Annotated in this window: 109 protein-coding genes, 1 tRNA gene and 2 pseudogenes (2 of these 112 running past the window's edge); 51 read left to right on the plus strand and 61 right to left on the minus strand. The window is 55.0% G+C overall.

Going from position 1 to position 114,534, the window contains the following annotated elements; translation table 11 throughout:
- Positions 1-130: the beginning of a Csu type fimbrial protein gene (locus BLU05_RS01510; RefSeq protein WP_091877295.1), read on the minus strand. Its footprint begins 377 nt before the window's first position; 130 of the gene's 507 nt are visible here — the first part of the coding sequence; the start codon lies at positions 128-130; the stop codon falls past the left edge of the window.
- Positions 131-783: 653 nt separating this feature from the next.
- Between BLU05_RS01510 and BLU05_RS01515 the strand changes: the two genes are divergently transcribed.
- Together BLU05_RS01515 and BLU05_RS01520 are read left to right on the plus strand one after the other, a co-directional pair.
- Positions 784-2,046 (plus strand): SAM-dependent methyltransferase, encoded by a 1,263-nt coding sequence (locus BLU05_RS01515; protein ID WP_091877297.1) that lies wholly within the window; start codon positions 784-786, stop codon positions 2,044-2,046.
- Entirely contained in the window at positions 2,043-2,405 is a 363-nt protein-coding gene (locus BLU05_RS01520) for an MmcQ/YjbR family DNA-binding protein (protein ID WP_244518103.1), read from the plus strand. Before BLU05_RS01515 ends, BLU05_RS01520 begins: the two co-directional genes overlap by 4 nt.
- On the opposite strand, the gene BLU05_RS01525 is transcribed toward BLU05_RS01520, so the two are convergent.
- Both BLU05_RS01525 and BLU05_RS01530 read right to left on the minus strand, forming a co-directional pair.
- Positions 2,395-4,371 carry a bifunctional 2',3'-cyclic-nucleotide 2'-phosphodiesterase/3'-nucleotidase gene (locus tag BLU05_RS01525; RefSeq protein WP_091877299.1) on the minus strand — a complete coding sequence of 659 codons (1,977 nt, stop codon included), beginning with the start codon at positions 4,369-4,371 and terminating at the stop codon, positions 2,395-2,397. The two genes, BLU05_RS01520 and BLU05_RS01525, sit on opposite strands and share 11 nt — an antisense overlap.
- A gap of 97 nt (positions 4,372-4,468) precedes the next feature.
- Positions 4,469-4,957, minus strand: coding sequence for an Lrp/AsnC family transcriptional regulator (locus BLU05_RS01530; protein WP_091877301.1), 489 nt, complete (start codon positions 4,955-4,957; stop codon positions 4,469-4,471).
- A 155-nt stretch (positions 4,958-5,112) separates the two neighbouring features.
- On the opposite strand from BLU05_RS01530, the gene ald reads away from it, so the two are divergent.
- A complete protein-coding gene (ald, locus tag BLU05_RS01535) occupies positions 5,113-6,228 on the plus strand; it encodes an alanine dehydrogenase (RefSeq protein WP_091877302.1) in 1,116 nt (371 codons plus the stop codon).
- 53 nt (positions 6,229-6,281) lie between these two features.
- Here ald and BLU05_RS01540 read toward each other — a convergent pair whose 3' ends face one another.
- Entirely contained in the window at positions 6,282-6,773 is a 492-nt protein-coding gene (locus BLU05_RS01540) for a DUF1203 domain-containing protein (RefSeq protein ID WP_091878391.1), read from the minus strand.
- Between the two features lie 76 nt (positions 6,774-6,849).
- Positions 6,850-7,698 carry an SDR family NAD(P)-dependent oxidoreductase gene (locus BLU05_RS01545; RefSeq protein WP_091877304.1) on the minus strand — a complete coding sequence of 283 codons (849 nt, stop codon included), beginning with the start codon at positions 7,696-7,698 and terminating at the stop codon, positions 6,850-6,852.
- A gap of 151 nt (positions 7,699-7,849) precedes the next feature.
- On the opposite strand from BLU05_RS01545, the gene BLU05_RS01550 reads away from it, so the two are divergent.
- Positions 7,850-8,749: an AraC family transcriptional regulator gene (locus tag BLU05_RS01550; protein ID WP_091877306.1), complete on the plus strand. Its 900-nt coding sequence runs from the start codon at positions 7,850-7,852 to the stop codon at positions 8,747-8,749.
- 100 nt (positions 8,750-8,849) lie between these two features.
- On the opposite strand, the gene BLU05_RS25835 is transcribed toward BLU05_RS01550, so the two are convergent.
- The 12 genes from BLU05_RS25835 to BLU05_RS01610 form a co-directional block, all read right to left on the minus strand.
- Complete coding sequence (locus BLU05_RS25835) at positions 8,850-9,293, minus strand: hypothetical protein (protein ID WP_139210371.1); 444 nt, start codon at positions 9,291-9,293, stop codon at positions 8,850-8,852.
- Positions 9,294-9,355: 62 nt separating this feature from the next.
- On the minus strand, positions 9,356-9,793 hold the full coding sequence (locus BLU05_RS01555; RefSeq protein ID WP_091877307.1) for a hypothetical protein: 438 nt from the start codon (positions 9,791-9,793) through the stop codon (positions 9,356-9,358).
- Positions 9,794-9,859: 66 nt separating this feature from the next.
- Positions 9,860-10,297 (minus strand): hypothetical protein, encoded by a 438-nt coding sequence (locus BLU05_RS01560; protein WP_139210372.1) that lies wholly within the window; start codon positions 10,295-10,297, stop codon positions 9,860-9,862.
- A 19-nt stretch (positions 10,298-10,316) separates the two neighbouring features.
- Entirely contained in the window at positions 10,317-10,757 is a 441-nt protein-coding gene (locus tag BLU05_RS01565) for a hypothetical protein (protein WP_091877311.1), read from the minus strand.
- Between the two features lie 153 nt (positions 10,758-10,910).
- Positions 10,911-11,393: an OmpA family protein gene (locus tag BLU05_RS01570; RefSeq protein WP_227988133.1), complete on the minus strand. Its 483-nt coding sequence runs from the start codon at positions 11,391-11,393 to the stop codon at positions 10,911-10,913.
- Between the two features lie 192 nt (positions 11,394-11,585).
- Complete coding sequence (locus BLU05_RS01575; RefSeq protein ID WP_091877314.1) at positions 11,586-12,122, minus strand: GNAT family N-acetyltransferase; 537 nt, start codon at positions 12,120-12,122, stop codon at positions 11,586-11,588.
- On the minus strand, positions 12,122-12,976 hold the full coding sequence (sseA, locus tag BLU05_RS01580) for a 3-mercaptopyruvate sulfurtransferase (protein WP_091878393.1): 855 nt from the start codon (positions 12,974-12,976) through the stop codon (positions 12,122-12,124). Before sseA ends, BLU05_RS01575 begins: the two co-directional genes overlap by 1 nt.
- Positions 12,977-12,978: 2 nt before the next feature.
- Positions 12,979-13,725: an alanyl-tRNA editing protein gene (locus BLU05_RS01585; RefSeq protein WP_091877316.1), complete on the minus strand. Its 747-nt coding sequence runs from the start codon at positions 13,723-13,725 to the stop codon at positions 12,979-12,981.
- Positions 13,726-13,730: 5 nt separating this feature from the next.
- Complete coding sequence (locus BLU05_RS01590) at positions 13,731-14,759, minus strand: cysteine synthase A (protein ID WP_091877318.1); 1,029 nt, start codon at positions 14,757-14,759, stop codon at positions 13,731-13,733.
- Positions 14,760-14,949: 190 nt separating this feature from the next.
- Complete coding sequence (locus BLU05_RS01600; RefSeq protein ID WP_091878395.1) at positions 14,950-16,293, minus strand: DEAD/DEAH box helicase; 1,344 nt, start codon at positions 16,291-16,293, stop codon at positions 14,950-14,952.
- Between the two features lie 322 nt (positions 16,294-16,615).
- Positions 16,616-17,812 carry an HPP family protein gene (locus tag BLU05_RS01605; RefSeq protein WP_091877322.1) on the minus strand — a complete coding sequence of 399 codons (1,197 nt, stop codon included), beginning with the start codon at positions 17,810-17,812 and terminating at the stop codon, positions 16,616-16,618.
- A 123-nt stretch (positions 17,813-17,935) separates the two neighbouring features.
- Positions 17,936-18,799 (minus strand): DMT family transporter, encoded by an 864-nt coding sequence (locus BLU05_RS01610; protein ID WP_091877324.1) that lies wholly within the window; start codon positions 18,797-18,799, stop codon positions 17,936-17,938.
- Between the two features lie 154 nt (positions 18,800-18,953).
- On the opposite strand from BLU05_RS01610, the gene BLU05_RS01615 reads away from it, so the two are divergent.
- Positions 18,954-20,366 carry an aminotransferase-like domain-containing protein gene (locus BLU05_RS01615; protein ID WP_091877326.1) on the plus strand — a complete coding sequence of 471 codons (1,413 nt, stop codon included), beginning with the start codon at positions 18,954-18,956 and terminating at the stop codon, positions 20,364-20,366.
- On the opposite strand, the gene BLU05_RS01620 is transcribed toward BLU05_RS01615, so the two are convergent.
- The 4 genes from BLU05_RS01620 to ade all read right to left on the minus strand — a co-directional run bounded on the left by BLU05_RS01620 (position 20,334) and on the right by ade (position 24,587).
- Positions 20,334-20,870: a DUF1697 domain-containing protein gene (locus BLU05_RS01620; RefSeq protein ID WP_091877328.1), complete on the minus strand. Its 537-nt coding sequence runs from the start codon at positions 20,868-20,870 to the stop codon at positions 20,334-20,336. The two genes, BLU05_RS01615 and BLU05_RS01620, sit on opposite strands and share 33 nt — an antisense overlap.
- On the minus strand, positions 20,867-21,415 hold the full coding sequence (locus BLU05_RS01625) for a DUF1697 domain-containing protein (RefSeq protein ID WP_091877330.1): 549 nt from the start codon (positions 21,413-21,415) through the stop codon (positions 20,867-20,869). The genes BLU05_RS01620 and BLU05_RS01625 overlap by 4 nt, the downstream gene beginning before the upstream one ends.
- A 101-nt stretch (positions 21,416-21,516) precedes the next feature.
- Positions 21,517-22,776: a threonine ammonia-lyase IlvA gene (gene ilvA, locus BLU05_RS01630; RefSeq protein ID WP_091877332.1), complete on the minus strand. Its 1,260-nt coding sequence runs from the start codon at positions 22,774-22,776 to the stop codon at positions 21,517-21,519.
- Positions 22,773-24,587 (minus strand): adenine deaminase, encoded by a 1,815-nt coding sequence (gene ade / locus BLU05_RS01635; RefSeq protein ID WP_091877334.1) that lies wholly within the window; start codon positions 24,585-24,587, stop codon positions 22,773-22,775. Before ade ends, ilvA begins: the two co-directional genes overlap by 4 nt.
- Before the next feature lie 245 nt (positions 24,588-24,832).
- Between ade and BLU05_RS01640 the strand changes: the two genes are divergently transcribed.
- The 3 genes from BLU05_RS01640 to BLU05_RS01650 all read left to right on the plus strand — a co-directional run bounded on the left by BLU05_RS01640 (position 24,833) and on the right by BLU05_RS01650 (position 27,891).
- A complete protein-coding gene (locus BLU05_RS01640) occupies positions 24,833-25,810 on the plus strand; it encodes a tripartite tricarboxylate transporter substrate binding protein BugD (protein ID WP_091877336.1) in 978 nt (325 codons plus the stop codon).
- Positions 25,811-25,913: 103 nt separating this feature from the next.
- Positions 25,914-26,375, plus strand: a complete 462-nt coding sequence (locus BLU05_RS01645) for a tripartite tricarboxylate transporter TctB family protein (RefSeq protein WP_091877338.1) — start codon at positions 25,914-25,916, stop codon at positions 26,373-26,375.
- 10 nt (positions 26,376-26,385) lie between these two features.
- Entirely contained in the window at positions 26,386-27,891 is a 1,506-nt protein-coding gene (locus BLU05_RS01650) for a tripartite tricarboxylate transporter permease (protein WP_091877340.1), read from the plus strand.
- A gap of 18 nt (positions 27,892-27,909) precedes the next feature.
- Here the strand turns inward: BLU05_RS01650 and BLU05_RS01655 are convergent, their stop codons facing one another.
- Positions 27,910-29,376: an ArnT family glycosyltransferase gene (locus BLU05_RS01655; RefSeq protein ID WP_175540499.1), complete on the minus strand. Its 1,467-nt coding sequence runs from the start codon at positions 29,374-29,376 to the stop codon at positions 27,910-27,912.
- A gap of 775 nt (positions 29,377-30,151) precedes the next feature.
- Between BLU05_RS01655 and BLU05_RS01665 the strand changes: the two genes are divergently transcribed.
- Positions 30,152-30,236: transfer RNA gene (locus BLU05_RS01665), tRNA-Leu, on the plus strand.
- 56 nt (positions 30,237-30,292) lie between these two features.
- On the opposite strand, the gene wrbA is transcribed toward BLU05_RS01665, so the two are convergent.
- A complete protein-coding gene (gene wrbA, locus BLU05_RS01670) occupies positions 30,293-30,892 on the minus strand; it encodes an NAD(P)H:quinone oxidoreductase type IV (RefSeq protein ID WP_091877346.1) in 600 nt (199 codons plus the stop codon).
- A gap of 175 nt (positions 30,893-31,067) precedes the next feature.
- Between wrbA and BLU05_RS01675 the strand changes: the two genes are divergently transcribed.
- The 3 genes from BLU05_RS01675 (at position 31,068) to gpt (ending at position 33,466) form a co-directional block, all read left to right on the plus strand.
- A complete protein-coding gene (locus BLU05_RS01675) occupies positions 31,068-31,817 on the plus strand; it encodes a competence/damage-inducible protein A (protein ID WP_091877348.1) in 750 nt (249 codons plus the stop codon).
- A 126-nt stretch (positions 31,818-31,943) separates the two neighbouring features.
- Positions 31,944-32,786, plus strand: coding sequence for a universal stress protein (locus BLU05_RS01680; protein WP_175540500.1), 843 nt, complete (start codon positions 31,944-31,946; stop codon positions 32,784-32,786).
- A 182-nt stretch (positions 32,787-32,968) separates the two neighbouring features.
- Positions 32,969-33,466 (plus strand): xanthine phosphoribosyltransferase, encoded by a 498-nt coding sequence (gpt, locus tag BLU05_RS01685; protein ID WP_091877352.1) that lies wholly within the window; start codon positions 32,969-32,971, stop codon positions 33,464-33,466.
- Here the strand turns inward: gpt and BLU05_RS01690 are convergent.
- Positions 33,463-34,506, minus strand: coding sequence for a magnesium and cobalt transport protein CorA (locus BLU05_RS01690; RefSeq protein WP_091877354.1), 1,044 nt, complete (start codon positions 34,504-34,506; stop codon positions 33,463-33,465). The two genes, gpt and BLU05_RS01690, sit on opposite strands and share 4 nt — an antisense overlap.
- A 288-nt stretch (positions 34,507-34,794) precedes the next feature.
- Between BLU05_RS01690 and BLU05_RS01695 the strand changes: the two genes are divergently transcribed.
- From BLU05_RS01695 to BLU05_RS01705, 3 genes are all read left to right on the plus strand, one after another.
- Positions 34,795-35,247 carry an NUDIX hydrolase gene (locus tag BLU05_RS01695; RefSeq protein WP_175540501.1) on the plus strand — a complete coding sequence of 151 codons (453 nt, stop codon included), beginning with the start codon at positions 34,795-34,797 and terminating at the stop codon, positions 35,245-35,247.
- Positions 35,248-35,266: 19 nt separating this feature from the next.
- Positions 35,267-35,866 (plus strand): tetratricopeptide repeat protein, encoded by a 600-nt coding sequence (locus tag BLU05_RS01700; RefSeq protein WP_091877358.1) that lies wholly within the window; start codon positions 35,267-35,269, stop codon positions 35,864-35,866.
- A 595-nt stretch (positions 35,867-36,461) separates the two neighbouring features.
- Positions 36,462-40,244, plus strand: a complete 3,783-nt coding sequence (locus BLU05_RS01705; RefSeq protein WP_091877360.1) for a vitamin B12-dependent ribonucleotide reductase — start codon at positions 36,462-36,464, stop codon at positions 40,242-40,244.
- Positions 40,245-40,518: 274 nt separating this feature from the next.
- On the opposite strand, the gene BLU05_RS01710 is transcribed toward BLU05_RS01705, so the two are convergent.
- From BLU05_RS01710 to BLU05_RS01725, 4 genes are all read right to left on the minus strand, one after another.
- A complete protein-coding gene (locus tag BLU05_RS01710) occupies positions 40,519-41,022 on the minus strand; it encodes a YcxB family protein (RefSeq protein ID WP_175540502.1) in 504 nt (167 codons plus the stop codon).
- A 123-nt stretch (positions 41,023-41,145) separates the two neighbouring features.
- A complete protein-coding gene (gene recQ / locus BLU05_RS01715) occupies positions 41,146-43,017 on the minus strand; it encodes a DNA helicase RecQ (protein ID WP_091877364.1) in 1,872 nt (623 codons plus the stop codon).
- Between the two features lie 171 nt (positions 43,018-43,188).
- A complete protein-coding gene (locus tag BLU05_RS01720; protein WP_210184584.1) occupies positions 43,189-43,845 on the minus strand; it encodes a DUF4166 domain-containing protein in 657 nt (218 codons plus the stop codon).
- 133 nt (positions 43,846-43,978) lie between these two features.
- Positions 43,979-44,470: an acyl-CoA thioesterase gene (locus tag BLU05_RS01725; protein WP_091877367.1), complete on the minus strand. Its 492-nt coding sequence runs from the start codon at positions 44,468-44,470 to the stop codon at positions 43,979-43,981.
- A 397-nt stretch (positions 44,471-44,867) separates the two neighbouring features.
- Here BLU05_RS01725 and BLU05_RS01730 point away from each other — a divergent pair, with 397 nt between their 5' ends.
- Positions 44,868-45,908: an NAD(P)-dependent alcohol dehydrogenase gene (locus tag BLU05_RS01730; RefSeq protein WP_091877369.1), complete on the plus strand. Its 1,041-nt coding sequence runs from the start codon at positions 44,868-44,870 to the stop codon at positions 45,906-45,908.
- Positions 45,909-45,964: 56 nt separating this feature from the next.
- Here BLU05_RS01730 and BLU05_RS01735 read toward each other — a convergent pair whose 3' ends face one another.
- Positions 45,965-47,935 carry an elongation factor G gene (locus tag BLU05_RS01735; protein WP_091877371.1) on the minus strand — a complete coding sequence of 657 codons (1,971 nt, stop codon included), beginning with the start codon at positions 47,933-47,935 and terminating at the stop codon, positions 45,965-45,967.
- Between the two features lie 375 nt (positions 47,936-48,310).
- Here BLU05_RS01735 and BLU05_RS01740 point away from each other — a divergent pair, with 375 nt between their 5' ends.
- The 3 genes from BLU05_RS01740 to BLU05_RS01750 all read left to right on the plus strand — a co-directional run bounded on the left by BLU05_RS01740 (position 48,311) and on the right by BLU05_RS01750 (position 50,813).
- A complete protein-coding gene (locus BLU05_RS01740) occupies positions 48,311-49,690 on the plus strand; it encodes an OmpA family protein (RefSeq protein WP_091877373.1) in 1,380 nt (459 codons plus the stop codon).
- Between the two features lie 12 nt (positions 49,691-49,702).
- Positions 49,703-50,404: a hypothetical protein gene (locus tag BLU05_RS01745; protein WP_091877375.1), complete on the plus strand. Its 702-nt coding sequence runs from the start codon at positions 49,703-49,705 to the stop codon at positions 50,402-50,404.
- Between the two features lie 151 nt (positions 50,405-50,555).
- Positions 50,556-50,813, plus strand: coding sequence for a DUF982 domain-containing protein (locus BLU05_RS01750; RefSeq protein ID WP_091877377.1), 258 nt, complete (start codon positions 50,556-50,558; stop codon positions 50,811-50,813).
- A 45-nt stretch (positions 50,814-50,858) separates the two neighbouring features.
- Here BLU05_RS01750 and BLU05_RS01755 read toward each other — a convergent pair whose 3' ends face one another.
- From BLU05_RS01755 to BLU05_RS01780, 6 genes are all read right to left on the minus strand, one after another.
- On the minus strand, positions 50,859-51,773 hold the full coding sequence (locus BLU05_RS01755; protein ID WP_091877379.1) for a LysR family transcriptional regulator: 915 nt from the start codon (positions 51,771-51,773) through the stop codon (positions 50,859-50,861).
- 140 nt (positions 51,774-51,913) lie between these two features.
- Entirely contained in the window at positions 51,914-53,038 is a 1,125-nt protein-coding gene (locus tag BLU05_RS01760; RefSeq protein ID WP_091877381.1) for a GGDEF domain-containing protein, read from the minus strand.
- Positions 53,039-53,200: 162 nt separating this feature from the next.
- The gene (locus tag BLU05_RS01765) at positions 53,201-53,848 is read right to left on the minus strand and encodes an alpha/beta hydrolase family protein (protein ID WP_091877383.1); all 648 of its coding nucleotides are present in this window, start codon (positions 53,846-53,848) and stop codon (positions 53,201-53,203) included.
- A 19-nt stretch (positions 53,849-53,867) separates the two neighbouring features.
- Entirely contained in the window at positions 53,868-54,365 is a 498-nt protein-coding gene (locus BLU05_RS01770; RefSeq protein ID WP_091877385.1) for a GAF domain-containing protein, read from the minus strand.
- 216 nt (positions 54,366-54,581) lie between these two features.
- Positions 54,582-54,896 carry a PepSY domain-containing protein gene (locus BLU05_RS01775; protein WP_091877387.1) on the minus strand — a complete coding sequence of 105 codons (315 nt, stop codon included), beginning with the start codon at positions 54,894-54,896 and terminating at the stop codon, positions 54,582-54,584.
- Between the two features lie 88 nt (positions 54,897-54,984).
- Complete coding sequence (locus BLU05_RS01780; protein ID WP_091877389.1) at positions 54,985-55,794, minus strand: mechanosensitive ion channel family protein; 810 nt, start codon at positions 55,792-55,794, stop codon at positions 54,985-54,987.
- A gap of 306 nt (positions 55,795-56,100) precedes the next feature.
- Between BLU05_RS01780 and ftsZ the strand changes: the two are divergent.
- Positions 56,101-57,060 (plus strand): annotated as a pseudogene (gene ftsZ / locus BLU05_RS01785) (cell division protein FtsZ); the annotation flags it as partial.
- 212 nt (positions 57,061-57,272) lie between these two features.
- Here ftsZ and BLU05_RS01790 read toward each other — a convergent pair.
- The 4 genes from BLU05_RS01790 to BLU05_RS01805 form a co-directional block, all read right to left on the minus strand.
- Entirely contained in the window at positions 57,273-57,899 is a 627-nt protein-coding gene (locus BLU05_RS01790) for a PadR family transcriptional regulator (protein WP_175540503.1), read from the minus strand.
- Between the two features lie 190 nt (positions 57,900-58,089).
- Entirely contained in the window at positions 58,090-58,329 is a 240-nt protein-coding gene (locus BLU05_RS01795; protein ID WP_091877393.1) for a YjiS-like domain-containing protein, read from the minus strand.
- Positions 58,330-58,339: 10 nt separating this feature from the next.
- On the minus strand, positions 58,340-58,930 hold the full coding sequence (locus BLU05_RS01800; RefSeq protein ID WP_091877395.1) for a TetR/AcrR family transcriptional regulator: 591 nt from the start codon (positions 58,928-58,930) through the stop codon (positions 58,340-58,342).
- A gap of 129 nt (positions 58,931-59,059) precedes the next feature.
- A complete protein-coding gene (locus BLU05_RS01805) occupies positions 59,060-60,004 on the minus strand; it encodes a GlxA family transcriptional regulator (protein WP_091877397.1) in 945 nt (314 codons plus the stop codon).
- A gap of 103 nt (positions 60,005-60,107) precedes the next feature.
- On the opposite strand from BLU05_RS01805, the gene BLU05_RS01810 reads away from it, so the two are divergent.
- Entirely contained in the window at positions 60,108-60,923 is an 816-nt protein-coding gene (locus tag BLU05_RS01810; protein ID WP_091877399.1) for an SDR family NAD(P)-dependent oxidoreductase, read from the plus strand.
- Positions 60,924-60,990: 67 nt separating this feature from the next.
- Here the strand turns inward: BLU05_RS01810 and BLU05_RS01815 are convergent, their stop codons facing one another.
- Together BLU05_RS01815 and BLU05_RS01820 are read right to left on the minus strand one after the other, a co-directional pair.
- A complete protein-coding gene (locus tag BLU05_RS01815) occupies positions 60,991-61,485 on the minus strand; it encodes a hypothetical protein (protein ID WP_139210374.1) in 495 nt (164 codons plus the stop codon).
- Between the two features lie 105 nt (positions 61,486-61,590).
- On the minus strand, positions 61,591-61,965 hold the full coding sequence (locus BLU05_RS01820) for a hypothetical protein (RefSeq protein WP_139210376.1): 375 nt from the start codon (positions 61,963-61,965) through the stop codon (positions 61,591-61,593).
- 186 nt (positions 61,966-62,151) lie between these two features.
- On the opposite strand from BLU05_RS01820, the gene BLU05_RS01825 reads away from it, so the two are divergent.
- From BLU05_RS01825 to BLU05_RS01840, 4 genes are all read left to right on the plus strand, one after another.
- Positions 62,152-62,799, plus strand: coding sequence for a response regulator transcription factor (locus BLU05_RS01825; protein WP_091877405.1), 648 nt, complete (start codon positions 62,152-62,154; stop codon positions 62,797-62,799).
- Positions 62,800-62,951: 152 nt separating this feature from the next.
- On the plus strand, positions 62,952-63,455 hold the full coding sequence (locus BLU05_RS01830; protein ID WP_139210378.1) for a hypothetical protein: 504 nt from the start codon (positions 62,952-62,954) through the stop codon (positions 63,453-63,455).
- A gap of 12 nt (positions 63,456-63,467) precedes the next feature.
- Entirely contained in the window at positions 63,468-64,700 is a 1,233-nt protein-coding gene (locus tag BLU05_RS01835) for a sensor histidine kinase (protein ID WP_091877409.1), read from the plus strand.
- A gap of 111 nt (positions 64,701-64,811) precedes the next feature.
- On the plus strand, positions 64,812-65,555 hold the full coding sequence (locus BLU05_RS01840) for a GGDEF domain-containing protein (protein WP_091878399.1): 744 nt from the start codon (positions 64,812-64,814) through the stop codon (positions 65,553-65,555).
- A gap of 9 nt (positions 65,556-65,564) precedes the next feature.
- On the opposite strand, the gene BLU05_RS01845 is transcribed toward BLU05_RS01840, so the two are convergent.
- A complete protein-coding gene (locus tag BLU05_RS01845; RefSeq protein ID WP_091877411.1) occupies positions 65,565-65,960 on the minus strand; it encodes a VOC family protein in 396 nt (131 codons plus the stop codon).
- A 13-nt stretch (positions 65,961-65,973) separates the two neighbouring features.
- The gene (locus tag BLU05_RS01850; RefSeq protein WP_091877413.1) at positions 65,974-66,264 is read right to left on the minus strand and encodes an ArsR/SmtB family transcription factor; all 291 of its coding nucleotides are present in this window, start codon (positions 66,262-66,264) and stop codon (positions 65,974-65,976) included.
- A 245-nt stretch (positions 66,265-66,509) separates the two neighbouring features.
- Here BLU05_RS01850 and BLU05_RS01855 point away from each other — a divergent pair, with 245 nt between their 5' ends.
- The gene (locus tag BLU05_RS01855) at positions 66,510-67,184 is read left to right on the plus strand and encodes a class I SAM-dependent methyltransferase (RefSeq protein WP_091877415.1); all 675 of its coding nucleotides are present in this window, start codon (positions 66,510-66,512) and stop codon (positions 67,182-67,184) included.
- A 288-nt stretch (positions 67,185-67,472) separates the two neighbouring features.
- Here the strand turns inward: BLU05_RS01855 and BLU05_RS01860 are convergent, their stop codons facing one another.
- Both BLU05_RS01860 and BLU05_RS01865 read right to left on the minus strand, forming a co-directional pair.
- The gene (locus BLU05_RS01860; RefSeq protein WP_091877417.1) at positions 67,473-67,796 is read right to left on the minus strand and encodes a hypothetical protein; all 324 of its coding nucleotides are present in this window, start codon (positions 67,794-67,796) and stop codon (positions 67,473-67,475) included.
- A 788-nt stretch (positions 67,797-68,584) separates the two neighbouring features.
- Positions 68,585-69,424: a hypothetical protein gene (locus BLU05_RS01865; protein WP_244518172.1), complete on the minus strand. Its 840-nt coding sequence runs from the start codon at positions 69,422-69,424 to the stop codon at positions 68,585-68,587.
- Between the two features lie 362 nt (positions 69,425-69,786).
- Here BLU05_RS01865 and BLU05_RS01870 point away from each other — a divergent pair, with 362 nt between their 5' ends.
- The 7 genes from BLU05_RS01870 (at position 69,787) to BLU05_RS01900 (ending at position 76,569) form a co-directional block, all read left to right on the plus strand.
- Positions 69,787-70,518 carry a PAQR family membrane homeostasis protein TrhA gene (locus BLU05_RS01870; RefSeq protein WP_091877421.1) on the plus strand — a complete coding sequence of 244 codons (732 nt, stop codon included), beginning with the start codon at positions 69,787-69,789 and terminating at the stop codon, positions 70,516-70,518.
- 9 nt (positions 70,519-70,527) lie between these two features.
- A complete protein-coding gene (locus BLU05_RS01875) occupies positions 70,528-71,151 on the plus strand; it encodes a glutathione S-transferase family protein (protein ID WP_091877423.1) in 624 nt (207 codons plus the stop codon).
- Between the two features lie 210 nt (positions 71,152-71,361).
- Positions 71,362-72,273: a glycine betaine ABC transporter substrate-binding protein OsmF gene (locus tag BLU05_RS01880; RefSeq protein WP_091877425.1), complete on the plus strand. Its 912-nt coding sequence runs from the start codon at positions 71,362-71,364 to the stop codon at positions 72,271-72,273.
- A 60-nt stretch (positions 72,274-72,333) separates the two neighbouring features.
- Positions 72,334-73,497 (plus strand): ABC transporter permease, encoded by a 1,164-nt coding sequence (locus BLU05_RS01885; protein WP_091878401.1) that lies wholly within the window; start codon positions 72,334-72,336, stop codon positions 73,495-73,497.
- Positions 73,494-74,435, plus strand: coding sequence for an ABC transporter ATP-binding protein (locus tag BLU05_RS01890; protein ID WP_091877427.1), 942 nt, complete (start codon positions 73,494-73,496; stop codon positions 74,433-74,435). Before BLU05_RS01885 ends, BLU05_RS01890 begins: the two co-directional genes overlap by 4 nt.
- The gene (locus tag BLU05_RS01895; RefSeq protein WP_091877429.1) at positions 74,432-75,184 is read left to right on the plus strand and encodes an ABC transporter permease; all 753 of its coding nucleotides are present in this window, start codon (positions 74,432-74,434) and stop codon (positions 75,182-75,184) included. The genes BLU05_RS01890 and BLU05_RS01895 overlap by 4 nt, the downstream gene beginning before the upstream one ends.
- Before the next feature lie 62 nt (positions 75,185-75,246).
- Positions 75,247-76,569, plus strand: a complete 1,323-nt coding sequence (locus BLU05_RS01900; RefSeq protein WP_091877431.1) for an LLM class flavin-dependent oxidoreductase — start codon at positions 75,247-75,249, stop codon at positions 76,567-76,569.
- On the opposite strand, the gene BLU05_RS01905 is transcribed toward BLU05_RS01900, so the two are convergent.
- From BLU05_RS01905 to BLU05_RS01915, 3 genes are all read right to left on the minus strand, one after another.
- A complete protein-coding gene (locus tag BLU05_RS01905) occupies positions 76,566-77,222 on the minus strand; it encodes a methionine ABC transporter permease (RefSeq protein ID WP_091877433.1) in 657 nt (218 codons plus the stop codon). The two genes, BLU05_RS01900 and BLU05_RS01905, sit on opposite strands and share 4 nt — an antisense overlap.
- Entirely contained in the window at positions 77,203-78,276 is a 1,074-nt protein-coding gene (locus tag BLU05_RS01910; RefSeq protein ID WP_091877435.1) for a methionine ABC transporter ATP-binding protein, read from the minus strand. Before BLU05_RS01910 ends, BLU05_RS01905 begins: the two co-directional genes overlap by 20 nt.
- A gap of 116 nt (positions 78,277-78,392) precedes the next feature.
- Positions 78,393-79,238, minus strand: a complete 846-nt coding sequence (locus BLU05_RS01915; protein ID WP_091877437.1) for a MetQ/NlpA family lipoprotein — start codon at positions 79,236-79,238, stop codon at positions 78,393-78,395.
- Between the two features lie 288 nt (positions 79,239-79,526).
- On the opposite strand from BLU05_RS01915, the pseudogene BLU05_RS01920 reads away from it, so the two are divergent.
- Positions 79,527-80,045 (plus strand): annotated as a pseudogene (locus tag BLU05_RS01920) (hypothetical protein); the annotation flags it as partial.
- Positions 80,046-80,063: 18 nt separating this feature from the next.
- Positions 80,064-80,450: a VOC family protein gene (locus BLU05_RS26385; RefSeq protein WP_244518176.1), complete on the plus strand. Its 387-nt coding sequence runs from the start codon at positions 80,064-80,066 to the stop codon at positions 80,448-80,450.
- Here BLU05_RS26385 and cml read toward each other — a convergent pair.
- Positions 80,447-81,652 carry a CmlA/FloR family chloramphenicol efflux MFS transporter gene (cml, locus tag BLU05_RS01925; RefSeq protein WP_091877439.1) on the minus strand — a complete coding sequence of 402 codons (1,206 nt, stop codon included), beginning with the start codon at positions 81,650-81,652 and terminating at the stop codon, positions 80,447-80,449. The two genes, BLU05_RS26385 and cml, sit on opposite strands and share 4 nt — an antisense overlap.
- 436 nt (positions 81,653-82,088) lie before the next feature.
- Between cml and BLU05_RS01930 the strand changes: the two genes are divergently transcribed.
- Positions 82,089-82,400: a PsiF family protein gene (locus tag BLU05_RS01930; protein WP_091877440.1), complete on the plus strand. Its 312-nt coding sequence runs from the start codon at positions 82,089-82,091 to the stop codon at positions 82,398-82,400.
- Between the two features lie 61 nt (positions 82,401-82,461).
- Here BLU05_RS01930 and BLU05_RS01935 read toward each other — a convergent pair whose 3' ends face one another.
- Entirely contained in the window at positions 82,462-82,758 is a 297-nt protein-coding gene (locus BLU05_RS01935) for a putative quinol monooxygenase (protein ID WP_091877442.1), read from the minus strand.
- A gap of 95 nt (positions 82,759-82,853) precedes the next feature.
- Between BLU05_RS01935 and BLU05_RS01940 the strand changes: the two genes are divergently transcribed.
- Positions 82,854-83,837: an NAD-dependent epimerase/dehydratase family protein gene (locus tag BLU05_RS01940; RefSeq protein ID WP_091877443.1), complete on the plus strand. Its 984-nt coding sequence runs from the start codon at positions 82,854-82,856 to the stop codon at positions 83,835-83,837.
- Here BLU05_RS01940 and BLU05_RS01945 read toward each other — a convergent pair.
- On the minus strand, positions 83,822-84,496 hold the full coding sequence (locus BLU05_RS01945; protein ID WP_091877445.1) for a GntR family transcriptional regulator: 675 nt from the start codon (positions 84,494-84,496) through the stop codon (positions 83,822-83,824). The genes BLU05_RS01940 and BLU05_RS01945 overlap by 16 nt on opposite strands.
- 259 nt (positions 84,497-84,755) lie before the next feature.
- On the opposite strand from BLU05_RS01945, the gene BLU05_RS01950 reads away from it, so the two are divergent.
- The 3 genes from BLU05_RS01950 to BLU05_RS01960 all read left to right on the plus strand — a co-directional run bounded on the left by BLU05_RS01950 (position 84,756) and on the right by BLU05_RS01960 (position 89,157).
- A complete protein-coding gene (locus tag BLU05_RS01950) occupies positions 84,756-86,165 on the plus strand; it encodes a malonyl-CoA decarboxylase (RefSeq protein ID WP_091877447.1) in 1,410 nt (469 codons plus the stop codon).
- Positions 86,162-87,685, plus strand: a complete 1,524-nt coding sequence (locus tag BLU05_RS01955) for a malonate--CoA ligase (RefSeq protein ID WP_091877449.1) — start codon at positions 86,162-86,164, stop codon at positions 87,683-87,685. The genes BLU05_RS01950 and BLU05_RS01955 overlap by 4 nt, the downstream gene beginning before the upstream one ends.
- A gap of 119 nt (positions 87,686-87,804) precedes the next feature.
- Positions 87,805-89,157 (plus strand): SLC13 family permease, encoded by a 1,353-nt coding sequence (locus tag BLU05_RS01960; RefSeq protein WP_091877451.1) that lies wholly within the window; start codon positions 87,805-87,807, stop codon positions 89,155-89,157.
- Between the two features lie 52 nt (positions 89,158-89,209).
- On the opposite strand, the gene BLU05_RS01965 is transcribed toward BLU05_RS01960, so the two are convergent.
- Positions 89,210-89,881: an HAD family hydrolase gene (locus tag BLU05_RS01965; protein ID WP_091878403.1), complete on the minus strand. Its 672-nt coding sequence runs from the start codon at positions 89,879-89,881 to the stop codon at positions 89,210-89,212.
- A 196-nt stretch (positions 89,882-90,077) separates the two neighbouring features.
- Between BLU05_RS01965 and BLU05_RS01970 the strand changes: the two genes are divergently transcribed.
- Positions 90,078-90,395, plus strand: a complete 318-nt coding sequence (locus BLU05_RS01970) for a VOC family protein (protein ID WP_244518106.1) — start codon at positions 90,078-90,080, stop codon at positions 90,393-90,395.
- Positions 90,396-90,398: 3 nt separating this feature from the next.
- On the opposite strand, the gene BLU05_RS01975 is transcribed toward BLU05_RS01970, so the two are convergent.
- Entirely contained in the window at positions 90,399-91,100 is a 702-nt protein-coding gene (locus BLU05_RS01975) for a creatininase family protein (RefSeq protein WP_091877452.1), read from the minus strand.
- Positions 91,101-91,305: 205 nt separating this feature from the next.
- Here BLU05_RS01975 and BLU05_RS01980 point away from each other — a divergent pair, with 205 nt between their 5' ends.
- The gene (locus BLU05_RS01980; RefSeq protein WP_175540504.1) at positions 91,306-92,538 is read left to right on the plus strand and encodes a mechanosensitive ion channel domain-containing protein; all 1,233 of its coding nucleotides are present in this window, start codon (positions 91,306-91,308) and stop codon (positions 92,536-92,538) included.
- Positions 92,539-92,580: 42 nt separating this feature from the next.
- On the plus strand, positions 92,581-93,861 hold the full coding sequence (locus tag BLU05_RS01985; protein WP_091877456.1) for an MFS transporter: 1,281 nt from the start codon (positions 92,581-92,583) through the stop codon (positions 93,859-93,861).
- A 3-nt stretch (positions 93,862-93,864) separates the two neighbouring features.
- On the opposite strand, the gene BLU05_RS01990 is transcribed toward BLU05_RS01985, so the two are convergent.
- Positions 93,865-94,542, minus strand: coding sequence for an FCD domain-containing protein (locus tag BLU05_RS01990; protein ID WP_091877458.1), 678 nt, complete (start codon positions 94,540-94,542; stop codon positions 93,865-93,867).
- 312 nt (positions 94,543-94,854) lie between these two features.
- Here BLU05_RS01990 and BLU05_RS01995 point away from each other — a divergent pair, with 312 nt between their 5' ends.
- The 3 genes from BLU05_RS01995 (at position 94,855) to BLU05_RS02005 (ending at position 98,882) form a co-directional block, all read left to right on the plus strand.
- On the plus strand, positions 94,855-95,868 hold the full coding sequence (locus tag BLU05_RS01995) for a TRAP transporter substrate-binding protein (protein WP_091877460.1): 1,014 nt from the start codon (positions 94,855-94,857) through the stop codon (positions 95,866-95,868).
- Positions 95,869-95,876: 8 nt separating this feature from the next.
- On the plus strand, positions 95,877-97,754 hold the full coding sequence (locus BLU05_RS02000) for a TRAP transporter large permease (RefSeq protein ID WP_091877462.1): 1,878 nt from the start codon (positions 95,877-95,879) through the stop codon (positions 97,752-97,754).
- A gap of 183 nt (positions 97,755-97,937) precedes the next feature.
- Positions 97,938-98,882 (plus strand): hypothetical protein, encoded by a 945-nt coding sequence (locus tag BLU05_RS02005; RefSeq protein ID WP_091877464.1) that lies wholly within the window; start codon positions 97,938-97,940, stop codon positions 98,880-98,882.
- A 220-nt stretch (positions 98,883-99,102) separates the two neighbouring features.
- Here BLU05_RS02005 and BLU05_RS02010 read toward each other — a convergent pair whose 3' ends face one another.
- The gene (locus BLU05_RS02010) at positions 99,103-100,008 is read right to left on the minus strand and encodes a GntR family transcriptional regulator (RefSeq protein ID WP_210184586.1); all 906 of its coding nucleotides are present in this window, start codon (positions 100,006-100,008) and stop codon (positions 99,103-99,105) included.
- Positions 100,009-100,305: 297 nt separating this feature from the next.
- Here BLU05_RS02010 and BLU05_RS02015 point away from each other — a divergent pair, with 297 nt between their 5' ends.
- From BLU05_RS02015 to BLU05_RS02030, 4 genes are all read left to right on the plus strand, one after another.
- Entirely contained in the window at positions 100,306-100,938 is a 633-nt protein-coding gene (locus BLU05_RS02015) for a hypothetical protein (RefSeq protein ID WP_244518110.1), read from the plus strand.
- 221 nt (positions 100,939-101,159) lie between these two features.
- Positions 101,160-101,459: a hypothetical protein gene (locus BLU05_RS02020; RefSeq protein WP_139210380.1), complete on the plus strand. Its 300-nt coding sequence runs from the start codon at positions 101,160-101,162 to the stop codon at positions 101,457-101,459.
- A gap of 97 nt (positions 101,460-101,556) precedes the next feature.
- On the plus strand, positions 101,557-103,350 hold the full coding sequence (locus BLU05_RS02025; protein WP_091877468.1) for a chloride channel protein: 1,794 nt from the start codon (positions 101,557-101,559) through the stop codon (positions 103,348-103,350).
- Positions 103,351-103,497: 147 nt separating this feature from the next.
- Complete coding sequence (locus BLU05_RS02030; protein ID WP_091877470.1) at positions 103,498-105,300, plus strand: bifunctional diguanylate cyclase/phosphodiesterase; 1,803 nt, start codon at positions 103,498-103,500, stop codon at positions 105,298-105,300.
- On the opposite strand, the gene BLU05_RS02035 is transcribed toward BLU05_RS02030, so the two are convergent.
- The 6 genes from BLU05_RS02035 to BLU05_RS02060 all read right to left on the minus strand — a co-directional run bounded on the left by BLU05_RS02035 (position 105,297) and on the right by BLU05_RS02060 (position 113,178).
- On the minus strand, positions 105,297-106,442 hold the full coding sequence (locus tag BLU05_RS02035) for a TDT family transporter (protein ID WP_091877472.1): 1,146 nt from the start codon (positions 106,440-106,442) through the stop codon (positions 105,297-105,299). The two genes, BLU05_RS02030 and BLU05_RS02035, sit on opposite strands and share 4 nt — an antisense overlap.
- A gap of 99 nt (positions 106,443-106,541) precedes the next feature.
- Positions 106,542-107,426 carry a LysR family transcriptional regulator gene (locus tag BLU05_RS02040; RefSeq protein WP_091877474.1) on the minus strand — a complete coding sequence of 295 codons (885 nt, stop codon included), beginning with the start codon at positions 107,424-107,426 and terminating at the stop codon, positions 106,542-106,544.
- On the minus strand, positions 107,426-108,880 hold the full coding sequence (locus BLU05_RS02045; RefSeq protein ID WP_091877477.1) for a virulence factor family protein: 1,455 nt from the start codon (positions 108,878-108,880) through the stop codon (positions 107,426-107,428). Before BLU05_RS02045 ends, BLU05_RS02040 begins: the two co-directional genes overlap by 1 nt.
- Positions 108,877-111,516, minus strand: a complete 2,640-nt coding sequence (gene mprF, locus BLU05_RS02050; protein ID WP_244518112.1) for a bifunctional lysylphosphatidylglycerol flippase/synthetase MprF — start codon at positions 111,514-111,516, stop codon at positions 108,877-108,879. Before mprF ends, BLU05_RS02045 begins: the two co-directional genes overlap by 4 nt.
- A gap of 165 nt (positions 111,517-111,681) precedes the next feature.
- A complete protein-coding gene (locus BLU05_RS02055; RefSeq protein WP_139210382.1) occupies positions 111,682-112,164 on the minus strand; it encodes a hypothetical protein in 483 nt (160 codons plus the stop codon).
- Positions 112,165-112,482: 318 nt separating this feature from the next.
- Positions 112,483-113,178, minus strand: a complete 696-nt coding sequence (locus BLU05_RS02060) for a fumarylacetoacetate hydrolase family protein (RefSeq protein WP_091878410.1) — start codon at positions 113,176-113,178, stop codon at positions 112,483-112,485.
- 154 nt (positions 113,179-113,332) lie between these two features.
- Between BLU05_RS02060 and BLU05_RS02065 the strand changes: the two genes are divergently transcribed.
- Positions 113,333-114,534 carry the 5' portion of a glucoamylase family protein gene (locus tag BLU05_RS02065; protein WP_091877481.1) on the plus strand. It continues 103 nt past the right edge of the window, so the window shows 1,202 of its 1,305 coding nt (coding positions 1-1,202); it begins with the start codon at positions 113,333-113,335; its stop codon lies off the right edge, out of view.

Below are 114,534 nucleotides of genomic sequence, written 5' to 3' on the forward strand. Positions count from 1 at the left end.
AGGACGACTGGATGGTGATGTGAACACCAAAGCTACCGGTCGCCGTGGCGGCAAGCGCCGGACTGGAAAAGCCAAAGATAGCTGCCAATCCCACTGCGGCGAATCTACGTGTTGAATATCCGAAACTCATTCATCCTCCTCAAGGTATACGTGCCAGCGGCAACTACCTCTGATTCATTACAAATGACCCAGTAGTTATTCTGTATACAATACTTATGCCTTATATCTTTAAAATAACTTATCGAACAGTCAAAAATCTTATGTAATTGAAACGATGTCGTGTCGCTATGTGTTTGTTTGTACAAATAACGTCACCTACACACTCGTTATCATCATAAATATTGATATTCTAAAATTTTACGCACTCTTTGAATTATTTGGATATTTTCGTATATCTTGATTTATTCTACTATCAAAAAAATTCTATTGTTCTTTAAGTTGATCAAATGTTCGCATAATCATTCGTCAAAGCAACGGCAATATCATCAACGTTTTATAATTCACTATTGTATATCGGCAACTAATCCACGTGTTTATTCGCACATGGCGTAAAATCGAATCAAAAGTATTATTGAATTTACTTTTGTTGCTCTTGGAAGAACCATAAAGATTACAGCCTCCCCCCTCGCGAGCCGTGGCCATCCGCCTGTCCTCTTATTGTCATCGGAACAGAGCGTTGTTTCGCCAGCTAATCCAAGCGTCACGCAGCAACCCGATGAATTGCTCTTGAACATTTGCTTTTTGACGGCGAAGATTGCTTCATAAGCATGGAAGAAAACGCACATGGCACAGCAACGAAAAACCAACACATCCGACGCTCTGGGGCAGCTTAAATGGCTTACGCCCGAGAATGTTGGCGCTGCGTTGAAAGGCCTGCCACTAAAGGTTCAGGCGGCACTGCGCGCTGCAGCACATTTGCCACGCGGAACGCTGACGATCACCACGCCGGACCAGCGGATATTCAAGGTTGGGGGTAAGGCTTCGGGCCCGGATGCAGCATTGGTGCTGCACAACTGGAACCTGCCGCGCCGTGCATTTTCATCCGGCACCATTGGCGTTGCGGAATCCTATATGGATGGTGACTGGGAAAGCCCCGATGTGACAACCTTTCTGGAACTCTTTGTGGTGAACAACCAGATCGGTGAAAGCATTGCGGGCGGAACAAACTGGTTCGTCAACACCGTGCAGAGATTGCGTCACTGGCTGAACGAAAACACCCGCAGCCGTTCGCGCAAGAATATCTCGGCGCACTATGATCTGGGCAATGCGTTCTACCGCGAGTGGCTCGATCCAACCATGACCTATTCCTCGGCGCTTTTTGCCGAGGGCGCCAATGACCTTGAAACCGCGCAGACAACAAAATACCGCGCCCTCGCCCGCAATATCGGTATCACCAGAGATAGTAAGGTGCTCGAAATTGGCTGCGGCTGGGGTGGTTTTGCCGAATTTGTGGCGCGTGAAATCGGTGCCCGCGTCACCGGGCTGACCATCAGCCGCGAACAGTTCGATTTTGCCACGGAAAGAATGCGCAAGGCTGGCCTGTCGGACAAGGTCGAAATCAAGTTTCAGGACTATCGCGACGAAACAGGCAAGTATGACCATATTGCCTCCATCGAAATGTTCGAGGCCGTTGGCGAAAAATACTGGCCGGTGTTTTTTGGCAAGGTAAAGGAATGCCTTGCTCCCGGCGGAAGCGCCGGCATGCAGATCATCACCATCAACGAGAACTCGTTTGAGCGTTACCGTAAGCGCCCGGATTTCATCCAGCGTTATGTATTTCCGGGCGGCATGCTGCCAACTCCGGAAAAGTTGAAAAGTCTTGGCAGAGATTTTGGCCTTGATCTCTATCGTGAAAGCATTTTTCCGCAGGACTACGCCCGTACCCTTGCCGAATGGCGCGAACGTTTCTGGGGCTCGTGGGACAAGCTGAAACATTTGGGCTTTGACAGCAGATTCAAAAAGCTCTGGGAATTTTACCTGTATTATTGCGAAGCCGGGTTCAGGTCGGAATATATCGACGTGCGCCAGGTATTTTACAGATCATGACCGAAGTGTCGCTCAATACGGTTTTCGTGCGGATATGGGACTTGGCGGAAGCCCTGTATCTGCCGGAACTGAACCAAAGCACGACGCACGGTACGCCATCGCTGAAACTCAAGAGCGCATTCCTCGGACGTCTCAAGGATGCCGATACGTTTGCAATCCATTGTCCGCTGGAGGAAAAGCCGCTTCTGATGGAAAGTGCCCCCGATATCTATTTCGAGACGGATCACTTCAAAGGCTGGCCCTATATATTGATCCATCTCGATACCATCACGGATGCAGAGCTTTCACACCGCATCAAGCTTGCATGGCTGGCAAAAGCGCCAGCCAAATTGAAGAAACTCATTGAGCCTAAAGCGTAATGCGATAACGGGCAAAACCGTTTTCGCCGTCTCCCGCTTCCTCGATCTTCAATGTTTTCACATCAGCGATGAAATTCTTGCCCTTTGGGCCGGTATCAAACAGCACGGACGCACCTTTCACCGGCGCGAACTTCCAGTTGTCATCCGCCGACGGGTTGATTGTCTTCTGGTCGATAATGTAGCGCACAATGACGTCGCGGTTGGTATCAGGCGCAACGAATATAACCTTGCTCTCGTTAATCCCCGGGAAATTGCCACCGCCTCCTGCCCGGTAATTGTTTGTCACAACAACAAATTTCTGTGCAGGATCAATCGGTTTGCCATTAAAGGTCAAGTTGACAATACGATTGCTGTCGGCGTGAGTGAGTTCCCCCTTCGAACCATATTTCGCTGGCTGCGACAGATCGATTTCATAGGAAACGCCGTCGATCACATCAAAATTATAGGACGGGAAACTGGTATCAATCAGCGGTTGGTCGGCTTTGCCTGCTTCCACAGTCTTAAAAATACCCGCTGACATTTCCAGCCACTCTTTCACATCCGTCCCGGTGATGGCCACAGCCCGCACCGTATTGGGATAGAGGTAGAGATCAGAAACATTCTTGATGGCGATGTCACCTGCCGGAACGTCCGTATAGTAATCAGCACCGCCGCGACCACCCGCCTTGAAAGGCGCGGCAGCGGAAAGGACAGGCAAATCTTTCCATTGCGTGTCCTTGAGCATGTCCTTGATGTACCAGGTCTGTGCATTGGACACGATCTGCACCGATGGATCATCGGCAACCAGTGAGAAATAGGAGTAGAGCGGCGCCGACGTCTTGCCTACCGGGCGGCGGACATAGGCAAGCGTCGCCTCGTGATCGGCCTTGGCTGCTTCCAGCACATCGGCACGGCTTTCGACCAGCGGCTTTACTGTCTTTTCGACACGCTCATAGATCGGCCGTGCCTCGGTCGTGAAATCAACGACCTTCCACTTGCCACCATCACGCTCAAGCAGAAGGTCTATCAGCCCCATATGCGAGCCCCAGAAACCAGCCATGACGGCTGGCTTGCCCTGCAATGTGCCCTTCTTGACATCGACACCTTCAATACCGGCAAAATCCTTTGGATCAGGGAAAACCAGATGCTGATGCCCCGTGACAACGGCATCAATGCCCTCAACGCCTGCCACATAGAGCGAGGCGTTTTCCATGCCGTCACTCTGTCCCGCGGCAATGCCGGAGTGCGACAGCGCGACAATAATGTCAGCGCCCTCTTGTTTCATTTTCGGCACCCACGCCTTGGCCGCCTCAACGATATCACGGGTAACAACCTTGCCTTTGAGATTTTGCGCATCCCAAAGCGTGATCTGCGGCGGGACGAAACCGATAAAGCCAACTTTAACAGGTAGTTTCTGTCCGGCACCGTCAGCAATCTCATATTGCTTGATCAGATAGGGCTTCATGTAAAGCGGATCATCGGTTGGTTTTGCCGCCAGTTCGCCCTTGACCAGATTGGCGCAGACATAAGGGTAGCCAGCACCGGCCAGAACCTTGTCCATATAGTCGAGGCCATAATTAAATTCATGATTGCCAAGCGTCCCAACCTCATAGCCGATGGTATTCATGGCCTTGATGATCGGATGAACATTGCCATCCTTCGTGCCCTTCTCATAGGCGATGTAATCGCCCATGGGATTGCCCTGCAGAAAGTCTCCATTGTCGACGACAACCGAATTGGTTGATTCAGCACGAATCTTGGCAATGATTGATGCCGTGCGCGCAAGACCCATCGTGTCATTCGCCTTGTCGGCGTAATAATCATAAGGGTAGACATTCACATGCAGGTCAGTCGTTGCCACGATGCGCAGATGCGCCTGCGAAGCAGCAGCCAGCGCTGAAAATGGATGCAGGATTGCCGCCGCACCGGCTGCGGCCGTGCTTGCAAGAAATGAACGGCGGGTGAGAGCAGATAAGAGTTCTTGCATGACGGGGCTCCTGCTTGAATGGAATATAAGCGGCTTTGTTAGCCGCCATAGATCACCGAATTATGATGAGTTTGTCACGGCCTATCGCAGTCAGCAATCAGCTACCGGCAATTTCGATGAGCGCGGTTTCAACACCAAGGCCGGTACGATCCGCCACCTCACGCAAAGCGAAGGAGGAGTTGATCTTCGTCACATGCGGCATGGCGGAAAGCCAGAACTTGTGAATGCGCTCGTAATCTTCCAGATCCTTGGCAGCGATGCGCAGGAGATAATCATATTCCCCGGACATCAGATAGCAGACGAGCACGTTGGGACAACGACGCACCGCAGTCTCGAACTCACGTAATTGTTTGTCCGCCTGCCCCGACAGGGATATATTGACGATTACCGTAACGGGATGGCCAAGCATCTTATTGGAGAGGCGCGCATGATATCCCCTGATAACGCCCGTCTTCTCCAGAATATCCAGTCGGCGTGAACAGGCGGATTGTGAAAGCCCGACCTTTTCCGCCAACGTCGCATTCGACATACGGCCATCTTTTTGCAGGCTATCGAGGATAGCGATATCAATCCTGTCTAGTGTCATTGTTCGATCTTTCTTCGACAAATAGCTATTTTGACGCAAGAATATTCGAAAAAATCCTTTCCGTCGATATTGCTTAGCAAGGACATGCGAAGCGATTCATGGTGTCATACGCACCTCAAACGGGAACTTTGAAGAACACTCAAGAGGAGGCGTAAATGCGTGTAGGCTGCCCGAAAGAAATCAAAAACCATGAATATCGCGTCGGTCTCACTCCGGGGGCCGTACGCGAATATGTTGCACATGGCCACACGGTCATTATCCAGTCCGGAGCTGGAGCTGGAATAGGCGCCGATGACGGAGCCTATCAGGCGGCTGGCGCAAAGATCGTCAAGACTGCCGAAGAAGTCTTTCTGCAATCGGATATGATTGTGAAAGTGAAGGAGCCGCAGCCGTCCGAATGGGCGCAACTGCGCGAAGGTCAGCTCCTCTATACCTATCTCCACCTCGCCCCCGACCCGGAACAGACCAAAGGCTTGCTCGCATCAGGCGTGACGGCCATCGCCTATGAGACGGTCACCGATGATCGTGGTGGACTGCCACTGCTTGCACCAATGTCAGAAGTTGCTGGACGCCTTGCCATTCAGGCCGGTGCAACGGCACTTCAGAAGGCCAATGGCGGACGCGGCGTATTGCTCGGTGGCGTCCCCGGCGTTCTGCCCGGCAAAGTCACGATCATTGGCGGCGGCGTTGTCGGCATCAATGCGGCGCAGATGGCCGCTGGCCTTGGCGCAGATGTGACCATTCTCGATCGTTCGATCCCTCGCCTGCGTCAGCTCGATGATCTGTTCCATGGCCGAATCCACACACGGTACTCGACTATTGAAGCCCTTGATGAGGAAGTATTCTCCGCCGATATCGTCGTGGGTGCCGTACTGATCCCCGGGGCAGCAGCGCCGAAGCTCGTGACCCGCGAAATGCTTTCGGGCATGAAAAAGGGTGCTGTGATTGTTGACGTGGCCATCGATCAGGGGGGTTGCTTTGAAACATCCCACGCCACAACCCATTCCGAGCCGACTTACGAAGTCGACGGTGTGATCCATTATTGCGTTGCCAATATGCCCGGTGCCGTGCCTGTCACCTCTGCCCATGCACTGAACAATGCCACCTTGCAGTATGGCCTGCAGCTGGCAGATCGCGGCGTCAAGGCTCTGGTCGACAACCCGCATTTGCGCAACGGCCTCAATGTTCACAAAGGCCGCATCACCAATCAGGCCGTCGCTGAAGCACTCGGTCTGGAAATGGTGGAAGCCAAGGCAGTTCTCGCCGCCTGACATGCCATTTAGTAAAAGAAAAGCCCGGGCCATACCCGGGCTTTTGTTCTGTTTCAGATAGCAAAACTAAATTCATGCAGATCGATCCTGCACTGGAAACAATTATTCCTGGCCGAACGCATATGCACATAAGCCACCTCGTCACGTCTCAGAAGTTCCGCTGCCCGCACTGCAATATTGTCGGTCGCAATCACGCCGCCTGTGCCATAGACAATCCGGTCCTGACGGGAATAACCGCGCAGGATGTAGTCACTGTTCTCGCGAAACATCTCGGGCATGTCTGATATTTCATCATAGCGCCCGCATTCTTCCGCATGCAGGAAAATCGGACCAGTTTCCGCGTAGGGTTGCGGTGCCGGGAACGGCCGGTGCGAAAGAACAAGATATTTATCACCAGCTTTCACATTCTGCAGGCAGTGACGGCAAGGTACGCCGTCACCATCTGAGGTATGTGTTTCCGGCGTCTGGCCGTTGGCGTCGACACCACCGGCCTGATAGTGGCGGGCGAGTGTTGTTGTCATTGCAGTAAACTGGATCGTGCTCATGGGAATCTCCTTCGTTACATCGAAGAAAACACCCAAACACAGGAGCAAACCACCCGATTCCTGCTGATCTCGATAATCACCAGCTACCGTCAGGACCATCGGTGTTCAGCGACAACTGGCGCCAGAGCTCAAGCTCGGCCTGCATCGTGGCAAGCTTGGTTGCAGCGTTGTTGACAGCCATGGCACCCGCAGCAAATCGCATTGGCGGCTTAGCTTCTTTGGACAGGAGCACCATCGCATCGGCAAGTTTCTCAGGATCGCCAGGCTGCGAACCATTGCGGGCTTCAAAACTGGCGCGCATGCTTTCCCGCCTGACGTCATAATCAGCGATCGCATTCTCATCCCCGATGCGTAGCGAATCTCCAGTGAGGAAATCCGTGCGAAAAGGTCCTGGCTCGACAATTGTCACGAAAATCCCGAAGGGTGCGATCTCCAGAGCAAGCGATTCCGAAAAGCCCTCAAGCGCAAATTTGCTTGCACTGTAGAGCGAACCAAATTCGCCGCCGCGAAGCCCGGCAATCGAGGAGATGTTGAAGATGCGGCCTTTGCGGGCAACGCGCATGACCGGCAGTACTGCCCAGGTGACATTGAATACCCCATGCACATTTGTCGCGAACTGTGTGTTGACCGTTTCCGCCGTGTTTTCTTCGAAGAAGCCGAGCTGACCATAACCGGCATTGTTCACCAGCACGTCGATTGTACCAAAACGCGATACTGCCGCCTGCACGGCACTTTGTGCCTGATCTGCATTGGTGACATCCAGTTCAATCGCCAATAATTGCTCACTATCCGGTCCGAGCGCTTCCGTTACAGCGCTTTTCTTGCGACCTGTGGCAACCACGCGATCTCCGGCCCGGATCGCCGCCTTTGCGATCTCAACGCCCAGTCCACGCGAAGCACCTGTAATAAACCATGTTTTCTGCATTTTGGGTCTCCATGAATTGAACCTTATGGAACCATGCCAAACCGGAAAACGGATAGATCAAAGCGCGCGCATTCTTGCACAATCCTATCAACCCTGCGCGTATTGTGCGCTTCGTTCTTGCGCTCTTGCATTCATCTTGATTGAGTAGGCTATGGAACAGCTTGCCGAAATTCGATCCCTCATTGCGCGCCATATCGGAACTGACGGTCAGGCCACACTGCTTCCGGGAGTCAGACTACTGTGTTCAACCGTTCCGACAGAGCCGATCAACGGCTTTTACGAGCCTGCCTTCGGGCTCGTCGCTCAAGGCGCGAAACGGACATTGGTCGGCAACAGGCTGTTTGAATATGGTGCCGGTCAATATCTTATCGTCTCCCTCGACCTCCCGATTGCTGGCCACGTCATTGAGGCAAGCGCCGAGCAGCCCTATCTTGCATTCCGGTTAAGTCTCAACCCGTCGGTGATCGCATCACTTTTATTGGAGGCAACAACTGGCCATCAGAAAAACGGCGAGGCTATCGGGTTAGCAGTCAGTGTCGCTCCAACCGAGTTGCTTGACGCAGTCACGCGGCTTTTACGATTGCTTGATAAGCCAGATGACCTCGCAGTCCTGTGGCCCATGCTGGAGAGGGAAATACATTGGCGTCTTCTCAATGGTGAACAGGCAAGTTCGGTGCGCCAGATCGGCCTCGCGGACAGCCGTCTTTCGCAGATCAACCGCGCCATCCGCTGGATTCGTGCCCATTATGCGGAGATTTTCCGGATTGAAGATTTAGCGGATGTAGCAGGAATGAGCGTCTCCGCCTTTCACCGCCATTTCAAAGCAATCACAGCGATGAGCCCATTGCAGTATCAAAAGCAAATTCGATTGCAGCAGGCGCGCGCATGGCTGATAGCGGAATCCCGTGACGTTGCCTCTGTCGGCTTTGCGGTGGGCTACGACAGTCCATCGCAATTCAGTCGCGAATATCGGCGGCTCTTCGGCGTTCCACCCGGCAAAGATGTTACGCGGATAAGATCAATTCCTATCCCAGAACCGGCACTCGCCTAAGGGTACGATTCTGACATGCATGCCCCTTTTTTAGGGGAAACTCAGACACATGCCAGAACCAGAGACGGCGGCGGCGCAGCCACCTCTCATGTCCCCAAAGCTATTTCGTTACAGTAATGTTAAACGAATAATACTCGTAATATTGGTCATAACCCGCAAAATTGCTGGAAAGCGTTACCGTGTCGGTGCCGACGAAGCCCGGTGCAGGCGTATATGTTGCAGCCACAGCGATAATACGCCGGGAATGACATTTATTGGGCGTTGGTCCCGGTCCCTTCGGCATGAGCCCTGAAACATTGCTGAAACGAACAGTTCCATGAGACGGTGCCGATGAAACCTTTACCTTGGGCGCGCGGCTTATCGAGCAGTCAGGGTTCTGTCCAACAACATTCGTTAAACCCACTGATTTTCCAGCTGATGTTTTAACTGATCGAATACTTGAACCCTCCGTGACCTTTCCCGGGACAGTTGGCGTCGAACATCCGGAAACCACTAGACCTGATGATATCAACACCAAACCCGCAAACGCTTTACCAACTTTCATGTTGTCATTCCTCAATGATTGAAGCCCAGTCCGTATTGGCGACGGAGAACGTCGCGATCAATCTAATTCGTAACGTTGATAGTGAAGTTCACATATGAATAGAAATCACTGCCCGCGGTCTTGGACGAGATCGTCACGGAGTCCTTGCCAACAAAACCTGATGTTGACGTGTAGCTCACATAAATCTTGGAAACGTTCTGCGAATTGCATTTGTGCCGGCGTTCACCTTCCCTGAATGAAGGGCGGGAACTGCCACGGGAGAAATCAATCGTTCCGTGCGAGGGTCCAGAAACGGCCTTCAATTCAGGAGGAACACGACTGGAACAATCGTCATTCACTTTGTAAAAGCCTGAAAGTTGGGTTTTCACGCCCGATTTTACCGAAGCGGTCTCAGAGCCAGAGCCAGTTTTTGTCGCAGTTGGATCAGCAGTTTGACATGCGGACATCAATAGGCCCGATGACACCAATACAAGGCCAGTCAATACTGTCGTAAATTTCATATCGTATCCCCCGATAAGTGATATGTCTCGCTAGTACAGCGACCAAAATTCGCTGCAGCTTTATTGTCATTTTGTAACGTTGATTTCGAATTTGACGTATGAATAGAAATCACTGCCGGTGGTCTTGGACGAAACAGTAACGACATCCTTACCCACAAAACCCGCTGCCGACGTATATTCCACGAAGATCTTCGAAATGTTGTGTGAATTGCATTTGTATCTACGTTCGCCCTGCGCAAATTTGGGGCGGCCACTTCCACGGGAAAAGTCAATTGTTCCGTGTGAAGGCCCAGATACCACTTTCAGTTGGGGAGGTATCTGGCTCGAACAGTCGTCATTCACTCCAGCAAAGCTTAAAAGCGTGGCTTTCTCCCCAGATTTGGCCGTCGCCTTTTCAGTACTTGATCCAACTTTTGCTACAGTCGGATCAGCAGTTTGACATGCGGACATCAATAGGCCCGATGACACCAATACAAGGCCAGTCAATACTGTCGTAAATTTCATTTTTATCCCCAAGATCATTCTAATTCGTTACGGTGATGCGGAAGCTGTAATAGTCAAAAGACCGGTTATCTCCCATGATCGTGCTCGAAATATCGATCGTGTCCGTACCGACGAAACCCGGCGCAGGCGTGTACACAGGTGCGACCGCGGAAGCACGGCGCGAATTGCATTTATGCAATGCGTGACCAGCGCCAAATGCCGGGAAAATGGACGAGCGCGTGATCTTCACTGTGCCATGCTGAGGACCGGAAACCACCTTAAGCGTCGGATGCCACGTCGTTGAGCAGTCGGGGTTAATTTTATAAACATTGGTCAACAGGACTTGCTGCCCCGCTTTGGTCGAAACCGCATAAACGGTAGACCCTGTTCTCGTAATGGATTGATCTGATGTTTGACACGCGGAAACCAACAGGCCCGATGATACCAACACCAAGCCAATCAATGCTGTGTTCAACTTCATATGTTACCCCCCGATAAGTAATACACCCTATGTAAATGGATATTTATCGGACCGCCAGAAGACAAACAGCAAATAAAAAGGTTTTTCTACGGAAAGAATACAATATGGAAGCGGCGGGCGGCATGGGCTGCGCCGCTTCCCTCACCAAACAGATCAGCGGATGAAATCGGTGACCCGGCGGATCGTAACGCGCCGGTTGCGCCAGTCTTCATACTCAGTCTGAACAAGCAAATATTCCTCGCCATAACCAACTGTCTCGAGCGCACGCGGTGGAACACCGAAATAACGCACGAGATCGCGCTTGAGCGATTCAGCTCGCTGCTCGGAAAGAATCTGATTTGACTCGTACGATCCTACCGCATCCGTATGCCCCTCGATCAGGAAAACCTCGTTGCGGCGCCGCCGTCTCAGAACGCGGTTCAGCCCATCCGCAATACGCTCTACCTTGTCCTGCTCCGAACGAGGAATAGCCGCTGAACCAAAGGCAAAGTTGATCGACTGTATATCAATCGACGGTGCATAACGGCGCAGTTCGGGACGGCGCTTGAATTCACGCACAGTCACACGGCGTTCGTCAGGCAAACGCATGCGCGGAGCGGCTTCAAGGCGCCGCTCTATCTCATCAGCACTGGGCATCTGACGCGATTGCGCAAAAGCAGGTGCAGCAACGGTTGCTGCAGCGAGACCAAACAACAGGCCGCGACGATTGATCATAGACGTTCTCTCCTTCCAGACAGGCAGTTTCCACTGCATTGATTGTTGAAGAAGAAATAGCGCAGCAAAAATGAAGCGGGCATGAACGCCCCACTCCACAACCGAAGATTGTAGTTACAACCAAGCCTCTATTTCCGCATCAGCAAATCCAACAGGATTGAACCCCATCCGCTGATACATTTGCAGGGCGCGCGGACTGTCGAGCGTATTGGTTTCGATAATCACCTTTTCCGGGCTGCTCATCCACGCGGCAGAAATGGCTTCGTTCAGGAAAAATTTGGCAAGTCCCCGCCCCTGAAACTCCGGCACAAGCCCAAAATAAAGGATTTCCGCGACACCCGGTTCCTCATTGAGCACCAGTTCGAAGAACCCGGCTGGCGAGCCATCCACATACAATACATGAATGGCAACGCAATCCCGGTGAATGATCGCGGCCAAGGCTTCGTCGCTAAGGTTCCTGTGCACGAACCAATGATGCGGTTTGCCGACCTGCTCATAGAGAAACCGGTAAAATGGCAGGGAAATATTCGTTGCCGACATGATCGCCAGTTTGAAGCTGGCTGGAGTTGCAACGGAATAAACAGGCCGGTTGGTCATCTCAAGCAGCGTTACACGCGTCTTTAAAATCTTTGGCTTGTTTGCCTCGGCCATTATTCTGCTTCGCCTGTCGCAACAGGCGTTTCCTTGTACGCGCCCCACTCGCTCCACGATCCGTCATAGAGGATATTATCCTTGTGGCCGAGAGATTCGAGCGCAAGGGTAATTACGGCAGCAGTGATGCCCGAACCACAACTCGTGACGATGGGTTGGGACAGGTCAATACCGGCATCGTCAAACATCTGACGCAAACCCGGCAAATCCTTCAGATAGCCTTTGTCGGCCAATGTCGAAGACGGCACATTGCGCGCGCCGGGCATATGACCGGAACGAAGGCCCTCGCGTGGTTCCGGGTCCTTGCCGACAAAGCGTCCTGCCGCCCGCGCATCGGCGACCTGACGCGATCCACTGTCGACGATCTCTCGCATATCGGCGAAGCTTGCCACCTTGTCCGCCTGAAACTTTGGTACAAAGGCCGACGGCGCAATCTTGGTTACCTCATCGGTCACCGGCCTGCCGTCATTCTTCCAATTGTCGAAACCGCCATCCAGCACAAACACATTCTTTGCGCCCATGGTGCGCAACATCCACCAGACACGCGGCGATGTGTTCATGCCGGGGCCGTCATAGACAACAATCGTATCATCATTCGTGATGCCCATGCTGCTGACTGCCGCGGCGAAAGTTTCAGGCTTGGGCAATGTATGCGGCAAAGACGAATTCGGATCGGATAGTTTTTCGTGATCGAAAAACACGGCCCCCGGAATATGAGCGGCCTTGTATTCACCTTCGGCATCACGATTGAGAAAGGGAAAATACCAGGAGGCATCGAGAATGCTTAAGCCCGGTTGACCCAGCCGTTCCTGCAACCAGTCGGGGGAAACCACAAACGCGCTCTTGTCTGCCACGGTCATTCTCCTTCCGGCAAGGCGCCGAAGCGGATACGCAACCGCCGGTTTTCCTTGCCCTTCTTTTCTATTTTTCCAATGTGGATCGCACCAACTTCGCCTGTTGTAGCCGTATGGGTTCCGCCGCACGGCTGCGAATCGATGGAAGCATCCTTACCGATACAGACAAGACGGATACGGCCTGTCCCACTGGGCGGACGCACATTCTTTGACTTGATAAGACCGGGATTGGCCGCAAGTTCTTCGTCCGTAATCCAGCGCGTGAAAATCGGATGGTTGGCTTTGACCAGTTCCATCAGCTTTTCGGTCACGCTTTCCTTGGTCACACCAGCATCCGGCCAATCAAAGTCAACGCGGCTGTCATCTTCGGCAACCGAAGCGCCAGTGATTGGAAACGGGCAGACAACACTCAGCAAATGACAGGCCGCATGCATACGCATCAGCTTGTAGCGCCGGTCCCAGTCAATGCGCAGGGTCAGCTTTTCGCCGATAGCAGGCACCTGTTGATCGGGTGCGGGCACATGGATAATTTCTTCCTTGGTCTCACCCGTAACGGTCGCAGCGATGACAATTATGCTGCCATCATCGCGGACAAAAACACCGGTATCGCCGGGCTGACCGCCTGATGTCGCATAAAAAATCGTCCGGTCGGTGAGAATACCACCACGCTCGTTGATCGCAAGAACCGTGGCTTCCGTCTCTTTCAGATAGGAATCGTCGCGGAAAAGAATTGTCGTGTCATATGCCATTAAAGTCAGCCTTCGAACGGAACGGATATGTTTACTTTCGCTTCCATCCAGCGGGGAACTGGCAGGTCTTTGGAGCGCAGGAATTCCGGATTGAACATTTTTGACTGGTAGCGGTTGCCATAGTCGCAGAGGATGGTGACGATGGTGTGGCCGGGACCAAGATCGCGTGCCAGACGGATCGCCCCGGCAATGTTGATGCCGGAAGAACCGCCAAGGCAAAGCCCCTCTTCTGTCACCAGATCAAACACCACATCCAATGCTTCCGCATCTGGTATCTGATAGGAAAAGTCAGGGATAAAGCCTTCCAGATTGGCCGTCACCCGGCCCTGCCCGATACCTTCAGTGATCGAACTGCCCTCAGCCTTGAACTCACCTGTTGTATAGTAGGAGTAAAGCGCCGCACCCAGCGGATCGGCAAGACCGATCTTGACGTCCTTGTTGCGAGCCTTGAGCCCGGCAGCGGTGCCAGCCAGCGTTCCACCAGAACCCACCGCGCAGATAAAACCATCAACCTTGCCATTGGTATCGCGCCAGATCTCCGGCGCTGTGGTTTCCACATGGGCCAACCGGTTGGCAACATTGTCGAACTGATTGGCCCAGACAGCGCCATTCGGCTCAGTTTTTGCCATCTGCTCGGCAAGACGGCCAGAAACTTTCACATAATTGTCGGGGTTCTTGTATGGAACCGCCGGAACCTCGACCAGTTCTGCACCGAGCAGGCGCAGCGCGTCTTTCTTTTCCTGACTTTGCGTCTCGGGAATAACGATGACCGTTCGGTAGCCCAGCGTCTTGGCAACCATCGTCAGGCCAATACCGGTATTTCCAGCCGTACCCTCAACGATGACGCCGCCCGGGCGTAGCAGGCCGCGATTCTCAGCATCGCGGATAATATAGAGTGCTGCCCGGTCCTTGACTGATTGTCCGGGGTTCAGAAATTCAGCCTTGCCGTAAATATCGCACTCGGTCAAAGCCGATGCCTTGCTCAGGCGGATTAGCGGCGTGTTTCCGATGGCGTCGATCACTGAATTCAACATGGGCCAAGTCCTCATTCTGCTTGGCTTGAACCTATTTGCCCCTCGCGCGCCGTTCAAGCGCCGAATGGCAGAAAGTCATGAAAATGCAGGTCTTTATTTCTTGGCAGGAAAGCAGGACGCCAAGCACGCCCCAACAAAAAGGCCGCCGATACGATGCATCAACGGCCTGATTGGTTATCTCTAAAGCAGCTTATGCAGCCTTGGCGCCAAAGCTCTTGCGCTTGGCACGGCGGAACGGACGCTTCTGCGCCGGAGCGCCGCCATCATTGCTCCAGACCTTTTCGCCGCGTGGCTCGCGTGGCTCGCGTGGCTTGCCCGGTGCCTGACCGCGATGCGGCTTCTTGCCCGGTGCGCCATTGCCGCCTTCGCGGCGTGCTGGACGCTGGTCATTGCTGGCAACGCGTGCTGGAAGCGTCGACAGATCAATAGGCGAATCGGCAAGTGGCAGACGCATGCGCGTGACGCGTTCGACGGCCTTGAACTTGGATGCTTCTTCGGCTGGATCATAGAGCGTGATCGCATTGCCCGATGCACCGTTACGGCCTGTACGGCCAATACGGTGCACGTAGCTTTCCGGCTCATCCGGCAGGTCGAAATTGATGACGTGGCTGATACCGACGACATCAATGCCGCGAGCGGCAATGTCAGTGGCAACGAGAACGCGGACAGAACCGTCCTTGAAACCGTTCAGCGCGCGCTGGCGGGCATTCTGCGACTTGTTGCCATGAATGGCAGCCACATCATAGCCGTCCTTTTCCAGAACACGGGTCACTGCATCAGCACCATGCTTGGTACGGGTAAAGACGATAACCGAAGACAGCGTTGCATCTTTCAGCATGGCCGAAAGAACCTGCTTCTTCTGCTTGGTCGGGATCATGTGCACGACCTGCTTGATTTCGGCAGCCGTAGTGCCCTGTGGTGCTACTTCCACGCGAATAGGATTACGCAGCAGGCTTTCAGCCAGTGTTGCCACTTCCTTGGGCATGGTTGCGGAGAACAGCGCGGTCTGGCGATCGCGGTGTGTGCCCTTGGCAATGCGCTTCACATCATTGATGAAGCCCATGTCGAGCATACGGTCGGCTTCGTCGAGAACGAGCCAGCGTGTTTCCGACAGATCAATGCGGTTGTCACGCACGAGATCGGTCAAACGGCCGGGCGTTGCAATGAGAACGTCAACACCGCCCTGCATCTTGTTGATCTGCGCCACGCGGGATACGCCGCCAAGCACAAGAGCCGTCGAGATATGCGCGCCCTTGGAGAGCTTGCGAACAGTTTCTTCGATCTGCACGGCAAGTTCGCGGGTTGGTGCGAGGATAAGAGCGCGGGCAGTCTTGCCCTTGCGCTTGTCGCCGATGGTCAGGATTTTCTGCAGGATCGGCAGGCTGAAAGCCGCCGTCTTGCCGGAGCCTGTCTGAGCAATGCCGAGAATGTCCTGACCAGCGAGCTGTGCCGGGATGGCCTGTTCCTGGATTGGCTTGGGAGTAGCCATTCCAGCTGCCTCAACTGCTTTGAGCAGGATGGCATTCAGACCCATGGCGGCAAAGCCGGTGTTTTCTATATTTTCCAATTCAATCTTCTTTCATTGGCCAAGCGTGATGGGAGATCACGGACCATAAACACATCACAGGGCGCAACCTGCATGTAACTTATTCGGGATGAACGACGAGACGCGGGGAACCAAAGATTCCATGCGACTTGCGCAGCCGTGCCTGAGACAGTGTGCCAACAGGACTTAGACGCCACGAAGTCCGCAATCGGAAGACCGGAGTGTCCGGTCCAAGCGCCTGAGCCGCATATGGGCTTTCTTTGGCAAAAAAGCAAACGATTTTATTGTGCGCCGCGAAATGGCACTCTGATCATCCGGCTAAAGTCAGCGGCTCATCCGGACGTCCGGCACTCAGATTGCTGTTATAAAGCGCAGCAATCACATCGGATTGTGTGACTATGCCGACAAGCTTCTCATTCTCATCGGCCACCGGCAAATGATGCAGTCCCCAATCCGCCATCGCTGGCACCAGCTCCGTCACCAATGTCTCTGGCCGGACGAAGTGAACCTCTGAGGTCATGATGTCGGCCACCGTGCGCTGCGCCCGGCGATCCAGCTTGACGGCCCGGCGCAGACGGCGCGCAAGACCAATGTTCAGATCACCGTCGCGATCCCAATTGGCATTCTCCATAAAATCCGTCTGCGTCACGATACCGATGATGTTGCGATGGGCGTTGACCACAGGCAGTGCCTTGATGCGATGCTTGACCAGCAAGGCCCAGGCGAGATGCAAAGGCGTATCAGCTTTTACCGTTGCAAGGTCAGTAGACATGATCTGTTCACAACGTACTTCGCCAAAGCGGCTGCGATACGCCTGCATCTCGGTCTTATGCAGGATAGCATCTAGATCATCAGGGCTGATATTGAGCACTTCATCATATTGCCGAAGCACCGTATCCAAATCAGCAGGTGTAAAGCCCAGTCGACGTGTTGGCAAAGGATCAGCGGTTTTGTGTACGTTGACAGCCGGTGCTGGAACAATATGCGGATAGCGACGGCCTGTCAGATTATTATAGGCCAAGGCTGCAATCAGCAGCAGCAGGGAATTGAGCCCCACCGGCCACAACACAAACCCATAGCCAAGATTATGAACGACGGGACCACCGAGAACCGCGGTCAAGGCCACTGCGCCGCTTGGCGGATGCAAGGAGCGGGTAGCGATCATTGCGAGAATAGCCAGCGAAACACCAACAGCCGAAGCGATAACCAGATCAGGAATCCAGATGGCGCAGGTAACGCCGATCAAAGCAGCAATTGTGTTGCCGACAATAATCGACCACGGCTGTGCCAGAGGACTGGACGGCACAGCAAACAAAAGCACAGCCGACGCCCCCATTGGTGCAATCAGTAGTGGCACTGCGGTGGTGGGACCTAGAGCAGTCTCGCTGACAACGCCGGTGATGAACACACCAAGCAGAGCACCGAAACAGGCGCGCAGCCGTTCCATCCCGCTGACCGGAGCCAATGCAGGCAAGAACCGCTCCAACGCGATTATCCATGATTTCATGATGCATTCCTGAAGCTGCGCATTACATGCGCATACCTTTTGCTGCATCAACTGGCAAAGAATGAATTACTCAAGATTCAGAATAATTCAGAATAACAATCCAAGATTGCATCCAGAACCCGCCTATCTGGCAAATCGCTTTGCGCCTGCCACGCACAGGATGACAGCCATCGTCACAAGGATCATCGACCAGCCAACGGTCTCATGCAGCAGTGTTGCCGCCAGAACCAGTCCGAAGAACGGCTGCAGCAACTGCAACTGCCCCACCGCTGCGATGCCGCCCTGTGCAAGACCGCGATACCAGAAGATGAAACCAATCAGCATGGAAAACAGCGAGACATAGGCCAGTCCCAGCCATGCACCCTGCCTGATCGAGCCCCAGTCATGCGGCATGGTATAAAGCGTCAACAGCAGCATTAGCGGCAAAGACAAGACCAGCGCCCATGAGATAACCTGCCAGCCGCCGAGCCTGCGGGAAAGTTGGGCACCCTCCGCATAGCCAAGACCGCAGACAATGACCGCCGCAAACATCAGAAGATCACCAGTCAACGAGGCAGTCACGCCCTGGAACAGCGCAAAGCTTACGACGAACAGACTGCCAAGACAGGAGAATATCCAGAAAACCGGACGCGGACGCTCGCCGCCGCGCAGCACACCAAAAATAGCCGTCGCCAATGGTAACAGACCGATGAACACAATGGAATGGGCAGATGTGACGTGCCGAAGCGCCAGCGCCGTCAGCAGCGGGAAGCCGACGACAACACCGAGCGCCACCACGAACAACGACATGAGGTCCGCCTTTGCCGGACGCTTCTCACGAAAGGCCAGCAACATGGCCAGCCCGAGCAGCCCGGCAATGGTGGCGCGGGCGACGGTCAGGAAAACCGGATCAAAATCGGCCACGGCCACGCGTGTAGCCGGAAGAGAACCACTGAAAATCAGCATTCCTACAAATCCGTTGATCCAGCCACTCGTCATCTTGTCCATTATCGCACCTCATCTTCCCTGCCGCATTTTCGCTCAGACAGAATCGTTCTGTCAGGCAGGAACTGCTCCAGAGATATCGACGGATAGGCATGGATTTTCCAGAGACGGTACAGTACAATATATTCAAACTGTAATGGGATAATGAGCAGTACAGATGGATATTTCTCCGCAGGACGGCACCCTTGTCGAACAGGTGATGCAAGCTATTCGCCAGCGGATTGCCGGACGAACGCTTGGCCCCGGCGCGCGTCTGCCGTCAATCCGCAGCTTTGCCGTCATCATGCAGGTATCTAAATCGACCGTTGTCGAAGCCTATGACAGGCTTGCGGCTGATGGCACAATCCAGTCGCGCCGCGGTTCCGGCTTTTATGTTGCCGGCCATATGCCGCCATTATCATTATCGGAAATCGGACCACGGCTTGATCATGCCATCGATCCGCTCTGGGTTTCGCACCTGTCGCTTGACGCGGATGAGGATATGCCCAAACCCGGATGTGGCTGGCTGCCCGCGTCCTGGATGCCAGAGGCTGGTGTACGGCGTGCGCTGCGGACACTCGCCCGTGCCGAAGATGCACTCCTCACCGATTATTCAACGCCGTTGGGATTGAAGCCACTGCGTCAACTGCTGTCGCGGCGCATGGCCGAACATGGCATCGACGCGGCACCTGATCAGATCATCATCACCGAATCCGGCACGCAGGCCATTGATCTGCTTTGTCGCTTTCTGGTCGAACCCGATGACACAGTCATCGTCGACGATCCCTGCTATTTCAATTTCCACGCGCTGTTGCGCGCACACCGGGTCAAGGTCATCGGTGTACCCTATACGGCCAATGGACCAGATCTGGACCGCTTTGCCGAAGCCTTGGCGGAACATCGCCCTCGCCTCTACATCACCAACTCGGCCCTCCACAATCCGACAGGCGCTGTACTTTCGCCGGTTATCGCCCATCGCCTGCTCAAACTGGCAGAACAACATGACCTCACCATCATCGAGGATGATATTTTCGCCGATTTCGAGCATGAACCTGCTCCACGCCTTGCAGCTTTTGATGGGCTGGAGCGCGTTGTTCACATGGGCAGCTTCTCAAAATCGCTATCCGCTTCGGTGCGGTGCGGTTTCATCGCTGCGCGGCGGGATTGGATCAGTGGTCTCGTTGATCTGCGCATAGCCACCTCGTTTGGTGGCGGACGGCTATCATCAGAACTGGTTTTGCTCATGTTGAAAGACGGCACCTATCGCAAGCATATGGACCAGTTGCGCGCACGTCTTGCCCAGAACATGGCTGAAACAGGCACGAAACTAAAGGCGCTCGGACTGGCGCCATGGATCGAGCCACGCGGCGGTATGTTTCTGTGGTGCAAATTGCCCGATGGGGTCGACGCAGCGAGTGTAGCCCAAGCGGGACTTAAGGAGAGAATAGTTTTCGCTCCCGGCAATGTCTTCAGCCTCACCCAATCGGCGCACAATTATATGCGCTTCAATGTGGCTCAATGTGCTGATCCGCGTATTTTCACGGTGTTGGAAACCGCCTTAAACAGCCGCGAGCATGTTCTGGAGCGTTAGCACCGTGCGCCAATTGCGCGCCGTCAACGGCACTTTCAACACTTTGTCGAGTGCTTCTGCCATTTTCGACGTGCCGAATCCGTCAGGCGTGTAGAGATACAGCACGCGATTGCGAACGGTGAACTCTTCCGTATCACCGGCCTTGCTGGCAAGTTCCACCAAAGCAGCATCGGTCGGGTCATCTTCCATGATCACCACATGCAGGTTTTTCGGATTATCCAGCGCCTGCGGATAGGCGTTCTTGTTCACCATGCAGTTCCACTCATCCTCGCTGCGGATGGTCACGCGCGACGAAAACCCAAAGGTTCGTGGAAAAATCTCAGTGATGGTTTCAGCAACCCGTCGCGCAGTCTGGTCAGATGTCAAAATCACATTGCCACTTTGAACATAAGTCCTGACATCGCCAAATCCAGCGACAGCCAGAATTGTACGCAATGTCTCCATTTTGACGATCTTGTTGCCGCCCACATTGATGCCTCTGAACAGAACAATATATTTGGTCATGGTGCCCCCTTGTCGATTTGCTCCGCCAATTGCGCCAGCTTCAACACGGTGTTCCAATTGCGTGCCGTTGCCGCGACCTTGAGCGTTGTCTCGATCTTGCTGAAGAGTTTGGATTCCGATGCGCCCTGCGGCGGATAGTAATAAAGCACCTTGCCGTCGACCGCGAATTGCTCCGGTCCTGCGTTCTTCCTCTCAAGTGCTTCTACAGCCGCGATGTCAGGTTCTTTTTCCAGAACATAGGCGTGAAGTTTATTGCCTTCGGCGCCAGAAAATGGATTGCCGGCAATCAGCTTTCTCCAATTGGCACGGCTGACAATCATGATGGATTTGGAAAAAGCAAACTTTTCCAAGGTGATATCAGCAATTGTTTGGACGATTTGTCTTCGTGTTCGGTCAGATACGAGCACGACATTGCCGGTATTGATATAAGTGGCAACCTTTTCGAAGCCATCCTCCAACAAGGCAGTCTTCAACGGCTGCACCGGCAGCAATGTTGCACCGCCGACGCCGCGAAACAGAATGATATAGGTCGTTCTACGCCCCATGCCACCTCAGACCTGACGCCGGGATTTTCCCCTCGTATCCGTCAATTCATTACCCCTGTAGCAATCTTACAGGCGATTCAACCAACTGCAACCACAACAAATCAGATAATCAGCCCAGCGATTGTCTCGTTGTCGGTGATATCCTGATAGGCCCAGCCTGCTTCATCAAAGCGCTGGAACAGGGCATCAAAGTTCGCCTTTTGCTTGGTTTCGATGCCGATCAGAACCGAGCCGAAGTTGCGCGCAGATTTCTTGAGGTATTCAAAGCGCGCCACATCGTCCTCGGGTCCAAGCAGATCGAGGAATGAGCGCAAGGCACCCGGACGTTGTGGGAAGCGGAAGATGAAATACTTCTTCAGCCCCTCATAGCGCAGCGAGCGTTCTTTCAGTTCCGGCAGGCGTTCGAAATCGAAATTGCTGCCTGAAATGACGAGGATGATGTGCTTGCCTTTCAGCTCGCTCTTCTTGAAATCTTTAAGCGCATCAATGGCAAGAGCGCCAGCGGGCTCCACGACGATACCTTCAATGTTCAACATCTCGATAATAGTTGAACTCAGCCGGTTTTCCGGAATCAACATCACAGAGTCTGCTGTGAACTCTTTGAGAAGCTTGAAATTTTCCCGGCCGATCTCGGCAACAGCAGCACCATCGACAAAATTATCGACCGTATCGAGCTTGACCCTCTTACCCGCCTCCAGACTGCGTTTGAGGCTCGGTGCTCCCGCAGGTTCGACAAAGCGGAAACGCGTTTCCCAGCCAAGATCGCCCAGATAACGGGTGACACCAGCCGATAGACCACCGCCGCCCACGGGCAGAATGATCAGGTCCGGTTTGCGCTTGTCGGGAAGCTGCGCCGCAATTTCATGCGCAACAGTTGCCTGCCCGGTGATGATGTCAGCATGATCAAAGGGGGGCACCATGACCGCACCCTTTTCCGCAGCAAAATCTTGCGCAGCGGCATAACATTGGTCGAAAATATCGCCGACAAGACGGATTTCGATGAACTCACCGCCAAAAGTCCGCGTCTTGTCGATCTTTTGCTGCGGGGTTGTGACAGGCATGAAAACCACGCCATGTTTGCCAAAATGGCGGCAGATGAACGCAAAACCCTGTGCATGATTGCCAGCGGAAGCACAGACAAACGTCGAATCCTCCGATTTGTGCTCGTTCAGATAATGGGCAATGAAATTGAACGCGCCACGGATTTTGTAGGAACGAACCGGCGATAGGTCCTCGCGTTTCAGCCAAATCTGCGCGCCGTACTTCTGCGAGAGATAATGATTGAGTTGCAGCGGTGTTTCCGGGAACAGCGCGCGCATCTTTTCCGTCGCGCGGTCCACAGCTTTGATGAATGCAGTCATAGGAACAGGTCAACCTTCTCGAATGTTCTGACATCGATAATGCCGACATCGGAAATACGCAATTCAGGAATGACCACAAGTGCCAACAGCGAATGCTGCATATAAGCGTTGTTGAGACTGCATCCCATGGCCCGCATGGCATTGACAAGCTTGTCGGCTTTTGCGGCAACAACTTCCGCCCGTTGGTCCGACATGAGACCAGCAATCGGCATTTCCACCAGCGCCAGTTCCCGCCCTTTTGAGAACAGCACCACACCGCCGCCGACTTCACCCAGACGATTGGCGGCCTTGGCCATATCATCCTTGTTGGTGCCGACAACAATCATGTGATGGCTGTCATGGGCGACAGTCGACGCCATGGCACAGTCAAGTGTGTAACCAAAGCCGGAGACAAAACCGTTGACCACCGCCCCAGTACCGCGATGCCGCTCGACAAGCGCGATCTGGCACACATCATTGCGGCGGTCCATCTGCACGATGCCATCGGAAACCGACAGTTCTGCCTCAAGCGCCTTGGTCGGTGCCTGATTTTCGATAACGCCGATCACCCGTGCCGTAACGTGTTTGGAGGGTCTCGGCGCCTTGATATCGAAATCCTTGGCATTGAGCTTCTTGCCAAGCTTGATCGTGTTCTTGGCAAAGGCCGGATAGTTATAAACAGGGATCTCCGCTGCAAGCTTGCCTTTTTCCGCCAGAAGCACACCGCGACCATAGACGCGGTCGATAGTGAGATTAGCAAGGTCAGACACAATCAGAAAATCAGCGAGACGACCGGGCGCGATCGACCCGATCTCGCGCTCCATGCGAAAATGCTGAGCGGTATTGAGCGTTGCCATCTGGATTGCAGTTATGGGCTTCAACCCCTGCGCAATGGCATGGCGCACCACCCGGTCCATATGACCATCATTAACAAGCGTACCGGAATGGCTGTCATCGGTGCATAGGATGAAATTGCGTGGATCAATCCCCTGCTCCGTCACCGCCTTGATCTGGCTGGCCACATCATACCACGCCGAGCCCAGACGCAGCATGGCGCGCATGCCCTGACGCACGCGGGCAATCGCATCCTCCATGCGTGTGCCTTCATGGTCGTCCTCGGGTCCGCCTGCCACATAGCCGTGGAAAGCGCGTCCGAGTTCCGGTGAAGCAAAATGCCCGCCAACGGTCTTGCCCGCCTTGACGGTCGCATCGATACCACCACGCATGGTTGCGTCATTATTGGCGACACCGGGGAAATTCATCACCTCACCCAGCCCGACAATATTAGGCCAGGTCATGGCCTCAGCCACATCATCAGGGCTGATGGATGCGCCAGCATTTTCGAGACCAGGAGCTGAAGGGACACAACTTGGCATCTGCACATGCACATTGATCGGCATGGCCAACGCTTCATCATGCATGAGCCGGACACCTTCTAAACCGAGCACATTGGCGATTTCATGCGGGTCAATGAACATGGAGGTCGTGCCGTGCGGAATGACGGCGCGCGTGAATTCGGTGACGGTCACCATGCCGCTTTCGACATGCATATGGGCATCGCAAAGACCCGGCACGAGGTAACGTCCGCCCGCATCGATAACCTTGGTCTTCGGCCCGATGCAATGTTCCGCACCATGGCCAACAAAGGCAAACCGTCCGGCAACGACAGCAATATCAATGCCTGCGATGATTTCACCCGAATAAACACTGACAAGACGGCCATTGCGCACGACAAGATCGGCGTGACTGCGGCCCATGGCGACATCCACCAGCAAGGGGGCTGATTCTGTCCATGCCTGCGGTTTGTTACCGGTTGGCGCTTGTCTGCTCATCTCATCACCTCATTCACTGCTTTCACAATGCATATACCAATAAAGACGCTTTCGCGGCGCATTCATCAAAAAAAATCGCAATACCAATGAATTACTTGACATGGGCGCTCTGGTTAAGTCCGATAGGATCAAGTGCAAGGCGCCGCAACGAGACTGCCAATATCCTCGGAGGAACAATGGATATGGCAGCCATCACGGCAAAAACCATTGCACTGATATAAACGCATTGCTCGGGGAGGAATTTAATGCGCGGACTCTCAATCTCATTTGCGGCCACGGCTGCCATCACCCTGCTTTCAACCGGCGCTTACGCGGCTGGTTATCCGGAACGCAATATCACGATGGTTGTACCGTTCTCGGCTGGCGGACCAACTGATACGGTGACACGTCTTGTGGCTGAAACCATGTCAAAAGATCTCGGCCAGCAGATCATCGTTGAAAACGTCGGCGGTGCCGGTGGCACGCTTGGTGCATCGCAGGTGGCCAAGGCGGAAGCCGATGGCTACACGCTGCTGTTGCATCACATCGGCATGGCAACCAGCGCAACACTCTATCGCAAACTGCCCTACGACACCCTCAATGCCTTTGAATATGTCGGGCTTGTTACGGATGTTCCGATGACCGTTGTCGCCAAGAAGGATTTTGAGGCAAAGGATCTCAAAGGTCTGGTTGATTACGTGAAAGCCAATGCTGACAAGGTCAGTCTCGCCAATGCCGGTATCGGCGCAGCATCGCACCTCTGCGGCATGCTGTTCATGAGCGAAATCAAGACGCCGCTGGTAACAGTTCCCTATAAGGGCACCGGGCCAGCCATGACCGACCTTCTGGGCGGACAGGTCGACCTGATGTGCGATCAGACGACGAACACGACAAAGCAGATCAAGGGCGGCACCATCAAAGCCTATGCCGTGACATCGGCCAAGCGCCTTGCCGCTCTACCAGATGTTCCAACCGTAGCCGAGGCAGGTCTGCCCGGTCTTGAAGTCGGTATCTGGCATGGCATTTACGCGCCGAAGGGCACACCGAAAGATGTCACGGAGAAGCTGTCGGCATCGCTTCAAAAGGCTCTGAAGGACCCGAACATTATCGCCCGCTTTGCCGAGCTTGGTACTGTGCCCGTCAGCGATGCGGAAGCAACACCTGCCGGTCTCAAGAGCAAGCTAGAAAGCGAAGTCACACGCTGGAAGCCTGTGATCGAAGCAGCCGGACAGTACGCCGATTGAATAAGCGGCCTTGCCGTTTTTTACCAAAACATCTCCCCTTAAACCGGGGGAGATGAACTGGGGTATCGGTCACAAAAAGCCAAAAAGGCACTGTGGGGGTTCTATGAAATCGTTGAGTTTCAGTTCACGCGATCTGATTTGCGGGCTTCTGTTCATTGCAGCGGGCCTTGTTTTCGCCATTCAGGCTTACGGCCTCGAACTCGGCACGGCATTCCGCATGGGTCCGGGTTATTTTCCGCTCGTCCTTGCCTGTATTTTGATCGTGCTGGGTGTCATCATTATCATTCAGGGAACACAGCTCGAACATGAGCCGATGGGCCCAATCGCCTGGCGCGGTATTCTTTTCATCCTGCCTGCACCGGTTATCTTTGGTTTGACGGTACGTGGGCTCGGCTTTGTGCCTGCACTGTTCATAACTGCCCTTTGGGCCGCTTTTGCCAGCGTCAAAATGAAACCGGGTCTGGCGCTCATTCTGGTGGGTGGCCTGACGCTGTTTTCCGTGATCGTTTTCAGCTACGCGCTCGGACTGCCCTTCAGGCGGTTCGGGCCATGGCTCGGACTGTGAGGGGCTGAACATGGATCTTTTGAACAATCTCGTCCTCGGCTTCGTGACCGCCGCCTCGCCGTGGAATCTGTTCTTCTGCTTTATCGGCGTCATCCTTGGCACACTGATCGGCGTGCTGCCCGGTATCGGCGCAACGGCTACAATCGCGATGCTGTTGCCGATCACCTTTCAGCTTGAGCCGGTTTCGTCGCTGATCATGCTCGCTGGCATCTATTACGGCGCGCAATATGGCGGATCGACCACCGCAATTCTCATCAATATGCCGGGGGAGTCTTCTTCCGCTGTCACCGCTATCGACGGCTATCAGATGGCGCGAAAAGGCCGGGCCGGTGCGGCTCTCGCCATTGCGGCCATTGGCTCCTTCTTTGCCGGAACGGTCTCGACCTTTCTCGTTGCGGTCTTTGCGCCGCCACTAACCATTATTGCCCTGAAGTTTGGATCAGCCGAATATTTTTCACTGATGATCGTCGGCCTTGTCTCCTCCATCGCCCTCGCCCATGGCTCCGTGGTCAAGGCGCTCGGGATGGTGGTTCTTGGCCTGTTGCTGGGGCTCGTCGGCACCGATATCTATACGGGAACGCCACGTTTCAATCTCGGCATTCTTGAACTGTCCGATGGGCTCAACTTTGTCGCCGTTGCCGTTGGTGTATTCGGCATTGCTGAAATCCTGCGCAATCTCGAAAACGAGCATGACCGCGAGGTTATGATCAAAAAAGTCACCAATCTCTGGCCAACGCGGCAAGACTGGAAGGAAATGACAGCGCCAATCCTGCGCGGTACGGCCATAGGCTCAGCGCTTGGCATCCTGCCCGGCGGCGGCGCGATCCTCGCTTCCTTCGCCTCCTACACCGTCGAAAAGCGCATGTCGAAAACCCCGGAGGAATTCGGCAAGGGCGCCATTGCAGGCGTTGCCGGTCCGGAATCCGCCAACAATGCCGGTGCACAGACATCATTTATCCCGATGCTGACGCTTGGCATCCCCGCCAACCCTGTCATGGCACTGATGATCGGTGCAATGATCATTCAGGGCATTGTCCCCGGCCCCAATGTGGCAATAGAGCAGCCTGCCCTGTTCTGGGGCATCATCGCTTCCATGTGGATTGGCAATCTGATGCTCATCCTGCTCAATCTGCCACTGATCGGCCTATGGGTGAAGCTGCTGACAATCCCCTATTACATGCTGTTCCCGGCGATCATCGCCTTCTGTGCGATTGGCGTTTACAGCGTCAACTCAAACGTGTTCGACCTCTTTGCGGTCGCCTTCTTCGGCCTGATTGGCTACGTTCTCGCCAAGCTGCGCTGTGAACCGGCACCTTTGCTGCTTGGCTTTGTGCTCGGGCCGCTTCTGGAAGAGCATTTGCGCCGGGCCATGATCATGTCACGCGGCGATCCATCGACCTTCGTCACCCGTCCTATCAGCCTGTCGCTATTGCTGCTTGCAGCCGCAGTGCTGGTGGTTGTGCTGCTACCGAGCATTCGCAAGAAACGCGACGAGGTGTTTGTCGAGGAAGTATGAGAGCATCGTTCCGGCGCCTTAGCGCGCCGGAACAATCACGTAGCTCACAATTTTGGTCTGATCAGGATAATATTTATAGCTCAACTTCACCTGTTTGACCTCAGTGGGCGGGTTGGTGACGCCAGCGCTTTGCATGAGCCCCTGCACCACCGGGTTCATGCCTTCGCCAAACCAGACAAACAGCGCCGGAAACTGGATACGCGCCGCAGCATTGGGCATTTCCCAATGCACGGGACTGACAGTTCCATCAAACAGGCGCAAATTGCCCGGTAATTGCGGTCCATCCGAAACAACGGTGAGGTAATTTCCGTCGGCGCGCGTTGCAGCGAAGAGTTTTGCATAGTCCAATTGCCCGATGGAAGGCACGCCGCCATCACGCGCGTGGAGGATGTTAAAGGCCAGAACCGGAATAACAGCCAGACCACAGAGCGCGCCGACGATCGCGAAGCGTTTGAGCGGCAGGTCTGACGCAATATAGCGCCCAAGCAAAAGCGCCAGATAAAGCGGCGACAGGAACAGCACCGGCTGCAGCCAGCGGTCCTTGACCTCGGCGGCACCGCTGATCAGAACACCAATGAAAACACAGACCAGCGCAAACATGATGATACGGCCGACAAAGGTTTCACCGTCGGTCCAGCCAGCCTTCGGCGTGACCTGTTGCGCGCGGCTGCGCCACCAGGCAACCGCAAAAAACACCAGAGCAACACCGGAGAAGAGAATACCGTTGAGGAAGAGTTTCCACTCACCATGCAGGCGGCTGATCAAAAACTGGCTTTGGTTGAACTCGAATTTGCGTGTTCGCGCCAGCAGACTATCCATATGGGACAACGCCCAAAGTCCTGTCGGCGTTATGGCCCCTAAAAAGACCACGAGGGTCAGGATGGACTTGGGGGACAGAAGAACAGCGCGGTAGGCAGGGACGGAAAATCCGGCCAGAATCAGGCCAATGAGGAAGAAGCCTGCGTTGAATTTTCCAAGAATACCGGCGGCAATGCCAAGCCCCAGCAGCGCCGCGGAAAGCCACGAGCGGGATTTCATATGCCATGCGAAAGCCAGAAATGCCCATGCGCAACCAGTGGTGGCGCCGACGGAATGCGTAAGCGTCCGCTGTGATTCCCAGGCGATCTGCGGCAGCAGGAACACACCAACCATGCCAGCAGCAGCAACCACCTTTGACAGGCCAAGCAGCCTCGCACCCGCATAGACACTGACAAACAGGCTCGCCAGCATACCGAACTTCACCAGAAATACGGTGAACATGCTGATGCCGAGAACATCCCCGGCCACACTGTTGATCCAGGTATAGAGCGGCGGTTGCGATCCGCCATATCCCCATTGCAAGGCACCGACATAGGCCAGCTGCTCGGCATCATCGACACCGGCACCATTTGAAATGCTTGTCAGGAAAAATACCTGAAAGGCAAAATACAGGAGAACGAACAGAAGACCGGGATTTTCCGATGCAAATCGTTTGAGGGCGTTCATAGGCATTTGAACCGGAATAGCTGGCATTGTTTCTATCTTTGATTGCGCCGCTTCTATTCCAAGTAGCAGCGGAAATCTACCTGCCCGTGCATCAACGTGTATTGCTCAGGCGTGCACTCCGCGAACCCGCTTTTGAGTGAAACCTGATCAGCCCCAAACAAGGATATTTCAAAAGGGGACAGCGGCGTCCCTTTTCAAGCCAACGCAAGTGACTAATGTCCATAACTGTAGTTGCAATGTTCAGGGAGAAAGATTGAGCATAACGTCTACGATCATTGCGGTCGAAAGCCTGTGGGTGGCGAAACGACAGAGCGCTGAGTTTAAAGTGCGCTTAATAAGCATGATTGCGGATGGCATCTGAACAGCAAATCTCACAAGAATATTCAAGCCTCACCAAAACAAGAATAATTCCTGGGGTGGGGTGAAGGGGCGGGATCGGTCAGTATCCCGCCCTTTCCTTTTGCGCTTTACTCTAAAGAACATAGCGCTGAAAATTAATCCAAGATTTCAACTAAATTTTTGAGCACATCATCCGTCTCTATAGTGCCGGTTGCTTCCGGCTTCGGAGCTTGGTCATAGAACCATGGGCGTGGGAACGTGGCCAAGCTCCGATTTTCAACCTTCGCATGTATCATGTGATCAGGATGCCCGACTGAATATAGCTCCAAAGACCTGCCCCGCAGCGCAAAACGCTCAAACACACCACGCAAAAAGCCGCTTTCACAGCAAATAGCCAGTTGACGGAATCGTCCGAACCGTTGAAAAGCATAAGCGCGCGGACGTGGCGAAACTGGTAGACGCAAGGGACTTAAAATCCCTCGGCCTAGGTCATGCGGGTTCGACCCCCGCCGTCCGCACCAGATATGCAAAAACCCGGCAAGTGATTGCCGGGTTTTGCTTTTCTCAACGAAATGACTCAGCCATGCAGCTTGATGGTGATCTCTGCAACGCGCTTGCCCTGAAATTTTGCGCCTTCCAGTTCCTGCGCCGAAGGCTGGCGCGAACCATCACCGTCTGCCGTCGTGGTCATCCCGTATGGTGCGCCACCGCGTACGACATCATTGCCCATCTGCGCCTGATAGGCATAGGAGAGCGGCACGATGATCATGCCATGATGCTGCATCTGCCACTGGGTGGAAACCAGCGCCAGTTCCTGTCCGCCATGCTGGGTGGCTGAAGAAGCCATCACCGAGCCAACCTTGTTGATCAATGCGCCCTTGGCCCACAGACCGCCGGTCTGGTCAAAAAAGTTCTTCATCTGCGCTGACATCGAGCCGAAACGCGAGGATACGCCGACGATAATGGCATCATAGGTTTCAAGCTCGTCCACCGTGGCAATTTCAGCCTTCTGATCGAGTTTGTAGTGATAAGATTGAGCCACTTCCAGCGGAACGAGTTCCGGAACGCGCCTGACTGTGACTTCAGCGCCGGCTTCGCGCGCGCCTTCTGCAGCGGCATAAGCCATCTGCTCCATATGTCCCCAACTCGAATAATAAAGCACCAATAGCTTGGCCATGATTGTCTCCATCGTTGAAACCGGTTCGACGGACAAATGCCGCCATGGCTTTTTAACGTAAGCATTTCGCTGTTCATTAAAACAAACATTGTCACGACAAACTGTTCACCATTTGAAATGGCTTGCGGCGGCTGTTTGTGCCCATTACGTTCGCGGCGGCGATAGGAGAATCCAGATGACGAATGATGTTGTAAGCGCTGCCATGCTCGCCATTGGCGACGAATTGCTCTCAGGTCGAACCAAGGACAAGAATATTGGCCATCTCGCCGATATTCTGACGGCAGTTGGCATTGATCTGAAAGAAGTGCGGATTGTTCCCGATGAGGAAGACCGCATCGTCGACGCGCTGAATGCGCTGCGCCCCAACTATGATTACGTCTTCACATCAGGCGGTATCGGCCCGACCCATGATGACATCACGGCTGACGCCATCTCAAAGGCTTTTGGTGTGCCGTGCGAGCACGATGCCAAGGCCATGAAGCTGATGGGCGACGCTTATACGGCACGCGGCATGGAATTCACCGAAAGCCGCCAGCGCATGGCGCGCATGCCGCGCGGTTCTATTCATATCGACAATCCTGTCTCGACGGCTCCGGGTTTCAACATTGGGAATGTCTATGTAATGGCCGGTGTTCCCTCGATTTTTCAGGCGATGCTCGACAACGTGATTCCAACACTGAAGGTCGGCAAACAACTGCTTTCCCGCTCGGTCAATTGCCCCTTTGGCGAGGGCACGATTGCCATACCCTTGCGCGATATTCAGGCCGCCTTCCCGGAAACGATCATCGGCTCCTATCCAAAATACGAGAATAACAAATTCTCCACGGAACTCGTCATTCGGGCGCGCGATGAGGAAAAACTTGCCGCCGCAGAACAGGCCGTGAAAGCCATGGTCGAAAACCTTTCAGCAACAAAGCAAATTTGAGGAACCCGCAGCCATTTGCAAACGTTTTACTTCGCACCTGCGATAAAATCACATGCGCGGGACTTGTGTTCCGGGCGTATAATGATCTGAATAGGAAGATCGACGTATCAACCGATGGAGGCCAACATGGCATTTCGCACGATCATCGCTTTTATCCGCAGCGAACGCGAGGCAGGAAGAGTTATGGGCGCGGCGAAGCTGATAGCGTCATCAAGCGAGCGAACACACATTATCGGCCTCTATACGATCCCCTCTCCCATCGTTTACGCAGATCCAACCGGTTTTGCCGATACGACACTGTTTGAGGCACATGAACAACGTCACAAGGAAAACTCCGAGGCCATTGCAGCGCTGTTCAACAAGGAAATGGGCAAAGGCAAGATTTCCCACGAGTTTCGTATTGTCCGTTCCGAAAGCAGCAGCCCATCCGCAGGTGTGACACAGAGTGCGCTTCGCGCTGACATTATTATCGCGGGCCAACCGGACCCGGATGATCCCGATAGCGTCAATGATGTGACCGATCCGCTGGTGATGGAGAGTGGACGTCCCGTTCTGTTCGTTCCTTATAAGACGGAGCTACCGGCGAAGATCAATCGTGTCCTTGTGGCTTTCAATGGTAAACGCGAGGCATCACGCGCTGCATTCGATTCCCTGCCCTTCCTGATCAAAGCTGAACGAACAGATGTTGTCTGGATCGATCCCAAAAAGACCACCGATCCCAATATGGATATTCCGGGAACACCGCTTTCCGATGCGCTGCGCCGTCACGGTGTGAACGTCAATCCCTTCACGATTGAATCCAATGGTGAGGCGGCCGACAAGATTCTCCGCCGCAAGATTGCTGATGATAAAGTCGATCTGGTCGTTATGGGTGCCTACAGCCAATCGCGTCTCAAGGAATGGGTTTTTGGAGGGGTGACAAGCTCTTTCATATCCGACATGCCCTGTCTGACACTGATGTCGCGCTGATCAATTCGGGCCACAGAGCCGCAAATCACACCTTTCTGTGCTTCAGGGGATAGCAGGCTGCGCAAGCGGCTTGCCATGAACAGGCTTTTCCAGCTATTGCGAAACGCATTCTCTCGCGGATTGGAGTTTCTCTATGAAACTTTGGCCTTCGCTTGTTTCGTGATTACTTGATGGAGTGCGCCATGTCTCTTCCCGATAAAGCTTTTCCGGTTTCCTGGGACCAGTTCCATCGGGACGCCCGTGCCCTCGCCTGGCGTGTTGCAGGCATGCAGCGCGAATGGCGCGCCATGGTTGCCATCACGCGTGGCGGCCTTGTTCCCGCAGCCATCATCTGCCGCGAACTGGGCATCCGCATGATCGAGACCGTTTGTATCGCCTCCTACCATGACTATGAGGAACAGGGCGAACTCAAGGTTCTCAAGGATGTTGATCCGCGCCTTCTGGAAAACGGCGGCGAAGGCATTCTTGTTATCGATGATCTGACCGATACGGGCAAGACAGCCGCCGTGGTACGCGCCATGATGCCAAAGGCACATTTTGCCACTGTCTATGCCAAGCCAAAGGGTCGCCCGTTGATTGATACCTTCGTGACCGAAGTTTCACAGGATACGTGGATTTATTTCCCCTGGGATATGGGCCTGACCTATCAGGAACCCATCACCAAGGGTCACCGGGGCTAAAGCCAGCCGTTCTTGCGAAACCGCCAGTAAAGTATGACGCATAGCACCAGAATAAACCCCATGACTTCATAATAGCCCATGGGGTCGTCAAGCTCGGGCATGTAATGGAAGTTCATGCCATAAATGCCAGCAATTGCCGTGGGCACCGCCAATATGGCCGCCCACGATGCCAGCCGCTTGGCAATGGCGGTTTCCTGGCTCTGCCCAACCAGCAGACTTGCTTCGAAAGCAAAGGCGAGCACTTCACGCAAGCCATCGATCTTTTCCTGAACCGTGCGTACATGATCGGTGACATCACGAAAAAGCGGCTGCATTCCGGTCTGGATTTGCGGCAGATCGGTGTTACTGAGGCGCCCGCACACATCCACCAGCGGTCCGATGGCATTGCGCAACCGCAGAAGATCGCGGCGCAGCATATAAAGCCGCTCGATATCGGCATTGGTCATCGGCTTGGTAAGAACCCTGTCCTCGATCGATTCCACCTCGTCGTGAATGGCTTCGAGCACCGGCATATAATTATCAACGATGAAATCGAGAATGGCATAGAGAATAAAGTCCTCACCCTTTGACAGCGCATAGGGCGAAGTCTCCCAGTGTTTGCGCACCGCCGTATAGGAGGTTGAAGCACCATGGCGGACACTGACAATATAACCTTTGCCAAGAAAGACGTGAGTTTCGCCGAATGCCACGCGGCCCTCAATCAGTTGGGCTGTCCGGGCCACAACAAAGATCGCATCGCCATATTGCTCCAGTTTTGGACGTTGATGCGCGTGTTCTGCATCCTCGATGGCAAGACTGTGCAGGTTGAACTGTTTCTGGACCCTGTGCAGGAGTTCACCATCAGGCTCCAGAAGCCCGATCCAGACGACGTGTCCCTCCTTGCGCGCCCAATCCCCAGCATCATCGATAGCGATATCGGCAATCCGCTGACCATTGGCATAGACGCACGAGGCGACAACGCTTGCGCCTTCATCATGAAGCTTGGCAGCATCAGAAAACGACGAAGCCCCATCATCCTCAGCAGTCCGTGAAAATACCATTGCACCTCCCCAGCATGTCGTTGAGAGACAGATTACGCCCACTGGCCGTCCCTTGCCAATCTTATCCTTTGGCCCGGCGAGTTCCCCGCTATTTCGTGCCCTTTTCAACACTGGCCATTCGCTGTGATTTTTTTGCACTGCTGTTCAAAAAATCGACACAAGTCGCATATAAGCTAGGAACAGTACTCATTGAGTGATTGCTGTTTCGAAGAATCGGTTCACAATCACTGAAACAAAACGCAAAATATGGACGGAGCATTGAACTTTAATTACGCCAACGAGATTGTGATGGAAAAACGGATTGAAATGCCCGACGGCAGAATCCGCCAGGTCGCTGCGCTCGTTTACCGGGTCAAAAAACACCAGACAGAGATTCTTCTGATCACCAGTCGTGGCACTGGACGATGGGTGCTGCCTAAGGGTTGGCCGCAGGTTGGTAAAACCTTTGCTCATTCCGCACGCACCGAAGCCTATGAAGAAGCCGGTGCGCGCGGTGACATTGCGCCCTTCTCCATTGGCGCCTACCGCTACGAAAAACACGATATGTCCGAGGGCGAGTGCGGCGACTTTATCGTCGACGTTTTCCCCATGCATTATTCCCACCAGGAGAAGAACTGGCCGGAACGCGGTGAACGCCGCCTCGAATGGGTAAGTGTTGAAGAATGTGTCAGCCGGGTTGAAGAACCGGAACTAAAGACCCTTATTGCGAGTTTTGATCCGGCGCTCATCACCCAGCGCTGATTTATTCAGGACACGCGATATGCTCCGCTTCGGTCTTTCACTCGTTCTCATCACGATGATCTCCAGCCCCGTACTGGCCCTCGACAACGCCAAGCTGGAGAAAACTGAAAAATCCTGCATTGAAGAATCGGCATCTTCATCCCCGGAAGAGCGAATCAGCAACTGTACGAACTGGGTCGACAACGCACCGGATCATCTGCGCGCCAAGGCCTATTATGACAGAGGCAATGCCTATCTCGATGCCCAGAAACTCGATCTGGCAGTTGCCGATTATTCCCAAGCCATCAGCCTGAAGCCAGACTTCAAGGACGCCTATTACAGCCGCGGCTATGCCAGACATGATCTGGGCGACTATGACCACGCTATTGAGGACTATGATGCTGCGCTCAAGCTGGTGCCTGATGATGTCGACAGCCTGTATGGCAAAGCCTATGCCTATCAAAAGAAAGGCGATCTTGATGCGGCGATTGCCGGTTACACGGCAGTCATTCGACTGAAGCCGGATTACCCGACTGCTTATTACAACAGAGCTATCGCCTATAACGCCAAGGGCGATACGGAAAATGCAACGCGCGATGCGCTTGAATATGAGCGCCAGAAGGCCAAGAACCCACAATAGGTAGTGCGGGCGCTTTTTTTAATCAGCTGTTGTCCATTCTCAGTCGGCTTTGAAAAAACAGCGAAAGTTCTCCCCGTTATCCACATATGTGACACACAAGATGTTGCGGTCACAATTATGTAAAAAACTAATTCTTGACGATGACCCCCGAGTCACTTTTTATAGGACAGTCGTTGCGTTTGTGGCGTGACCGGGGAGTAATGTGACCGGTCTTTTTCCCAGTTTATGCAGTGTTTTTCGCAGCTTGCGTCCTATGGCGCATGCCAATGATGACCTGTGTTTGCAATATGGGAAATATCATCGTGCACAGGGAAATATTTGTTGGGTAAATGGTATTTTAACACTATATTTAGTGTTTACAGATACTCTTAACACCAGATAATGTGACACTCTCAGTTGGGGCGAGTCACAAAACAGGCGTCAAATAATGGGCCGCCGGGCCTGAAACGGAAGCGGGAAACCGCTACGATGACGGGCCACGGCGACAGAACCGGATTCAGCAGCTGAATCCGGATAGCGGGATTGTGTTTCTGGTGCGCTGAACTCTTCACATAGCGCCTGATGAACACTATATATAGAGACAAGGACGAAACAGATGCGGATCGAACGGCGTTTTACCAAAGAGAATCAATCAGCCTATGCGGAGATCGATTTCCGCGTAGCGACGAGCGAGATCAAAAATCCTGACGGCTCTGTTGTATTCCGTCTGGAGAACATTGATGTGCCGGCCCAGTTCAGTCAGGTCGCGGCCGACATTCTCGCGCAGAAATATTTCCGTAAGGCGGGCGTACCGGCCAAGCTGAAGAAGGTTGAGGAAAACTCCATCCCTTCATGGCTGTGGCGTTCGGTTGCCGACGAAGAGGCCTTGGCAGCGCTGCCAGTTGACGAGCGTTATGGCTCGGAAATGGATGCGCGCCAGGTTTTTGATCGTCTTGCCGGCACCTGGACCTATTGGGGCTGGAAGGGCAAATATTTCGATTCGGAAAAAGACGCCCTCGCCTTCCGCGACGAGCTTGCCTATATGCTCGCCACCCAGCGTGTTGCGCCCAATTCGCCGCAATGGTTCAACACCGGCCTGCATTGGGCTTACGGTATCGATGGTCCCGGTCAGGGCCACTACTATGTTGACCCTGATACCGGCAAGCTGACGAAATCCAAATCATCCTACGAACACCCGCAGCCGCATGCCTGCTTCATCCAGTCCGTCGCTGACGATCTGGTCAATGAAGGCGGCATCATGGACCTTTGGGTGCGTGAAGCCCGTCTGTTCAAATACGGCTCCGGCACTGGCTCCAACTTCTCGTTCCTGCGCGGCGAAGGCGAAAAGCTTTCCGGCGGCGGACGCTCCTCCGGTCTGATGTCCTTCCTGAAAATCGGTGATCGCGCTGCCGGTGCCATCAAATCAGGCGGCACCACGCGCCGCGCGGCCAAGATGGTGGTTGTTGATGTCGACCATCCGGATATCGAAGAATATATCGACTGGAAGGTGAAGGAAGAGCAGAAGGTTGCCGCTCTCGTTACCGGTTCCAAGATCGTCAAGCAGCATCTGGCTGCCATCATGAAGGCATGCGTCAACTGCGAAGCCGACAATGGCGATTGCTATGAGCCCGCCAGGAACCCGGCGCTGAAGCGCGAGATCAAGGCTGCCAAGAAGAACCAGGTTCCGGAAAACTACATTTACCGCGTTATCCAGTTCGCCAAGCAGGGCTACACGGATATCGATTTCAAGACCTACGACACGGACTGGGATTCAGAAGCCTATCTCACAGTAGCCGGTCAGAACTCCAACAACTCAGTCTCGCTTAAGGATGAATTCCTGCGCGCTGTGGAAAATGATGGCGACTGGAGCCTGACCGCCCGCAAGGACGGCAAGGTCATGAAGACTCTGAAAGCCCGCGACCTCTGGGAAAAGATCGGCTATGCCGCGTGGGCGTCGGCTGATCCGGGCCTCCACTTCAACACCACGATGAACGACTGGCACACCTGCCCCGCCGCAGGCCCGATCCGCGCGTCCAATCCGTGCTCGGAATATATGTTCCTTGACGATACGGCCTGTAACCTCGCATCGATTAACCTGCTGACCTACCGTGGCAAGGACGGCAAGTTCGACATCACCGGTTATGAACACACGGCCCGCCTGTGGACCATTGTTCTCGAAATCTCCGTGATGATGGCGCAGTTCCCTTCCAAGGAAATTGCCAAACTCTCCTACGAATACCGCACGCTCGGTCTCGGCTATGCCAATATTGGCGGTTTGCTGATGACATCGGGCATTCCCTATGACAGCGCGGAAGGCCGCGCCATTGGCGGCGCCCTCACCGCTGTTATGACCGGCATCTCCTATGCAACCTCGGCTGAAATGGCCAAGGAGCTGGGTGCCTTCTCCGGTTATGCCCCGAATGCTGCCAATATGCTGCGCGTCATCCGCAACCATCGCCGTGCTGCCCATGGCGAAACACAGGGTTATGAAGGCCTCGCCGTTAACCCGGTTGCACTGATTGCTTCCGACTGCCCGGATCAGGACCTGATCACCCATGCCCGCACAGCTTGGGACAAGGCTCTGGAACTCGGCGAAAAGCACGGCTACCGCAATGCGCAGGCCACCGTTATCGCGCCAACGGGCACGATCGGCCTCGTTATGGACTGCGATACCACGGGCATCGAGCCTGATTTTGCGCTGGTCAAGTTCAAGAAGCTTGCCGGTGGCGGTTACTTCAAGATCATCAATCGCGCTGTACCGGAAGCCCTGCGCACACTCGGCTATTCGGAAAGCCAGATCGCCGAAATCGAGGCTTATGCCGTCGGTCACGGCAATCTCAATCAGGCTCCCGCAATCAACCCCGGCTCGTTGAAAGCAAAGGGCTTTACCGATGAGATTATCGCAACGCTCAACACGGCGCTGAAGTCGGCCTTCGACATCAAGTTTGCGGTTAACAAGTGGACCGTTGGCGAAGACTTCGCCAAGAACGTCCTTGGCTTCACCAATGAACAGCTCAATGATTTCTCCTTCGAAATGCTGCCGGCTCTCGGCTTCTCCAAGAAGGAAATCGAAGCTGCCAACATCCACATTTGCGGTGCGATGACGCTGGAAGGTGCGCCTTTCCTGAAAGAAGAGCATTATCCGGTGTTCGATTGCGCCAACCCTTGTGGCAAGATCGGCAAGCGTTATCTCTCGGTTGACAGCCACATCCGCATGATGGCCGCTGCGCAGCCCTTCATTTCAGGCGCGATCTCCAAGACAATCAACATGGCCAATGAAGCAACGGTTGATGACTGCAAGTCGGCCTACATGCTGTCATGGAAGCTGGCACTGAAGGCCAACGCACTTTACCGCGATGGTTCAAAACTGTCGCAGCCGCTGAACTCCTCGCTGCTATCAGATGCGGACGATGATGAGGATGATGCAATCGAGGCGCTGATCGAAGCCCCGGCTGCCGCCCGTGCCGTTCAGGTCACTGAAAAGATCGTCGAGCGCATCGTGGAAAAATACATTCACGACCGCGAGAAATTGCCGAACCGCCGCAAGGGTTACACCCAGAAGGCAGTTGTCGGTGGCCACAAGGTCTATCTGCGCACCGGCGAATTTGATGATGGCCGTCTCGGCGAAATCTTCATTGATATGCACAAGGAAGGCGCTGCTTTCCGTGCAATGATGAACAACTTTGCCATCGCCATCTCGCTTGGCCTGCAATATGGCGTGCCGCTGGAAGAATATGTGGAGGCGTTCACCTTCACCAAGTTCGAACCGGCAGGCATGGTTCAGGGCAATGACGCGATCAAGAACGCCACGTCAATCCTCGACTATGTGTTCCGCGAACTCGCGGTCTCCTATCTCGACCGCCATGATCTCGCCCATGTGGATCAGTCCGACTTCTCCAATACCTCGCTAGGCCGTGGTATTTCCGAGGGCAAGACCGAGCCGGTTTCCAAGGGTCTCACCCGCGGCGCTATCCTCAAAATGGTCAGCCCCGGCGCTCCGGATCCCAAGGGATTTGGAGCATCAGCCGCCCCTAAAGCCATGGCCTCCAATGTAACCGCTCTTGCAACCCGCTCTTCCGTGGCAGTTGCAACCAAGCCTGTTATTGCCCAGGCACAGGAAGAAGCCTCCGGCTTCAAGCGCGAATATGAGGAACGCGCCAAGGATCATGCCGAGGAAGACGCCCACGCGGCCTCTGCCCTCTTCGATGATCTGAACGCTGAATCCGCTGCGGAAGAAGCCAAAGCTGAAGCCAAGAAGGTCATGTCCGACCGCCGCATCAAATCAATGATGCAGGGCTACACCGGCGACAGCTGCTCCGAATGCTCAAACTTCACCATGGTGCGCAACGGCACCTGCCTGAAATGCGACACATGCGGAAGCACGAGCGGTTGCAGCTAAGACGGTCTCCCTTGTTGGTGCGGCGGACAAACGCATAAGTTTGGCCACATATAGCCAAAGATTACCTCATAAACTGGGTCTCCCCACTTCGGGGAGACCCAAGATCAACAAAGAATTTTGCATTTTGGTCCGACGTGGCATGCAGAGAATGCAAAAATCGCCTGATGCTTCAGCCAGTCCCCGATATGATCTGTCGGGACATTAACGCAAAAGTGCCATCCAACTGAAAAAGCTATTGGAAGCCATCGCCGGAGGCAACAGCATCTGCATGCGCTCACCGCCGCGGCACTGAATGAAGTTTGCTCGTTATAATCGTCAGCATTTCGGGTGTTAAAGCGCGCAGGGGCATGTATCGCATCAACCGATCATTCTGGTAGATGATTAAGGTTTGACTGTTCTGGCTCCAGCCGACGAAATCGGTCCACGACACAAAAAGGTCCTGTGTCTGGGTTACAGCCCGCAAACCATTTTCGGTAATATTCACCCGCCATTCCTGTTTCAGATTTTTCTGCTTGGCAATACTGCGTCTGGCCAGCAATGGCATGGCGAAATAGAGCCCAACATAATAAATCAGCACCCACACAAAAATTGCGGCTCCAGGCACGAGTGTCAAATGGCCGTATGTGCCAGTCCAGATAATATCACCAAGGGTGATTAGAGCAATGACGGCGGCAATCAAGAACCAGGTTGATAGCTTGGTGGCAGACCAAAAAACATAGGATCGATAGGTCGCCGTGACATCGGCGGACGTGACATGAAATGTGGTGGTGGCAAGCACCTTGCCAAATTGGGGTTCTGAGGTCATGCGAGGCAGAATAGCCTGCGTTATGACATCTGGCTACGCAGCAATCCCCCACGTCCCGATGAATGCCCAGGAAGCGAGCAAACATGCATTAGCAATCTATTGGTGAGAAAGCGAAGTCTTGATCACGCCTAAGAAACGTTCGCCATATTTTTCGAGCTTGCTCTTCCCGATTCCGGAAATTTTGGCCATGTCATCAAGCGATATTGGTTGATCCGAAGCCATTTTCAGCAGCGTGCTATCGTGAAATACCACGTAAGGAGGTACTTTTGATTGCTTGGCGATATCGTACCGCTCTCTTTTTAATGCCTCGAATATCAACCGGCTGATATCATCAAGACCCGCAGTCGCTGCCGAACCTGTCACGCGTCGGGCGCTCTTGTCCTTCGAAAGGTCTTTGCGGAAGTAAACGGTCCGCTCCTTCCGGAAAACCGTCCTTGCCTCATCCTCAAGCTTCAGCGCGCCAAAAGCCTCGTTATCCACTTTGATGAAACCGGAAACCAGCAATTGTCGAAGAACGGAATGCCAGGCACGCGATGAGAGGGTTTTCCCTTGACCAAAAACAGGAATGTCATCGTGCCCCTGTTTGCGTGTCTTTTCTGTGCTTTTTCCCATCAGAACATCGACAACATGACCAGCGCCAAATTGCTGTCCTGTCCTGTAGATAGCAGCAAGAGCTTTGATTGCATCTTCAGTGCCGTCCCACGTGGTGACAGGTTTCCAGCACGTATCGCAATTCCCGCATTTTTCAGCGTGGGTTTCGCCAAAATGATCCAGAATGAGTTGCCTGCGGCACTCAACAGTTTCACATATGGCGAGCAAACCGTTGAGCTTTATGCGCTCCATACGCTTGATATCATCACCCGCATCGCTTTCATCGATCATTCTCCGGCGCTGTGTTACGTCGGACATGCCATAGATCATCCATGCGGATGCGGGATTACCGTCTCGGCCGGCTCTTCCTGTTTCCTGATAGTAAGCCTCTATCGAGGAGGGTAGATCCATGTGCGCAACGTAGCGAACGTCAGGTTTATCGATCCCCATACCGAAGGCAACAGTGGCCACCAAGCAGACAGATTCCTCTTTGAGAAACAGATCCTGATGATTATCACGCATCTCGCGGCTCATTCCCGCGTGATATCCATAGGCATTGATGCCCTTGCTGTTCAGATAGATGGTTGTCTCATCGACTTTACGCCGCGACAGGCAATAGACAATTCCGCTCTCCCCCTTAAACTTTGATACGAAATCCAACAGCTGTTGATTGGCGCTGTCACGCTCCTCAATCGCATAACTTATATTGGGACGGTCAAAGCTGGTGATGAATATCTTTGCCTTTTCCATCGCCAATCGTTTGATGATGTCCTGCCGGGTATGTTCGTCTGCGGTCGCTGTCAGGGCGATACGCGGAACACCCGGAAAAAGCGAGGCGAGCTTTCCCAGCGCGAGATATTCCGGCCGGAAATCATGCCCCCACTGTGAAACACAGTGGCACTCATCAATGGCAAAAAGCGCGACCTCGACATCCTGCATCAATCGCTGAAAGCCCTCAGTCGCAACGCGCTCCGGCGTCACATAAAGGACTTTCAATTCGCCTCGACGCAGCATTTGCCCGATCGACTGGATTTCCTGGGGTGACATGGATGAATTGATGGAAGCAGCCTTAACACCCGCCAGTTTCAACGCTTCAACCTGATCGCGCATCAGGGCAATCAACGGGCAAATGACAACGCCAACACCCTGCCTGCATAGCGCCGGTATCTGGTAGCAGAAGGACTTTCCTTCGCCGGTTGGAAAGAGCACCAGTGCATCGCCGCCCGAAACCACGTGGGAGATAACCAGTTCCTGTTTCCCGCGGAATGAATCATACCCAAACACCGACTTCAACATAACAAGCGGATTGGGTTGGTCTCTGGCGGAATTTTCAAACAAGCCGTTGACGGAAGATAGTGCTACCGTGGAATTTACCATTGTCTATCCGGTTGGATTGGATGATTTGCACGATGGCTCAGTCGAGAGATTCCGGCAAGGATATTGGACAGGGAAAGCCACCCGACAAATACGAATATTACTCCCGGAATTGTCAATACGACTAAAGTTCACCATCCCTGCCCAATTTCATCAGCAATCAGACGAAAACGATCAGGAATTTCGGGAGATATCCGGTTTGATCACGAATCGGCCGCTATAGCGGAAGAGTTCACCGAACAGAGGATGGCGGAGGGTCATTTTCATGCTGAAGTTCTGTGCATCCACGGGTCGTTCCTCCACATAAGCGCGGCCAAATAACAGTCCGACGGGAACGGGGATATCAACACCGAAAAGCCGCCAGATATAGCCCTCGTCACGAAACACCAAGGCACCCTCCTCCGCCGTCACCCGCAGACGCAGGCCTACGCCGAAGCGCACGAATTCAATCACACGATTGCCGCCAATCTGCTCCATGTGTGACCTGAAATGGAAAGGGCGATGCCCGGGAAACTGAAACACTCTGTCCCAATAGATCGAATTATTGTCCAAGTGAGAATTATAATGGACATCGATAGGAACATCGATACCCCGATAAGGCACCAGCGCACCGAATATCCAACCAAACGGGATCAACAGCTTTCCGATGGCGCTATGCTGCACCTCCTGCATTGTTCCGCTAACGCAAATGTAGTCATTGCTGTACGGCTGCAACGAATAATGCCGTTTGACGATATCGCCCAGATCATGCCAGGCATCGCCCAGCACTGTCTGAAATACCGGCAGGTGATTTTCTGCGTCGCCGCTGCGTTGAACCTTGCCGTTCTTCAATTCCACTCCCGATACATGCGTGATCCCTTGATAAGTTAGAGCAGCAACTTGCCCAATCTGCGATGGATCAGTCCCGCCTGCAAAAGTGCTCCCACGGTCATCCCCTCGATATCACGCGTTATTATCGCATGCATTAAGTAGTTTCGGAGCCCGCTGCACGGAATCGCGTTTCAAACTCACGCCGGAGGGTACGCCGTACTTCAGCAGCGCGCAGGCGTTGTTGCCCGATTTCAGTTGTTGGATGAAATGGCGGCACCTCGGTGGGCCGCCCATCCGCGTCAACGGCCACCATGGTGAAATAACATGAGTTCGTATGACGTCGCTCGCCGGAACGGATATCTTCAGCCTCAACCCGGATGCCAACTTCCATGGACGTTCGGCCCGCATAATTGATCGAGGCACGGAAGGTCACCAATTCGCCAACCTTGATAGGCTGTCGGAACACCACCTGATCGACGGACAAGGTTACCGCATATTGCTTTGAGTAGCGCGAGGCGCAAGAAAAGGCGACGCGATCAAGCAGATTAAGCAATGCACCGCCATGAACCTTACCACTGAAATTGGCCATATCGGGGGTCATCAAGACCACCATTTCAATACGGCTTCTGTCGATACCATCATCCATTCCGGTAGCCCCTAAATTTCAACACTGAGTTGATATAAGCTACCAAAAATCCCCTCGGTAGTCGTAGAGATTCCCTACACCAACATTTCACTGGATGCGATTGTAAAGTCTTCAGCCTCTTGCCGAAGCAGGTGGGTGCGTCTTCGGGCACTGCCTTTGGCGGCACCCTCGCCATTCTGGCAAGCTTTCCATCGCATCTCGCATTTCGCGAGTATGTGCTGGCTGATATCGGGCAGCAATTATTGACCGAACACGGATTTCTTCGGCCCAACCCTACGCATTCTATCCATTCGTAGGATTATGCAACAAGCTCGCAGGATTGCTCTATGGCTCTGACCCCGACCGGGTCCATGAGTGGCAGGTTCCAACTATCTCTTCATCTCAAAAGGAATTCACCATGGCTCTTGCTAAAGGCTATGCGGCGACAGACGCATCCCAACCACTTACACCGTTTATTTTCGAACGGCGGGAGCCCAATGACGATGACGTCGTCATTTCGGTAAAATATTGTGGCGTATGCCACTCCGATATCCATCAGGCACGCGATGAATGGGGCGGCTCGAAGTTTCCCATGGTGCCAGGCCATGAGGTAGCGGGCATTGTTACCGCCGTCGGTTCAAAGGTAACGAAATTCAAGACCGGCGATCGCGTCGGCGTTGGCTGTTTCGTCAACTCCTGCACAAAATGCGCCGCGCGTGATGCCGATCTGGAGCAATACATGCCCGGTATCGTGCAGACTTACAACGACGTCGAAGCCGACGGCGTCACACCCACCCATGGCGGCTATTCGGATTCCATTGTCGTCAAGGAAGGCTATGTTCTTTCCATTCCTGATAATTTGCCGCTCGATGCCGCCGCTCCGCTTCTTTGCGCTGGCATCACGCTCTATTCGCCGCTCCGCCACTGGAAGGCCGGACCCGGTAAAAAGATCGCAATCGTTGGTATGGGCGGACTTGGCCATATGGGCGTCAAACTCGGCCACGCCATGGGGGCCGAGATCACTGTGATCAGCCAAACCCTGTCAAAAAAGGATGAGGGATTGAAGCTTGGTGCCACGCATTATTATGCATCAACCGATCCTGAAACCTTCAAGACTCTCGCTGGCGCATTCGATGTCATCATTTGCACCGCAGGCGTCGCGATTGACTGGAACGCCTATCTCGGCTTGCTCAAGATTGATGGCACCATGGTCCTGGTGGGAGCCCCCGAGCACCCGGTTCCGGTAAATGCGTTCTCCGTCATTGCCGGTCGCAAGAGCCTTGCCGGGTCTGGCATTGGTTCGATCAAAGAAACACAGGAGATGCTGGATTTCTGCGGCGAACATAACATCGTTGCTGAAATCGAGACCATCGATATCAAGGACATCAATGAAGCATACGAACGTGTCCTGAAGAGTGACGTGCGTTATCGCTTTGTCATCGATATGGCTACTTTGTAATATCACAGAACACTGGGAGGGGCAGTTTTGCCCCTCACTTCTGTCTGAGGCGCACCCTATTCGCTTACCGGATTGCTTACCGGCATATTGCGGCGCACGCGCAGCAGATACTCGGTGCGATTGAACGGATCGGCACCCGAACGCAGGCGTAAACGCTTTGGACCCATTATTGGCGCATAGTGATCAAACTCACATTCCATAGCGCCTGCGCCACTCGTCAGTCCCGGCAATTGCAGTTGAACGTTTTGGATCATCGCCGACGCTATTGTGCCTTCAAGCCGGGCCATACCACCGGAAATCAGGGAATCTTTCGTGATAGCCCCAGCCTTTGCCAGCAGGGTGAGCAGGCCACTTAAAGCCGCCGCAGGAGCATCGAGGCAAAATCGGTTGATCGGCTCGCAAATGACAGTCTGTGCTTCCGACAGCGCGGTTGCCAGCACCAATGGCGTCAACTGGCGGAAATCGGCAGCCGTGCTAACCGGGGAACTATGCCGGGCGGCGGTCATGGCTACATGGCAATCAATCACCTGCCAGCCAAACAAGCCCTGCTTCAATGTTGTGAACACAGTTTCCTCGACTGCCCGATAAAAACTTGCGGGCATCTGACCTATGTCGACTTCCAGCGCGAAGCTGTTGCCCGACCCTTCCGGCCGCGGTTCGATGCGCAGCCCAACCGTCGCAATAAACGGATTGGGCTCCTTGAATATGACCTCGATTCCAGTGCCGGTTCCAATAAGCCTTTCGACACAGATGACCGTGGTCTCCTCAAACATGGCATCAAGACCGAAATCACTCAGCAAGGTCGATTGGATGACCTCTTTTTGCACTTCACCATAGAGCGACACAAAGACCTGATTGGCCTCTTCGTTCCTGCGCAAGTTGATCAATGGATCTTGTTCGGCCAATTGGTTGAGCGCCAGCCAGAGCGCGCCATTATCAGATGGATGTCTGGCCAGAACACGGGTTTCCAGAGTGGGCGGCGCAAAATCAGCACGTCTGCCTGAAGCAAGGTCGACGCCCACCACATCACCGATCTGCGCATCACTGAGCCCGCTCACGCGGGCGATTTGTCCCGCTTTGAAGCTCGTAGCTGCATGAACCCGTCCGGCCCCGAAAAGCTGGATACCGGTCACTCTGGCCTGCCCTTTGGGTAGGTTCAGATATTGCCGGGTCTGGATGGTGCCTGAATTTAGCGACATATAAGAAAGCTTTTCGCCGCCCCAACCGCGTTCGATCTTGAAGATTTTCCCCTCGATCGGACCGTCAGGATCAGGAAGACGCGCGGGCAGCATCGCCGCGATGGCGGCCATCAGGGCGGAAATGCCAATGCCTGTGGTTGCCGCTCCCCCGAATACGGGGTGCACCCATCCCTTGGCGATCTGATCGGCAAAGGCATATTCAAGTTTTTCGGCGATCAGGCGTTCGGGAGCCAGAATATAATCGGCCAACAAAGCATCGTCATTCTCCGCCAGCGTCTCGCACAGGACTTTGAAGAATGCCCCGTTTCGCAGATCAAGCGCCTCGATCTGCGCGCGCTTGCTGCCGGGATCGATGACACCAGACATAGCGATAGGCCGGACTGGCAACTGGTTGGCGATGGCCTCCAGTACCCGGTCATATTGCGCACCAACGCGATCAACCTTGTTGATGAAGAACACGAACGGAACTGCAAGGCGTTGCAGCGCCCGTACCAATACACGCGTCTGCGCTTGCACGCCCTCGACCGCCGAAACAACGACCACCGCCGCATCGAGCAATCCAAGGATACGCTCAACCTCGGCAATAAAATCAGGATGACCGGGCGTATCGATGAGATTAACCACCGTATCGCCAATAGTAAAAGACACGACCGCAGCCCGGATCGTAATACCGCGTTGCCGTTCAAGCTCAAGATTATCGGTCTGCGTGTTACCGCTATCGACGCTGCCAAGCTTGTCGATCACACCGGCATTAAAAAGCAGTCGTTCAGTAAGGCTGGTCTTGCCTGCATCCACATGGGCCAGAATGCCCAGATTCAAAGTGCGCATGAATCCTCAACTTCTCAGAATTTCGTTTGTGATTTTCTTGAGAAGTGAATCGGGGCATTGGAACCTCTATGCACGGATGACAATGACTATTGCGAAGACACTCCATCGAGTCCGGAGCATGAGCAGAACCCTACAAACTTCGCGAAAGATATGTCAAGGATGGATAGCTCATGGCTGAAACCACGACATTAATCGAAGCCACTCCCGGCATTCCTGTTCGATAGTTTGAACCCGAAAAATTCGTGGCATCTTCATTTGGGCGGGCATTTATGGATCAATCCGGAACTTTCTGTACAAATTGCGTCACTAGAAAGTGCCGACATAACGATATACCCTCCCGGTGCAACTTAAGGTTATTCATCGGAGGGAAAAGCGATGAGTCAGCCGTCGAAGTGGTGGTGGGGACTACTCCCCCTGATAGTCTTATGGATTGTCGCCACCGTTTTCACCAATAAGTTTGTTAGCTCCGATCTCAACAACAGGTCAGCCGCAGCACTGGGCACGACCGTTGACAGTCCGGCAATCTCAGTGGCCGGGCGCGATATCACCACGTCAGGCACCATCTTCTCTCCAGAGAACTTCGCCAAGGTCACCAACACCATTGGCGCCGTTTGGGGGGCGCGCAAGGTTTTGAATGATACGAAACAACCCGCGCTGGCAAACCCCTTCAATTGGGGCGTAACCCGCGATGGTTCGACCGTCAATTTGACCGGAAGCGTACCAAACCCTCAGGCGCGGGAAAAAATCGTTTCGGCTGCCAAAGCAGCGTTCACGGGTGCTGAAATCAAGGACGCGATGTCCTACGCCAGCGGCGCACCCGCCAGTTACGAGACTGGCGCGCTGTTCGGATTGGATCAACTCGCCAAATTGGCAAAAGGGAGCGTCGCAATCTCAGGTGCCGACCTCACGGTTTCAGGCAGTGCCGCAACACAGGCCGCCTATGACGGCATCACGGCTGCGCTTAAAACCCCGCCCCAAGGCATTAAGCTCGCAAAGGCAGACATAGCAGCGCCGCCTTCCTACGCCTTTGACGCTTCGAAAGACGCGGGGAAACTGACGCTCACGGGCAAATATCCGGATGATGATACGCACGGCAAGATACTCGATGCCGCCAAAAGCCTGTTCTTCGGTGAGGAGATTGTCGATCAGCTAACGGCTGCTGCGGGCGCACCGAGCGGTTTTGGCAATGCGGCGATAGCCGGGTTGAACGCTCTGTCCCGGCTGGCAAAAGGTACATTCTCGCTCTCGAACACCAATGCAAAGCTTACCGGCGATGCTCTGTACGATCAGGCCGTCGCCAGTGTGCAGAACGCCTTTACCACTGCAGTGCCTGACGGTTTCAAATTCGAGCCAGCGCAAATTGCCGTCAGCCCGGCTGCACCAGCAATAGATGCCACAAATTGCCAATCGACGCTCAATACTATGCTCACCAAATCCAAGATCAATTTCGAGACTGGCAAAGCACAGATAACGCCCGCATCATCCGGATTGCTTGATTTGATAGTGGCAACCATTGGCCGTTGCGCGAACAGTTCTATCGAGATTTCCGGTCATACGGATTCCAGTGGTGATGAAACAGCGAACCTTGCCCTGTCAGAACAACGCGCCAAGGCGGTGGTCGCCTATCTGACCAATGCCGGGGTGTCACCCGAGCGTCTGGTGGCTGTCGGGCTGGGTTCTTCACGTCCAATAGCATCAAACGACACTGATGAAGGCAAGGCGCTCAATCGCCGGATTGAATTTTCTGTTAAATAGGAGGTAGCGGCAATGACCTATCTACTTTCCACCTATTGGCCATGGATGTTGATCGCATTGCTTTTCGGCGGCGTGGTCGGCTTCGTGACCTTCCTGCGATCTGCCAGTGGCTGGTGGCCGGATTCTTGGCCGGGCTGGTTCAAATTACTCTGCCTGCTGTTCATCGTCGGTCTTGTGGTAGCAGTATTGAAATGGCTGCCTGGCCTTGCAGGCCATTATCTCGAAACTGCCCTGTTGTTGCTTGGCAGTTATATCGTAGGCTGCTTCCTCGGCAGTTGGCTGGCAAGCTTCCGTGCCGCCGAACTGAAACCGCAGGAACGGCCCTCTTCGCTTGCTCCGGCTGCACCAGCACCTACACCTGTGACAGTGTCAGCACCGGTCGTGGCCGCGCCAGCAGTTGCTTTGGCTGCCAATGATGGCCATCCGGGACATCGTCCGGCCTCAATAGAAAAAAGTGCGACGCCGGACAATCTGAAACGTATCTCCGGCATCGGCCATACCAATGAAATAAAGCTCAATGAATTGGGTATCTGGACGTTCCGCCAGATCGCCGAATGGACGGGCGCCAACGCGGAATGGGTTGGAAGCTATCTCGCCTTTCCCGGAAGGATAGAGCGTGAAGATTGGATTGGTCAGGCGGCCCAGCTCGCAAAGGGTCTCGAAACCGAGTTTTCCCGCAGGGTTGATGATGGGGATGTACCGACATCGCAGTGATCAGTTCCATGCTGACATCATGTCCAAACCACCTTGCCTTGCCCACGCTTTGAAACCCAAAGCGTAGCAAGTGAACATGCTGACTCATTCCTGCCCCAGAACGCTGCGACCCTGGGCACATTGAAATGACGCGAACGGAAAAGAGGAAAAGATGAGTGAAAAACGTTTTTCTGTCCCCGTAGCAGTACGATTGTGCGCTGCCGGGCAGCGGATGATCTTCAGCACTTGGGAAGCCGTAGAGTGTCTCAAAATCCAATGGCCCCGCAACCATGGGCCCAAATACCGCAAAGCACTGCAGGCTTGCATGGATGCGCTTGAAGGGTGGAAACCGACGCATAAAGCCAGACGAGCCTTTGTCGACGCGGCGCGCGAGGCCGGTATTTTCCTTGAGGTCAAACCACTGCACTAAATCCGGGTCTTATGGCCAAGAACGCGGTGCAAAACAGCGCCTTCATTAAGAATGCGCTGAGTTCTCAGCGGCTATTTCCTGAATGAAGTCGAGGAAAGCCCGCACTTTTGCCGGAGGCAGGTGACGCGAGGGGTGATACGCATAAAGCGGAAACCGCTCACCTGACCATTGGGTTAATATCGGCACCAGTTCTCCGCTTGCCAGCCACGGCCCAAGCCCCACCGCGAGGCTTTGGAAGATGCCCTGACCTGCGACGCAGGCAGCCACGGCCACCGATGGGTCATCCACGACCACCCTGCCGGTAACCTTCACCTCGATCACCTCTCCTTCAAGATGAAATTCCCATGGAAAAGGCCGCCCTGTCTGCGGATCGCGAAAAAGCAGAGCTTCATGCTGTTTCAGATCTTCCGGCGTTTTGGGCTCGCCGTGCCGCTCAAGGTAGACAGGCGACGCACAGGTAATGACGCGCGTATCGAGCAGTTTGCGGACGATCAAGGAAGCGATATCCGGCGAACCAAAGCGGATTGCTATATCGGCTCCAGTCATCATCTCCTCGCGATAATTCGTGTTCATCAGTTCCAGAAACAACAGCGGATATCGGGACATGAATTGCGGCAGTCGCGGCGCAAGCACCATCCGGGAGAACCAGGGGTCGATTGATACCCGCAACCGGCCCTTGACGATAGCGGCAGCACCTGCGGCATTGGTGGCGGCCTCCTCCAACCCGGCCAGCAGCGGCATAGCTTGCTCATGGAAACGGTGTCCCTCCTGCGTGAGCGTGACATATCGCGGGCTGCGATCAAACAGTCTCACGCCAATGCGTGCCTCAAGCCTCGCTATGGCACGACTGACACCCGAGGGCGTCAGGCCCAGAATTTCTGCCGCCCGGGCAAAATTCCCGGCCTCCGCAACGGCGGCAAACACACCAACTCCAGTCAACAGCCGCGCGTCAAAACTCATGGATTTACCTCTGTTGAAACTCGGTATTCGGCTGATGATGCAGACTATCCGGGCTCGTCATTACGCATCCTCGCATTATAGCGATGATTTTCAGTCATTTCTCCAATGATCTTTTTGATTTCATATCACGGCACCCTTCATCAGGTGCTCATGCGATGCAAACCCTCACCCTCATTCTTCGCGGCATAAAGCGCTTTATCGGCGGCAAGAAGGATAGCTTCAGGCGACGTACCATGTTGCGGAGCTTGTGCACTACCAATGCTGGCGCTGACCTGTGCGAACCGGCCATGCCCCAGATCGAAAGAATAGGCCACCGCTTCCTGAATACATTCCACCAGTTCAACATAGTCTTGACCAGAACGGTCGGGTAGCAGAACAACGAACTCATCACCGCCGATCCTGAACACGGTGTCCTTTGCCCGAACAGCGCCGGTTATGGCAGCTCCCACCTTTTGAAGCACAATGTCGCCTGCCGCATGGCCGCAATTATCATTGACCGCTTTGAAGCCATCAAGATCAATATACAGCAGCGAGAACCAGCGTTTTTCATCGGTTTCGTCGAGACTTAATTGGCTGCAAAGAGCCTCAAGTTTCCCATCAAGTGCCATGCGATTGGGTAGTCCGGTCAGAGCATCATTGGTTGCCAGAAACTGGTTGAGAATTTCCGTTTGTATGGCCCGCACGTTCAACTGATAGTTTTGATAGAGCACAAAACACATGCCGGCGGTCCACACAGGCAAGAGCAGGCAGAGATATCCAGAATCGGGAATGGGCGAGAGGTAAAGTCCGACGAGAAACGGAAAGCCGACCAGGATAAGAACCAGAACCGCATATCTTGGCATTGCAGCGTTTCTCGATGCAATGACGCCTTGAATGCCCGCCACATTCATCGCTGCCATCATGGAAAGCGTGAAATTTCCCGTGACGACACAAAAGGCGCAGCCCACACCCGCCACCAATGACCATAGACCGCCAGCGAGCATCAGATAAGAAAATATCCGTGGATCGGTTTCGGACTTGGCTTCTTCTCCGAGCGTCAGGAGATGCTGGCGAATAACCAGCAGTACCAGTTCGATGATGATCCACACAAACGGCCAATTGCTCTGGGTAACCGAGCGGGCATAGGTCGCCAGCGCAACAATGCTGATTGATCCAAAGAACAGCGCTGCCCGGCGCAAAAGCATCGTCTCGATCAGCCGTTGTTCGACGGCACGCGACTGGCGCGGAGATGCAGTTGTGAACCACTCAAATAATAAATTGGACATCGTGAGTTACTTTACGCCTAACGCCCTCTCTTTGATATTTGACGCAACGTCCCAGAGACAATCTGATAAAGTACTATCACAATATTTGAATATGCGCTTGAACAACAGTAAATACATCAAAATGCATCCACAGATTGCGGCATAGTAAATAAAAATGCGCGACTAAACTTTACCAGCAATCGCATTTGCCCAAGTCAGTGCTTTATCAGCCATCGTTTTCAGATGATCCCCTACAGAGAAACCCGACAGGTTTTTGCGTGGACGCAGATCATGATCTCCATCCTCAAGCCAAACTATCTCGATAGCGTCTGACAGCGTGTAATCGGCAACTTCTTCGCGTGTCCCGAACGGATCGCGCGTCCCCTGTCCAATAAGGGTTGGCGTCTTCATGTGGGCAAGATGCGCCGTGCGTAACTGTGCCGGTTTGCCGATGGGATGAAAGGGATAGCCAAGGCAGAGCAGACCAGCGATCCGTCCCGAACTATGGAGATCATCAGCGATCATGCTCGCAATGCGGCCACCCATCGATTTGCCGCCGATAATCAGCGGCCCAGTTGCACCAAGGGCGTCAATGGCGGCCAAATACTCAGGAATGAGCGTGTCTGCACGCGGCGGTGGCTTTCGTGCGCCGAGCGTTCGGCGGCTCGCCATATAATTGAATTCAAAACGGGCAACCCGAAACCCGGCGTCCGCCAGGGCCTCGGCATTTGCTGTCATCGAGGCCGAATCCATCGGAGCACCGGCGCCGTGGGCGAGCAGGATCGTATAATCTGCGTTCTCTTGCCCATTAAACAGGAAGCTTGTTGTCATCTCGATCGCTTCTCTGGTCTCAATCTTCCCACAGGCAGGCGGCAACGTAAATTGCAACAAGTCGCTCTACCCCCGCCTGATCAATGCTGTCAAATCTGCCCTGCAATGGACTATCAAGATCAAAAACACCAAGAATGGTGTCCTCGTGAATCAACGGCACGACGAGTTCCGAACGGGAAGCCGCATCGCAGGCGATATGTCCCGGGAAAGCATGAACATCCTCGACAAGAATGGACGAGCCCTGCGCAACAGCTGTTCCGCAGACACCATTGCCCACCGCAATGCGGACGCAAGCTGGTTTTCCCTGAAAGGGTCCGACGACGAGTTCGTCTTCCGAATAAAGAAAATAAAAACCGGCCCAATTGAGGTCAGGCATCATCTGGAAGATCAGTGCCGACGTGTTGGCGGCATTCGCTACGGGGTCAGTTTCACCCGCGAGAAGACCACTCAACTGATCGGCAAGTTCGCGATAAAACTTGGGCTTGTCAGATTGATCAATCGTCTTCTCGGCAAACATCGAACATCCCACTTTCTATATCAACGGTCAGAGCAGCAAATTTGCGGCCCCACCTCACATCTTCAAGCACTATATGGCACAAGAAATGCGGATTGAGAAACTGACGGGAATGCCCGTTGAGCCTAGCGTCTTCACAAATTTTATGAAGCGGTAAAAATTGGAAAGACCCGAATGATGCGCATTCGGGTCCTTTTTCCAAGGGAATCGCAACTCCGGCTAGTCGACGGAGATCACTTCGCCTGTCCGCCTGTCAACATTGACCCGGATATCGTTGCCACGCCGATCAGTGCCTTCCACAATGAAACGCGACCGTCTGCGTTCGATATTGTCCACATTCCGCAGGCCTTCGGCACGCGCCACGCGGACAGCTTCGCGTTCGCTGATTTCCATTCCACGACGCATGGGCCGCTCGACGCGTGGCTCAACAAGCCGCACACCACCGGGGCCAATTTCAACGGATTGTGCAAAAGATGGCGTCGCCGACATGACTGTCAATGCGGCAACACCTGCAATGGCAAAAGCTTTCAACATGATTGTCTCCCTGAATTAATAAAATTCATGCTTACGGGGAGATAACGCAGAGCGCAGGGCGTGGTTCCCATCGCAGACAGTACTGGCCTTATTCGGCGGCCAGTTTCCGGGCATGAAAGACGTTGCGCGTGCCTTTGGTCAAGTCAGCCTTCACCGCAGCGAAATCGCCGGGTGATGTCCAGTATCGCAGAGTTACCACAACTGAATCCTCCGTCAGATCGGACACGAAGGCTTGTGGTCCGGGATTTTGCAAAATTCGTTTGTCACCGACAGTCAGTTTGACAAGGCTTTTCTGAATCTGTTCGACATCTTCATCAGGACCAGCGCTGATCGTGATATCGTTGCGCCTGACACCGTTGCGCGTGTAGTTCTTCACCGGCTGGGTCCATAGTGTCGAATTCGGAGCCAGAACATAAACACCATCCGCTGCCCGCAACCGCGTGGCAAACAGACCGATCTCCTCCACAGTGCCCGTAACGCTGCCGACTTCAACATATTCGCCAATACGTAGCGGTCTCAGGGCCAGAAGCATGATACCAGCGGCTATATTCTGTAATGTCCCTTGCAAAGCGAGCCCGATGGCCAGACCAATCGCGCCAATGGCCGCAATGACCGAGGCAGTCTGGATGCCGAACTGACCGAGCACCATGACTGTTACAAGACCGAGCACCACATACCGGGCAATCTTTGAAAAGAAGCGGCGCAGTGTAAGATCAAAACCGCTCACCTGCCCCAATCCGGCATAGAGCCATCGCTCAACCAGCCCGGCAACGATATAGCCGATCACCAGCAGCAAGATGGCCCCTATCACCGAGAACGAATAGGTGACGACAAGCGCACTGGCTTGCTGAACTCCGGTTTGAATGGCGTTGAAGGCGTTTTGGGGATCGAGTTCCATGAAGCATTTCTCCTTGTCAGGGACTGCAGGACAAAACTTTACAGCCCCGGGATAGTTCCCAAATCGGCCGCATCACTTGCCCGTCGAATCCTCTTCGGGGAACTAATATCTAAACATCATTGTGGCCATACTTTTGACAACGCCAGAGGGCGATATCCCATTTCAGGGCTTGCGCCGAAACCCGCTGTCTGATTCTTTGCCGAATATTGGGGCAGAAAGCAGTTTTGATTCTCCAGCTGAGCCCCGCCATACCATTACGTACCTGCACGCCGACAATGATCACCGGCCGGGAATAAGGATTGCACGATGTCAATTAACCTCATGAAGCCGGAAATTTCCGAGATGAAGCCGAATATCACTGTATTCGGTGTCGGTGGAGGCGGTGGTAATGCGGTTAACAACATGATCCGCGAAAACCTGCAGGGAACACAGTTCATCGTTGCCAACACCGATGCACAGGCTCTTTCCATGTCCAAGGCCAGCCGCCTGATCCAGCTTGGCGCGAATGTGACGCAGGGCCTTGGCGCAGGCTCCCACCCGGAAATCGGCCGGGCTGCGGCGGAAGAAAGCATCGACGAGATCATGGATCATCTTGCCGGCACGCATATGTGCTTTGTGACGGCGGGTATGGGCGGCGGCACTGGAACCGGCGCTGCACCGGTCATTGCGCGCGCGGCACGCTCCGCTGGCATTCTCACCGTCGGTATTGTGACAAAGCCATTCTCCTTCGAAGGCACCCGCCGTATGCGCATGGCCGAAGAAGGGCTGGAAGAACTGCGTGACAGCGCCGATACATTGATCGTTATTCCGAACCAGAATCTGTTCCGGGTCGCCAATGCTGCAACGACATTTGCCGATGCCTTTGCCACGGCTGACCGTGTGCTTTATTCAGGTGTTGCCAGCATCACCGATCTGATGGTGCGCGAAGGCCTGATCAATCTGGATTTTGCCGACGTGCGCTCCGTCATGCGCGACATGGGCCGCGCCATGATGGGCACCGGCGAAGGTTCGGGCGAAGGCCGCGCACAGGCTGCGGCCGAAGCAGCTATTGCCAACCCGCTTCTCGATGTGGAATCGATGAAGGGTGCCAAGGGCGTTCTGGTCTCGATTTCAGGCGGGCGTGATATGACGCTATTTGAAGTCGACGAAGCCGCTACCCGTATTCGCGAAGAAGTTGACGATCAGGCAAATATCATCCTTGGCGCAACATTCGATGATGCGCTGGAAGGCGTTTTCCGCGTATCCGTCGTTGCCACAGGCATTGACGTTGCCCGCACCGCCGCCGCTTCGGATGCAGAAACCCCGGGCTCCGTCCTCTCCATGACCAGACGCCAAGCCTGATCAAATTATAAATATATACTTCAATTGGTTATGCGAAAGGTTTGTCTTGTTACTGGAACAGGACAAACCTTTGAAACATGTTGAATATATAATGACCGGTACAGTGCCATTTCAGGCGCTGCACCGGATGGAAGACGTTAGTCTTTCTTCTTGCCCGCTTCGATATCAAGCGCAGCCTGTTCGAGTATCTTGCGAACCCGTTCCGCCTCTTCCGCATCCCAGCCATGGCTGTGCAGATGCAGGGCGGTGCGCAGCGTGTCCATCGCATGGGCGATGGCTTCCGGTGCGCGTTGTCCAGCCATGGAACGGGCAACCATGCCCATACGCGTGCGGACCGCGTCAACAAGGTTCTTGTTCTCAGCCAGATAGGCAAGCCCTTCCTCGGTGATGGTGTAGAGCTTCTTCGAGCCTTCGCTCGCCGCAGCCGTAACCTGCCCTATTTCCTCTAGGAATGTCAGGGACGGATAGACTGAACCGGGGCTTGGTGCATAAGCGCCACCGAACAGTTCTTCAATATCCTTGATCAACTCGTAGCCGTGGCGGGGCCGTTCGGCGACCAGCGCCAGCAGGACAAGACGCAGATCGCCCGATGCGAACACCCGGCCTCCTCCGCCTCTGCGACCAAAACGACCGCCGCCCCCAGGACCATCATGACCACCGCCATGGCGGCCGAAGCCGCGCGCCATAGCGCGCAAGATAGCGCGTTCGACGTGTTCATGACCTTCGCGCCGTTCGCTTCGTTCGTGATGACAATTTCTAAACATGTGTTTTCTCCTTTTCATACACAAACGATATATCTTTTGAGTCTATCTGTAAATAGAATCTTTAAATCGCATCGAAAGTATGTGCCACTGATTGTGCTATGTGCATGATTGTTCAGAAGAAAATATTGCGGCATTCATCCATCAGCTGGCTGTAAAGTCGCAACACGGACTATATCGCCAGTGCAAAAACTCACTTGCTCCGCCGATCGATCTCTTCCGCTTGCTGCCGCGTTATGCCGATATCATCGAGCAAATGATCGCTGAGCTTACTGATGCGCGGGTCATCCGCCCGCTCTGCCCGGTAGAACAAATTGTTCCAGCGGAACGTGAGGACTTTTCTGATCAATTGTAACACGGCGTCACCGCTCTTCTGCAGACGAATAGTATTGGGTTCATTTACTAGTAGACCAGTCGTCTCGAAATTAGACATAATAAATCTCCTATGCGTGGTTTTTAAGCAGCCCGTCGAACGCCATCGTCGTGAAACGCTGGAGCGGTGCGATACTGCCTTCGGTCTTCATGCGAACAAGAGCGCCTTCATAGGCGTCAATGAGGAAAGCTGCGGTTTCATCAGGATCAAGGTGCGAAGGCAATTCCCCCTGCTCCCGCGCTTCCCGCAAGACTTGCTGAAAATCGCGCTGCCAGGCAGCAAAGGCACGGTGCAGCTCCTGCCTGAGCACATCACTATGAACCGCGATCGATTGGGCAAGGTTGCCGAGCAAACATCCACCTATGGGGTTTTCGCTGGCATATACCTGCTCATGATACTCAAAATAGGCGCGCAGACGTTGCAGCGGTGACTTGCTCTCGTCGGTCAACAATTGGGTCCGAACAGCCTGATTGCCCTCCGTATAGGAACCGACAACCGCCGAGGCAAACTCCTCCTTGCTGGCAAAGAAGTGGTAGAACGACCCCTTGGGGACGCCGGCGGATTTGAGGATTGGCCCAATTCCCGCCCCTTCATAACCATGCGAGAGAAGAGCTTTCAGCCCCTCGTCAATAAGTACAGCGCGTGTGTCAATCTTGCTCATAGATGCAAAGTAGACCAGTCGTCTAGTAAAGTCAACCCGCCCTGATAATTCGCGCAAAATTGGCTTGTAGCAGGATTGGCAGACATGAGAATGCGGAGCGCGAGGGATACTTGCCTGACCTCATGGGCTTTACGTGAGCGCTGCTTCCCGCGCATTGCGCCGGATCACCTGTGGCGGTTGACCGAACGCCCGCAGAAATGCACGGCGCATCCGCTCGCGATCAGCAAATCCGGTTTCCTGCGCCACTGTATCGATAGGCAGACGTCCCTGCTCCATCATCAGCCGTGCAGCCTCGACACGCAGGTTCTCGACAGCCTTGGCAGGTGATTGGCCGGTTTCCGCTTTGAATGCGCGGCTGAACTGGCGCGGACTGAGGTGCGCTGCCTCCGCAAGCTGCTCCACCGAAAGCGCCGTTTGCAGATTGCGCTTGGCATAAACAAGCGCGCTCTGGATGCGATCGGATTTGGGTTCGAGATCAAGCAGCGTTGAGAACTGTGATTGTCCACCTGCCCGGCGATGATAGATGACGAGGCTTTTTGCCACCAGTCGGGCAATGTCTGCACCCAGATCCTTTTCGACCATCGCCAGCGCCAGATCGACCCCGGCAGTCATGCCCGCAGACGTCCAGACCGAGCCGTCAACGATGAATATCCGGTCTTCTTCCACTTTGATTGCAGGAAAACCGGAACGCAGATCCCGCGCATAGAACCAATGGGTGGTTGCCCGGCGCCCATCCAGAATGCCTGCTTCGGCCAGAACAAAAGCACCCGTACAGATAGACGCAATGCGCCGGGCACGGTTCATCTCCCGTTGCATGAAGGCGACCAAACCCGGCCTCGACGGCGCGATACCGGTGGCACCACCAACGATCAGTGTGTCGAAAACTAGATTATTGAACGGCTCAGTCTGCATCGCCAATCCGATAGAGTTGCGAATGGGACCGCCGGTTTCCGACAACAGATGCACATCATAGATATCCTCCTCAGCCTCGATATTGGCGAATTCGAACACCGACGCCGCAGCCAGACTCATCATCTGGAAATCGGGGAAAACCACAAATCCGATACGTTGCATAACACCATGTCCTAAAAGGTTGCATATATGACATTTAGGACGCAGACCATGCGATGTAAAGTCCAGCTCACTATCAACAACCACAAACACATGGAGCATGATGATGAGCACGAACCCAAGCAAAGGCACCGCCCTGATTACCGGAGCATCTTCCGGGATTGGTGCAATTTATGCAGATCGCCTCGCCCGGCGCGGATATGATCTGATCCTTGTTGCCAGAAACCGCGGTCGTCTGGACGCGCTTGCCGAGCGACTGACAACGGCAACGGGCCGTTCAATCGAGGCGGTCGCTGCCGATCTGAACGACAAGGCCGATCTTGCGCGCATTGAGAATATTCTGAAAACCGATGCCAGCATTACGCTGCTGGTCAATAATGCCGGTGTTGGCGCATCGAAACCCTTGCTTGATGGCGATATCGATAGTCTCGACAGCCTTATCAGCCTGAACGTTACTGCCCTGACCCGGCTGACCTATGCGGCAGCGCCGGGTTTTGTCGCCAGAGGCGGCGGCACGATCATCAATATCTCGTCCATCGTTGCCATTTCGCCGGAAATGCTGAATGGCGTTTACGGGGGCAGCAAGGCTTTCGTTCTGGCTTTCAGCCAATCGCTGAAACACGAGCTTGCTGATAAGGGCGTACGCATTCAGGTTGTACTTCCAGGTGCCACCGCTACCGAATTCTGGGACGTCGCGGGGGTGCCGATCACGCATCTGCCTGAAGCGATCGTCATGACCAGCGAAGACTTGGTGGATGCCGCTCTGGCAGGGTTTGATCAGGGTGAATTCGTCACCATTCCATCTCTGCCCGATGCAGCAGACTGGGACCGCTACGAATCAGCACGAACAGGCCTTGCGCCGAATCTCTCGCACAAGAAGCCCGCTGAACGTTACGGAGTTGCCCCGCGCGCCGCAGCATAGTGACAAAAAAGAGCGCTAGCCGGAGGGCGGGCGCTCTTTTATCCTGACGAAATCCACCTTCCCCGAACTATCTGTACCGGCTCGACGACGCGACGCGAGGGATTTTACGAACAATATTCTGGTTGCTTGCAGCCTGTTCGGGAGAAATCTCTGCGAGCCTGCGCAGGTTACGTTCGCTTTCAAACTGCATAACCGATAGCGCAATGCCCACCGAAGGCTTGCAGCGCCCATGCAGTGACGCTGCCAAAATCTCGCGACCTGAGAAAAAATCGTTGAAATCATATCTGGACAGATAATCGTCCACGGCAGCACGCGCATTGAGGAAGGCCGATTTCCAGACTTCCATAATTTCGCCATGCAGGGCCACGGCAAGCCGCCAGCGTTCGTAACGCTCTCCGGCATTCCCCGCATCGCGGTAAGCCGCCAGACGCTCACGCAGTTCATCGCACAGCGCAGCCAGTGGACCGATCTTTTTTTGAATAACCGCCTCTGCGCCACGGATCAGTTTTACTGTTTCCGGGTCAGTATCGATAGGTTGGGGACTGGCCCAATTGCTCGGCATGATTGTCGATTCCCTCGAAAATATCAGCACTAGAGGACATTTTCCCACACGAAACGCCCGCTCAATGAGACTTGGCCAAGGTTTCCACGCAGGTACCGGTTCGATTTATTGGCATTCCGACTGTGGTTGTGCGATCAGCGTCTGAAGGATTGAAAACAGTTCGTATTTGTCCAAACTGTCATCGTCCTCCAGCAGAAGAGAACAAATGTGCCGTGCTTTCGCTGCAAATTCTTCCAACGTATTTGCCGGATGTCTTAGCATTGCAACGCGTGCGTGATGTTCCGCATCCGTGGCCGCCGCAAGGCGTCTGTCAAAGGAAGCAGTCTCCTGCCCGCCATCCATGCAATCGGTGCATGCACGCACAAGCCATTGTAGTTCGCGTCTGGAATTTCGGTGCCGTTCGAGCACAGTTGCAATCGAAGCAACGCGGGCGGCAGGATTAACCCTGATACCATCGATGGTAATGACAGCCAAAGTCACGCCGAAAATCCCCTTGATGCAAATCTGCACCGCTCACGTTTCGGTCGGAACACTATTCCGTTATACCAAGAAAAATAGGGACAACCCTGTCCCTATTTTGCGCTTTATAGAAATCGCACTACTCTCTAAGCGCCAATGCTGTCAGCATGGTAAAATGGCGTGCAACCGGGAGTACGCGTGAGGGCGATGGCGGAACAGACGTCGAAGCATACACACGTGCTGATCATCGAAGATCAGCACTTAATGAGACTGGCCCTGATTCATGAATTGCAGGCAGCCTTGCCTGCGTCCATTGTTCACGGCGCAGCCAATATAACAATTGCGCTCGACCTGCTGGAATCACACCAGTTCGACCTTGTGGTGATTGATCCGGGTCTTCCCGGCTATGATCCGAAGTCACAGGACGACCGCTTTGATGTGGTGCAGGTTGTCATAGAACTGTCACCCGACGCCATCCATTTTGTGGTTACGGGGTCCGACACGGATGAAGAATGGGAACACTGCCAGAAACTCGGCGTCGTCGGCTATCTGGCCAAGAACAATCTAAGGCCCGGAGCCCTGGTCGACGTTCTGCAGGAGGTTGCAGAACGCGGATACAGTGTCAGGCTTTCAAATGAGACGACAGCACCACCCGAATTCTATCATTCGGGTTTGACACCGCGTGAACAGGAAATACTCGGCTGGATGCGGCAACGACCGTCTGGAATCAGCCGCAAAGAAATATATGAACAGCTCGGGGACCGCTTTGATATTGATGCAGCATCTGCAGAAAAATACTATAAACGTGCACGTGCTAAGCTATTAAAAACCGGGCTCCTACCAAAGGGGTTATGATGGGGACTGCTCTGGAACACCATAATAACAAAAAACTAAAGGCATCAGCGGCAATTGGAGGTCTTTTCGCCACTGGAACTGCCAACCGAACAAAACAGATAAATAACGCAGGCAAGCAGGTTTCTTTTCTCTTCGCGGGCTTGTGCCTCTGCATGTCAATTTTTTCGGGTACATCTTTTGCCAATGATGACCCTGCGGTCATTCAAATGCAGGATGCATCCGGCGGTGCTTTGGCGACCTTCACCCAGGAAAAACTCCGTCAGGAGTTTCCCATGCATGATCTGGTGACGGAGACCCCCTGGACCAATGGCGTGAAAATCCATTTCCGTGGCCCTTCGGTGAAGGAAATGGTGACCAAGTACAAGATTGCGGACAAGCCCAACCTCGAAGTTGCTGCATTCGACAATTATATTATAAAAATCACCATGGAAGAGGTGGTTGAGTTTGCGCCTATCATTGCACTCGAACAGGCCTGCACAGATACCGACAAGCAAAGCGGCGTCTGCACGAAGGATCAGGATTTCAGGCCTTTATCACTCGATGATGGCGGGCCGTTCTATATTGTCTGGCCGCTGGGTAAACTGCCAAAGCCCTATATCCCGGCACGTAACTCCATATGGGTCTGGTTTGTTACTTCGATCCGCCCGGCCGATTGAAACTGACTGAACATGAAGCTGGATAAGTACCTCGACCCGCTCTTTTACATCATCCTGATCGGAGCGGCCCTGCTCTGTGTCTGGTCGTTTGTGCGCGCGGATCTGTACCGTATCCAGACCAATGAAATCATGAGTCAGACCTTTGAGGTTCAGGTTCGCGCTTCACAGGCACGCGAGAAGATTGCCAGCATCAAGGGTTATCTGATGCTCGCCACCAGAACGGGCGATCCTGAGCCGCGTCTGATTCAGGAAGTGACCCTGATGAATTTCAACCTGAAATCACTGGATCAGCTCGACTACGCAGACCGGTTTCTCGATGCGCCTGATATCGCTTCCCTGAAAAAGACGATCCTGACAGTCGACACGGTCTTGACCCCGCAGATCAAGGCAAGCCAGTTCGACAAGGCGTTGAAAACCGTACAAACCATCGAAACGGATATTTTCCGCACCGCCGGGTCGACCTTGGCCCATAGTATTACCCTGCAGGGCACCGCCACCATCGCTGCCGATGTTGCCAGAAACAAGCTTCTGGGTGCAGCTGGCGCGCTGATCCTCGCCGGACTGCTCATCCATCAGCGCAGCCTTCTGGCCCGCCGCAAGGACCAGCATATCCGCTCTTTCTCCGCATTGTTTGCCCATATGACGCGCACGCGCATCGCCGCATTGCGCCTGTTTCTCGGCTATGTCGGCAACAATGCCATTCCCTCTTCGGAAATGACCGAGGCAGCCCGCAGCACGATTGCGGAACTGGAAAGCATCAATGAGGGCCTGATGATGATCGGCCACTCCAAGACGCAATTCAAGAAAGTGCCCTTGGGCGATCTGCTAGCGGACATTGTGTCGAAGAGCCCGATCAACCTGCAACTCGACATCGAACAGGCCGCGCGCAAATCACTTATTCCCGCGTCGCAGTTTCATCTCATCATTGACGAACTGGTCCGCAACGCCACCAATGCCGTCGCCACCCGGACTGATCCGGTCATTGCGATCAGAGCAAGCGTCAACCGCCGCTTTCTGCAGCGCCCGCAACTGGTACTGGTTGTTGCTGACAACGGCATCGGCATGAGCCCCTCCACGTTGGCGAAAGCCAAGGAGCCATTCTTTTCGACCAAGGCAGGTGTCCATCTTGGCCTTGGCCTGACGAACTGCATGGAACTGGTGAAAACCATGACGGGAAAGCTGAAAATCACATCGGTCCCCGATGTCGGCACGACCGTGCGCATCAGCTACGGGCTTGATAGTTAGTCTCGAACTGATTTTTGAACTCGATTGTTCGAATTCGACACAACCCAGGATAGCTTTCTTCACTTGTTTCAGGCTTGAATGCCGGTGCTCGCAACTGACCCGGCGGAAACAATGAACATCTACAACCTATGGATGACCAGATTCGGTGCGCTTTCGCCATTGAGGCAAGTCGCGATCATGGTTGGCATGGCCACCATCTCGTCAGATATCATGGCTGTCAGCGCATTTTTCGTCATTGGCCTCGAAACGCCCCATCGCGTGGCCGCTGTTACAACAGGCATCGTCGTTCTCGTCAGCCTGCCGCTCGGCGCATTTCTGGTCGGGCTGAATTACAAATTGAAGCAGCTTGCCGAACAGCTCGATCTCGACTCGCGCCGGGATGATTTGACTGGTCTGCTCAACCGGGCCGAGTTTTACCTGCAGACACAGCAACTGTTTGCCACATCCCGCCCCATCGACAGTGCGGGCGCCCTCCTCTACATCGACGCCGATTACTTCAAGGCCATCAATGATCGCTTTGGCCATGCCACTGGCGACGGCGTCATTCATGAGCTTGGCCGGGTCATTAAATCCAGCATCGGCGAGCGGGATTTGGCCGCGCGGATTGGCGGTGAAGAATTCACCGTCTTCCTCGCCGATGCGGATCTTGGCCGCGCCAACTGGATAGCCCATAAAATTCTGATCGCCACCCGCGCTATTGGCAGGGAACTCGGGCTTGAGCGAACCACGATCACCGTCAGTATCGGTATTTCCCTGCACACACCGGGCCAGTCACTGGAAGAGACATTGGCGATTGCCGATAAATATCTCTACTCCGCCAAACATCAGGGCCGAAACCGGGTCGTTTATGGCTAAAAGCCTTTTCTATTTGCCGGTCATTTGGATCAGCTGAATCAGGTTTCCGCATGTATCGTCAAACACCACCATCCGGACTGGTCCGGCATCCATTGGCTCGACAGTGAACGATACGCCGAGGTCACGCAGCCTGCGATACTCCGCATCGATATCATCCACCTGAAACGAGGTTGCCGGGATACCATCCGCGACAAGGGCGTCCTTGAAGGGCTTGGCTGCCGGATGTTCGCTCGGCTCCAGCAGCAGTTCTGTTCCCTCCGGGTTTTCGGGCGAAACGACCGTCAGCCAGCGATGTTCGCCGCCAAGGGGGATATCGTGCTTCACGGTGAAGCCAAGGATTCGGGTGTAGAAGTCCAAAGCCTTTGATTGATCGTCTACCAATACACTGGTGACATAAATCCTCATGGTGGTTTTCCTCCTAAAGATGTTTGCGAAGCCATAGAGCCGCTGCCGCCTGCAACGGAATGAGATCGATGGAATGAATTTTGGTTCGCCCAGACCATGAAACATGGAGCAGTCCAGCTTTCTCAAGCGTATCGAGATGCTGGGTGATCGCCTGCCGGGACAGGGCTTCCCCATCCTCCGCAACCGACAGCGCACAGATGTGGAACAGCGATTGATCGGGGCGCTCGCGTAATCGGTCTATGATCCTGCGCCGCGTCGGGTCGGCAATCGCCTTGAAAATCCGATCGAGTTGCTCATCATCCATGCCGAATAAATGCAATAATATTATTGCATGTCAAGGGATCGGTGGAAGAGAGAGCGGATAGTTGCGCGTCTGTCGAACCACGCATGATGGATTTTGCAATTCATGGATAAAAGGGCGCCTATGGCAGCCTCATCAAGAAGCTTGCATATCGTAACATATAGAGTTACATGAAATGCGATAACGGCTGTCTTCCACCCCCTGCTGGCCCTTTTACCGCAGCGGTGAAGCCTCGAACGGAGATGCAGATGTCATCGTTTTCCAATCCCGATATCGTTTCGGGATATGCGGCCAGAACCGCGCAACTTGTGCCGGGCCTTCACGACCTGCACCGGATGACTGGTCTGCTTCTGGCAGAGCGGGCTCCCGCCGATGCGCGCGTTCTGGTTCTCGGGGCTGGCGGAGGAATGGAACTGGGCGTGCTCGCGCAGATGCAGCCGCACTGGCGTTTCGATGGCGTCGACCCCTCTGCCGAGATGCTTCAACTGGCCAGAACCAATCTCGGTGCGCAGGCCTCTCGCGTTGCGTTCCACGAGGGCTATATCGACAGTGCGCCCGAGGGCCCATTCGACGCCGCAACCTGTCTTTTAACACTTCACTTCCTGCCGGAAGAGGAACGGCGTCAGACGCTGCGGGCGGTCCAGCAGCGACTGAAGCCCGGCGCGCCATTTGTCGCCGCGCACCACAGTTTCCCCAATGAGGGGGCGGAATTGGACAAATGGCTCGCACGCTACGCGGCGTTCGCGGCGGCAACTGGGGCTCCTATATCCCTGACTGCGAACAGTATCAGAACCATGAAGGAGCGATTGCCTGTTCTTTCTCCCGCTATGGACGAAACCATCCTTCGCCAAGCGGGATTCTCGAATATCGAGCTATTCTACGCCGGTTTCACATTCAGGGGCTGGGTCGCTTACAAGAGTTGACCGCGGACTGCACCCCACCTCCTTCCGTCATCCTCGGGCTTGACCCGAGGACCCACAGCTAAAGAGTTCCATTGAACTTGATTGCTCGTGCTTTCAGATCATGGGTCCTCGGGTCATCCTCGGGTTAAACCCGAGGACTGAGGATGACGGAGTGGGGGTGATGCAAGGGAGCCAAGTTCTGCAACCTTTGTTCTGCAACCTTCGCGATTAGCGTTGCATCCACTCAAGCCCCTCATGGTTGTTATGTCGAACCGCGAACCAACAGATGTGCAAATCTCTCTTTAATGATTAGCGCTTTAAAGGTGGCTTGCCCTCAGCATATTCAAACGCTTCGCCCGGCCCCTGATCGAGGAAAAGCAGTGGCGGGTTATCTCCCACCTGCTTTATGTGGCTGATGATATGAACCCGGTTTTGCTTATCCTTATGAACTGAATAAACAAGTTCGCCATCCAGCCCTTTGTCTGCCCGCTTGCTCTCGATCCTGAACCGCATGGTCATCGCCAACAGCCCCAGCACAAAGGCAGGCGGAATGATCAGCCATATTGCCTTGATCAAATCAGGTGAGGATTGAAACGTATCAAGCAGATGAGCCCAGAAATTGTAGTCGGTCATGCGCACTCCCTTGTTTCACGAGGAAAGCGGCCACCCGAGGATTATCCTCTGGTGACCGGGGAGCTAGAAAGTCGCACACAGACGACCGCCACGGCCTTTAAGCCGAAGCTCTGGACATACGCCGAGGCCTCCCCGGCCATAGGGCTGAGGAGGTGCCTTTGCGGTCGACACCGACCGCTGTATGCGAGGTTTCTAGGCCCCAAGACCAATCCATTTCGACCGGTCTCAACGCAGACCATAGTGGGAAAATTATGCAGGTGGAAGGGGTTAGAGTGTCGGTTTGCAGGGTTATTAGTGGGTGGGGTGGGGTGTGTGGTTCGTGGTTCGACAAGCTCACCATGAGGGGCTTGGGTGGATGCAACGATAATCACATAGATTGCAGATCAAAATGGTTGCAGCGCAAAGGTTGCAGAACCTAACTCCCTGCACCCCTCTTTCCGTCATCCTCGGGCTTGACCCGAGGACCCATGATCTGAAAGCGCGAGCAATCAAGTTCATTGGAACTCTTTAGCCGTGGGTCCTCGGGTCATCCTCGGGTTAAACCCGAGGACTGAGGATGACAGAGAGATGAGAGCTATAGGATGACGGAGTGGGGAGTGATGATGGGGAGCCATAGTCTGCAACCTTTGCGATTAGCGTTGCATCAACCCAAGCCCCTCATGGTGAGCTTGTCGAACCACGAACCACGAACAACACTCCACCAACCCTCTCCGCAAAATGGGAGAAGAGCGAAACCACAGCGCTAAAAGCAGGAAGCGGAGCATTGGCCCCGCTTGCTGTTATCAGATTTAGCTCTTCAGGCGGGAATTGCAGAGGCTGTAATAGCCGCCGCCCTTCTGAATCCACTTGAGGCCGCCAAGCGTGTTGTTCTGCTTGTTGGCATAATACTGTTCAAGGCATGTATGCATACGGGCCTTGCCAGCGCTTTCAGTGGAGTATTTGGCCGAAACGGCCTTCGGGAAACCAACGCCCGCTGGAGCTGCCGTCGTGGCTGCTGGCGGCTCATCCTTATAGGTCGCTGTCTGAGGTGTTGGAGCAGTGTCATCATTGGTAGCAGCGGCGGAAGCGCCGGAGCTGCACTGTGCCTTGCGGAAATCATTCCACTTCTGGCCACCAAGTGTGCCTGCCGTCTTGGCAGCCTGATACTTGGCACTGCATTCCTTCATCGTCAGGCCGCCACCGGCGCTGGCATCTGCTGGAGCAGTGGCTGTCTTGGTCGGTGCGGCGGCTGGAGCAGCTGCTGCCGCATCACCACTGCACTGGGCCTTGCGGAAATCATTCCACTTCGCGCCGCCAAGTGTACCTGCCGTCTTGGCAGCCTGATACTTGGCACTGCACTCCTTCATGGTCAGGCCGCCACCTGAATCAGCGGGGGCAGCAGCTTTCGGCGCTGCGGCTGTTGTCTTGGCGGCTTTGGTTGGAGCAGCCGGGGCCGGAGCCGCAGCTGCAGGCGATGCATCCGCACATTGCGTCTTGCGGAAATCATTCCACTTCGCGCCGCCAAGTGTTCCGGCAGTCTTGGCTGCCTGATACTTGACGCTGCACTCTTTCGCCGAGAGCGCGTAGGCCGGTACAACCGTAAACGATGCGGCACCGATAATTCCGGCAAATATAAGATTCCGGGTCATAGACATTTTTGAACTCCCTCAATTTCAACAGTGCACATTCAGAAACTGGCACCAACCATGGTTTCCCCCCGAAACCCATAGTCTTCCCATGTGATGAAATGATTATGGCTTAAATTGGAGAAGTAACCAACAGGAATTACGCATGCAGAATATTCAAAATATCTGACAGAATATTACAGAATTTCAAAGAATTATACCAAAGTCTTATCAAAATACTGCCGTAATACCCACATAAAGACAGCAACAAGAAAATGGCCTTTCAAAAGAGAAAAACTGTCCATGCGAAGAATCGGGCGCCCTCCGTCACCCTTAACCGTGAGTTAACAATCTGAAGTTGTTAAACTGATCCTTGGTGAGAAGACATGAACGGCGAGGCATTTACGCAGCCGGACTTTTCGTTGTTATATGACGCCAAGGAAAAACTCTTCGATCAGGAAAAATCGTTGCATCCATCATCCGCCCGCCCGCTGCCTGCGCCTGTCTTTCGTGATTACACCGTCGCCGAACTCTGGGCTGACGGAGTGGTCCACATAATGGGTGTGACCTTGGCCATATCAGGAGCGATTCTCCTGTTCGCCTTCGGGCCGAAAGAACCCGCAACCTATGCGGCTGTAGCCATCTACCTTGCAACGCTCGTCCTCTCCATGGCGCTTTCGGCGACATACAACATATGGCCGATTTCGCCTGTTAAAGCCCTTTTGCGGCGTTTCGATCATTCGGCAATCTATCTGCTGATCGCGGGCACCTACACGCCGCTTATGGCAAAAAGCGGTACGTGGTGGCTGCTATCCACTGTCTGGGCCATTGCCATCGCGGGCGTGCTGTTGAAACTTTTAATGCCCAACCGCTTCGACCGGCTGTCTATCGTGCTTTATCTGGCATTGGGCTGGAGTGGCGTCGCCGCCTATCAGGAACTGACAACAGCGCTGTCAGCCACAGTGCTGTGGCTGATTCTCGCCGGTGGCCTCGTCTATTCCCTTGGGGTGATTTTCCATGTTCTTGAGCGGCTGCCATTTCACAACGCGATCTGGCATGCCTTCGTTCTGACTGCGGCAAGCATTCATTATGCCGCCATTTGCACGGCTGTCGCCTAGGGAAACAACATGAGCAAATATGTGTTGATTGGTTCGGCAGGATGCGGCTCTGTCATTATCGAACTGGCCTTCGCCCGCGCAAAAGCGAACTGCACGCTCGAACAGATACCCTATCTTGAACCAGGCCCAGAGCGTGACCGGTTGCTGGAACTCAATCCTCTGGGTCAGGTGCCAACGCTCATCCTGCCCGACGGGAATATCCTGACGGAAAGCGCGGCAATCATCCTGCATCTGGCCGATGCTTTCCCCGACGCCGGACTGGCACCCTCTGCCAGTGATCCACATCGCCCGCAGTTTCTGCGCTGGCTCGTCTACATCATCGGCGCGATTTATCCGGTTTCCACTTTTGGCGATGACCCAGCCCGCTGGGCGCTGGACGAGGCAAACCAGAAGAAATACCGCGACAGCCTCGAGGAATACCGCCTTAGCCTTTGGAAAAACGTCGAAGAGGTTGCAGACGAACCGTGGTTCCTTGGTGAGAATTTCAGCGCTATCGATCTCTATCTGGCGGTCATGCGCAATTGGCGGCCGGGGCTTAGCATATTCAACAGCCATTTCCCCAAACTCGCCGCCATCGCGGATAATGTTGGCAAAGAACCGGTCTTTGCGGAAATCCTTGATCGAGATTTCTAACTCCGTCCCAAACGCTCCTGCCATAACAGGCATAAATGCTGACATGACAGGCTTGAGCCACGATGCAAAATAGGACAAGCTTGCAGGTGAACGGAAAGCTGCAAATTTTTCGTTGCAGGCCCTTTTCGCGGAAATAAATACCCGGACCCGCCACGGCAATCGTGGTTTAAAGGTCATATTAATTCGGGATATCCAAAGGGAACGAAAAGAATGTTTACCAGCAAAACCTTTCTCGGCGCTGCGCTCGCTCTGGCGCTTTCTATCGGATCTGCAAGCGCGCAGGTCGTTGTTTCATCCAAGATCGACACTGAAGGCGGCGTCCTCGGCAATATCATTCTGGCCGTGCTGAACGCCAACAAGATTCCGACCACCGACCGCATCCAGCTGGGCGCGACACCCATTGTGCGCAAGGCGATTACCGCCAAGGAAATCGATATCTACCCTGAATATACGGGCAATGCCGCGTTCTTCTTCGAGAAGGCTGATGATCCCGCATGGAAAGATGCGACCAAAGCCTATGAGACCGCAAAGAAGCTTGACTACGATGCCAACAAGATCGTCTGGCTGACACCCTCGCCCGCCAACAACACCTGGGCAATTGCCCTGCGCAAGGAAGTGGCCGACGCTGAAAAGCTGGTAACACTGTCTGATTTCGGCAAATATGTCGCTGGTGGTGGCAATGTTGTGCTTGCTGCCTCCTCCGAATTCGTCAATTCGGCGGCAGCCCTGCCCGCATTCCAGACCACCTATGGCTTCAAGCTGAAATCCGACCAGCTGATCACGCTTTCGGGCGGTGATACGGCTGCAACGATTGCCGCCGCTGCCAACAAGACCAATGGTGCCAATGCGGCCATGGTTTACGGCACTGATGGCGGTATTGCTCCATCCGGCCTCGTCGTTCTCGCCGATGATAAGGGCGTTCAGCCTGTTTATCAGCCAGCACCGATCATCCGCGAAGCTGTGCTGAAGGAACATCCTGAGATTGAAACCCTGTTGAAGCCGGTTTTCCTGAAGCTCGACCTCGTCACATTGCAGGACCTCAATGGCCGTGTGCAGGTGGGCGGCGAACCGGCAAAGGCCGTTGCGGAAGACTTTCTGAAGAAGAACGGCTTCCTCAAGTAAGTCAGTCACTACACTGAAGCAGGGCGGGCTGATCCCGCCCTGTTCCGGTAAATGGAGACCATGGCCGTGCGTCTGGACAAACTAGGTGTCGTGATTGCCCTGATCGCCGGATATGCGGTAGGCGTAGCGCCGTTTGCCACGTTCCGCGCCAATCGGATCGTTGCAGGTGTTCCGCAAACCCTTCTGGCTTCCCTGCCTTCATGGGCTGGCCCCACGCTTCTCGCCATCATTGCCGTTGCTGTGGTCATCGGGCTCTTTCGAACCCCACCGACACTGCGGCTGGCAGCTAGCTTTGCCACGCTTGCAGCTTTGTTTCTCCTCATCGGCACGGCCGCCGACCACCTCACCCCGCCCGCCAACACCTATGCACGTGTTTCGCCCGCGTCCGGCTTCTGGCTGCTGCTGTTTGCTTTTGCCCTTCTCGCAGCGGATTCGCTGACGCGCCTGCGCCTGACACCGCTGCTCCGCATCCTTGTGCTGATCCTTGCGGCTGGCTTCATCGGCTTTGTTCTACTTTCAGGAAGCTGGGACAAGCTGTCGATCCTGAAAGAATACAGCGCCCGTGCCGATAGTTTCTGGGCGGAAGCCAGCAAACACGTCACATTGGCGCTAGGTTCGCTCGTCGCGGCTGTTGTCATTGGCATCCCGCTCGGCATTCTCTGCCACCGGATGCAAAAACTGCGCGACATCGTTCTCAATGTGCTGAACATCGTGCAGACCATTCCGTCCATCGCGCTGTTCGGCATTCTGATCGCCCCACTTGGCTGGATTGCTGCCAATGTACCCGGTGCCGCAGAAATCGGCATCAAGGGCATCGGCATGGCCCCTGCCTTCGTCGCGCTGTTTCTCTATTCGCTGCTGCCTGTCGTCGCCAATACGGTCGTGGGCCTTGCGGGTGTTCCCGTTCAGGCGAATGACGCCGCGCGTGGTGTCGGCATGACCGAACGGCAACGCCTGTTCAAGGTAGAATTCCCTCTGGCCTTCCCGGTGATCCTCACCGGTGTGCGCATTGTTCTGGTGCAAAATATCGGCCTTGCAACCATAGCCGCGCTTATCGGCGGCGGCGGTTTTGGCGTTTTCGTGTTTCAGGGCATCGGCCAGACCGCCATGGATCTGGTCCTGCTCGGCGCAGTTCCCACCGTGCTTCTCGCCTTTGCGGCGGCAATCATTCTTGATGCCGCCGTCGAACTCAGTTCACCCTTTCACTCCGGGGCATCCGCATGATTGAAATCGAGGGTATCACCAAGCGCTACGGCGCGGCGACCGTGGTCAACAACGTCTCGCTGGTCGTCCAGCCACGCACCGTCACCGTCATTGTCGGCACATCAGGCTCGGGCAAGACGACGCTGATGCGCATGATCAACCGGCTGGTCGAGCCGACATCGGGCATTATCAAGCTTGATGGTGAGGATAATCGTTCCCTTCCCGGCTATGAACTGCGCCGCCGTATCGGCTATGCCATTCAGGGCCACGGCCTCTTTCCCCACCGCACCGTGGCGCAGAATATCGCTGTCGTGCCCGAGCTTCTCGGCTGGGACAAGGCGAAAATCGACGCCCGTGTGAGTGAACTGCTTTCGCTGTTCCAGCTGGACCCTGATACATTCGGCCCGCGCTATCCGCATGAACTTTCCGGCGGCCAGCAGCAGCGTATCGGCGTTGCCCGCGCGCTTGCCGCAGAACCAAACGTGCTGCTGATGGACGAACCCTTTGGCGCGCTTGATCCGGTTATCCGCTCCAAGGCGCAGGAGGATCTGCTCGCCATCCAGAAACGCTTCGGGACAACCATCATTCTTGTCACCCATGACATGGAAGAGGCAATCCATCTTGGCCACAAGATCGCGGTGATGGATGGTGGCAATCTACTGCAATACGCAACCCCAGCTGAAATTCTCGCCAATCCAGCAACGGATTTTGTCGCCACACTCGTTGGCACCGGCGACCGGCCCTTCCGCTTCCTGTCCTTGAGTCCCGCTGGTGATGCGGTGGAGCCCGGCACGGCTGAAGGCGAAGCCATTCCAGCCTCCGCAACCCAGCGCGATGCATTGGCCGAACTCCTCTGGTCAGGCCGCCCTGCTCTGCCCGTGGTCAATGAAGCGGGCAAATCCATCGGCCGCGTTACCGTGGACGGGCTGGTGAAACGCGCCTCAAGGCCAGCCGCATGAACCTGCGTTTTCCGACCATTCTGCGCATAGGCATCATGGCGCTTCTCGTGGTGTTTTTGCTGCGCCCGGAATGGTTTGAGCCAATCTTCCGGCCACTCACCCAGAACAATGCCCCTGTCATCTACAATCAGGGCAGTTTGCTGACGCTGACCTTGCTGCATCTACGCACCGTTGCCATTGCAACGGCAGGTGCCACCATCGTCGCTGTTGCTCTGGCTATTCTGGTCACACGCCCGTTCGGTGCCGAGTTTCTGCCGCTTTCGCGCAGCCTTGTGAATATCGGCCAGACATTTCCACCGGTGGCTGTCCTCGCCCTCGCTGTTCCTGCCGTCGGCTTCGGCGAAAAACCCACGCTGATCGCCCTTTTTCTCTACGGCTTGCTGCCGATCTTCGAAAACTCGCTGACGGGCCTGACCACCCTGCCACCGACCGTCACCGATGCGGCGCGCGGTGTTGGAATGACCGGCTGGCAGCGCTTGATCAAGGTCGAACTGCCGCTGGCAATGCCAATCATCCTCGCTGGCATACGCCTTTCCGTGACAATCAATCTGGCGACCGCCACCATCGGTTCGACAGTTGCGGCCAAAACACTGGGTGAAGTCATTATTGCCGGGCTGCAATCCAACAACCTTTCCTTCGTCCTGCAAGGCGGCCTCATCGTCGGCATTCTCGCAGTCATGATCTATGACGGATTATCGGCAATAGAACGCTTCATTTCCCGCCGCATGGGCCTTCTCCAGTCAAGTTGACCACCCCATATGCAAACAATCGGACTGCTCCCCTCAAAGGCAGGATTGTGAAAGGACATGCGATGAGCAAGACACGCAAACTGCATCTTGGCGCTTTCATGCGGCCGGTCAGTATTCATACGGGTGCCTGGCGTTATCCCGGCGCTTATCCAGATGCGAATTTCAATTTTGCTCATCTCAAGCGCTTTGCCCAGACGCTGGAGCGCGGCAAGTTCGACGCCTTCTTCATGGCCGATCATCTGGCCGTGCTGAACATGCCGGTGGAAGCGCTGAAACGCAGCCACACGGTGACATCCTTTGAACCGTTCACCCTGCTTTCGGCCTTGGCCGGTGCGACCGAGCATATCGGCCTGATCGCCACCGCCTCGACGACCTTTGACGAGCCCTATCACATCGCACGGCGCTTCGCCTCGCTCGACCATAACAGCGGCGGACGTGCAGGTTGGAACATCGTCACCACCTCCAATCCCGACGCGGCGCTTAATTTCGGGCTGGAAGACCATATGGAGCACGACGAGCGCTATCGCCGCGCCCGCGAGTTTTATGATGTGGTGACAGGGCTATGGGACAGTTTTGCCGACGATGCCTTTATCCGCAACGCTGAAACCGGCATTTATTTCGATCCAGAGCGCATGCATGTGCTCGATCACAAGGGCGAGTTTCTCTCGGTTCGCGGCCCGCTCAATATTGCCCGGCCCGTGCAGGGCTGGCCTGTGATCGTACAGGCAGGGTCATCCGAACCGGGACGCCAACTGGCCGCTGAAACCGCAGAACTCGTCTTTGCCGCACCGTCCAATCTTGCCGACGGCCAAAGCCTTTATGCCGACATCAAGGCCCGCATGGACAAGATCGGCCGCCAGCGCGATCAGTTGAAAATATTGCCCGCCGCCTTTGTCGTGGTGGGCGATACCGTGGAGGAAGCCAAGGAAAAACGCGCCCGTCTCGATAGTCTTGTGCACTACGCCAATGCCATCGGCTCCCTGTCGATTGCGCTTGGTCAGGATGCGTCGCTTTTTGATCCGGATGGGCCATTGCCCGAGATCACTGATACCAATGCCAGCAAGAGCGGCCTGGAGCGTACGGTCAATCTGGCACGGCGTGAAAACCTGACCGTGCGCCAGCTGGCACAGCGGCTGGGTGGCTATGCCGGTCCAGCCTTTGTCGGCACCCCTACAACAATCGCCGACGAGATGCAGCAATGGCTTGAGGGGGAAGGTTCAGACGGTTTCAACGTCATGTTCCCCTATCTGCCTGAAGGACTTGATGATTTTGTCGACAAGGTCGTGCCGGAATTGCAGCGGCGCGGCATTTTCCGCACCGAATATGAAGGCAGGACATTGCGCGAAAATCTCGGTCTGCAACGCCCTGCCAATCGGTTCTTTTAGATGCGGTGATCGAGCCGTTTGACCAGCCTGTCACCAACCCACTGAATGCCGCAGACAAGAATGATAAGCACGATCACCACGGCAATCATCACAGAGGTTTCAAAGCGCTGATAGCCATAGCGGATGGCAAGATCACCTAAGCCTCCGGCCCCGATCGCGCCCGCCATGGCCGATGCACCAATCAGGGTGACAAGCGTGACCGTGAAACCCGCAACAATGCCCGGCAGCGCCTCGGGCACCAGCACCTCGCGAATGATGGTCCAGCGATTGCCGCCCATGGCACGCGCCGCTTCAATCAGCCCGCGATCCACCTCACGCAAGGACACCTCTGCGATACGTGCATAATAGGGTGTCGCGCCGATGGATAGCGGCACGATGGCGGCCCAAGTGCCGATGGACGTGCCGACGATAAGCCGTGTGAGCGGAATCAGCGCCACCAGCAGGATAATAAATGGCACCGAGCGGAAGGCGTTGATGACAGCGCCAAGCACGCTGTTGACCCACGGGTTCGGCGCGATACCGCCACGGTCAGTTGCCACCAGCGCCAGACCCAGCGGCAGGCCAGCTGCCAGCGAGATCAGACCGGAAGCGCCGGTCATGACAAGCGTTTCCCAGAGCGATTGCAGAAGCAGTTCATACATGACTTGTGACATAACCAAGCACCTCTACACGGGCCGAGCGGGCCTCAAGAAACGAAACAAATTGAGCAACTGCGATAGCAGGAACCGCAAGATAAAGCCGGGCGACCGCCTGATTTTGCACATGGTCGACACCGCCATGAACAAGCCGGAAAGGTCCCGGCAGATCGGCCAGCAACGTGCCCTGCGCGGCAGCACCGGCAAGATCAACACCAAGCACAGCTTCGCCGGTGGGTTCTGATGACAAGAGACTGACGATATGGGCTGGAAGCTGCGGACGAATACCCGCAAGCAGGCTTTTGGTGATATCGGTCTGCGGATCGGCAAAAACCGACCAGACCGGGCCTTCCTCAACGATTTTACCCGCATCGATAACCGCAACCCGGTCACCAATGGAGCGAACCACTTCCATTTCATGGGTGATCAGCAGAATGGTGAGGCCGAGCTTCTGGTTGATGTCTTTGAGTAACGCGAGAATGGAACGCGTTGTTTCCGGATCGAGCGCGGATGTCGCTTCATCGGAGAGCAGCAAAGCTGGCCGCGCCGCCAGCGCACGCGCAATGCCCACGCGCTGCTTTTGCCCGCCAGATAGCGAGGATGGATAGGCTTTCGCCTTGTCGGAAAGGCCAACCAATTCCAAAAGTTCCCGCGCCCGGTTCAGACGCTCGGCCTTTGGGCGCCCCTCGATCTTGAGGGGCAGCGCTACATTCTCTTCCACCGTCTTGGCCGATAGCAGGTTAAAATGCTGGAAAATCATGCCGATGCGACGGCGGAACGGCTGCAGCTCGCGCTCATCAAGCCCGGTAATCTGCCTGCCCTCAACAAAGATGGAGCCCGATTCCGGCCGCTCCAGACCATTGAGACAGCGGATCAGCGTTGATTTCCCCGCGCCGCTGCGGCCGATAATACCGAGAATTTCCCCCTTGCGGACAGTCAGCGACACACCATCAAGCGCTGGCGTCTCGCCGAAATGCCGTTTGACATTTTCAAGCCTGACAACATCGTCGTCCTGGCGCGCGTCTGTGATGATTGCGCCCGTGCCACCGGAAACAGAGACATGCGAATTCATTTGTTTTCCCCTGGGCGAATATTGAAATCGTATCCGCCTCAATCGAGAAGACGGTTCGCGGCATATTCCTATGCTGCGACCCGCCTTGCCGTGATTACTCTGCAATCAACCGGATATCAGTACGCGCTGATACCCGTGCCCTTGTAGACACGGTCAAATTCCGCTTTGACCTTGTCATTCTGATAGGAGGAAACGAGGGTTTTCACCCATGCCTCTTTCTCCTGACCAGCCTTCACTGCAATGAAGTTGCGGTAAGGATTATCGTCGATCTTTTCCTGCGCGATACGGTTTTCCGGTGTCAGGCCGCTCTTTAAAGCCCAATCCGTGTTGACCACTGCCGCATCGAGATCTTCCACTGAACGCCCGACGATACCGGCATCGAGTTCCTTGATTTTGACCTTCTTCGGATTGTCGGAAATATCGGCAATCGTGGCGAGAATGCCGGTGCCCGCCTTGAGCTTGATCACGCCCTGATCCTGAAGAACCCGCAGCGCGCGGCCCTCATTGGACGGATCGTTGGGCACGCCGATCACTGCGCCTTCAGGAAGTTCAGTGATCTTGGCAAACTTCTTCGAATAAAGGCCGATCGGCCAGACGCCGGTATAACCAACAGGCACGATGTGATAGCCCTGTGTCTTGATCTGGTTATCGAGATAAGGCTTGTGCTGGAAGGCATTGGCATCAAGATCGCCGCGTTCCAGCGCTTCATTCGGCTGTGTGTAATCATTGAAAACAACCGTCTTGATGGTCAGACCATTCTTGGCTGCTTCGGCTGTGACGACTTTCCACACATCCTCATCTTCGCCGCTGATGATGCCGACCTTGATGGCCTTGTCAGCCGCATGTGATGGCTGTGGCGCTGCAAAGCTTGATATGGCGATGGCCGAAGCCACCAGCGCAAACAAGCCTGCGCGCCGCGTAATTTTCCCGTTATTTGCGAGATGTTCTATGGTTTTTGTCATGTGCTGGCCCCCGTAGGCAGTGTGAATAGCTAAAAGAGAAACGCCTTGTTTCGTCTCAGATATTCGCCAATGCACACAAATTGAGCGAGGGATGACTATCTTTTGTGCAGCGCAACCGGCGAAAAACCTTTCAACAAACGCCTGATTGGGAGCTCAAATTTTCCACCATATGGAACACACGCATCTTTTGCCGCGAAATAAATCCCCCGATACAATTTCATTGGCGCGCGCCGGGGAGAAAATATATGCCATGGATACTTCCCCAATCTTTTGCAGATGGATGTCCCCATGAGCCGCATATCGCCTGTTGTCTATGATGAGGCTTCACCGGAAGCCCGCGCCGAACATGACCGCGAACTGCAACTGCGTGGCCGTATGACCAATATGAAACGCATCATGCTGCATTCGCCAGTCGCGCATCGTATCTACGCGGAATGGTTCACCTTGCGCGAGTTGCTGCGCCCCGCCCTGCCCGACCGTGCCATCTGGCTTTTGTCCCTTGCCATTGCAAAAGCGAGTCATGCGGATATTCCCGTCACCTTTTTCCGCCGCGCGCTGATTGATTCCGGTCTGCAGCCGGAAACCATCGTCCCGGATGCGGATGAGACAGTTCTGATGGATTTCGGCAAGGCAATCGTCGCCAATGCCAATGCGATACCCGAGCGCCTGTGGAAGCGGCTGGCTGACCGCTATGACGAACCAACGCTGGTCAATCTTGTCGCCTTTGCTGGCATCATGATCGCCACGACCGTTTTCACCAATGTAGTGGAAGTCGATCTCGATCCGGAATTGGATGGCTACCGGGAAGCAAAACCCGATAATGGGGTGACGATTGATCATCTCGATCATCTGGTTCTGACGGTCAAGAATATCGAAGCCACCTGCGTCTTCTACTCAAAGGCGCTGGGCATGACGCTCGAAACATTTGATCACCAGCGCAAGGCGCTGCGCTTCGGCAACCAGAAGATCAACCTGCACGAACTGGGCCATGAGTTTGAACCCAAGGCGAAAGCGGCAACACCCGGTTCCGGCGATCTCTGCTTCATCACCAAAACACCGCTGGATCGGGTAATCGCCCAACTCGATCAACTTGGCATCGCCATTGAGGAAGGCCCGGTTGCCCGCACCGGAGCAACCGGGCCTATCCGCTCGGTCTATATCCGCGATCCCGATGGCAATCTGGTCGAGATCGCGAATATTATGACAGATTAAGAGGTTAGCGTCCTTTCATAACGGGCTGACAGCCACACCAGAACCAGCGTCGCAAAGGCGGATATTGCCGTAAATATCGCAACCGGCCAGAAATTGGCCTGCGGTAGCAGAACAACAATGATCGTTCCGGCGATGCCGACAATAACACTCTCGATGAAGTAATAGAGTGCCGTTGCGGTTCCCGCTATATCGCCGAATTCCCGCAATGCGCCGTTGGCAGCCACCGCTGAGGTAACGGAGATGGCGCTGGCCATGACCCACATCGGCCCCATGAAAGTGACGACGGAAAGCGGCAGAAACACCTGCCCCAGCAAGAGCAGAATCGCGCCGGTCAGAAACAATGCCATTCCTCGGATCAGGCATCCCCGCTGTCCCCACCATCGCACAAATACACCGCCGAAACGGCTGCACGCGATCATCACCAGTGCAACGGTTGCAAACACAAGGCTGAACGAGGTCGAGGAAAGACCCAGCGCCTGCATGAGAATACGCGGTGCTGTCGAGAAATAGACAAAGAACGTCCCCATGGCAGTGCTGAATCCCAGCGTATAGGTCCAGAAGGACAGGCTGCCGAACACTCTTGCGAAATTGCTGATCAGTGCGGTTCGCTCCGTCTGTACCGGGCGCGTTTCGGGCCAGCGCAGGAAAGCGTGCAGCCCTGCCATCGCCGCAAGTGCGGCAAGCAGCCAGAATATGCCGCGCCAGCCGAAGATGTGATCGACAAGCGCGCCGATGGCCGGTGCGAATGCAGGAACAAATGCCAGCATCGAGCCGAACAGGCCGTAGATGATGGCGCCTTCAGGCCGATCCGCATAAACATCACGGACAGTGGCAAACGTCGCCACCAGCGCCGCCGCCCCGCCAGTCGATTGAAGGACACGAAGCGCGACAAAAACCTCGGCAGAACTGGTCACGGCCAGCCCTGTCGAGGCGAGGCAGAACAGAAGCGCACCGCCAAGCACCACGGGCCTGCGGCCGATACGGTCCGACAATGGCCCGAACAGGAGTTGCCCGCAGCCAAGCACAATCATGTAGAGGCTGAGGGTTAGCTGGATAATGGCGGGCGATGTGTTCAGCACCGCAGGCATATGGACGATAACAGGCAGATAAATATCCATGCCCAGGGAAGCGAGAAGATCAAAAGGAGCCATCAGCAGCAAGGCCGCTGGCAGTGAATAAGCCCAATTTTTGGGGTGTAGCATAGCAAAATCCCACGCGAACGAGAGGTTCGGCGGCGATCATTGATCCCAACTCAAACGGATATTGAGAGCCTTGAATGCCGCAACAACGGTTGAAAACGGTTGTTACGGCCTATCGGGTTGCGAGCTTGGCGGCTTTCATCGGACTTCGCTTCTGTCAAAGGATCATGCTCGTATAGAGCTGTGATTTTTTACCGTCAAGCGATCAAGAATTGTGTCCCGCCGGTTAAACAAATTTAACATTCGCGCACACAAAGAAAACACGGTCCGCCAATAATCTCGCGCTTGAGCAATGCTGGCATGACGCATAGTCCCCTGCATCCTGTTGATTTGCAAGGACTTGGCGAAATGCAAGCAGTGCTCAGGTGCAACCGTAGCGTGACAAGAATCATTTTCGCAACGCGCTACAAAACCGGTTTGTAACTCAAAGGAAACGACCATGAAATTAGTTGCCACCCTCGCCGCCGGCGCGATCCTTGCCTTCGTAGGCACAAGCGCTATGGCACAGACTGCGGCTCCAGCCACAACAGCGCCAGCAGCAACCACTACGGCACCGGCACCAACCACCACGGCCCCGGCAGCTACGACCAAGCCAGCCACCACCATGATGAAAAAGGCAACGACCGCAACCACGCCTGCCAAGACGGCCATTTCAAAGGCGTGCTCGGCTCAGGCTGATGCCAAGGGTCTGCATGGCAAGGAACGCCACAAGTTCCGCAGCGATTGCAAGAAAAACGGCGGTAAGGTTTAACAGCCCCGTTTGAATGCTGGCGGCAAGATACCCGCAACTTGCCGCCAGTCATTCAGCACTTTTATGCGTTCAGACCAAGTCCACCTATGGGAACAGTTTCCGTGTGATTGGAAAAGCCTGCAATAAGCGGGCGGGCTTTGGTAATCGTCGCCTGTACCGATGCCAGCGCCAGCGAATTGCGGTGGCTTTCCTGATTATCCCAGACCTCGGTGATCCAGATACCATCCGCATCCGTGGGGTCCGTGGCAATCACATAGCTCAGACAGCCCGGCATTTCCGAAACATCAGCAAGCATAATGCCGAGCAGTTCATCACGCTTCCCCGCAACAGCCTGCATTTTCCCGATCAATCCGTACATGCGCTCCTCCCCTTTTTCGTTTGATCCCACGATAGCTATTTTCAATAAGGCTTACTAAACTTGGACACATAAAACGTGATTCAGGGAATATTATGATGACAATTCTCGTTACAGGGAGTGCCGGTCATCTGGGTGAAGCCCTCATGCGCAGCCTGCGTGAGGGTGGCGAGTCCGTGCGAGGCATCGACGTCAAATCGTCGCCATTCACCGACAGCATCGGATCAATCACCGACCGGGCTTTTATTCGTGCCTGCATGAAGGGCGTTCAGACGGTGATGCACACGGCAACACTGCATAAACCGCATGTCGCCACCCATTCCAAACAGGATTTTATCGATACCAACATTACAGGCACGCTGATCCTGCTCGAAGAAGCTCTGGCTGCCGGGGTCAATGCCTTCGTCTTCACCAGCACCACAAGCACATTCGGTGCGGCCCTTACCCCTGCCGCTGGCGAGCCAGCGGCGTGGATCACCGAAGATGTCACGCCGGTTCCCAAGAATATTTATGGCGTCACCAAGATCGCTGCGGAAGATCTGTGCCACCTGTTTTTCCGCAAGGAGCGCTTGCCGGTGATCGTGCTGCGTACATCCCGCTTCTTTCCCGAAGAGGATGATGACGCAACAGTGCGGGACAAGTTCCAGCCAGCGAACGTACAGGCAAACGAACTGCTCAACCGCCGTGTCGACGTGGAGGATGTGGTGAGCGCCCATGTTCAGGCGGCACGCAAAGCGCACGGCATTGGTTTTGGCCGATACATTATCTCCGCAACGACACCCTTTTCGCGCAGCGATCTGGCACTGCTTCGGGAAAATGCTGCGGATGTGGTGCGGCGGCTCTTTCCCGAATGCGACGCGCTTTATGCCAACCGCAAATGGCAATTGCCTGCCAGTCTGGACCGCGTTTACGTCAATCAGCGGGCGATTGCGGAACTGGATTGGCAGCCGAAATATGATTTCCGGCATGTCCTCGAAAGTCTACGCAACGGGCGGGATTTTGCCAGCCCGCTGGCGCGCGCAATCGGCAGCAAAGGGTATCACGGGCAGACGTTCGATAAGGGCCCTTACCCGGTCGCCTGACCGTTTTTGCGCTGCGCCGCCAGCGTGGCAATGAGATCGCTGAAACGGTCCCCCTGCACCGCAATGTGCTGGCGCAGATGCGTGCGGGCGGCCTCGGCATCACCCGAAAGGATCGCCTCAACAATAGCTGCATGTTCGTTGAACGATGTGATCATCCGGTTGCGCACCCGTAATTGCAGTCTGCGGTATGGCCGCAACCGGCGATGTAGCGCGAGGCATTGCTCAATCAGGAAGCTGCTGTGGCTGGCCGTATAAACAGCCTGATGAAACCGCTCATTGTCATAGTAATACGTGTCAGTATCTTCGGCATTGGAAGACTGTGTACACTGGGCGTGGGCGGCCAGAAGGTTGGCCCGGTCCTCATCCGTGTGGCGACGCGCGGCCAGAGAACCCGCCATGCCTTCAAGCTCGGCCATCACTTCGAACATCTCGTAAATGCGATGTGGACCGGGCTCCACAACGACTGCGCCGCGCCGCGGGCGAATCTCGACAAGCCCGATGGCACTCAGTTGCATCAGGGCTTCCCGCACTGGCGTGCGCGAAACACCGAAATGCTTTGCCAGTTGCATCTCATCCAGCCTTTCGCCGGGAGCGAACTGGTTTGTGACAATACCGTTCTCGATTTCGTCCCGCAGTCCTTGCACGATATTTTCGGCCATGATCCCTCAAAAATGCAATATTCCAATTCTTGTATACAAGATAGTTGACATTACATACAAGAAAGCTCAAACATTATATACCATCCCGTAAGAGGTATTGGAACAAACGAATAATCTGACGCATGCGAAAGGGAGTATCGCAGAAGCGCTATCACACCGGATCGGCTATACTATGCAATGCGGTCGGCAACGCCGGATAACCGCCACCTGACAAACCTGCATGCTTTGCCCGATCCATCCTTGGAACTGGAGTTCTGCAATGACCGGTACATCCTTCTTCAGCGACATGGTGCAGACGATCACCGAACGTGGCCGCAAGCTGCTTTCGTTTTCACCGCGCACGGAGAAACTGCCATCGGGCCTCGCCGGTCTTGAACGGCTATGCACCATGCTGCTGTCCAGTCGCGGTGAAGCTTCAGGCATGGCGCTGGCCGCGGAAATCCTGCAGCAATGGTCCCGCCTGAATGATGAACAGCAGCGCGATTTCATGTTGCTCCTCGCCGATAGGTTCGGACCGGATTCCGATAAGCTCGAAAAGGCCATCGACACCTATCGTGCCGAACGCACTGCAAAGACAGTATTGCAACTGCACGAGGCCGCCGAACCGCGCAGGCAGGAACTGATCCGCCGCCTGAACCTTGCCCCCAAGGGCATATCCACGCTCGTGGGCATGCGGGAACGGCTGCTCGAACTCAAGGCCGACACACCTGATCTTGAAGCTGTAGATGCGGATTTTGCCCACCTTTTCACCTCATGGTTCAATCGCGGCTTTCTCATCCTGCGCCCGATTGATTGGTCCACGCCCGCGCAAATCCTTGAAAAGATCATTCAGTACGAGGCCGTGCATGAGATCCACGATTGGGACGAGTTGCGCCGCCGGCTCGCACCAACTGACCGGCGCTGCTTTGCCTTCTTTCATCCGCAGCTTCCCGATGATCCACTGATCTTCGTTGAAGTGGCGCTGACCAAAACCATCCCCGAGACCATTTCGGATGTGCTGGATGAGAAACGTGCCCCCATTCAGGCACAGGACGCCCGTACTGCTGTCTTCTATTCCATTTCAAACTGTCAGGTCGGCTTGCGCGGCATTTCCTTCGGTAATTTCCTCATCAAGCAGGTGGTGGAGGATTTGCGCCGTGATCTTCCCAAGCTCGATACCTTTGTCACACTTTCGCCCGTGCCGGGCTTTGCCAACTGGCTGGGACGCGAGCGGCGCAATGACGACTCCGATGTGCTGTCGGTCGAAGACAAGGCTGCCCTCACCGCTCTGGATGACGCCGATTGGTCCGATGACCCGGCAAAGACCACGGCTGTAAAAACAGCCTTGCTGCCCGCCGCCGCCTGGTATTTCCTGCGCGGACGAACACCCGATGGGCGCGCCATTGATCCGGTTGCGCGGTTCCACCTCGGCAATGGTGCGCGGCTGGAACGGCTCAATTTTCTTGCCGACCGCTCGCCCCGCGCCATCAGGCAGGCACATGGGTTGATGGTCAATTATCTCTACAAACTTGATGATATTGAAACCAACCACGAGGCATTTGCCCAGCGCGGCGAAATCGTCGCGGCACCAGCCATCCGCAAACTGTTGCGCAGCGAAAAACCTGCCCGCGCGACACCGCCCAAAGAGCAAGACAAGACCAAGGCAAGCAGCAAGGAACTGAGTTCATGAGCAACCATCTGTTTGATGCTATCAGGCATTCCATTCCGGCTGAGGCTGCCGTGTTCATTGAAACCGGTGATAGCAGCACATGGACCTATGGTGACATGTTGCAATGGTCAGGCCGGATCGCCGGTGCCATCGATACGCTGGGTATTCGCCCCGGCGACCGGGTCGCGGTGCAGGTGGAGAAAAGCCCTGAAGCGTTGATGCTTTATCTCGCCTGTATCCGTTGCGGCGCTGTCTATCTGCCTTTGAACACCGCCTATACGCTGGCCGAACTCGATTATTTCATCAGCGATGCCGAGCCGCGCCTCGTTGTGGTGACGCCGAAAGCTGCCGAAGGCATCAAAGCCGTTGCTTCGAAATATGGTGCGTTAGTCGAGACGCTTGATGATCATGGCGGCTCGCTCCTTGAACTGGCAAAGGGCGAATCCCCAGACTTTGTCGATGCCACGCGTGCAGCGGATGATCTTGCCGCCATCCTCTATACGTCGGGTACAACAGGCCGGTCCAAGGGCGCGATGCTGACCCACGACAATCTCCTCTCCAACGCCCTGACATTGCGCGATCACTGGCAGTTCACCGCGAAAGACCGACTGATCCATGCTTTGCCGATCTTCCACACCCACGGGCTTTTCGTTGCAACCAACGTTATCCTGACGTCAGGCGCATCGATGTTCCTGCTGCCAAAATTCGATCCGGCGGAAATCCTGTCTCTCATGCCGCGTGCAACGGCGATGATGGGTGTTCCCACCTTCTATGTCAGGCTTTTGCAGAATGAAGGGCTGACCCACGATGCTGTCAAAGCCATGCGCCTGTTCATTTCAGGGTCTGCGCCTTTGCTCGCCGACACCCACCGGGCATTTCAGGAGCGCACGGGTCAAGCCATTCTTGAACGCTATGGCATGACCGAAACCAATATGAACACCTCCAATCCCTATGCCGGGGACCGGATTGCCGGAACTGTCGGTTTCCCGCTCCCCGGCGTTACCGTGCGGGTGACCCATCCGGAAACCGGCGTAACCCTACCAGCCGATGAAACCGGCATGATCGAGGTCAAGGGACCGAACGTGTTCAAAGGCTATTGGCGTATGCCCGAAAAGACAAAGATGGAATTCCGTGATGACGGCTTTTTCATTACCGGCGATCTCGGCAAGATCGATCCACGCGGCTATGTACACATCGTCGGACGCGGTAAAGACCTTGTTATTTCAGGAGGTTACAACATTTACCCGAAGGAAGTTGAAAGCGAGATCGATCAACTGTCAGGCGTTGTCGAAAGCGCCGTCATTGGCGTCGCCCATCCGGATTTCGGCGAGGGTGTGACTGCTATTGTCGTCAAAAAAGCCGGTTCTGATCTCAGCGAACAGACCATTCTCGATGCGCTGCAAAACCGGCTCGCCCGCTACAAGCAGCCCAAACAGATCATTTTTGTCGAGGACCTGCCCCGCAACACCATGGGCAAGGTGCAGAAAAACGTTTTACGCGAGCAATATGGCAATCTCTATGCCATTAGCGCAAATGCCTGATCCATGACGCCCTCATCGCGCAGATGACGGCGGGAACAAGGGCGTAGGGGGGAGCTTACGCCACAACACGAACTGAAAAAGCGGCCGCTTATAGCGCGCCGCAGAGGGAGGGTTTTATCGTGAATATCCAGATATTCTCTATTCTTGTACTGATTGCCATGTTCGTTATCGCAACGATGCTGCCGATCAACATGGGCGCGCTGGCCTTTGCCGCCGCCTTTGTGGTCGGTTCGCTGATCATGGGAATGTCATCCAATGACATCTTTGCCGGGTTTCCCAGCGATCTGTTCCTGACGTTGGTTGGTGTCACCTACCTCTTCGGCATTGCCCAGAACAACGGCACTATCGACTGGCTTGTCGAGCGGGCGGTGCGGCTTGTTCGCGGACACATGGCGCTCATCCCCTGGGTGATGTTTTTTGTCGCCGCTGTTATCACCGGCTTTGGCGGATTGAGCCCCGCCGCCTGCGCCATCCTTGCGCCTGTCGCACTGCGCTTTGCCGCGCAATACCGCATCAGCCCTGTCATGATGGGCCTCATGGTTATTCATGGCGCGCAAGGCGGCGGTTTCTCGCCGATCAGCATCTATGGTGGCATCACCAACCAGATCGTACAAAAAGCTGGCCTGCCCTACGGTCCGACAACCCTGTTCCTGTCGAGCCTGCTCTTTAACCTTGCCATTGCCGTTGTGGTGTTCTTCATCTTTGGCGGCTGGAAAAGCCTGCGCGATCATGCGGCAGCATCCGGGCCTGATCCTGATACCCATGTGGCAGGTGCGTCGCGTTCCATCGTCGGCCATGGCGGCACCCCGGCCTCACCAGCCTATCACCGCACCGCCACATCGCCATCCGGCGCGGCAATCAACCCAAACGAAAGTTTGACCAGCGAACGTCTGCTGACGCTGCTCGGTCTGACAGCGCTTGCGGTTGGCGCACTGGTGTTCAAGTTCAATGTGGGGCTTGTAGCGATAACCGTTGCTGTCCTGCTCGCCCTGTTTTCCCCGAAAACCCAGAAGGCGGCTGTCGACAAGATCAGCTGGTCAACCGTGCTTCTGATTGCCGGTATCATCACCTATGTCGGCATCATGCAGAAGGCCGGGACTGTTGATTACGTAGCATCAGGGATTTCCAGCCTTGGCATGCCGCTTCTGGCCGCCCTGCTCCTGTGCTTTACCGGCGCCATCGTTTCGGCCTTTGCATCGTCAACCGCATTGCTCGGCGCTATCATTCCGCTAGCAGTGCCATTCCTGATGCAGGGGCATATCAGCGCCATCGGCGTTGTCTCGGCCATCGCCATCTCGACGACCATTGTCGATACCAGCCCGTTCTCGACCAATGGCGCGCTTGTGGTGGCCAATGCACCGGAAGCCGAGCGGGAGAGCGTCCTGCGCAAACTGCTTGTTTACAGCGCGCTGATTGCGGTCATCGGCCCCATTATCGCCTGGCTGGTTCTCGTCGTCCCCGGCGCGATCTAGGCGCAAAATTCAAGTCAGCGCATCGGCTCCCAGTCTGTGCGCTGACTGACACTTATGTTCTGACAATCGATATTTTGCCATCATTGCCGATTTCGGCGGTGATGTCGTTATAGTCGGTGATGGCTGCGTGCTGCGTGGCGAGCTTATGCACCTGCGTTGCCGTTATCACCAGCACCTCGGCTCCGGCCGCCTCTCCCGCCTGAATTCCTGCGGGCGCATCTTCGAAAACCAGACAATCGGCAATGTCGACGCCAAGCTTCTTGGCGCCAAGCAGATAGCATTGCGGATCGGGCTTGCCGATCGATACGTCCTCGGCTGTCACCATAATCTCGGGAAAAGGAATTCCCGCCGCTTCCATACGCCGTTTTGCCAGCAGAGCCGGAGCCGATGTAACGATGGCCCAGCTCTCTGGCGGCAGCGATTTCAGAAATGCGACAGCACCGGGAATAGCAACAATGCCTTCCACGTCGTCAATCTCCGCCCGCTCAATTTCGGCGGCTTCTGCCACGGCATCAACGCCGGGCAATCCAAGACGGCTAATCGTATCGACACCGCGCGAACCATGCATGGTTGGCATGAAGGCTTCGACATCAAGACCTTTGCTGCGCGCCCAGTCACCCCAGACACGCTCGGCAGCAGCAAGCGAATTGAGGACGGTACCGTCCATATCGAAAAGCAGGGCTGAAAATGGCTTGTTGAAAACCGGAGAAGTCGCTGAAGACAATTTGTATTTCCTTTTGATTGGCAAAACCATCGATACACAATTGCCGCGCTTGCCCGCAACGCCTGTCATGCTAATTTCCTGATACGAATCTGACTGCATTGCGACATGCGCGGCTGCCAAAGGAGAAATCCATGTTTTCCCACTTCCACATCGGCACGAATGATTTTGCGCGCGCTTCGCATTCTACACGCCGATCATGGAAGCGCTGGGCAACCCGCTGCGCTTTTCCGACCACGCGAAACCATGGGCTGGCTGGCAGCCACAGGGCGGAGGTCGTCCGCTGTTTCTGCTAGGTGTGCCTTTCGATGGCGAGGCAGCGCATTCAGGCAATGGCCAGATGATTGCGTTTCTGGCCTCTGATCGGGCGACTGTCGATAGGATTCATGCCTTGGCTCTTGAGAATGGCGGGCGCTGCGAAGGTCCGCCCAGCCTGCGCCTGCATTATCATCCCAATTATTTCCGCGACCCCGATGGCAACAAGATTTGCGTCTGCAACCACGATCCGGTCGAATAGGACTTAGTGCCAATCGTTGTCGAGTTGCTCGCGTGTCTCAGCGACGGCTACGTCCCAAAGCGACAGCGAATCCGCATCGGGTCGCTGAAACAGCCCGTAATAATTGCCTTCCCCGAGCATTTTGCGTTTCCGGCGGGCATCGACGCGGGCAAGCCCGCCAAAATCGATCTGTTCTTTCGGCTCCTGCGGTACCGGTGCTCCGGCAATCCTTGTCCACGGAAAATTCTCCATCCATGATGCGTGTGATGCGGCGGGATCGATCTCCATCACCTTTGCCCAGGTTTTCGGCGCGCGCCACCAGTCATGCAGTTTGACCGAGGCGTCAGGATGATCGTTCAGCCATTCGGAAATGACGGTTCCGGCAGGCGTATTACCGCCATGGCCGTTGACCACCAGAATGCGCCTGAAACCATTGCGATACATGCTGGCGAGCAAATCGCGGATCACAAGCGCATAGGTGGCAAGACTGAATGTCAGCGTCCCCGGAAAATCCATGAACGAGGATGCGAGCCCATAGGGCAATACAGGGAAAACCGGAACACCTGAAGGTTCCGCCGCATCGACGGCAATCTTCTCCGCCAGAATCATATCCGTGGCAAGGCTGAGATAAGCATGTTGCTCGACACTGCCGATGGGAAGAATGCAGCGATCATCTTTCGCGACACGTTCTTCCACCTGCATCCAGTTCATATCTGCGATTTTCATTCCTGCTCACCTTTTCCGGCATAGATTCATACTGTCGTTTGACAGTGGTGAAGGAGGCCATTCTCCCTCAAACTGTCAAGCCAGACAGTCAAACAAGCCTTGGCTGAATGATCTGTTTTTGCAATGAATTTTATGTCACAAGATGTGGCGGTAATCACATTCTTTATCTGTGGCGATGCCGCGGCTTCATGCATTCGGGGGGAAGATGGAGAAAGAAGAGGCTGATGCGATTGCGGCCCTCGGCACTGGCGCGCTTGACGTCATTTTCCAGACGCCGCTTACCGGCTTTCTTTCGCTCGGCGCTCTCGTTCTTTCATTTGTCATAGCCAAGCTGATCACGCGGCGTCTGAAGCGCATCCGGCCGATCACCTCGCGTATCAGAATTATAATCGACTATCTTTCAACAATCGTCCTGACCATCCTCATCCTGTTCGGATTGATGCGAGCCTTCAATGGCACGCTTGCCAATCCATTGATCTTCGTCATTGGCGGCATACTCCTGTCATTCCTGCTTGTGCGGATTGTCGGGACGATTGTGGAACTGATCTTCAAACCCCATGATCCCTTGCGCTCCATCCTGCGCGGCTCTTCCGTCGTGTTCTGGTTGACCGTGCTTATTTATCTGTTCGGGCAATGGAACGAGACGGTCAAAAGCTTTTTCGACACGGAATATTCCATAGGCGATGCCAAGATCAGCGTGTTGGCGATCCTGACCATCCTGTTCTTCGCCGCAATCATCATCATCGTCACCATCTGGATTTCCGAGGTATCACAGCGCTACCTGCACAAAAGAAGCGGCCTGCAACCCAATCTTGCGCTGGCGCTTGAGCGTATCATCTCGGTGACGATCTGGATCATCGCCGCGCTGATCATCATCTCGACCGCCGGGATCAACCTGACCGCCCTCGCCGCCTTCGGTGGTGCGCTCGGCATCGGGCTTGGTCTCGGTTTCCAGAAACTGGCGGCGAGCTATATCAGTGGCCTCATTCTGCTGTTTGAGCGTTCGGTTCGGGTTGGTGACAATCTGGTCAGCGACCGCATCACCGGTAAAGTCACCGAGATGACCATTCGCTATACGACCATTCATACGACCGATGGGCTGGATGTTCTGATTTCCAACGATACGCTGATCAACAGCACAATCTTCAACGAGACGCTCTCAAACAGCAATATACGGCTGGAGTTTCCCATTACCGTGGCATCGACCACCGATCTCGACGAGGCGCGCAGCATCTTTCTGGCAGCGGTGCAAAAGCAGCCGCGCGTGATGAAAGAACCCCCGCCGCAGATCTATACCGCAAGCATTGAAAACAAGAGCATCAAGCTTCTGGCCCGGTTCTGGATTAACGACCCAAGCAATGGCAGGATTGCGATCATCTCTGATATTAACGAGATGGTTCTGGATGAATATAAGAAAAAGGGGATCGATCTGGCCTGACGACGAAGCAGCGGATCGTAATATTGGTGCTGGGAGGCAAATATGTCATTGAATGACGAGGTAGATCCGTACCGCAAGATAAGCCTGCGCATCATCCCGTTGATGATGGTGCTCTATCTCGTGGCATTTCTCGATCGCGTAAACATCAGCTTTGCCGCGCTCACCATGAATGACGATGTGGGTCTGACCCCATATGTCTATGGCTGGGGCGCTGGCATATTCTTCCTCGGCTATTTCCTGTTTGAAGTGCCCAGCAACGTCATCCTCGAAAAAGTCGGCGCAAGGCTCTGGATCGCCCGCATCATGATCACATGGGGGCTGGTTTCCGCCGCCATGGCCTTCGTGCATGGGCCGTGGAGCTTTTTCATCCTGCGTTTCCTGCTCGGCGTTGCCGAAGCCGGGTTTCTTCCCGGCATGATCCTTTATCTCACCTACTGGTTTCCTTCAGCCCAGCGGGCAAAATTCATCGGACTTTTCATGGCTGCCGTGCCGCTGGCAAGCGCCGTCGGCGCTCCTCTGTCAGGCCTGATTATCGGCATCGACAATGTCTGGGGCCTGAAAGGCTGGCAGTGGCTTTTCATCATTGAAGGTCTCCCGTCCTGCCTGCTCGGCCTTGCCGTGCTGCGCTTTCTGCCGAACGGACCAGCACAGGCACCATGGCTGACCCTGACGGAACGCCGGATCGTGCAGGAAAGGCTCGAAGAAGATCGCCAGCTCAATCCGGGACGCACCCAGCACCGGCTCTGGCCCGCCCTTGTCGACCGGCGGGTGCTGCTGCTTGGCCTCGTCTATTTCGGTATCGTCATCGGGCTCTACGGCATTGGTCTCTGGCTGCCGCAGATGATCAAGGCCATGGGCTTTTCCAATACGCAGGTCGGCTTTATCACCGCTCTTCCCTATATTGTCAGCGCCTTGGCCATGCTGCTCTGGGGCAGGCATAGCGACAAAACGGGCGAACGGGTCTGGCATGTGGCCATTGCCGCAGCCATCAGCGCCATCGGCTTCGTCGGCAGCGTCTATCTGCAATCCAATCTGGTGGCGCTGTTTTGCCTCGGGCTTGCATCCATCGGCATCTACGCAAGCCTTGGACCCTTCTGGGCCATGCCATCAGTCTTCCTGCAGGGAACCGCAGCAGCTGGCGGTATCGCGCTGATCAACTCCGTCGGTAATCTCGGCGGTTTTGCCGGGCCCTATCTCGTTGGCTGGATCAAGCAGAGCACCGGCAGTTTCCAGATTGGCATGGGCGTGCTTGCCTGTTGTCTTGCGGCGGCGGCCGTCCTCGTCCTATTTCTCGGGCGGGAACTCAAATCCACCAGACACTAAAACCTATTCAAACAGATCCGGATGGTTCTTTTCGATCTCCGGCAGCACACGCAAAATCTCGGTGAGATGATAATTCATGGCCGCTTCCGCCGCATCGGGATCACCGGCATCGATTGCGCCGATGATCGCCTGATGCTGTTCGATGAGCAATTGCATGGAAGCCGTGTTCAGCAGGCTAAGCTGGCAGGCGCGGTCCATATGCGCCTTGAGGTTACCGACGACGGACCACGCCATCGGGCAACTTGCACCTTCAGCCAGGGCAATGTGGAACTGCTCGTCAAACTTCTTAAAAGCCGTGGAATCTGATCTGGCCGCCGCTCGGGCCTGCGCCTCCAGTGCCTCATCAATCTTTTCGCGGCTTGCCGGATCAAATTCTTCACAGGCTCGCCTGACAACAGCGCTTTCGATCACCTCGCGCAGAAACCGCGCTTCGCGCATTTTCGCAATGGAAATCTTGACGACAATCGTCCCCCGTTGCGGCAGGACTTCAACAAAATGCTGCTTGCTGAGCGCAATCAAAGCTTCGCGCACCGGCTGGCGCGACACGCCGTAACGCTCGGCAATCTCCTGCTCCGACAGCCGGACACCCGGATATAGTTCAAGCGAAACAATCGCTCTGAGTAGTTCTTTTTCGAGCCGTTGAGCTGTTGAACCACCGCGGCTGAGATCAATCGTCAAAATAAGCTCCTCCCATCCGCTTGCATTGCATCGATTACCATATCATACTACCATACTAGTATATGCCACGCCATTTGAGGTCAAGCGACGGCCTGTTTGCGAACCACGATAAGGTGCCAGAACACCCCATATCTGTTTCGCACATCATCCCGCCCGAACCAAGCTGAGCCTGCGCATAAACAACAGCACGCCGATCCGGTTGAGGAGCCGCCGTCGTGTTTCAAGCCGCCCTGATAAAGAGCGGTAAAACGGGGGACGCCGGGGGTGGCGTCTGGAACAGTGAGGACCACCTGTGTGGTCCGTGGAGGAGTTACTATGAAGGATATTCGCCTGACACGCCGTGCATTTGGCCTTGGCCTTGCTGGTACCGGAACATTTGCCATTATCGGTCGCGCAACACGAGCAGAAGCTGCTCCCATTGCCTTGCGCATGTCATCATCCCTACCCGCTGATCCCAATTCCGCGCATTGGCTCTGGTATGACCGCTTTCAAAGTGGCCTGAAGAACAAGCTTGGCGATGCGGTGGAGATCAAATATTTTCCTGACAATCAGCTCGGCAAGGAGGCCGACATTGTCGGTCAGGTCAAGCTCGGCATTGTCGACATGATGATCTCTGGTTCCTCGATCTGGGGAACACTGGCACCCGAGATCGGTGTGCTTGATCTTGGCTATCTGTTCGACTCAATGGATGCCGCTGGTCCAGTGCTTGATGGCAATGCGGGCAAGGTGCTGAACGGTATTTTTGCCGACAAGATCGGCGTTGAAGTCGTAAGCTGGGCCTATAGTCTTGGCGGGCGCAACGTGACAGCGCGCCAGCCAGCCAATACGCCGGAACTGCTCAAGGGTCAAAAGATCCGCGTCCTGCCGGTTGCCAATTTCGTTGCCACGTTGAAGGCCATGGGCGCTTCACCAACCCCGATGTCACTCGGCGAAGTCTATACTGCCCTGCAAACCGGGGTTATCGACGGGCTTGAGCACGACGCTCCCACCGTTCTTGCGCTCAAATGCTATGAGGTGGCCAAGCACATCTCCCTCACCCAGCATATCTGCAATCCGCAGACCATCGTCATCGGCAAGCGCGCCCTGTCAAAGATTCCAGCGGAACACCTGCCCGCTTTCCGGGAAGCGGCAGCCGAGGCATCCACCTTCCAGCGCAGCAAAGCAAACGAGATCGAAGCCAGCGCATTGGCAAAATTGCGCAGCAATGGTGTGACAACACACGAGGTCGACCGTGCGGCTTTCAAGCAACTTGTCATGCCACTCTGGAGCGAATTTACCAAGACCTATCCAAGCACCAAGCCAGTGCTTGACTCGATCCACAAGGCCTGAGGTCAACCATGTCCGTCGAGGCTGCACTCCCCACCTCCCACGCACCAGCCGTCCGGGGAGCGCCGTTTATCGGCGCGCTCCTGCGCATTGTCGAGATTCTCGCCGCCATCGCCCTGGCCGCCGATCTCCTGCTGGTCATCTCAGCCGTCCTTTGGCGCTATATCTTCAACGACACCATTTTATGGGCCGATGAAGTCGCCCGCATGCTGCTCATAGCCGTTGCCTTTCTGGGTGGAGCAGCGGCAGTCGCAAAGGGCAACCATGTCGGCATCCGTATCTTACGCGACAAGCTGGCTCCACAGCACGCAGCCCGTGTCGAAACAGCCGGTTTATGGATCGAACTTGGGGTAACGCTCGCTGTAGCGATTTTCGCTATCCAGTACTGCGAATCCGCCTCAACACAGGTCACATCAACTGGCTGGCCGCAAAACCTCTTCATGTATCCGCTTGTCGTCGGCGGCTTCTGCATGGCGATTTTCACCGCAGCGCGGCTGCTTGTTTATCCCAAGGCCGATATCCTTGCGGGTCTGGCAGGGCTTCTTGTTCTCGCCGGTGTCGTTGCGCTCTGGAGCATTGTCTTTCCCGCACTCGCACCAAGCCCGCTTTTCCTCATGCTCGGCGGCTTTGCGATTTGCCTGTCCAGCGGCATTCCCATCGCCTTTTCGCTCTGCGTCGGCGCCCTGCTCTACATTTTCGGCGATGGCTTTATTCCATTCGCTGTCTTTGCCCAGCAGGCATCAAGCGGCATCGATAATTTCGTGCTGCTCGCCATCCCCTTCTTTGTTCTCACCGGCCTTGCCATGGAAGTGAACGGCATGTCGGTGCGCCTGATCGAACTGCTGCGCCGTGGCGTCGGCAAGCGCAAGGGCGGGCTCAACATCGTCACCATTCTCAGCATGGTGCTGTTCTCAGGCATTTCAGGCTCGAAACTTGCGGATGTTACTGCTGTTGGCACGGTCATGATCCCGGCAATGCGCCGCTCGGGTCATGATCCGTCCGAGGGCGTGGCTCTATTGGCCGCCAGTGCCGTGATGGCCGAAACCATTCCGCCCTGTATCAACCTCATCATTCTCGGCTATGTCGCTAATCTCTCCATCGGCGGTCTGTTTGCCGCCGGTATCTACCCGGCCATCCTGATGGCAGGTGCGCTGATCCTCGGCGTCATCATTTTCTCGAAGAAAGCACCGCCTGCCCCGGTGGAAACCTCAGGCCGCAGCCTGACCAATCTTCTGTGGAGCGGTGCTGTCAGCCTTGGCGTTATTGTCATTATTTTCGGCGGTTATCGCTCCGGCTTTGCCACGGCCACCGAAATCGGCGCCTTTGCTGTTGCCTATGCGCTGCTTGTCGGACGTCTGGTATTCAAAGAATTGACATGGCGTAGCACGGTGACGCTGTTTGTTCGTTCGGCAACGCTGGCGGGCATGATCCTCTTCGTGGTGGCCGCATCACAGACTGTCGCCTTCTCGCTGACCATTGATCAGGTGCCGCATATGCTGGCGGAGGCCATGATCAATCTCAGCCATGGTGCCGGTTCATGGGCATTCATCATTGCCTCCATCCTGATCCTTATCGTTATGGGTGCGGCGCTTGAAGGCGCTCCGGCGCTGATCATCTTCGGCCCGCTGCTCATTCCCGTGGCGCAGAGCTTTGGCATCCACCCGCTGCATTATGGCATTGTCCTGATCGTTGCGATGGGGCTTGGCCTGTTCGCGCCGCCATTGGGGCTCGGTCTCTATACAAGCTGCGCGGTGGGCGGGGTATCTCTCGAAGCAACGGTCAGGCCAATCGCGAAATATCTGCTGATCCTGTTCGTCTGTCTGCTGCTGATTGCTTTCATCCCGGAAATCACCTTGTCGCTGCCGCGCTATATGGGCTTTTTGCATTAACCTGTAACCGCAGCAAAGCCATGCAATGCCGGGCCCTGTGCCCGGCATTTTTATGCCCACCGCAAATGCGCACAGCCGTCATATGACAGTTGCGCTTTTGATCTCCGCTGGAAGAGTGTCGCGCGAAATGCCAATCATTGGGTCGCCAGCGATTGGACATTGTCTAAAATCGGGCAGGAATATATGTGGAATTTCAGTATCGCGCGTTCACTTGGGCTTATGGTGCAGACAGCGCCGTTCATTATGCTTCGCATTGCCGTCTATTTCGGCATGGCTGTAGCCTATGTGCTTATTACCGGAACCGGTGCAGGCATTGGTTGGGGCATAGGCGGTCTCGGTGATGAAAGTTTTCGCGCCGGTTCCGCCTTCATCGGCGGTCTGGCCGGTTTCTGCCTGACGGCAGGCGTCCTTTATCTGATGCGCGAATACATTCTTTATGTCGTCAAGGCGGCTCATATCGCGGTGCTTGTCGAGTTGCTGGACGGCAGGCCATTGCCCGATAACAAGGGCCAGATCGACTATGGCAAAGAGGTTGTGACCAGCCGCTTTGCCGAGACAAGTACACTCTTTGTCATCGATCAGTTGATCAAGGGCGTGCTGACAACGATCACGGGACTGGTGCAGGGCATCGCGTCTTTTCTCCCCATTCCCGGCTTGCAGCAGCTTGCCTCGTTAATCCGCGCATTCCTGCGCATTGCAGTCGGGTTCATCGATGAAGTCATGCTTGGCTATACGATCCGCACCCGCAGTTCCAACCCATGGCAAGCAGCACAAACGGCTTTGGTTCTCTACGGCCAGAATACCGGCACGATGCTGCGCAATGCGGCATTTCTGACAATCATCGTCTATGCCCTGACGATTGCCGTTTTTATCCTGATGCTGACCCCGGCTGCCGCTTTGGTTTACTGGATTCCCGGTGGCTGGTCGTCGGGCGGTCTGGTCGCCGCGCTTATTTTTGCCTGGGCCATAAAGGCGGCTCTCATCGAGCCCTTTGCCATCGCCTGCATGATGCAGGTGTTTTTCCGGACAATCGAAGGTCAGTTGCCAAACCCGGAATGGGACGCCAAGCTTTCGCAGATTTCCAGCAAATTCAGGACGTTGAAGGAAAATGCAGGCACGGCGACCTGATGTGGAAGGTTTCGCTATAGGATCATCGGTTCGTGGTGCGTGGTTCGACAAGCTCACCATGAGGGAGAGTGATGATGAAGGGGAGCCACATTCTGAAACGTTGATGATCTGCAATGCGGGCGATTAGCGTTGCATCCTCACTCTCCCTCATGGTGAGCTTGTCGAACCACGAACCACGAACCACAAACAATCACCACACGCAGAACTGATCGCAACTACCCTACTTGAGCAGATGCAGATCACCCGCCCGCACCCTCTCCAAATCCTCATCAATATGTTTGAATGTTTCATCTTTGGAGATTTGCAGGTGCAGCCGCATCAGCGCCGCCGCTACCTGACGTTCGCCCCGCAGCAGCGCGGCGATGATATTGCGGTGCTCTATCAGGGATTCGCGAATCCGGTCCAGCCGCACAAAACCGATATATTCATTCACCCGGCGAATATTGTTCTGGCGTTCTATGGCATCAACCAGATGCGTTGACCGGGCACCGAGCGCAATCAGCCGGTGGAATTTTGCATCGAGGTCAAACAGCCGTCGCTGATCAAGCTTGTCGATATTGCTGATTGTATTGGCATGATCGCGATCCAGCGCCTGAAACGCCTCGGTATCGATGAAATAAGGATCGGCAAGGATCGTTGCCGGTTCCAGAATCTGGCGGAAATTATACCCGTTCTCCAGCGCCGTGGCGCTGACATCGGAAAATATCCATCCATGCCCGACCGACGGCTCAACCAGTTGATCGCGCATCAGGCGGCGCAGTGTTGACATGAGAATGCCGTGCGGCACCTCATATTTCTGCATCAATGCGCGTTCGCTGATGACCGAACTGAGATTGCCGAGGGCCATATCACGCATCACGCGCTCATCAAGCAACTCGTCTCTTTCGCCATCCGCCTCAAGAGTATCGATGGTCGCATCTGCCAGACGAAAGCCGCGATGCTGCTCATAGCTGACGACGCCCTCATTTTGCAGCTGCCACAACACCTTGCGCACCGGTGTACGCGAAATTCCAAGCGCATCGGCGATTTCTGCTTCATTGACCCTGTCGCCAACGTGCAGGTCCTCACCGAACCGGCGTTGCAGCTGATCGCGAATTCGGGACTGAAGCGGGGTATGTTTGGTCAAGTTCAGCGGCCTCTTGATATATTAGTCGTACTTTTCCCATCGAAGCACTTTTAGCAATAGTTAAGCTGCCGTTTTTAACACAAAAGTGCACTTTTCTATCTTGGATTGTCACATTTGTTCGCACGCGCCGCTCAATGACTCTCCCGAACGTTCACCGGAGACCATTCATCACGCTTCGTCATTGAACGCAATCAAGTCGAAACCAGCGAATATGCATATGTCGCAGCTCACTCTTAAAGAATTCTATAGCTCTTCCAAGTTAGCCGGAATAGGAAGTGACAAACGAGGGAGCCCATCATGACAAGACCAACAATCGCAACAATGACAACAATAGCTCTGACGACCTTAAGCGCCCTGACTTTCGCATCCAGCCCCGCGTGGAGCAGCAGCAGTGTTCAGACGATTGCCTTTATCAGGCACGGCGAAAAGCCGGAAAAAGGACTGGGACAGCTGAGTTGCCAGGGCTTGAATCGTTCTCTCGCCCTTCCGCCCGTCATCGCCAAGGTGATTGGAAAGCCCGATTTCATTTTTGCACCCAATCCATCGGACCGGAAGGAAGATGACGGGGTCGATTACGACTATATCCGTCCGCTTGCGACAATCGAGCCAACAGCCATATCCCTCGGTCTGCCTGTTGATACGAGCATCGGTGTTTCTGATCGCAAAGACCTCAACAAGGCTCTGAACAATTCCAAGCTGCGCAATGCCCGTATCCTCGTCGCCTGGGAACACAAGAAGATCGACAATATTGTCAGCGACCTTCTGGAAGCGAACAACGCCGCTTCAACAGACGTGCCGAAATGGAAGGGCGATGATTTCGACAGCATCTATGTTGTGACCATCACCAGAAATGGTGAGACGGCAAAGGCAACGCTCGAGATCAAACATCAGGGTTTGAATGGACAACCCCAGACCTGCCCACATTCGTGACACACCAGGCCAATAAAGTTTTCATATTGGTGGCCTAATATTCATCAATAATGGGTTTTTTTGCCGTAATGCGAATTTCAGTTGTCCTCTGAAACTATTGCAAATAGTTTATATGCGGGTGGATTGGGTAGTGGCGGCGGACGACATATGTCGTGTCAGGGGCAGATATGATTTTTTGTGATTCAGCGGGTCCGATATATTCGCCGCAAGATCTGGCAACAATGCGCAAAGCTTATGCCGAAGCTTTTCGCATGCTGGACCTTGGGCCGCGCTCAAAAGTCTATGCGCAGGAAATCTCCCTGATCATTCTGCAAATCTTCACGTCAGGCGTATCGGATGTGAAGCGGCTTGCCGAGCTTGCGGTAGACAGGGCCGTGCGCAAGAACTTTGAACTGCGCCTGACGATTGATGCAGCACGGGCACATCAATTGCGCCGTGAGCAGATCGAAGCGGCGGTTCTGAAAGCCCCTGTCCTGCCGGGCACCCGCCCGCAGATCAGATCACGATACACGCGCAACTAAAGCCGTATTGCCACGTTTTTAACGCTCTGCGTTTTGACGCCGCCGCGCGTTCAGTATAAACCTGCAAGGGCAGCTGTCTTTACCTTCGCAGTCCAAAATGTTCCGCAAATTCAACATTCGCCGCCTTGGTGTCCTATCCATCCTTCTGGCACCCAGCCGCCTCAGGGCATTCGCACGCGGCAATGAAATCGGGCTTGTTCTGGCTGCAGCACTCATCGGCGTGGTCGCCGGTGTCGTCGTCACCGGCATGAGTCTCATCACCCAGGAAATGCATCAGCTCATCTTCAAAATCGAGGATGGCGAACGCCTGAGTTCCATGAGCGCGCTGGATCAGGTGGTGGTCTTCGCCGCTCCGCTTGTGGGCGGCGTTGTGCTTGGCATACTTGTCCTGATACTGGCGCGCTGGCGCAGACGGCCAATGGTCGATCCCATCGAGGCCAACGCCCTGCATGGCGGTCGTCTCTCGCTTAATGACAGCCTGATCGTTGCCACGCAGAACATCATTTCCAACGGGTTCGGCGCTTCCGTCGGGCTGGAAGCCGGCTATACACAGCTGGCGTCCGGCCTTGCATCCAAGCTTGGCCTATCCCTGCAATTGCGCCGCGCGGAACTCCGCATTCTCGTCGGGTGCGGTGCAGCGGGTGCCATCGCGGCAGCTTTCAATGCACCGCTTGCAGGCTCGTTCTACGCATTCGAACTGATCATCGGTTCCTACACCATCGTCAGTCTGGCCCCGGTTGTCGTCTCGGCACTGGTCTCAACAATCGTTGCCCGTGCATTGGTTGGCAGTGATTTCATGATCGATGTCGGCACGTTCGGATCAGTCGTGACTGCCGATTATGTTCCGGCAATGCTTCTCGGCGTTCTCTGCGCCGGTGCGGGCATCCTTCTGATGATGGGCGTTTCCTTTGTCGAGGAATTGGCGCGCAAAAGCTCAGTTCCGTCGTCCGTACGGCCCATTATTGGCGGCGCTGTCGTTGGTGCTCTCGCATTGATCTCGCCGCAGGTACTATCCGGCGGCCATGGCGCCCTGCATCTCAATCTCGATCACACGGCAACCATTGCCACACTCCTTGGCATACTCTTGCTCAAATCCACCGCCTCGGCTGTATCCATCGGATCAGGCTTCCGCGGCGGCCTGTTCTTCGCCTCGCTGTTCATGGGCGCCCTGCTCGGCAAGATATTTGCCTACTCCGCTCCCTTCATTTTCGCCCATGCGACGCTTACTCCGGTTATTTACGCGGTTGTCGGCATGAGTTCCCTCGCTGTGGCAGTCATCGGCGGCCCACTGACCATGACCTTTCTTGCACTGGAGATAACAGGCGATTTTCCGATTACCGCTCTGGTTCTGGCCGCCGTCATCACCGCGTCGCTAACCGTGCGCAATACGTTTGGCTATTCCTTTGCCACATGGCGCTTTCACCTTCGCGGTGAAAGTATCCGCAGTGCGCATGACGTCGGCTGGATTCGCAATCTGACTGTTGACCGCCTGATGCGCCGGGATGTTCGCACCGCATCCACCCACATGACCATCGCCGATTTCCGCCATGATTTTCCCCTCGGCTCCACCCAGCGGGTTGTTGTGCTTGATGATCAAGGGAAATATGCGGGTATCGTTCTCGTGCCAGAAGCTCATTCGTCAGTGGTCGATGAAACCGCGAGCACGCAGGAAATTGGCAGCCTTCTGAAATACCAGAGCGATTTCCTGCACCCACAGATGAATGCCAGGCAGGCAGTCGGCATCTTTGACAAGACCGAAAGTGAAGCGCTTGCCGTTGTCGATAATCTCATCGAGCGCAATGTCATGGGCCTTTTGACCGAAAGCCATACGCTGCGCCGTTACAGCGAAGAACTCGATCAACGAAGGCGAGAGGTTTCGGGTGAACTGTGAGACCGGAAACCCACTGGAACAGCCAAAAGCGCGCGCCTGCGGCGTGCCCGCTACAAACTTCATAAAACTGTCATCTGGCAGAAACGGAATATTCAAGGATAGGCACGAAGTATCCCGCGGCAATTCGCATTCATGCCGGAGTACCCCATGTCCTTCCAACCCGCCGAAAAACTGGTTCTGCGTCGATTTGGCGACGATCAGCTCGTGACCCTCGCAAAGCTGGCCATAGAAACCGCATTCCAGCCCATCGTCGAGGCGGCAACGGGGGCGACGTTCGGCTATGAATCCCTCATGCGCGGCTTTGACCGGCTGGGTTTCGGCTCACCGCCCGAATTGCTCGACAAAGCCTATGATGTCGGGCAACTGGCCGAACTGGAACAGATGATCAATATCAGGGCCTTTGCCGGATTTTCCGGCCTGCCCGGCTTTGCCCACCGCATGTTGTTCATCAACATTGATGCACGGTTGATCAGCCTCGGTAACAATTTCGTCGAGCGCCTGACCACACAGCTCATCAAGGCCAGTATTCGCCCCTCCTCCATCTGCTTTGAATTGTCCGAACGCTTCGACAATACCAAAGACCCCGCCTTCACCGCCCTGATCAACAAGCTACGCCATGGCGGTTTCAAGCTCGCCATTGATGATTTTGGCGTCGGCTTCAACGGGCTGAAACTGCTTTGCGATTATCCCACTGACTATGTGAAAATTGACCGCCATTTCATCTCCGGCCTCGATGCCAGCGCGCGCAAACGTCACATCGTCAAGCAGATCGTCCAGATGGCGCATATGCTCGGCGCACGCGTCATTGCCGAGGGTGTGGAGACCGAAGCCGAATATGTTGTCTGCCGTGATCTTGGTTGTGATCTCGTTCAGGGCTATTACATCGCAAGACCCACCACCAATGTCGGCGAATTGCAGGACAGCTACCCGCACCTTGAACAGGCAGGGACCGGCCGCAGGCAGACCACAACGCTTGACAGCATTCTCATCCGCGCGCAGGTGCAGCGCCTTCCGGTGGTGCATGAGAATGACGATCTCGATAATGTATTCGAACTCTTCCGCAAAAACCCGCAGCAGAGCTTCTTTCCGGTGCTGGGCGCCAATGACGAGCCGCGCGGTGTTCTGCACGAATACCACGTCAAGGCGATGATTTATCATCCCTTCGGTCGTGATCTGCTCAAAAACCGCATTTATCAGCGCGGCATTTCCCATTTTGTGACGGGCACGCCGATTGCCGATCTGGATACGCCAGCCGAACAGATGCTCAAGATTTTCGCCGGTATTGATGGCAGTGACTGTGTGATCCTCACGGAAAACCTGCGCTACGCCGGTGTCCTCTCTGCTTCCTCGCTGCTGAAGATCATCAACGAAAAACAGCTGAAGACCGCACAGGACCAGAACCCGCTCACCGGCCTGCCCGGCAACCGCTCCATCCGCGATTATGTGCAGGACGTCATGCGCGACAGTTCTGCCCCCCGCTTCTTCTGTTATTGCGACTTCGACAATTTCAAACCGTTCAATGATCATTACGGCTTTCAGAAAGGCGATCTCGCGCTTGGCCTGTTTGCCTCGCTGCTCCGGCACCATTTCGTCGGCGAAGACAAGTTCCTCGGCCATGTCGGCGGCGATGACTTTTTCATCGGTATATCAGGCGGCAATCGTGCCGACGTGGAGGAACGTTTGACCAGCCTGCTCAGCGATTTCCAGACCAATGTGCTTGATCTTTACACGCCTGAGGATCGTGCGGCGGGTGCTATCCGCGCCCATGACCGATCCGGCGGCGAGCGCCATTTTCCGCTGATGCGTTGCAGTATTGCCGTTCTGGAGATTGCCGAAGGCCTCATCCATGCGGACGTTAACCGGGTGAGCGCCAGCATCGCAACGATCAAGGCTTCCGCCAAAGCCAACCCGACGGGATTGGTCTTCAGCAGCCTGACAGAAATCGGTTAGGCAGAACGCAGCTCAAGGCTGGGATCGGCGAACATCTGTCCCAGCCAGACACCCCGCACCGTGCGTGCGGCAACCACAAGCCAGATAAGAGCCAGCGCGACGACAAGAATTTCCGCAAACACGGCAATGCTGGCAACCGGGAAAATATGGCCAAGGCGCAGGGTTGCCACGGCATAGACGCCAAGCGGGAATGTATAACCCCACCAGCCAAGATTGAATGGAACGCCGTTGCGGAAGTACCGGATGGTGATCATCACGGCCATGGCCAGCCACCAAAGACCATAGCCCCAGAGGACCACGCCAAGGATCAGGCTTGCGCCGGATACTGCGCTCGCCACCGCGCCAAAACCATGCGCCGCGAGAATATCAGTTGCATTGGCGCTGAGCACAAACATGCCGAGCGCTCCCGTTCCAATGGGGCCAAGCGCCAGCCAGCTCGATGCCGCCATGTTTGCGGGAGGCAGTTTGTGCAGGGCCATGCGCAGGAACAGAACGACGAGAATGCACATGGCCAGCGGCACAGACAGCGCCCAGAGCACATAGCTGGCGAGAAGAATAGATAGCTGGCTCGAAACGTCGGCAACATGCGGCAAGAGCAACCCGCCGCTAACAGCCGCCACTTCTGACGCCACGACAGGCAGAAGCCAGACGGATGTCATCTGCTCCATCGCATGGGATTGCCGTGTAAACATCATGAACGGTATCACCAGACCAAAGCCGACAGACAGCGCCACATCTAGCCACCAGAGGCTATAGGCGATATCAACGGCGCGCTCCCCGATATGGGCAATGCCGAATATCAAGAACCCATTGACGATGGTGGCAAGACCCATAGGAATGCAGCCGAAAAACATCGACATCACAGGATGATCAAACACCCGTTTTGCTTCCTCAGGGTAGCGCAGCCAGCGCGCGACGTAGATGAGCGTGAAGGTCGCAAAGAGCAGTATGTTGAAGAACCACAACAGCTCGCCAGCGCCGAAAACCACAGCATATTCAGGAAACTGGCCAAGCGAAACGGATAGAATGCCCGTCCCCATCGTCGCCGCAAACCAGTTGGGCGTGAACTGCCTGATAATGCCGAGCCGGTTACCGGAATGCGAACGGGGAACGGAGCGTGTGGATGTGTCGAGCGTGGTCATGATTTTCTCTGCGTCTGTGCCAGAGCACCAATAGCAGGCAGTTATTCATCACTTCCAACGCATAAAACTTATCAAATCATTCGGTAAAATCGAACGGTCTCAAACCTTCGCATCCACCAGAGAAACGAAGGCATCGGCTGCCTTGCTGTAATAACGCTCGCGGTGATGCAGCAGGTAGAATGGGCGCGGCGTGGTGGGATAGGCAACCTGCCGCAAAAGCTTTGCCCGCAGTTTCGATGAAGCGACGCTGCGCGATATCAGCGTTGCCCCGACACCCGCCTCCACAGCGCCGATCACTGCCTCATTGCCAGGCAATTCCATGGCGATTTCGAGCATGCTCACATCCATACTCACAGACCCAAGCAACTGGTCGAAAGCCGAGCGCGTGCCTGATCCTTTTTCGCGAAGCACCCAGGCCACATCCCTGAAATCCTTGGCTTCCACTGTCCGGTGCGCCGCCCAGGGCTGGCCTGACGCAACGACAATGACCATGTCATCCGTTGCCACGATCTTGGTCGACAGCAGCGCGTGGTCGACCTTGCCCTCGACAAATCCGAGTTCCGCCTCACCGGCCTCAACAGCTTCGGCCACCTGTTTCGTATTGCCGATCCGGATATCCAGTGTAATGCCGGGATAGCGCTTGCGGTATGCGCCAAGCCTTTCCGGCAGCCAGTAACCGGCAATCGTCTGGCTTGCCATGATCGACAACTCGCCGCGCATCAGACCGGCAAGATCGGTCAGGGCGGCTTCAGCAGCTTTGGCACGCGCCACCACGGCGATGGCCTCTTTCAGAAACACCCGTCCGGTCTGGTTGAGAACGATGGAACGCCCGATCCGGTCAAACAAAACAACGCCGTGCCTGTTCTCAAGCGCAGTAATGGCGGCACTCACCGCCGACTGCGTCATATTGAGCGCCGTCGCCGCATGGGTGATGTGCTCCCGTTCGGCAACCGCGATAAAGATGCGTAACTGGTCCAGCGTCATTACTGCGCCGGGGCAGTTGAAGGCGCAGTTGCCGGAGCTGTTGTAGGGGCCGGTGCAGTTGCCGGTGCTGCCGCCTGCCCTTGCACGCGGGAAGCAATGGCTTCCATCAGCTTGGCCGCCAGCGCATCATATTTCTCATTGTAATGATGATTACCTTCCAGCAGGATTTTCTGCACGGTGCTTAATGTCGGGTCGGTACAGGCGGTATCATCCTCTTCCGTGCCATAGACGCACAGAACCTTTTCCGGCGGCATCTTGGCAACAGCCGGAGCCACTTCATTGTCACCGCCAAGGCCAAGCCACGCGCCGACGGAAACCTGAAACGGCGTTGTCTCTTCCGTGCCGATCAATCCGACCATCGCAATGCGCTTTTGCAGGTGATCGGGGAGGAACGGCCATGCGAAGGGCACCGTATTGGCCCCGAAGGAATAGCCGAGCAGCACCACGGGCAGTTTGCTGTTGGGATCAGCCTTCTTGACGATGCGGCCGATATCCTTGGCAATATCCTCAGGCTTGCGCACCGACCAGAAATACTGCAGCGAATCGACGCCCACCACGTGCACGCCTTCCTTGGCGATGATATCGCCGACCGACTTGTCGATATCGCGCCAGCCGCCATCACCGGAAAAGAACACCGCCAGATATTTCGCCGGGCCATTGCTGCTCGGGATATCGATGATCGGCAGGGCATCGGCTGATGCGTCCTCCTTGGCAATTTCCACCGCCGCATCCGCAGCAATCTGCATGCGTTCCTGCTTGGTTGCAGCCAGCTTTTCCTGCGCCTTGAAAAATCCCGATGTTGCAGGGCCTGAGGGTGCAGGATCAGCCTTCTCACGCACGATCACAGCAGGGTTGGGCAAATCCGCATCATAGGAATAGCTGAAACCCTGACCGGGCACCGCTTCAAAGTCCGCACCTTCACAGGATGGCAGTTTGGTATCAAGCGCCGGTGATGGATCGAGTGCAACAGCACCGGCCAGTGTCGCAGGCGGCGCATTGGCGACCGACGCATAGGACATCACGCCGCCCTCACCAATGCCGATCATAACAGGATGCATATAGCTATCGAGGGAAATCATCCGCTGAGCCTCTTTGGCAATGCCTTCAAGCTCGGAGACGAAATAGGTGCATTCGCCCGTATCCTGATTGAGTTGCGCGCGCCATTTTTCCAGATTGACCGTCAGGACGAGAAAACCGCGATCGAGCAGCAGTTTGGTCAGCGCCTGATCATCGGCAGCAATACCACCCTTCTGCGACACCTGAATGGCAATACCCGTTGGTTTCACGCTTGGTTGAAGCAACGGCACGTCGCTGAGACGTTCGGATGTCACCAGAATATTCTTGGATGTTCCCCAGCCGAATCGGGGCAGATAGCCGGCAACGGCAGCAAGTATGATGCTAAGGACTACAAGCGCAGCGACGAGATACAGATAGGGCCTGCGTAGAAATTTCATCGTTTAAAGACCTCGAAGGGGCTGCCGCTTACCAGATTCGTTGCGTCGATCAGGGAACGTGGTGTGGCAAGGCCTGGGGGGCAAATCAGATAGTAAGGTGTCCATTTCGGGCCGAACTTATCCTTGAACGCGCGCAATCCGTCAAATCGATAAAATTCAGCACCGCGCCGGTAGATGAATGAACCGATACGGTTCCAGCGGGAGGCAAGGTGGCTGTCGGAAAGTCCGGATAGTGGCGCGGCGCCAAGATTGAACCATTCATAGCCTTCGTTCTTGGCCGCCATCAGCAGATTGGCGAACAGACCATCCATGATCACACTCGACGCATCAGGGCGGTGGCGCATCAGATCAACGGCAATCTCTTTCTGCCCTGCCCCGCGCCAGACATTGGCGAAGGCGACAATGGCGCCCTCCTTGCGCAGGATTGCGATATCGAAATGCGAGAGATAATCCGCTTCGAAGGAACCAAGCGAAAAGCGTTTTTCCGAACCCGACTTCATTTCGAGCCATGCATCGGAGACTTCGCGCAATTCATTCATAACCGCAGGTGTCTGCTCCCGCGGCAGGATTTCAAAGGAAATGCCTTCCTTTTCCAGACGGCGCGCCGCGTAACGCAGCGGCTGGCGCTTGGAACCCTCAAGCGAGAAATCAGCGAGTTCCACCCGGGCGACTTCACCCAGCTTCAAAGCCGTAAGCCCCATGTCGAGGAACAGCGGCAGGCGTTCAGGACCGACACCATAGAAAACAGTGCGCGCGCCTGACCGGTCAGCCATATCGCGGAACGACCAGGCGAGATCACCAATTGCATCATCGCTGCCGACAGGTTCGCCCATCGATACCAGACTGCCACCAGAGCGGGCATACATGACAAAACCCCGCCCCTTAATATCCATCAGGAAACGCTTGTCGCCCAGAAGCGCCAGCGCATCAGATGCACGCGGTGATTGCGCCACCATATCAGGCACACCCTCCGGTATGGGCTGCGCGCGCAGCTTGCCCCGGCCAACACCGTTGATGATCGTATTGATTGTGATCGCCGCCAGCACAGTCAGAAGCAGGACACTGCCACGCAGGAAGCGGGATGCCTGCGCATCCCATGCAAATTCCCACCAGAGCTGATTGGCATATTCCACATGGCGGTAGGCAAAGAAGCCAAGCCACAGCACGGCGAAAGCCGTTGTGCCGATACTGGCGAGCCAGCCCCAAGTCAGCTTGAAGCTTTCGCCCATCGGTTTGCGATAGAAAGAATCGCCGAATAGCAGGAGAACGCCCGCCATCAAGGTCAATGCCAGCGCTTCTTCCCAGTCCAGCCCCTTGGCGAGCGAAAAGACAGCACCAAGACTGAACAGGATCACCGCCATAACCCAGGCACGCCACAGCCGCCGGGCAAGGCCACGTGCCACGATCAGCAGGGCCAGACCAACAAAACTGGCGCCGAGATGCGACATTTCCAGAAACGGCATCGGCACGAAATCGGAAAGCACCTCAAGTCGGCGGCTGAAATCCGGCGTGACGGAAGAAATCAGCAGCACAATACCGCCGAGAAACGCAATACCTGCCGAAAGCGGCGGTATCAGCGTTTCGAACACGCGCACCGCCAGGATTGTCGGCCCTGTGATCAGGTGGCGGCGGCGCAATATCTCGGAGATGACAAAGCCGATAATGGCCAAAAGAAAGGGTATCAGGGTGTAAATCACCCGGTATGTCAGCAAAGCGGCAATGGCATCAGGATTACGGCCAATGCCAAGACCCGCAATCATCGTGGCTTCAAATGCGCCGATACCGCCGGGGGAATGGCTGATAATACCCAAGGCGACAGCCACCACATAAATCAGCGCAAAAGCCGCAATACTCGGCACAGCCCCATGCGGCATGAGGACATAGAGTGTTGCAGCAGCAGCAGCCACATCAACCAAACCGGCGATGATCTGCAGCATGGCACCCTGCGACGAAGGCAGACGTACCGATACTTTGCCAACCTTCAGCGTGCGTTCGCGGCGCGACAGCCAGACCAGTAGCACGGCAACCGCAACAAGGATTGATGCCCCGATAAACTGATCGAGATCAGGACCAAACGACACAATCCACGGAATGCGCGTCGGGTCGATCACCAGCGCAACGGCAATCATAATGGTAAAGGCAAACCAGATCGCCAGCCATGATGTACCGATAATCCGGCCGATATCAGCAACATTGATGCCTTCGGCCGCATAGACCCGGTAACGCAGCGCACCGCCCGTCAGCAGTGAAAAGCCGAGCGCATTGGAAATGGCATAGCCCGCCGCCCCCGCCATCGCGGAAATATAATAGGGCACGCGCTTGGGCGCGATCGTCTCAACAGCCACGACGTCATAGAGCGCAACGGCGGCAAAACTCACAAATGTGAAGAACAGTGCCAGCAGCAACGTGCTATTGGGGATAGCGTGGATTGAATGTTTGACGGCGCGGAAGGAAATTTCGCTCGACAGATGGGTCAGCACCAACAGGCTAAGGACAGCCACACCGACGCCGAAGAACGTGAACAAGGCGGATTTCGTCCGCTTGCCCCATGGCAGTTTGAGCTGCGAGCGCGCATTGATCTGCTGCAGCGCTTTCTCATTGCTGTGAACCGGTGACGTGGCTGGGTCCGAAATCAATGTGTCGTCTTTCCAACAAAGCCAAAATCAACATGATTTTTGGCAGGCGTCATAAGCTCGGCAATCATGGCGTCAATATGCCACAACAGCGGCAACACTCAACTTTGGCCATGCCAAAATCGAGTTTATAACCCGTTAGTTATTGCATTCTGGTGAATTGTGCTACTAGGCAGCCTGGTCCAAAGCAAGGTGACGGTACGATCCCGGCGCCCGTACTCTACCTACAGCTGCAGATGGTGGCGTAAGCCCCATGCCTTCCGCGATGGCTGTCGCCACCGAATTGCTGTTCTGGATCAGGAATGAGTAAACCAGATCGGACGCCCGGATACGGGCAGCCACATCAACCGCTGCACGCCATTTTGTGGCGATGGCTGTATAATTACCCTCAAGCAGCAGCGTGGTGCGCGATGTCGGGCGTACATAGAACTCCGGATAGTAGATGAGATCCCGGTTGGAATAATCCGTGACGACAGCAGTCAGTCGGCCCCGGATCGCGCAATAGTTGAAACTGTCATCCGCATTGGCTGCACCGCCATTGATTTCATAGAGCGGGCGGCCCGTCTCATCGGTCCAGACCACAAAATTATGGCTGGCAATCCCGGCAAAGCGCGGGATCGGATAGGAGCCAAAGAGAATGCGGTGGTTCATAAAACGCGTGCTCTGGAGTTCTGGTTCGAGGAATTCAGAATCTTCAATAGACCATTTAATTTCAAAGACAACAGGGGAACTTCTAACAAAAATGTTATGCATATTTACTTAGCCGGAGCACAATCGGCCCGTAGACACAAAACTGTCAAACTTGCTGCCTCTGCAGGCCCATTTATCGCATTTTGAGGCCAATCTGCATGGAGCATAAAGGCAAATTCCCGCAGATCAGCCTCAAAAAATTATTTTGCACTTTTTTGCGAGCGAAACGGCGAAATTGTTTCTCTTCGCTGGCAAAGTTGAATGCAACCGACCCTAAGATCAAACCACGCGCGCGCGAATTTCTCCAATACCATCAACGCCGCCGTGCATTTCATCGCCCCTGATAATGGCACCAACTCCGGCAGGCGTTCCTGAAAAGATCAAATCGCCCGCTTGAAGCGTGAACAATGTCGAAAGATAAGCAATTGTCTCCGGCACATTCCAGATGAGTTGCTTCAGGTCGCCGCGCTGACGCTCCTTGCCATTCACGTTGAGCCAGACCGCTCCCGAGGACGGATGGCCGATTTTCGACGCCGGAACGATATCCGAACAGGGCGCAGAAGCTTCAAAAGCCTTGCCCACTTCCCACGGACGACCGAGTTTCTTGGCCTCGCCCTGCAAATCGCGCCGGGTCATATCAAGCCCGACCGCATAGCCGAACACATGGTCAAGTGCCTTGTCTGCGGCGATATCCGATCCGCCCTTCCCCAGCGCGATCACCATTTCCATCTCGTAGTGCACATCGTTGGAGCCGGACGGATAGGGGAAATCGCCATTGCCGGTAACGAGTGTGTCCGGGTTCTTCTGAAAAAAGAACGGCGGCTCGCGGTTCGGGTCATGGCCCATTTCAATGGCATGATCGGCATAGTTGCGGCCGACGCAGTAAATCCGGTGGACAGGAAACAGTTTTTCCGATCCGGTTATGCGCAGGACGGGTTGCGAAACCGGTTGGAAGACGAATTGATCATTCTGCATCATGGGCCTTTCACACGAGATTGATCGCCTTGGTCCAATTTGACCTTGGCAGACGGACGATCACGCTACACATGGTATGGAGATCAGACAGATATCGGATATATCTGGGCAAGTGTAGCGGCGTTGTGCCCTGTAGCAGGAATATTCAGCCTTTATGGATCAAACATTCGTGCGCGAAAACACGGGTATCACCGCCGATGACGCCGCTTTGCTGGACAAGGTTCAGCGGGCAAGCTTCCAGTATTTCTGGGACGGTGCCCATCCGCAAAGCGGTCTCGCACGCGACCGATCAGGTAAAAATGCCGATCCTGCCAACGATCTCGTTGCAGCGGGGGCGACAGGGTTTGGTTTCATGGCCATTCTCGTGGCCATCGAGCGCGGCTGGATCGAACGGCAGGAGGCTATTGCCCGTATCGGGACAATGCTGACCGCGCTGGAGAACACCAAACGCTATCACGGCGTCTTCCCGCATTTCTTTCATGGCGCCGACGGATCAACCATCCCCTTCTCCATGCGCGATGATGGCGGCGATCTCGTCGAAACCTCATTTCTGTTTCAGGGGCTGCTCTGTGTCAGGCAATATTTTGCCGCGCCATCGCCCGATGAGACTGCGCTGCGCAAACGGATCAATCATCTGTGGCATGGCGTCGAGTGGACGGCACACATCAAGCATGACGAGAAGGTATTGTACTGGCATCACAGCCCCCGCTACCATTTTGCCCGCAATGTACCCATTCAGGGCTGGAATGAAGCGCTCATTACCTATGTTCTGGCCGCGGGCGCACCCAGACACGGCATTGACCCCGACATCTATCATGAGGGTTTTGCCAAAGGCAGCCAGTTCATCAACCGGCGCGATTATTATGGCATCAACCTGCCGCTTGGTCCTGATTATGGCGGCCCGCTATTCTTCGCGCATTACTCGTTCTGCGGCCTTGATCCACGCGGTCTCTCCGACCGCTATGCCGATTACTGGCAGCAGAACTGCAACCATGTCCGCATCAACTACCAGCATTGCGTGGAAAACCCGCACGGCTATCGCGGTTATGGCCCTGACAGCTGGGGCCTGACCTCCAGCCATGGCCCAGCTGGCTATGTCGTCAGTTCACCCGCATCGGATTTCGGCCTGATTGCGCCGACAGCCGCCCTTTGCAGTCTGCCCTATCTGCCCGATGAATCCATGAATGCCATCAGGCATTTTTTCAAACTCCCTGAAGGAAAAATCTGGGGCCGCTTTGGTTTTGTCGATGCATTCTCGCAAACCAGCGGCTGGTATGCGCGCACCTATCTCGGCATTGATCAGGGTCCCATCGTCGCGATGATTGAAAACCACCGCACCGGCCTGTTGTGGAACCT

It is taken from the genome of Phyllobacterium sp. OV277, from assembly GCF_900104355.1.
In the GTDB taxonomy this organism is placed as follows: domain Bacteria; phylum Pseudomonadota; class Alphaproteobacteria; order Rhizobiales; family Rhizobiaceae; genus Phyllobacterium.

What these genes read in the sequence shown, in the direction of transcription:
- BLU05_RS01515 (WP_091877297.1), top strand. Translation starts at nt 784, where the DNA reads ATGGCACAGCAACGAAAAACCAACACATCCGACGCTCTGGGGCAGCTT.
- BLU05_RS01520 (WP_244518103.1), top strand. Translation starts at nt 2,043, where the DNA reads ATGACCGAAGTGTCGCTCAATACGGTTTTCGTGCGGATATGGGACTTG.
- BLU05_RS01525 (WP_091877299.1), bottom strand. Translation starts at nt 4,371, where the DNA reads ATGCAAGAACTCTTATCTGCTCTCACCCGCCGTTCATTTCTTGCAAGC.
- BLU05_RS01530 (WP_091877301.1), bottom strand. Translation starts at nt 4,957, where the DNA reads ATGACACTAGACAGGATTGATATCGCTATCCTCGATAGCCTGCAAAAA.
- ald (WP_091877302.1), top strand. Translation starts at nt 5,113, where the DNA reads ATGCGTGTAGGCTGCCCGAAAGAAATCAAAAACCATGAATATCGCGTC.
- BLU05_RS01540 (WP_091878391.1), bottom strand. Translation starts at nt 6,773, where the DNA reads ATGAGCACGATCCAGTTTACTGCAATGACAACAACACTCGCCCGCCAC.
- BLU05_RS01545 (WP_091877304.1), bottom strand. Translation starts at nt 7,698, where the DNA reads ATGCAGAAAACATGGTTTATTACAGGTGCTTCGCGTGGACTGGGCGTT.
- BLU05_RS01550 (WP_091877306.1), top strand. Translation starts at nt 7,850, where the DNA reads ATGGAACAGCTTGCCGAAATTCGATCCCTCATTGCGCGCCATATCGGA.
- BLU05_RS25835 (WP_139210371.1), bottom strand. Translation starts at nt 9,293, where the DNA reads ATGAAAGTTGGTAAAGCGTTTGCGGGTTTGGTGTTGATATCATCAGGT.
- BLU05_RS01555 (WP_091877307.1), bottom strand. Translation starts at nt 9,793, where the DNA reads ATGAAATTTACGACAGTATTGACTGGCCTTGTATTGGTGTCATCGGGC.
- BLU05_RS01560 (WP_139210372.1), bottom strand. Translation starts at nt 10,297, where the DNA reads ATGAAATTTACGACAGTATTGACTGGCCTTGTATTGGTGTCATCGGGC.
- BLU05_RS01565 (WP_091877311.1), bottom strand. Translation starts at nt 10,757, where the DNA reads ATGAAGTTGAACACAGCATTGATTGGCTTGGTGTTGGTATCATCGGGC.
- BLU05_RS01570 (WP_227988133.1), bottom strand. Translation starts at nt 11,393, where the DNA reads ATGCCCAGTGCTGATGAGATAGAGCGGCGCCTTGAAGCCGCTCCGCGC.
- BLU05_RS01575 (WP_091877314.1), bottom strand. Translation starts at nt 12,122, where the DNA reads ATGGCCGAGGCAAACAAGCCAAAGATTTTAAAGACGCGTGTAACGCTG.
- BLU05_RS01585 (WP_091877316.1), bottom strand. Translation starts at nt 13,725, where the DNA reads ATGGCATATGACACGACAATTCTTTTCCGCGACGATTCCTATCTGAAA.
- BLU05_RS01590 (WP_091877318.1), bottom strand. Translation starts at nt 14,759, where the DNA reads ATGTTGAATTCAGTGATCGACGCCATCGGAAACACGCCGCTAATCCGC.
- BLU05_RS01600 (WP_091878395.1), bottom strand. Translation starts at nt 16,293, where the DNA reads ATGGGTCTGAATGCCATCCTGCTCAAAGCAGTTGAGGCAGCTGGAATG.
- BLU05_RS01605 (WP_091877322.1), bottom strand. Translation starts at nt 17,812, where the DNA reads ATGAAATCATGGATAATCGCGTTGGAGCGGTTCTTGCCTGCATTGGCT.
- BLU05_RS01610 (WP_091877324.1), bottom strand. Translation starts at nt 18,799, where the DNA reads ATGGACAAGATGACGAGTGGCTGGATCAACGGATTTGTAGGAATGCTG.
- BLU05_RS01615 (WP_091877326.1), top strand. Translation starts at nt 18,954, where the DNA reads ATGGATATTTCTCCGCAGGACGGCACCCTTGTCGAACAGGTGATGCAA.
- BLU05_RS01620 (WP_091877328.1), bottom strand. Translation starts at nt 20,870, where the DNA reads ATGACCAAATATATTGTTCTGTTCAGAGGCATCAATGTGGGCGGCAAC.
- BLU05_RS01625 (WP_091877330.1), bottom strand. Translation starts at nt 21,415, where the DNA reads ATGGGGCGTAGAACGACCTATATCATTCTGTTTCGCGGCGTCGGCGGT.
- ilvA (WP_091877332.1), bottom strand. Translation starts at nt 22,776, where the DNA reads ATGACTGCATTCATCAAAGCTGTGGACCGCGCGACGGAAAAGATGCGC.
- ade (WP_091877334.1), bottom strand. Translation starts at nt 24,587, where the DNA reads ATGAGCAGACAAGCGCCAACCGGTAACAAACCGCAGGCATGGACAGAA.
- BLU05_RS01640 (WP_091877336.1), top strand. Translation starts at nt 24,833, where the DNA reads ATGCGCGGACTCTCAATCTCATTTGCGGCCACGGCTGCCATCACCCTG.
- BLU05_RS01645 (WP_091877338.1), top strand. Translation starts at nt 25,914, where the DNA reads ATGAAATCGTTGAGTTTCAGTTCACGCGATCTGATTTGCGGGCTTCTG.
- BLU05_RS01650 (WP_091877340.1), top strand. Translation starts at nt 26,386, where the DNA reads ATGGATCTTTTGAACAATCTCGTCCTCGGCTTCGTGACCGCCGCCTCG.
- BLU05_RS01655 (WP_175540499.1), bottom strand. Translation starts at nt 29,376, where the DNA reads ATGAACGCCCTCAAACGATTTGCATCGGAAAATCCCGGTCTTCTGTTC.
- wrbA (WP_091877346.1), bottom strand. Translation starts at nt 30,892, where the DNA reads ATGGCCAAGCTATTGGTGCTTTATTATTCGAGTTGGGGACATATGGAG.
- BLU05_RS01675 (WP_091877348.1), top strand. Translation starts at nt 31,068, where the DNA reads ATGACGAATGATGTTGTAAGCGCTGCCATGCTCGCCATTGGCGACGAA.
- BLU05_RS01680 (WP_175540500.1), top strand. Translation starts at nt 31,944, where the DNA reads ATGGCATTTCGCACGATCATCGCTTTTATCCGCAGCGAACGCGAGGCA.
- gpt (WP_091877352.1), top strand. Translation starts at nt 32,969, where the DNA reads ATGTCTCTTCCCGATAAAGCTTTTCCGGTTTCCTGGGACCAGTTCCAT.
- BLU05_RS01690 (WP_091877354.1), bottom strand. Translation starts at nt 34,506, where the DNA reads ATGGTATTTTCACGGACTGCTGAGGATGATGGGGCTTCGTCGTTTTCT.
- BLU05_RS01695 (WP_175540501.1), top strand. Translation starts at nt 34,795, where the DNA reads ATGGAAAAACGGATTGAAATGCCCGACGGCAGAATCCGCCAGGTCGCT.
- BLU05_RS01700 (WP_091877358.1), top strand. Translation starts at nt 35,267, where the DNA reads ATGCTCCGCTTCGGTCTTTCACTCGTTCTCATCACGATGATCTCCAGC.
- BLU05_RS01705 (WP_091877360.1), top strand. Translation starts at nt 36,462, where the DNA reads ATGCGGATCGAACGGCGTTTTACCAAAGAGAATCAATCAGCCTATGCG.
- recQ (WP_091877364.1), bottom strand. Translation starts at nt 43,017, where the DNA reads ATGGTAAATTCCACGGTAGCACTATCTTCCGTCAACGGCTTGTTTGAA.
- BLU05_RS01725 (WP_091877367.1), bottom strand. Translation starts at nt 44,470, where the DNA reads ATGGATGATGGTATCGACAGAAGCCGTATTGAAATGGTGGTCTTGATG.
- BLU05_RS01730 (WP_091877369.1), top strand. Translation starts at nt 44,868, where the DNA reads ATGGCTCTTGCTAAAGGCTATGCGGCGACAGACGCATCCCAACCACTT.
- BLU05_RS01735 (WP_091877371.1), bottom strand. Translation starts at nt 47,935, where the DNA reads ATGCGCACTTTGAATCTGGGCATTCTGGCCCATGTGGATGCAGGCAAG.
- BLU05_RS01740 (WP_091877373.1), top strand. Translation starts at nt 48,311, where the DNA reads ATGAGTCAGCCGTCGAAGTGGTGGTGGGGACTACTCCCCCTGATAGTC.
- BLU05_RS01745 (WP_091877375.1), top strand. Translation starts at nt 49,703, where the DNA reads ATGACCTATCTACTTTCCACCTATTGGCCATGGATGTTGATCGCATTG.
- BLU05_RS01750 (WP_091877377.1), top strand. Translation starts at nt 50,556, where the DNA reads ATGAGTGAAAAACGTTTTTCTGTCCCCGTAGCAGTACGATTGTGCGCT.
- BLU05_RS01755 (WP_091877379.1), bottom strand. Translation starts at nt 51,773, where the DNA reads ATGAGTTTTGACGCGCGGCTGTTGACTGGAGTTGGTGTGTTTGCCGCC.
- BLU05_RS01760 (WP_091877381.1), bottom strand. Translation starts at nt 53,038, where the DNA reads ATGTCCAATTTATTATTTGAGTGGTTCACAACTGCATCTCCGCGCCAG.
- BLU05_RS01765 (WP_091877383.1), bottom strand. Translation starts at nt 53,848, where the DNA reads ATGACAACAAGCTTCCTGTTTAATGGGCAAGAGAACGCAGATTATACG.
- BLU05_RS01770 (WP_091877385.1), bottom strand. Translation starts at nt 54,365, where the DNA reads ATGTTTGCCGAGAAGACGATTGATCAATCTGACAAGCCCAAGTTTTAT.
- BLU05_RS01775 (WP_091877387.1), bottom strand. Translation starts at nt 54,896, where the DNA reads ATGTTGAAAGCTTTTGCCATTGCAGGTGTTGCCGCATTGACAGTCATG.
- BLU05_RS01780 (WP_091877389.1), bottom strand. Translation starts at nt 55,794, where the DNA reads ATGGAACTCGATCCCCAAAACGCCTTCAACGCCATTCAAACCGGAGTT.
- BLU05_RS01790 (WP_175540503.1), bottom strand. Translation starts at nt 57,899, where the DNA reads ATGTTTAGAAATTGTCATCACGAACGAAGCGAACGGCGCGAAGGTCAT.
- BLU05_RS01795 (WP_091877393.1), bottom strand. Translation starts at nt 58,329, where the DNA reads ATGTCTAATTTCGAGACGACTGGTCTACTAGTAAATGAACCCAATACT.
- BLU05_RS01800 (WP_091877395.1), bottom strand. Translation starts at nt 58,930, where the DNA reads ATGAGCAAGATTGACACACGCGCTGTACTTATTGACGAGGGGCTGAAA.
- BLU05_RS01805 (WP_091877397.1), bottom strand. Translation starts at nt 60,004, where the DNA reads ATGCAACGTATCGGATTTGTGGTTTTCCCCGATTTCCAGATGATGAGT.
- BLU05_RS01810 (WP_091877399.1), top strand. Translation starts at nt 60,108, where the DNA reads ATGAGCACGAACCCAAGCAAAGGCACCGCCCTGATTACCGGAGCATCT.
- BLU05_RS01815 (WP_139210374.1), bottom strand. Translation starts at nt 61,485, where the DNA reads ATGCCGAGCAATTGGGCCAGTCCCCAACCTATCGATACTGACCCGGAA.
- BLU05_RS01825 (WP_091877405.1), top strand. Translation starts at nt 62,152, where the DNA reads ATGGCGGAACAGACGTCGAAGCATACACACGTGCTGATCATCGAAGAT.
- BLU05_RS01830 (WP_139210378.1), top strand. Translation starts at nt 62,952, where the DNA reads ATGTCAATTTTTTCGGGTACATCTTTTGCCAATGATGACCCTGCGGTC.
- BLU05_RS01835 (WP_091877409.1), top strand. Translation starts at nt 63,468, where the DNA reads ATGAAGCTGGATAAGTACCTCGACCCGCTCTTTTACATCATCCTGATC.
- BLU05_RS01840 (WP_091878399.1), top strand. Translation starts at nt 64,812, where the DNA reads ATGAACATCTACAACCTATGGATGACCAGATTCGGTGCGCTTTCGCCA.
- BLU05_RS01845 (WP_091877411.1), bottom strand. Translation starts at nt 65,960, where the DNA reads ATGAGGATTTATGTCACCAGTGTATTGGTAGACGATCAATCAAAGGCT.
- BLU05_RS01850 (WP_091877413.1), bottom strand. Translation starts at nt 66,264, where the DNA reads ATGGATGATGAGCAACTCGATCGGATTTTCAAGGCGATTGCCGACCCG.
- BLU05_RS01855 (WP_091877415.1), top strand. Translation starts at nt 66,510, where the DNA reads ATGTCATCGTTTTCCAATCCCGATATCGTTTCGGGATATGCGGCCAGA.
- BLU05_RS01860 (WP_091877417.1), bottom strand. Translation starts at nt 67,796, where the DNA reads ATGACCGACTACAATTTCTGGGCTCATCTGCTTGATACGTTTCAATCC.
- BLU05_RS01865 (WP_244518172.1), bottom strand. Translation starts at nt 69,424, where the DNA reads ATGACCCGGAATCTTATATTTGCCGGAATTATCGGTGCCGCATCGTTT.
- BLU05_RS01870 (WP_091877421.1), top strand. Translation starts at nt 69,787, where the DNA reads ATGAACGGCGAGGCATTTACGCAGCCGGACTTTTCGTTGTTATATGAC.
- BLU05_RS01875 (WP_091877423.1), top strand. Translation starts at nt 70,528, where the DNA reads ATGAGCAAATATGTGTTGATTGGTTCGGCAGGATGCGGCTCTGTCATT.
- BLU05_RS01880 (WP_091877425.1), top strand. Translation starts at nt 71,362, where the DNA reads ATGTTTACCAGCAAAACCTTTCTCGGCGCTGCGCTCGCTCTGGCGCTT.
- BLU05_RS01885 (WP_091878401.1), top strand. Translation starts at nt 72,334, where the DNA reads ATGGCCGTGCGTCTGGACAAACTAGGTGTCGTGATTGCCCTGATCGCC.
- BLU05_RS01890 (WP_091877427.1), top strand. Translation starts at nt 73,494, where the DNA reads ATGATTGAAATCGAGGGTATCACCAAGCGCTACGGCGCGGCGACCGTG.
- BLU05_RS01895 (WP_091877429.1), top strand. Translation starts at nt 74,432, where the DNA reads ATGAACCTGCGTTTTCCGACCATTCTGCGCATAGGCATCATGGCGCTT.
- BLU05_RS01900 (WP_091877431.1), top strand. Translation starts at nt 75,247, where the DNA reads ATGAGCAAGACACGCAAACTGCATCTTGGCGCTTTCATGCGGCCGGTC.
- BLU05_RS01905 (WP_091877433.1), bottom strand. Translation starts at nt 77,222, where the DNA reads ATGTCACAAGTCATGTATGAACTGCTTCTGCAATCGCTCTGGGAAACG.
- BLU05_RS01910 (WP_091877435.1), bottom strand. Translation starts at nt 78,276, where the DNA reads ATGAATTCGCATGTCTCTGTTTCCGGTGGCACGGGCGCAATCATCACA.
- BLU05_RS01915 (WP_091877437.1), bottom strand. Translation starts at nt 79,238, where the DNA reads ATGACAAAAACCATAGAACATCTCGCAAATAACGGGAAAATTACGCGG.
- cml (WP_091877439.1), bottom strand. Translation starts at nt 81,652, where the DNA reads ATGCTACACCCCAAAAATTGGGCTTATTCACTGCCAGCGGCCTTGCTG.
- BLU05_RS01930 (WP_091877440.1), top strand. Translation starts at nt 82,089, where the DNA reads ATGAAATTAGTTGCCACCCTCGCCGCCGGCGCGATCCTTGCCTTCGTA.
- BLU05_RS01935 (WP_091877442.1), bottom strand. Translation starts at nt 82,758, where the DNA reads ATGTACGGATTGATCGGGAAAATGCAGGCTGTTGCGGGGAAGCGTGAT.
- BLU05_RS01940 (WP_091877443.1), top strand. Translation starts at nt 82,854, where the DNA reads ATGACAATTCTCGTTACAGGGAGTGCCGGTCATCTGGGTGAAGCCCTC.
- BLU05_RS01945 (WP_091877445.1), bottom strand. Translation starts at nt 84,496, where the DNA reads ATGGCCGAAAATATCGTGCAAGGACTGCGGGACGAAATCGAGAACGGT.
- BLU05_RS01950 (WP_091877447.1), top strand. Translation starts at nt 84,756, where the DNA reads ATGACCGGTACATCCTTCTTCAGCGACATGGTGCAGACGATCACCGAA.
- BLU05_RS01955 (WP_091877449.1), top strand. Translation starts at nt 86,162, where the DNA reads ATGAGCAACCATCTGTTTGATGCTATCAGGCATTCCATTCCGGCTGAG.
- BLU05_RS01970 (WP_244518106.1), top strand. Translation starts at nt 90,078, where the DNA reads ATGGAAGCGCTGGGCAACCCGCTGCGCTTTTCCGACCACGCGAAACCA.
- BLU05_RS01975 (WP_091877452.1), bottom strand. Translation starts at nt 91,100, where the DNA reads ATGAAAATCGCAGATATGAACTGGATGCAGGTGGAAGAACGTGTCGCG.
- BLU05_RS01980 (WP_175540504.1), top strand. Translation starts at nt 91,306, where the DNA reads ATGGAGAAAGAAGAGGCTGATGCGATTGCGGCCCTCGGCACTGGCGCG.
- BLU05_RS01985 (WP_091877456.1), top strand. Translation starts at nt 92,581, where the DNA reads ATGTCATTGAATGACGAGGTAGATCCGTACCGCAAGATAAGCCTGCGC.
- BLU05_RS01995 (WP_091877460.1), top strand. Translation starts at nt 94,855, where the DNA reads ATGAAGGATATTCGCCTGACACGCCGTGCATTTGGCCTTGGCCTTGCT.
- BLU05_RS02000 (WP_091877462.1), top strand. Translation starts at nt 95,877, where the DNA reads ATGTCCGTCGAGGCTGCACTCCCCACCTCCCACGCACCAGCCGTCCGG.
- BLU05_RS02005 (WP_091877464.1), top strand. Translation starts at nt 97,938, where the DNA reads ATGTGGAATTTCAGTATCGCGCGTTCACTTGGGCTTATGGTGCAGACA.
- BLU05_RS02015 (WP_244518110.1), top strand. Translation starts at nt 100,306, where the DNA reads ATGACAAGACCAACAATCGCAACAATGACAACAATAGCTCTGACGACC.
- BLU05_RS02020 (WP_139210380.1), top strand. Translation starts at nt 101,160, where the DNA reads ATGCGCAAAGCTTATGCCGAAGCTTTTCGCATGCTGGACCTTGGGCCG.
- BLU05_RS02025 (WP_091877468.1), top strand. Translation starts at nt 101,557, where the DNA reads ATGTTCCGCAAATTCAACATTCGCCGCCTTGGTGTCCTATCCATCCTT.
- BLU05_RS02030 (WP_091877470.1), top strand. Translation starts at nt 103,498, where the DNA reads ATGTCCTTCCAACCCGCCGAAAAACTGGTTCTGCGTCGATTTGGCGAC.
- BLU05_RS02035 (WP_091877472.1), bottom strand. Translation starts at nt 106,442, where the DNA reads ATGACCACGCTCGACACATCCACACGCTCCGTTCCCCGTTCGCATTCC.
- BLU05_RS02040 (WP_091877474.1), bottom strand. Translation starts at nt 107,426, where the DNA reads ATGACGCTGGACCAGTTACGCATCTTTATCGCGGTTGCCGAACGGGAG.
- BLU05_RS02045 (WP_091877477.1), bottom strand. Translation starts at nt 108,880, where the DNA reads ATGAAATTTCTACGCAGGCCCTATCTGTATCTCGTCGCTGCGCTTGTA.
- BLU05_RS02055 (WP_139210382.1), bottom strand. Translation starts at nt 112,164, where the DNA reads ATGAACCACCGCATTCTCTTTGGCTCCTATCCGATCCCGCGCTTTGCC.
- BLU05_RS02060 (WP_091878410.1), bottom strand. Translation starts at nt 113,178, where the DNA reads ATGCAGAATGATCAATTCGTCTTCCAACCGGTTTCGCAACCCGTCCTG.